An 86069-nucleotide genomic window follows, 5' to 3' on the forward strand; every position below is an offset into this window, starting at 1 on the left:
ACGTCGCAGGCTGGTGACGACGGTCATGTTGGTCGCGCCGTTGCGCAGCAGGGGCTTGAGAAACAGCATCCGGGCGCGCTTGTTGGGGGTCACCTGCCACGCGAGGCTGTCGCCGATCGAGACATTTTCGATCCGCTCGTCGCCGCCGAATTCGATCATGATCTGCCAGCCGAGCGCGCCGTGGAGCGCGACCACCTGCTCGGGATTGAACAGGACATGCTGGATGTGCGGATCAACCGGGCCGGGCAGGGGGAGCGTTTCCCCCATCAGCGCAAACAGGCCGAGCGCGAGGAGCAGGGTTCGCTTCACTGGGTCATCCCCTCGGCATCGCGACGATAGCGGGTCACTTCGAAGCCGAGCGGATTCTCGAACCGGTCGGCGGCGCGCAGGGGCTTGTCGCTAAAGCCATAGGTGATGGCGCTGACATAGGGGCTTGAGCTGACCCCGCGTCCGCCGGCGACGGTGCGGTCGAGGTCGTAGCGGACGAGTGCGCTGCCCGCGGCGGTCAGCGACACACTCTTGATCCGCACCGCGAGGGTATCCCCGGGGGACAGGGTGTGGAGCGGGCTCGCGGGGTTCGCTGCCGCCATCGAGGCGATGTAGGCGGTGCGAACGTCGGGGCCCGACAACAACTGGACGCGGCGATAATTGGCGGCGAGGTCGCTCGCGTCGAAGGTCTCGCGGACACGGACATAATTGGCGAGCTGCGCTTGGATGACGGCCTCGTTCTGGGTCAGTCGGCCATTGGCGACGGTGGTCGCGACTTCGACGGCGCCGGTCTGCTTGTCGACCGTGAGGACGTAGGGTTGGACGGTCTTGAGAGGCACCAGCATCGCCAGCGCCAGCGCGAGGATGATCGCGATTCCTCCGGCAACCGCGGCAACGGTCCAGGCAAGCTTGCGCGCCCTGCGTTCGGACTCGACGCGCTCGTCGGCCCAGCCTTGGGCGGCCGCATAATATTTGTCGTGTTCGGTCATATATCCCTGCGGGCTGCGGCGCGTGAAGCGCGCGGAAGACGGGTACGCGGTGGTAGATAGGGTCGCGAGCCCGCCTCGGACGGATTCGACGCACTTGTGGCGCCCGCAATGGTGGTGCTGCCGCTGCGGATCTCACGCGAGCCGCGGGAGGCCGCCGCGACGGTGCGCTGGGTGCTTTCCTCGGCGTCGCGTCGTGCCGCGCTTTCGAGCGCGCGCGCCACAGGAGAGGCGGTGGCCGAGCGGGGGCCGGATAGCAACAGGGGACGCTCGGCGGCGATTGCGGAGGGAGCCGCATCGGCAACCGCAGCGCCGCCGCTGAAGCCCTTGCGCGGGAGCCGGATGCCGCGCGCGATGGTGGTTGCGGCGCGGGCCGAGGCGACGATTGCGATGCTGAACACGATCACGACCAGCGCGACCGGGGTGACGGTGTCTAGCTCGAACCGGCCGCTGGCCTGATCGGCGAGCATCCGGTCGAGCAAGGGGGAAAGGATCGCGAGTTCGATCGCACACAGGATCAGAACGAACAGCGGGACCAGTGCCGCCCCGGTCAATGCCCTCAGCCACCCCTCGAGCAACCCGCGCGTCGCATCGAACAGCAGGAATCCCGCCATTACCGGCGTGATCGCGAGCAGCAGCGCGAGCAGGATCCGCGAGACGACCAGCAGACCGACGGTCGAGAGCGTTAGCAGGAAGGAGGAGACGTTTAGCGCCATCGCCGCGGTCGGGGCTCCACCGACCAGCGGCGAGGCAATCCCGGCCCTCGTTCGCCAGCCGACATTGCCCTGCTCGATCCGGTCGAGCGCGGATTGCACCCCATCGAGCGGTGCTGGCGCATCGATCGCCACGACGAGTTCGCTGGCGATGCGCGACGGGGCGCGGGCGAAGGCGTCATAGGCGAGCGCCTGGAACGAGGACCATGAAGCGGCCAGGAGCAGGACGACCCCGAGGCGGATGGCGAGGCCGGTGACGTCGCTGAGCGCAAGTCCCTTGCCGAGCAGCAGGCGGTATCCATAGAGCGCGACGGCAATGACCATCAGCGAGGTCAGTACCGTGGCGGTCGCGGCGCCTGGCGTGGACAGCGCGGAATAGCCGCGCTCGACGAGGCTCGAGGCCTGACAGTCGGTGTTGGCGAGCAGGTCGGCGACGAGGCCGGGGGCTCCGGCTGGGGCACACAGGTCGGGGTTCATGCCGCCGCCACCAGTCTGGGAAGCCAGTCGGCGGGATCGTCACCAACCTCGGCGCGAAGCTTGTCGAGCAGGCGCACCGTCGTCTCACGCCCCGACAGCACCGTCAGCAACTGCGGTTCGGAACCGAGGTTGAGCCGCACCACGACGCTGTCGGTGCCATGCTTGACGAGGAAGGCGCGCGCGGTCTCGGGCATCGAGCGGACGATGTCATACTCGGTCTCGGTCAACCCGAAGCCGTCGATATAGTCGGACGCCTGCGCGCTCGAATTGGCCATGAAGACCTGCGTCCCCGCCTGTTCGATGATCGCGCTGGCGATGCGGCTTTGCAGCGCGTCGGAGGCCGATTGGGTGGCGAAACCGACGATCCCGCCGCGCTTGCGGATGGTCTTTTCCCAGTCGCGGATGCGCGCCACGAACACTTCGTCGTCGAGTGCCTTCCAGCCTTCGTCGACGACGATGATCGTCGGCTTGCCGTCGAGCCGTTCCTCGACGCGGTGGAACAGGTACAACATCGTCGGCGCGCGCAGCGCTGGCTGGTCGAGGACCGCGGTCATGTCGAACCCGAGCGTCGGGGTCGCGAGGTCGAGGCGGTCCTCCTCATTGTCAAACAGCCAGGCGAATTCGCCCGCCGAATGCCATGGCGCAAGCCGCGCGGCGAGATCGCCCGCCGAGGCGCGCCCGCGCCCGCGGAACAGCTCGGCGACGTGGCGCAGGCGGCGCAGCTCGCGCGGGCCCGCCATCGCGGTGTCGATCGCCTCGACGATCCAGCCGGTCTCCTCGACGTTCAGCGGTTGGCCCTCGCCGACCGCGAGCCGGGCGAGCCATTCGGCGAGGAAGCGGCGGTTGACTGGCGTGTCGGGCAGCGCGAGCGGGTTCATCCGCGTCGGCTCGCCCGGGCGCAGCGCCTCGTAGGTGCCGCCGATCGCGCGCAGGAAAATCTCGGCGCCGCGATCCTTGTCGAAGAAGACGATGCGCGGGTCGAACCGGCGCGCCTGCGCGAGGAGGAAGGCAAGCACCACGGTCTTGCCCGATCCCGACGGCCCGATGACGGTGAAATTGCCGAGATCACCGCGATGGAAATTGAAGAAATAGGGTCCGGCGGCGGTGGTCTCGAACAGGGTGACGGCGTCGCCCCAATGATTGCCGTCGGGGCGACCAACGGGGAAATTATGCGCGCTGGCAAAGCCCGCGAAATTAGCGGTCGAGACGAGTGCGCGCCGGGCGATATAGTCGAAATTGCCGGGGAATTGCGCCCAGAAGGCGGCTTCGAGGCCTAGTTCCTCGCGCACGACGGCGAAGCCGGTTTCGGCCAGCGCCGCCTGCACCTCGCCGGTCGCCTGGTCGAGGCTTTCAGGGCTGTCGGCGCTGATCAGGATCGACAGATGATGCTCGCCGAATCCGGCGCGGCCGGCGGCGACATCGTCCTTGGCGGCGCTGAGTTCGGTGCGCAGCGACACCGCGGCATCGTCGGCCGAACGCATCCGGCGAAGCGCCAGGTCCATCCGCTCCTGCGCCGGGCCGCGGTCGACGAAGGCGAAGCTTTGCGTCACCTGCATCGCGAACGGAAGGCGGTAGATGTCGTCCAGCATCCCCGCCGAGGTCGTGCTTGGATAATCCTTGGCCGACAGGATCGCCGCGAACTCGGGCGGCTCGCCATCGACCGGGCCGAGCTCGATCGTGTCGGCGCCGAAGCTGATCGTTCGCCGCGGGACGGCGTGACCGAGGTCGCCGGTCGGAAGCAGCATCGGAGTCGCGGTGCCGTTGAACAGCGTCGCGAGGAATTCGAGCTGCTGCGACGCGAGCCCGCTCGGCAGGTCGTAGGCGGTGAGCAGTCGCGGGCCATAGGGCTCGAGCGCGGCCATCAGCTGCTCGCGGGCTTGCGATAGAAGACGCAGATCGGCGCCGCGCTCGCCCTGGTCGGACCGGCTGCCCGCGACCCCGAGCAATTTCTCCGCCCACCCAGCGCGACCGCGCAACGGGCGTACGATCAGCGTCAGGTAGAGGTCGTTGACGAACAATCTGCGGGTGGCGAGACGGTCGCGCCATGCTTGGTCGAGGCTTGCGCTGAACGGGTCGCCGAACTGGCCCTCGAAGCGTGGTTCGACCGCACGGCGCACGACATGGTGGACGATCGCGAAGCGCGACGAGCCGATCGACTGGAACATCGCATCGCGCACCGCGAGCCGTGAATCGAGGTCGGCGCGGCCGATCGTCTCGAACGGCAGGCCGTCGAGCTTGATGACCTGCATCATCTGGCCGTTGCGGGTCAGCAGCGTATGGTCGTCGACCTGCGCCAGATAGGGGAGGTGGACCCCCGCCGCGACTTCCTTCCGGGCGGCGCGGTTACGGGCAGTAAACATTGGCGCCCCGCAACTTGTAATTGGCGACGCGCGGGGTGCGGCGAAGGCTAGTCATCCACAGCGCCATGACGTGGGGATCGCGCAAATGCGCTGCATAGCCGAGCGCGTGGATAATCACCGCCGGGAGCAGAGCGAGCGGGGACTTGAACACCAGAAACAGCTCCGCCGCGACGATCCCGTTCATGACGAAGAACGGGTAGGTCACGCCTGCCACCATCTGCGGCCGGGCCAATGCGCGGAACAGCGGGTCGGCCATCTAGCCGGCGACCGAGCGAATGCCGCCGACGATCGACGCCGCGCCGAACAGGATGAACAACCCGACAACGACTGTTGCGCCATATTTCCAGTTTATCCGTCCGGTCAGCATCATGAACCCAACGGCGGCGACCGCAATGACTGCAACGGCGGTCGCGACATTGCCGAGCAGCGTGCCTTGAAGCCAATCGACCGCGCCAATGATCGGGCCTGAACCGGCGGGGTCGGGGGCGGCATATTGCGCGTCGGCGCGGGCCGCGGCGAACAGCGTCAGGACGGCGGCGGGAATAAGCTTTTTCACAGTGAAGGCACCTCGATGAGCATGAGATCAACCCGGCGGGCGATCGGCGTTGCGGCAATTTTTCGGAGGACGATCGAGGCGGGCGCGACCTGATACCGTGACATGATCTGCGCGACATAGGCTTGCGTCTCGGCATAGGGCGGGATCCCGCCCCAGCGAAGCACTGCGCCCGGGCCCGCATTATAGGCGGCGAGCGCCAGCGGGACGCTCTGGAAGCGCGACAGCTGCCGCGCGAGATAGCGCGCCCCGCCATGGAGGTTGGCGTCGGGATCGAGCGGGTCGATGCCCATCTCGGCGGCGGTCGAGGGCATCAGCTGCATCACGCCGAGCGCGCCCTTGGGGCTGACCGCATTCTGGCGGCCGCGCGACTCTGTCCAGGCGACCGCGCGCAGCAGGTGGACGTCGAGCCCCTCAGCCTTGGCGGCACGCTCGTAGCGATCGACTTCCGGGGGGCGGATGGTGACGGTCGACGCAAGATCGCCAGCGACATCGCCGCCGATGAAGCGGGTAGGCTTGGCGAAAGTCCTCGCGGCGCCATCGTCTCCGATCTCGATCACCTGAGCTTGCGCGGGCGCGGCGAAGGACAAGGACGCGAGCCCGAACCAGAAGGCAAAGCGTAGCGGGCGATCGGAGCGGTCGGCCATAAGTCTCATTCCATATGATCGGGTTTGTAACCCGGCGTCGGGGTCAGGGAAACCATCGTCGCCAGAATCGCGACCGCGGTCAGCCAGCTGGCCAGCACTTTCACGCCGATGCCCCAGCCGCGGACGACGATCGGGCGACCGACGACGAGTAGCAGCACGCAAGGCAGGGCGATCGCGAGGTCGCTTGCCTTGCCCGCCACCGCGATCACTGCGCCGGCCCACAGCCCGGCATTGGCAGCGGCGGCAAGGAACGACGCTGACGGCAGGTCGAGCGGGCGATGGACCAGCGCAGCGGTGGCGATGACGCTTAGCCAGCAGCCGACGAAGATCGGTTCGATCCAGCGCGCCGGCGGTCCGATCCACCATGTTCCCAATGCGACGATTGCCATCACGCCCGCAGCGATGAGCGCGCGGCGGAGCGGGATGAAGGCGAGCGCCACGCCGAGCGCCGCGATCAGGATCGCGGGAGGCAGGAATCCGCCCCTCATCGCGCGGCGACCCACAGGAAGCCGAGCCCGATCGCACACACCACGCCGCCGAGCCCGCGCAGGACCGTCTCGCCGCGCGGAAGCGCCGCGAGCGAGCCGATGGCGATCCCCGCGACATGAAGCGACCCCGTCGCCAGCACGAACCCGAGACTGTAACCGATCGGGTCGGCCGCAGAGGGCAGTTCGATGCCGTGGGCATAGCCGTGAAACAGCGCGAACAACCCGACCACCGCGCAGGCGATCCATGTCGGCGCCTTGACCGCGCCGAGGATTAGCGCTCCGAGCACACAGACCGAGACGGCGATGCCGATCTCGACCGGAGGCAGGCTAACGCCCGCCATGCCAACCCCCGCACCGATCGCCATCATGATCGGGAAGACCATCGGCAGCAAGTAAATCATCGGCTTTCCAAGAAAATATCCCCACAGGCCGACAGAGACCATCGCCAACATATGGTCGGGCCCAGTCAAAGGATGCTCGACTCCGGCAATAAAGCCGCCCGGTAACCCGGTTCCGGCATGCGCAACTGCCGGACCAGCAATCATTATTAGCGAGACACCGGCAATTGATTGCGCTATTAGTGACCGTCTTCGATATAAGGAACGATGCAGATGCGTGGGTTTGTTGCAACGATCATCGGCTTGTCGCTTGCCGGCACCGCATCCGCTCACGACTTCTGGCTGCAACCGCAAAGCTGGCAGACCGCGCCGGGCAATCCGCTGCCGTTTGTCGTCGAGGTCGGCCACGGCTCTTTCCGCCAGCAATGGGGTGCCGACGGTGGCCATTTGCTCGCGCTCAACGATCTCGCGCACGGCGGCGCTGTAGATGTCCGCCCGCTGTTCAAACCGGGGGGCGAAGTTCCCCACCTGACGCGCACTTTTCGCCGCGAGGGACTGCACATCGTCAGTCTCGTCTCGACCAACGCCGCGAGCGACCTGCCGGCGATCCGCTTCAACGATTATATCAAGGCCGAGGGGCTGACCCCGGCGATCGACGCACGCACCCGCAGCGGCGCGATGAACAGCAACGGCCGCGAACTCTACAGCCGCCGCGCAAAGGCGCTCGTTCAGGTCGGACGGCCGAAGCCGAGTGACGACGCGCTCGCCACGCGTGCGCTCGGCCTCACGCTCGAGATCGTTCCGCTGCGCAATCCTTACTCGTTGGGCGCCGATCATGTCCTCCCCATCCAGATCCTCTACGAAGGCCGTCCCTTGCCTGGTGCACTGGTGAAACTCACCAGCCTTGAATTCGACGCAAAGCCCCTGCGCGTGGTCCGCTCGGATGCCAAGGGTCAAGCCACTTTCGAGGTGCCGCCAGTCGGATCTTGGCTCGTCAACGTCATCTGGACCAAGCCAATCGCATCGCGCGGCGCCGACTTCCTGACTACGTTCTCCAGTCTCACCTTCGGTTACGCCGCCAAACGCGGTCGGTAAGCGAAAGCCCGGCGATCGCTGGATCACCGGGCTTCCCTTTTTCATCACGGCGTGATGTCGATCGGATCGTTGGTCAAAGTGACCGGGACGATGTCGCCGTCGCTGACGCTCGCCGGCTCCGAATTCATCGCCGCGCGGAAGTCGATCCCGAACGGGATGCCGAACTTGTCCTCCTGCGCGGTCGTGACGACCACCGGCGGGGTGATGACGGAATCGGATCCTCCGCCGCCTCCCCCGCCGCAAGCGGCGAGGGGAAGCGCGAGGGCCGTTCCGATAAGTGCGCGTTGCACCAGTTGCTTCTTGGTCATGCTCTTTCCTTCCGCTTACGGCTGGGTCTGCGGACGCGGCGAACCGCGCAGCGGAGCACCAAGGTACGGGAAGGCCTGCGTCAGATAGCTGCCCGTGGCGCTGCTCGGGGCGCCATCGGTAAACGGCACCTGGCCCGAAGGCGCGTCGGCCGGCGCGCACAAGGCGAGGTCGGTCGGCGTACCTGCGATCGGGACCGGATAGCATAACCGGCCCATGGCAACGCGAAGGACGACGTCGACGACGTCATCGCCGGGACGACGACCGTTGGGGAAGCCGGCCAAATCGTTGCCGGCGACGCCAAGGCTGCTCTGGCTGGCGGCGGGCGTAGCGGTAATCGTCGTATTGAGACGGATCATCTCCGACGGGGTGACCGCCTTCAGCTGGTTGAGTGTCGCGATTCCGGTCAGGAAGGTCGCGACCAGATCTTTACGCGGGAAGTTGGTCGGCGCCTTGATCCCGGCCCCGCCGAACAGCACCTCGAGGATTGCCGGGAAGGTCGGGTTGGTGACGTAATCCGCCAGCGCTCCGTCCTGCGTCGGCTTTGCCGCGTTGAACAAATCCTTCTGGGGCAGGCCGATAACGAGCTCGTTGACGAGCGGCATGCCGAGACGCGAGACCTGCGTATAAGCGCCGCCTGACAACGTCGGATTCTTATAGGTTGGATTGGGCTTGTGAAGCTTGGCCTGCGGCAGGCTGGCAGTAGACCAAACGCCGATGTTGCCATTACCCGAACCGACGAGGCACGAGGTCGGGACCTCGATCGCAAGGGTCGTTACGTTGGCCTTTCCGATCAGTTCTTGATTGGCGTCGCTCTGGGCAATGCTGCCCTCGATCGGCACAAAGTTGACGAGATCGAAGATCGGCCCAAGGTTGACCGCGAAGGCTTCCTGGCGCTGGCCCGCGAAGACCCGGCCAGCGGTCGCGCAGCCCGGGATATTCACGTTGTAGATGAACTGGTTGGCATAGGCCGGATAGTTGGCGATGGTCTTGTTGCCGGAGTTGTCGAACGGCTTGACGAAGGTCGATCCGCCGCCGCTGGCATTGGTCACCGCGGCGCGCGTGCCCGTGGTAGCGCTGTCGGTGACGAGGGTGAGCGTATATTGCTCATCTTCGCCAAGGTTGGCGTCGAGCGGCTGCGAGATCGGCCCGATGGCCCTGAGCGCAATCGGAAGCACCTTGCCGCCGACGGTCACGGTCTTGCCGGTGTCGGACTTGAGCGTGTTGGTGAATTTGAACTGGAAGGTCAGATGTTGCTTGGCATCACCAGCATTGTCGACATGGATCTCGTAGATCGCGTCAGGGTCCATCGTGTAATAGTTGGGACCGGCGCCTGGATATTCGCCCGGCTGGAAATTGGCTATTAGAGTGGTGAACCCGGCGCGGCCGGTTTCGTAGCTGCGGAAGGCATATGTATCGGTGTTGTCGACCTTGGGCATTTTGGTGATGCCCGGTGCTTCGCGGTGGCTAGACGCGATTGCCGTGCCGGCAATGCATAGTGTTACCAACCCAATGGCGGATGTGATCCTAAAGCTATTGGTCATATTGAGCCTCCCGTGGCGCGTCTGTTGTTCGGGGAGATACGGACCGTTGGCGGGGAAGTTGCGAACGCCTGCGAACATTCGGCTTAACGTTAAGATAATTGATCGCTCAGGGGGTCGTCGAGGGCGGCAAAGGCGACAAACAAGCATCTGACGGGGTTTCGAGGCAGGCCGGTGAGATCGCCAGGAGGTCGGACCACCGCCAAGCCCCCGATCCGATCACGAGCGTCGTCGTGCGGCCCTGCTCAGGGATCGCGATAAATTGCGGACCGTTCGTGGGCGCGGCTCGACATTCGGGGGAGGCCTCGGTGACCACCTGCTCTACGACCCGACGAAGCGACGGGGTTGCCGGCGAGGCGATCGATCCGGGAGTACCCGCCAGCCACTCGCCGTTCCACAGCATCACCGCATCCGCCGACGTCCGGTAAGCGGGTGCAAGTGCCGCGAGCTCGGCCATCGCCGGAGGATCCTTGGCGATGGCCTCGGCTGAGCGGGCCGCAAGCGCACAACCACCGGCCTCTCCTGCTTGCGACCAATTTTGTTGCTCGGTTGGCGTGGGAAGCGGGCTTGGAAGGATGATTGCTGGGGCCGGTAATACGATCGCAGGCGGGGGCTTTGGGACGGTTGGCGGGGTTGCTGCACGCTTGCCGTCCGAGACCGAGATAAGGACGAGATCCCCTCCCGAATCGCGGCGCACTTGCTCCGTCAGCGGCCTGGTGGCGAGCCACAGCAACACGAGCAGATGGGCAGTGATGATGGAGATCAACACGCTTCCACGCTCGATGCGCTCGCGTCGGCGCAAGGGCCGAGCCCGCGGCGGATGGACAGAGGATCGCATTGAACGACGAGAATAATCGTCTCGGTCGGGCGGCCGCAACACTATTCGAATGACTGTTGGTTAAGGCAGCGAACGCTTGTCAGAGACCGGCGCTTACCGGCGACCGACCTCGAGCACTGTGAGTAATTCCAGCCGCTGTGCGGAGCGCGTCGGGTTGAAGCACCTCGACCCAGTCATAGCCGACTCTGAGCAAGCCATCGGTCTGGAACTTGTTGATGATCTTGTTGATCTGGACGGTACTTCGGCCGAGCGATCGAGCGAGGACTCGTTGGCCGATAGGGAGACTGAAGCGGCCGTTTTCACACCAGCCGGCGCGAACCGAGCGCTCGAAGAACTCATTTAAGAGGTGGGCGACACTTCGCGTCGTCGAGCCATTCGTCAATCGCGTCAGATGATCAACGAGCAGCAGGCGATAGTCGCGTCCGCTACGAGCAATCATCGCAGCAGACTTCGGCGTGGTGGTCGCGCCCTCTTGCATAAGTGGCGAGGCATCTACGGTCCGCAGTGGCGTGAGGGTGACCACGTCGCAGCAGCCCGGCTCGAACAGGCCGGGGACGATGAAATCGCCGGGCATCAGGAAGAGAAAGATCAGTCGCTGGCCGTCGTCGGCATAGCGCACCCAACCCACCCAGCCGCTCGTAATGAGGCGAACCCCATTGGAAGCGTCTAGCACAGTATTGGCTGGATCATGCCGCGCGCTTCGCCAAAGGCCAAGGATCGTCGCCTGTTCGATGCCATCTGCCGAACCTTCGGTGATCGATCGGACCAGTCGCTCGAGGTTGCCGCGCTCGGCGCGCTGCTGATGGATCTGCAAACTTCGCCTCGGGACAATTGATTTCAGAGGCAAACCGACTTGTGGGTTGCAGGAATTGTCGCGCGCAAGGGCAAGAAGAGATTGAGTCAAGCACTCAGGTGACAAATCAGATTCAAGCACAGTGGGTCTCCGGAACGACAACCGACCGGAAGCTATTCGGTTCCTTTTCCGACCGTTTGCGATTCTCAGTTGTGGGGGCGCGAACAAACGGCATTCGGGGGCCTTGTAAATTATTCTTTTTGCTATGAAAATGAATTAATTCGCCCCACGCAGCCGTGGATATCCTTCGCAAACAAACGAATGGAAGCGCGCATTTGCCGCTTTCGGTCGGAGGTCGGGTTTCACGGCTCGCCGCGGCGGATGGCAATGGCAGTTGCCGAAGCTTGGCGCCTGCATCCAGCCCCAATAACGTCGCGGCAAAAGTGAAACAGAAATACCGCTTTATCCCGTCAGCTGCGTTTCGGCGGATGTAATAGATTGGATCGAGAGCACACACTCGTGGTTGCTTAGCTCGAATGTCACCTTTGCGTGGCTGCGACCTAAAAGCAGTTGGACCGCAATCGGCCAAACCCGGTCGTTCCAGTCTGTGAACATCGAAATGACCGGAAGTGGCCGAATGGAGCTTGGCCGGCTTTGCGAAGAACCCGCCGCTCGATTGGGTTCGAGCAGCGGGCCGATCGTTCAGTTGTGCGAAGTTAGAAGCTGGTTGATCCGGTGGCATTGGCCGAGCCGTTGGCACTGCCGTTCGCCAACGCGCTGGCATTCCCACTGTTGCCCAGCCCGTTTGCCGCGCCAAGCGCGCCTGACGCGGCCCCCGATGCCGAACCACGGGCGCTGGCCCCGGCCTGCACCGCCTGCTGACCCATTGCCGACGCAGCGCCCTGCGCCGTGCCCGTCGCCTGACCGGCGATCGCGCCGAGCTGGTCGGTGCCGAGCGCGTTCAGGCCGAAGCTCGCATTCTTGCTCGCCGAGGCACTGCCCGAGCCCGAACCGGCGAGGTTGGCGGCCTGGCCGAGCCCGCTCGCCGATGAGGCCCCGCTGGCCGCGCCGGAGATCGTGCCCGCAAGCCCGACGTCGCCGCTGGCCGAGCCGCTGCGCGTGTCGAGCGAGCGGCTGGCGCTGGCCGAGAGCGATTTGGTGACGCTTCCCGACACGCTGTTCGAGACATTGTTGGACAGGCCGTTGGTGACCGACCCGAGGACATTGCCGCCAAGGCTTCCGCCGAGCCCGCCGCTGCCCGAACCGCCGAGCGAACCCGCGCCATTGACCACGCCACCGAGATTACCGGTGACGCCGCCCATCAGCCCGCCACCGAGATTGCCGCCGCCGAGCAGCTGCGCCTGGGCGGGGATAGCGCTCGACCCGGCGATCAGCGCTGCGAGCAGAAGTTTCGATTTGATCATGATGATGTCTCCCTCGTCATCGGGGCGGTTCTTGCCCCAGTATCGAGAGAACGACGGCGCACGCGCGCTTCATCCCCGGGCCGACGATTTATTTCGCTCCGACCAGCCGCGGATCGATCCGGCAAGCGCGGCAGATGATGCCGCGGCCGACCCGTCCCTTGCCCGGCACGGCTTCGGCGGCGAGGCGCGCCGCGCTGCCCGTCAGCGCCAGCCGCGCGGCGACCAGCGGCGCGGCGAAGCTTGTCCCCCGTACCCGTGCAAAGCCTCGGCCCGGGAGCGCAGCGGCGAGATCGGCGCCGGGCGCGGCGAAATCGAGGTGAACAGCCTTTCCCGCCTCGGTCAGCGCCCGGTCGCGCGCGTCGACCGCGGTGACCGCAATCACCCCCGGGTAGGATGCGGGATATTGCGGCGGCGCGGCTGGGCCATCGTTGCCGACCGCCGCGACGACCGCGATCCCGCGCCGCTCGACCGCCTCGATCGCCCTGGCGAGCAGGCGGTTATTCGGCCCGACGAGGCTGATGTTGATCACTTGTGGCCGCTTCGCCGCGGCCCACGACAGGGCGCGCGCGACCGTTTCGGCCGAGCCTGCCGCGCGATTGCCGCCATAGACGTCGGCGACGATCAGCGACGCCCCGCGCGCGGCACCGTGAAATGGTCCCTGGTCGCCGACGATGAGCGAAGCGACCGCCGTACCATGTCCGGTCGGGGCGGGATTGCCGGCAAAACCCTTCTGCTCGATCGACGCACCGGCGAGCGACGGGTGCGACGCTACCGCCCCGTCGATCATTGCGATCCGCGTCGCGTTTCCGCCAGCACCACTCGCCAGCGCAGCTCCCGCCGCGACGGCAAGCCCGCCGCCGGCCGGCTCGAACAGATGATTGTAGTCGGCATCGATCCCCGGCGCCGCCTGCCGCAGCCGCTTCAGCGCCTCGCGCGCGCTTATCTTGCGCGGCGCCGACAGGATCGTCATGCGCAACCCCAGCTCGGCCGACCGCGCGTCGCGAAGCACGATGAAGCCCGCGCCGCGCGCCGCATTCAGCGACGCTTCGCCCAGATCGACCGCGACCAGCTCGCCGCGGCGGACCGGATTGCCGTCATTGTCCATTTCCAATGCCCGGCCGTTCTCGCGCACCAGCTCCCTCAGCCGTAGTCGGCGAATATCGAGCAGGCTCGCCGGATCGAGCCCCGCGACGCCCTCGACCGCCACCGTATCGAGCGTCCGCAGGACTCCGGGCGCAGAATTTGAAATTGCGCTCGACCCACCTGGCCCGCGCTCCCCGCCGAGCACGCCGCCAAGGACTGGCAAATTGCCGAGACCGCCGACCGCTTGGTTGATCGATGGCAACAGCTGCGCCGTCGCCGCGCTCGCGACCGAGGCAGCGACTAGCAACATGGCGGTGAACAGGTGACGGCGCGGTGCGGACATGACAGGACCTTTTAACGGCAAATGATGAATGGCTGTGGAGGAAACGAGCGCGGTTCGTCGTTTCATCCGCATGAGGTGCAATGAATCTCGATTTCGATCAGGGACTGGGGGCTTGCCTGCCGCGGCTGCGGCGGTTCGCGCACGCCCTGTCGCGCGATGCCGCCGATGCCGACGACCTTACCCAGCTGACATTGGAGCGGGCGCTTCGCTCGCGCGGCCAGTGGCAAGCGGGGACGCGGCTCGATTCATGGTTGTTCCGGATCATGCGCAACCTGTGGATCGACACGGCGCGCGCCCGTCAGCGCGCGGCGAAGGTCGAGGCGCCGCCGGAGGCCGGGCTGAATGTCGGTCACGACCCGCGGGCTGCAACCGACGCGGCGATCGACCTGGGCCGGGTCATGACGGCGATGGAGCGGCTCCCCGCCGAGCAGCGCGAAGTGGTCGCGCTGATCCTGATCGAGGGGTTCGGCTATCGCGAGGCAGCGGAAATGCTCGACGTGCCCATCGGCACCGTGTCGAGCCGCTTGCTGCGCGGGCGCACCGCGCTGATGAAACTGCTCGGCGAGGAGTGAGCCGATGACCGACGAGAAATTTTTTGCGTGGCTCGATGGCGAGCTGTCCGCAGCCGAGGCGGCCGAGGTCGCCGCCGAGGTTGCCGCCGACAGCGAACTTGCCGCGAAGGCCGAACATCATCGCGCGTTCGCGGCGCGGCTGAAGGAAGCGTTCGACCCGGTGATGGCCGCGCCCGCCCTGGCCATCCCGAGCGCGCAGGTCATCGATCTCGCCGCCGCGCGGCAACGTCGCCGCGGCTGGCTTCCGGCGCGCGCACAATGGGCGGCGCTAGCGGCCACGCTGGTACTCGGGCTGCTGACTACGAGCCTGTTCTTCGAGCGAGGGATCCTGACAACGCCGCATGGTGATCAGCCGGTCATGGCCGGGGGTGCGCTTGGTGCGGCGCTCGACACCCAACTTGCGAGCACGCCGGCTGCTGGCTCAGCGATCCGCATCGGCCTGACGTTCCGCGCCAAACAGGGCGCGATGTGCCGCAGCTTCACCCAGCCCGGCTCGTCGGGACTCGCCTGTCACGAGCAGGGCGGCTGGCGTGTCCGCGGGCTGTTCGCGACGGATGGCGCGCCCGACGGGAGTAGCGATTACCGGATGGCGGCCGGCCCGGACCCACGCCTCGCCACTCTGATCGACGAGACCATCGCGGGCGATCCCGTCGACGCTCGCGCCGAAGTCGAAGCGCGCACTAGGCGATGGCGCTGATGAAATGAGCAATCGCAGGGAGGTTCGAATAGCTCTCTGCCTGCATGGAAGTTCGTTGCGTCAAAGGCCAAGGGGATGTGGATGGGCGGGACCATTCCGCTCGCCTATGATGTCGCCGACCGCAAGCTGGTCGTCAACGAGACAGAGGCGCAGGCGATCCTCACCGCGTTCAGCACGAGTGCCGTGCGTGGACCCAAGCTGGTCTCGGGCAGCCTGTTGCAAGGTCTCATCGTCGATCGTCACGGACGGACGATGGGACCAGTCTATACTACGCGCAACGGCCAGCGGTTCCGCTATTATGTTACCCACCCAAGGACGATCAGGGAAGGCGACCCCGCACCCTATCGCCTTGCCGCCGATGCCATTGAGCTAGGCCGACCAGGATGCACTTCTGCTCCGCTAGCCGGCTTGCGGTTCAATCAATGCCGAGACACAGTTTTCGCGGCAAAGAGAAACGGCCGTAGGATTACCGCATGTTAGGCCGGCGCGACTTTCTCAGCCGGAGCATCGACACTTATGCCGTCATTATTTGGCGAGAATGCGCCATTTGGCCTAAGATATATTGAACATAAAGTCCAATGTTATCAGCCACTTAGAAGGTGGTGACCCCTACGAGAATCGAACTCGTGTTTTCGCCGTGAGAGGGCGACGTCCTAACCGCTAGACGAAGGGGCCGTGCGACACGCGCGCCGGGCTGGGGCGCTATGTCCGGTCTTGGCGGATTCGTCAATCAGGCGCGGCGGCGGGCGACCTGAGGGCGGTCCTGTTCGATCAGCCAGGCGCGGATCAGGGCAGCGATGCGGGGGGCCGAGCGACCGTCGCCGAACGGCAGCGCGGGGCGCGCCATCGCCGCCAGCGCGGCACGATCGGCGTGAAGCCGACGAACCTCGCTCAGCACCTTGCCGGTCGTGGTGCCGACGAGGATGGCATTGCCGCAGGCGATCGCTTCGGGTCGCTCGGTCTTGTCGCGCAGCACGAGCAGCGGGACGCCCAGCGCCGGGGCCTCTTCCTGGACGCCGCCCGAATCGCTGAGGACGAGGTCGGCGCGGCGGAGCCGGTCAATCATGGCCGGGTGACTGGTCGGCAGGGACAGGCAAATGCCCGGCTGGCCGGCGAACAGCAGGTGCATGACTTCGGCGACGCGCGGGTTGGGGTGAAGCACCACTTCGATCGCCGCGCAGCCTTCCGCGGCGAGCGTCACCAGCGCGACGGCGAGGGATCCCAGGCCGGGCCCCCAATTTTCGCGACGGTGACAGGTGACGACGATGTTGAGCGCGGCGCCGACGGCGGCCAGCTTGTGCGTCGCCCGGGGCAAGGTTGCGAGCGTCGCGTGCAGCGCGTCGATCCCGGTGTTGCCGGTGACGTGCACGGTGCCGCTGAACCCCTCCCGATGCAGGTTCGCGGCGGCGCCAGGCGTGGGCGCGAACAGCAGGTCGGCGATTTCATCGATGGCGATGCGGTTGCCCTCCTCCGGCCACGGCATGGCGCGGTCGTAGCTGCGCAGCCCGGCCTCGACATGGCCGATCGGCAGGCCGGCCTCATGCGCCGCCATCGCGCCGCCAAGCGCGCTCGACGTGTCCCCCTGTACGATGACGAGGTCGGGCTGCCGCCGGACGAGAACCGACGCGAGCGCGGCGGCGACGAGCGCGGCATGCTCGACCGGATCCTCGATCCCGGCACAGCCGAGTTCCTCGCACGGCAAGCCACCGAGGCCATGGTCGGCCGCGCGCAACCCGGGATGCTGTCCCGTCAGGACGAGATGCGGCGCGACCCCCGCCGCGGCGAGCGCGTGAGCAAGTGGAGCAAGCTTGATAGCTTCTGGACGCGTTCCAACGATTAGTTGGACGAAATAACCGCTCAGCGGTCCCCCTAGTCTTCGGCGAGGGGAGACTGGCTCAGATCGGCGGGTAACGCAAGCTTAGCGGAAATTGTCGGAGTAGGCCTGGAGCTTCAGGGTCGCCGGCGCGGCGGGAACGAGGTGATAGTCGAAGCCCTTGCGCGTCGCGTAGGCGATCGCCTCATCCTTGCTGTCGAACACCAGCCGGACCTGCGTTGGCGTGTCACCCGAGCCCGACCAGCCGGTCAACGGATCGGGGCGCATCGCCTGCTCGCGTTCGAATTCGAGCAGCCAGCGACCGGCCTTGGCCTTGCCCGACTGGGTCGTCTTGCGGTCGTCCTCGATGATGCGCGCGGTGGTCATGGGTGCGCGGTGCCGCAGGGCGCGGCGGGAATCAAGAGCCGCCGCGCGCTTGCGCCCGCTTCGTGCGCAGCGAGGCGACGGCAGCGGTGGGATCGTCGGGCCAGTTGTGGCGCGGATAGCGGCCGCGCATTTCCTTGGCGACCTCGCGCCACGATCCGGCCCAGAAGGCGGGCAGGTCTCGCGTGGTCTGGATGGGGCGGTGCCCGGGGGACGTGAGGGAGAGGATGAGGGGCACGCGGTCGCCGGCGACGGTGGGGTGGGCGGAGAGGCCGTAGAGGGCCTGGGGACGGAGTTCGACGGTTGGGCCGCCGGGGGCGGTGTAGTCGATCGCGTGGAAGGTGCCGGCGGGCGAGGCGAAGGCCGCGGGGGCGATCTTGTCGACCTGGCGTGCCGCGTCCCAGCTGAGGATCATGTCGAGGGCGGCGTGGAGCTGGCCGGGATCGATGGCGTCGAGTCGACGCTTGTTCGCGATGAGCGGGGGGAGCCAGTCGTCGAGGGTGGCGAGCAGGGCTTCGTCGGACAGGTCGGGGATGGCGGGGTCGTGCTGGCGAGCGAAGGCGGCGCGGGCGCGCAGCGCGGTCGCGGATTCGGGCCAGGAAAGGAGAGCGAGGCCGTGTTTGCGGACGGCGTCGAGCAGCGCCGCGGCAATCGCCTCGGCGGGGGGCGAGGGGTCTGGCGCAAAGGACAGGCGAAGCGCGCCGAGGCGGCGGCCGACGGTCGCGCTGATGGCGTTGGTGGCGGGGTCGAAGCGGACATCGGAGAAGCGGGTGATGCGGTCGGCAAAGAGGGCTTCGACGTCGGCTTGGTCGATCGCGGCGGCAGACATGATCCGCGCACCCGCGGCGGCACCGGCCACTTCGGCGACGGCGAGCCATTCGGCGCGGGCAAGCGGCGAGGCGGGGTCGAGACGGAACCCGCGGCCGCCGATCGAGGCGTAATGCTCGCCGGACGGATCGCGGCGGCGCGCGACACGGTCGGGGAAGGCGAGGGCAACGGCGAGGGGGAGCGCCTCTCTCCCGCCACGGGAGCGGGAAGTGGCGCGCTTCGCCCAACCTTCAGCCATTCTTCTTGCGGCGGTTGCGCGGGGGCTGCGGTCGGTTTTCCACCGACGCCACCTGGTCTCGAGGTCGGCATCGTTCCCGCCGAGCCCGCGTTCGGCGAGCAGCGCCGCGACTTCGGCGCCGACGTCGCCATAGCCGCGCGCACTCGTTTCGATCAGCATGTGCGCGAGGCGTGGTTCGAGGGGTAATGCGGCAATCGCCTTGCCGTGCGGGGTCAGTGCGCCCGCCTCGTCGATCGCGCCCAATCGCGACAGGCGGTCGCGTGCCTCGGCCAGGCCCGCCGCGCTTGGTTGGTCGAGGAAGGGGAGCTTCGTCGGGTCGGTCTCGCCCCACGTCAGGCACGTCAGCAGCAGGCTCGACAGGTCAGCATCGACGATCTGTGCCGGGTCGTGAGCGGGGAGGGCGGCGTTGGCGGCTTCCTCCCACAGGCGGATCGCGACGCCGGGTCGCTGGCGGGCGGCGCGACCGGCGCGCTGGGTCGCGGCGGCGCGGCTGGCCCGCTCGGTGACGAGGCGGGTGAGGCCGGCGCCGCGGTCGTAGCGCGGGCGCCGCGCGAGGCCGCTATCGACCACGATCGCGACATCGTCGAGGGTCACGCTGGTCTCGGCGATGGCGCTGGCGAGGACGAGCTTGCGCGTGCCGGGCGCGGGCGCGGCGAGCGCGGCGCGCTGGGCGGCGGGGTCGATCTGGCCGTGGAGGCGGTGGAGGACGATGCCGGGCGCAAGTTCGCCGAGCGCGGTCGCGGTGCGCTCGATTTCGGCGACTCCGGGGAGGAAGGCGAGCAGCGACCCGTCATGCTCGGCCAGTGCGCGGCGGATCGCGGCGGCCATCTGCGGCTCGATCTTCGCGGTCGGATCGCGGCCGATGTGGTTGAGGGTGAGCGGGAAGCTGCGCCCCTCGCTCTCGATCACCGGCGGGTTGCCGAGCAAGCGCCCGAACCGCTCGCCGTCGAGGGTGGCGGACATGGCGAGGATGCGCAGGTCGGGGCGCAGTGCTCCGGCCGCATCGAGCGCGAGGGCGAGCGCGAGGTCGCTGTCGAGGCTGCGCTCATGAACCTCGTCGAACAGCACCGCCGACACGCCGCCGAGCTCTGGGTCGGCCTGAAGCCGGGCGAGGAACACGCCGTGGGTCATCACGATCACCCGGCTCGCCTTGCCGACGCGGGCATCGAGGCGGGTGGCGTAACCGATGGTGGCGCCCGGCTCCTCGCCCAATGCGCGCGCCATATATTCGGCGGCGGCGCGGGCGGCGAGGCGGCGCGGGACAAGCAGCAGGACCTGGCCGCTGCACCACGGCTCGGTGAGCAGCGCGGGGGCGACGCGCGTGGTCTTGCCCGCGCCAGGCGGAGCGATGAGGAGCGCCCGCGGGCCGTCGCGCAACGTAGCGAGCAGGTCGGGCAGGACCGAGTCGATCGGGAGCTGATGGTCGCTCATCGCCGGCCAACATGGACAACATGGACACTAGCTACAGTTATTATTCTGCCGGGGGGGTGCATCTCGCAGAGGTTGGGCAAGGCCGGGGCGCGAGGGTGCGGCATGATCGCGCTGTGACAGATCGCGGCGCTGTAGGACAGCGGCGTCGTCGGGCCTTAGTAAGCGCGGGCTACCGCGAATTCGACCGCTTCAACCATCGCCGCTTTCGCGCGGCTGGGGGCGAAGGGGGCGAGGGCGTCGGTTGCGCGGCGGCCGTAGTAGCGGGCGCGCTCCAATGTGTCGGCGATCGCGCCGCTGCTCCGCAACAGGGTGACGGCGTGGGCGAGATCGTCGTCGGCGACGCGGTCGCCGGATACGGCGGCCTGCCAGAAGGCGCGGTCGTCGGCGGACCCGCGGGCGTAAGCTAGAATCAGGGGGAGGGTCATCTTGCCCTCGCGGAAATCGTCGCCGAGGCCCTTGCCCATGGTTGCTTCGTCGCTGGTGTAGTCGATCGCGTCGTCGACCAGCTGGAAGGCGATGCCGAGGTAGCGGCCATAGGCGTCGAGCGCGTCCTCGGCGGTTTCACCCGCTTCGGCGACGACCGGGGCGATACGGCAGGCGGCGGCAAACAGCGCGGCGGTCTTGGCCATGATGATCGCGAGATACTGGTCTTCGCCGGTGTCGAGGCGGCGCTGGGCGGTGAGCTGGTCGACTTCGCCCTCGGCGATCACGGCCGAAGCGTGGCTGAGAATCTTGAGCACTTTCAGGCTGCCGTCCTCGACCATCAATTCGAACGCGCGGCTGAACAGGAAATCGCCGACCAGCACGCTGGCGGGGTTGCCCCAGATGAGGTTGGCGGTGCGCTTGCCGCGGCGCATGGCGGAGAGGTCGACGACATCGTCGTGGAGCAGGGTCGCGGTGTGGATGAACTCGACCGCGGCGGCGAGCTTGTGGTGGCGCGTGCCGGGGTAATCGAGGAGCGCGGCGCTGGCGAGGGTCAGCATCGGCCGCATCCGCTTGCCGCCGCCGGCGATGAGGTGGCCGGCAAGCTCGGGGATCAGGGCGACCTTCGACTGCATGCGGTCGAGGATGACCGCGTTGACCGCGTGCATCGGCTCGGCGGTGAGGGCGAGCAGCGGGGCGAGGCTGGGCGCACGTCGGTCGGCAAGGGTCGAGACGGTGGCGGTCACGCTGCGCAATTAGGAGGGCGCAGCGGGGAGGGCAAGGTCGTTGGTCAAAGAGCCGCCTTCCCGCTTTTGCGGAAACGACGGCGGCGCTCGTCGAATGGCCAATTGAAAGCAGGCCCGGCGCGGCTTACCTATCGCTTCCTTAGGCCATTCAGGGGTTTCACATGACTGCACTTCGCCGCTTCGGTCTTCTCGCTCCCCTCGCCGCGCTCAGCCTGTCGGGCTGTGGGCTCAATTCGATCCCGACCGCGGAGGAGAATGTCAACGCCAAGTGGGGTCAGGTGCAGAGCGAGTATCAGCGCCGGTCCGACCTCATCCCGAACCTCGTTTCGACGGTAAAGGGCTACGCCAAGCAGGAATCGACCGTGTTGATCGAGGTGACGCAGGCGCGTGCCGCCGCGGGATCGATCAAGCTCAGCGCCGACGATCTTAGCGACCCGGCCAAGGTCAAGGCGTTCAACGACGCTCAAAACCGGGTTTCGGCGGCGATCATCCCGCTGCAGCGATTGCAGGAGGCCTATCCCGACCTCAAGTCGAATGCCAACTTCCTGACCCTGCAGAGCCAGATCGAAGGGACCGAGAATTCGATTCTCGTCAGCCGCAAGGATTACAACGAGGCGGTGCAGGCGTATAACACGCGCATTCGGACCTTCCCCGACGCGATCGGCGCGAAGATCTTTTACGGCGCCAAGCCCAAGTCGATGTTCGAGGCCTCGTCTGGCTCGCAGGCCGCGCCCAAGGTCGATTTCGGCAATAACGGCTAGGGCGGATGATCCGCTTCCTCGCGGCGCTGTGGCTGGCGCTCGTCGCTGCGCCACTCGCCGCCCAAACCTTCCCCCCGCTGACCGGGCGCGTGGTCGATAACGCGCATCTGCTGAGCGTGCCGCAAACAATGGACATTACGTCGAAACTCGCCGCGCTCGAGGCAGGGAGCGGGCGGCAATTGGTGGTGGTAACGGTGCCGAGCCTCGAGGGGCGTCCGATCGAAGATTACGGCTATCGGCTGGGGCGGACCTGGGCGATCGGGCAGAAGGGCAAGGACGACGGGGTGATCCTGCTCGTCGCGCCCGCCGAGCGCAAAGTGCGGATCGAGACGGGCTATGGCGCGCGGGTGTTCGTCACCGACGCGGTGTCGAGCGTGATCATCCGCGAGGCGATCCTGCCCAAATTCAAGGCGGGCGACATGGGCGGCGGGGTGGTCGCGGGGACCGACCAGCTGGTCCAGTTCATGTCGCTTCCGGCAGCCGAGATGCAGAAGCGCGCGGCGGCAATCGGCGAACGGGAGAAGAGCCGCGCAAGCGCGGGGCCGGGCCTCGTGCCGATCATCTTCTGGATCATCATCATCCTGTTCGTGGTCATGCCGCTGGTGCGCCGCGCGGGCGGCAAGCGCTTTGGTAGTGGCGGCGTGGCGCCCGTGATCCTGTGGGGTCCGGGGCTGGGCGGCGGCGGCGGCGGGTCGAGCTGGGGCGGTGGTGGCGGCTGGGGCGGCGGCGGTGGCGGCGGCTTCTCGGGCGGTGGCGGATCGTTCGGCGGCGGCGGATCGTCGGGGGGATGGTGATGCTCAAGCTAAGCGAAGCGGACCGCGCAATGATCGGCGCGGCGATTACCGCGGCCGAGATGAAGAGCGACGGCGAGGTCGTCGCGGCGGCGACCCCGTCAAGCGACGCCTATCATGATGTCGCGCTGCACTGGGCGGTGGCGCTGCTGATCGCGGTGCTGGCGTGGTTCGCGGCGTTTCCGGGGACGCTCGACCGGGTCGACGCATTTCTTTTCGGTGGCTGGCGCGCGGCTCCGGGGCCGCGCGAGCTGCTGACCTTGCTGATGGTGCTGGCGGTACTCAATTTCACCGTGGTGCTGCTCGTGCTGCGCATCCCGGCGTTGCGGATGGCGCTGACCCCGGCCTCGACCAAGCAGCGGCGGGTGCGACGGCGCGCGATCATGGTGTTCAAGGCGGGGGCCGAGCGGCGGACGATCGGGCGGACCGGGATATTAATCTACCTGTCGCTGGCCGAACACCGCGCTGAAATTGTCGCCGACGAGGCGCTGCACAAGGTTACGAACGAAGATCTGTGGGGCGAGGCGATGGCGGCGCTGGTCGCGGAACTGCGCGCGGGTCGCCCGGCCGAGGGGCTGGTCGCCGCGATCGGGATCATCGGCGAGGTGCTCGCTACGCATTTCCCCAAGACCAACGCCGACACCAACGAGATTCCGGACCGGCTGGTTGAACTGTGAGCTTGCCCGACGACGCTCCCGAACACTGGGATGCGCCGCTCGAGACGATGTGGGAGGGGCGGTTCGTTACCGCCCAGCGGCGCGGGCGGTGGGAATTCGCCGGGCGATCACGCGGGATTCGCGCGGCGGTGATCCTCGCCGAGGTCGACGGGTCGGTGATCCTGGTCGAGCAATATCGCGTGCCGCTCGGCGGCAAGTGCCTCGAACTTCCCGCCGGGCTGATCGGTGACGACAACGGGGGCGAGACGGTGGAAGCGGCGGCGATCCGCGAGCTTGAGGAAGAGACTGGCTTCCGCGCCGAGCGAGTCGAATTGCTCGGCGAATATTATTCGTCGCCGGGGATGCTGTCGGAGAGCTTCACCCTCGTTCGCGCCCACGGGCTGACCAAGGTCGGCGAGGGTGGGGGCACCAAGGAGGAGGGGATCACCGTTCGCCTCGTCCCGCGCGGGGATCTGCCTCGGTTTATCGCCGAGCGACGCGCGGCGGGTCTGGCGATGGACGTCAAGCTGCTGGCATTGCTCGGCTTTTAGAGGCGGGCGCGCTCGGCCTGGGTCCAGGCGAGGTCGGCCAGTGCTTCGAGTTTGGCAACAGTCTCCAGCGCGTGCTCCGACGAGGCGTTGCCGCGCGCCAACCGGCCCTTGATGCCGTGGATGATCGCGGCGAGGCGGAACATCACGAACACCATGAGGTAGTCAAGGTCGGGGAGATGGTCGCGTCCGGTGCGGCGGCAATAGGTGGCGAGATAGTCCTCCTCGGACGGGATGCCGAGCGCGCCGAGGTCAACCCCGGCGATGCCAGTGAACAGCTCGGCAGGCATGCGATACACCATCAGATGATAGACGAAGTCGGCTACTGGATCGCCGAGCGTCGAGAGCTCCCAGTCGAGCACGGCGAGGACGCGCGGTTCGGCGGGGGCGAAGATCATGTTGTCGCAGCGATAGTCGCCATGAACGACGCGGACCTCGCCGCGGTCGGGGGGAAGGTTGGCGTGGAGCCATTCGACCAGCCGGTCCATCGCCGGCACCCGCCCGGCCTCGGCATCGCTCTCGTATTGCTTCGACCAGCGCGCCACCTGCCGCTCGACGAAGCCACCGGGGCGGCCATAGTCGCCAAGGCCGATCGCCGCCGGATCGAGGCTGTGAAGCTGGGCGATGGTGGCGTTCATCGCGTCGAAATGCGCCGCGCGGTCGGCGTTCGACAGTCCGGGGAAGGTCGCGTCCCAGATGATCCGGCCCTCGACCATGTCCATCACGAAGAAGGGGGTGCCGAGCACGGCCTCGTCGTCGCACAGGCCGTGGACGTGGGGGACGGGAAAGCCCGTCGCGCCGAGCGCCGACATCACGCGCGCCTCGCGTTCGACCGCGTGCGCGCCGGGGAGCAATTTGCCCGGCGGCTTGCGGCGCAGGACGTAGGATCGGTTGGGCGTATCGAGGCGATAGGTCGGGTTCGACTGGCCACCGGCGAACTGGCTGACGCTTAGCGGTCCGGCGAATTCGGGGACACTGGTTTTCATCCATGTGGCCAGCGCCGCCTCGTCGAAGCGCAATCGTTCGGCGACCTCACGCGTGCCGCTATTGGCTTTGGTCCTGTCCATTGCGCTGTCTTTAGACAGTGCCATGATGGACGCAAGACGGACCCGGGCGGCGTCCTCGGCGTTGATCGCGCATGGCCCGTATTCTCCATCTCTCCGACCTCCACTTCGGCGCGCATGATCCCAAGCTGGTCGAAGCGGTCGCGTGCCGTGTCGATGAGGAGCATCCGGACCTCGTCGTCATCAGCGGGGACTTCACCCAGCGCGCGCGGACCGAGCAATTCAGGGACGCGGGCCGGTTCCTGACCCGGCTGCGCGAGGCGGGGCATGAGGTGCTCGCGGTGCCGGGCAACCACGACATCCCGCTTTACAACGTATTGCGGCGGTTCCTGTCGCCACTGACGCGTTATCGCAAATATATCGACGACACGCTGTGCCCGTTTCACGATCTGCCCGGCGCGTCGATCCTCGGGATCAACACTGCGCGCTCGGCGACGTTCAAGGACGGCAGCATCAGCCACGAGCAGATCCGCTTCATCCGCGACACGTTCGCGAAGACCGACCCGGACAATGTCCGCATCCTCGTCACGCACCACCCGTTATTCGCGCTTCCGGTCGGCGATGGCGGCGAGCACGGCGTGCCGGTCCACCACCAGCAGGACGCGCTCGCCGCGATCGCCGAGGCTGGGGTCGACCTCCTCCTCGCAGGGCACAATCACCTCGCTTCGACCCACGCCAGCAGCCTGGTCCACGGCGCGGGTCGGGCGCTAATTGTGCAGGCCGGCACCGCGACCTCGACCCGGGTGCGCGGCGAGGGGCAGAGCTTCAACCACATCGAGGTCGAGGCCAATCATGTCAAAGTGACGATCGAGACGTGGCAGGACGACCGTTTCGCGCGCGGCGACAGCCAGTGCTTCGACCGCAATGGCGAACATTGGGACCTCGACGGTGGCGAGCCGGTCAACGAGGTTATCGAAGGGGTCACGCAATAAGTCCGCTTGTGCTGTCGTCATCCCGCTGCAAGGGAAGCAGACATGCAACAGGATATCGCAGACGCAGAGGCAGGCGCCCTCGCCTTCGAGACTGCCGCGCTACCCCAATTCGACCTTGGCGAATTCGTCCGCCGCGTGCTGGCGGAGGATCTTGGATCGGGCGGCGACGTCACCAGCCGCGCGACCATCGCGGCCGATGCGCGCTTCGTGGCTGAGATGACGTGCCGCGAGCCGATCACGGTTGCCGGGCTCGACATCGCGGTTGCCTTCTTCCGCGCGCTCGATCGCGAGGTGCGGGTGACGCGCGAAGTGAAGGACGCTGACTCGGTCGCGGCGGGGACCGTGCTGCTGCGGCTCGATGGCAATGCCCGGGCGATGCTTGCGGCCGAGCGGTCGGCGCTCAACACGCTCCAGCATCTGTCGGGCATTGCGACGCTCACCGCGCGCTACATCACGGCGATTGGTGACGGAAAGGCGAAGTTGCTGGACACGCGCAAGACGGTGCCGGGGCTTCGACTGCTTGAAAAATATGGCGCGCGCATGGGAGGCGCCGAGAACCACCGGATGCGGATGGACGACGGGCTGTTGATCAAGGACAATCATGTTGCGGTCGCCGGCGGGGTGGGCGCGGCGGTCAAGCTGGCCAAGGCGGCGACGACCGGCCTGCCGGTCCAGGTTGAGGTCGACCGGATCGACCAGATCGAGGAAGCGCTGGCCGCCGGAGCCGACCGGTTGCTGCTGGACAATATGACGGCCGACACGCTGCGCGCGGCGGTGGGAATCGTCGCGGGCCGCGTGCCGTGCGAAGCGTCGGGCGGGGTCAATCTGGACACCATTGCGGGCATCGCCGCGAGCGGGGTCGATTATGTCTCGGTCGGGCGGATCACCCAGTCGGCGCCGGCGGTCGACATCGGGCTCGACTACGCGCTTCAGTAGGAGCGCGGTTCGCCCGGCGATTACAACCTCCGCTGAATGGGCAATTCAGAATGAGGCCATCGGCGGACGCTCATACCCTCTTCAACGGCCGCAGTATGGTCACAAGTTGAAGGAGTAGACGATGTTCAAGAAATCGATCCTCGCCCTGTCGGCGCTGACGATGGTCGCAATGCCGGCGGTCGCCGAAGCGCGTCATCGCGACGGCTATAACGGTTACAGCCAGGGGTATAACCAGGGCTATTACCCGCAGCAGAACTATGGCTACAGCAACGGCTATTATCCGCAGCAGAGCTATGGCTACAACAACGGTTATTACCCGCAGCAGGGCTATGGCTATAACAACAACAGCTATTCCGGCCGCAGCTATGGCTATCGCAACCACCGCTGCAGCGGCACCACCGGCACGATCGTCGGTGCGGGTGCTGGCGCGCTGATTGGCCGCGAAGTGGGCCGCAGCCGCGACTATTATGGCAACCGCAGCAGCGGGACGACCGGCACGATCGTCGGCGCCGCCATCGGCGCACTGCTCGGACGCCAAGTCGGCAAGTCAACCTGCTAAGCTTAAGTAACCAGCGACAAGAGGGGCCGGGCGGCGACGTCCGGCCCCTTTTTTTGCGGGCGAATCGCGCCGCATCGCCTATAAGGGTCGCCTGTTACGGGAGAATAGCGTGTTCAAGGGCCTCCAGCCGATCCTCTATGGCGGGCGTGAAGTGTGGCCGCTGATCGAAGGCGGCAAGGGCGTAAGTGCTACCAATCACGCCAGTTCGGGCGCGTGGGCGGCGGCGGGCGGCATCGGCACGGTCAGTGCGGTTAATGCCGACAGCTATGATCCCGATGGACGGATCGTGCCCCAAGTCTATAAGTCACTGACTCGCCGCGAGCGGCATGAGGAGCTTATCCAGTATGCCATCGACGGTGCGGTGGCGCAGGTACAGCGCGCCTATGACATCGCGGGCGGCAAAGGTGCGATCAACATCAACGTGCTGTGGGAGATGGGCGGCGCCCAGCGAATCCTTGAAGGCGTGCTGGAACGCACCAAGGGGCTCGTCACCGGGGTCACCTGCGGCGCCGGAATGCCCTACAAGCTGAGCGAAATCGCAGCGTCGCACGGCGTTTCCTATTTGCCGATCATCTCGTCCGCCCGCGCCTTTCGCGCGCTGTGGAAGCGGGCTTATTCGAAGGCGGCCGAATGGCTGTCGGCTGTGGTTTACGAGGATCCGTGGCTGGCCGGCGGGCACAATGGCCTGTCGAACGCCGAGGATCCGCGGAAACCGCAGGACCCCTATCCGCGCGTCGCCGAGCTTCGCGCGACGATGCGCGAGGGCGGCATTTCGGACGACGTACCGATCGTCATGGCGGGCGGCGTGTGGCGGCTCGACGAGTGGGCCAACTGGATCGACAATCCCGAGCTTGGCACGATCGCCTTCCAGTTCGGCACGCGGCCGTTGCTGACCCAGGAAAGCCCGATTCCGCCCGGCTGGAAGGCACGGCTGATGACGCTAGAGGAGGGCGATATCCTGCTCCATCGCTTCTCGCCGACCGGCTTTTATTCCTCGGCGGTGCGCAATCCGTTTCTTCGCAACCTCGAAGCGTGCAGCGAGCGGCAGATCGCCTACACGCCGGTCGAGGTCGGCGATCATGCCTTCCAGCTCGACGTCGGCATCGGCACCAAGAAGAATTACTGGGTGACCAGGGGCGACCTCCAGCACGCGCGCGAATGGTTTGGCGCGGGCTATACAGAGGCGCTCAAGACGCCCGACGACACGCTGGTGTTCGTCACCCCCGCCGAGATGAAGACGATCCGCAAGGACCAGGCCGACTGCATGGGCTGTTTGTCGCAATGCGCATTTTCGTCGTGGTCCGACAATGAGAAGAATTCGACCGGGCGGCTGGCCGATCCGCGCTCGTTCTGCATTCAGAAGACGCTGCAGGACATCGCGCATGGCGGGCCGATCGAGGAGAACCTCATGTTTGCCGGGCATTCGGCGTTTCGTTTCAAGACCGATCCGTTTTACTCGAACGGGTTCGTGCCGACGGTGAAGCAGTTGTTCGACCGGATTTTGACGGGGGCGTGATGCGCTGGTTCGCCGCTGGTGTGATGCTCGTCGCGGTCGCGTCAGCAGCGTCGGCCGAGGACAAGAAGCCGCCTTACTGGGCTTCGATCGCGAGCGGCCAGGCGATGATGCGCACCGGGCCGGGTCGCAACTATCCCGGCACCTGGCTCTACCAGCGCCGCGACCTGCCGATCCGCGTGGTGCAGGTCTACAACCACTGGCGCAAGATCGAGGATCCCGACGGCCAGCAGGGCTGGATGCTGGTGACGATGCTGAGTGACAAGCGCAGCGCGATCGTCCGTCCGGGCGCCCGGCGCGACCTTCACAATCGACCGGATGGCACCAGCCACGTCGCCTACAAGGCCGAACCGGGCGTCGTCGGCAGCATCGCGAAATGCCGCGACGGCTGGTGCCGGATAACCATCGCCAAGCGCGAAGGCTTTGTCCGGATCAGCGATCTGTGGGGCCTGAGCGACGGCGAGAGCGTGGACTAGGGAGCGCGGACTAGTGAGCGCGGCGCCCGTCCTGAGCGCCGCACTCCCAAGTGGCTACATCTTCGGCGGTGTGTATTTCACCCGCTTGACCGACAGCTTCCTGCCTTTGTCGCTCGTCGTGTTCATGATCGCGCCGATCGCCACCGGCTTGGTGGTCCAGCAGATTTCCCCCTCCTTGGTCATCGCGCTGGTAAAGCAGGCTTTGCCGTTCTTCATCACCGCCGTGCCATGGTCGATATGTTTGGCGCCGGAATGGACGACGAAGTTTCCGTCGGGACCGATCGACTCTTCCATTAGCTTGCCCTTTTCGCGATAGGTCCAGCTTGTCGAGTTGATTTGGAAGGCAGCGTGGTGCGCCGTCTCGTGCATGGCGAGGCCCGCCGTTGCGCCGCCGACGACTAATGCCGTTGCTGCAAGTGCCAGTATAATTCGCATAGCAACTCTCCTTCTTTCTGTAGAGCCAACCCTATATCAGCGACGCGGTTGGTTGTTAATGCAGCGTTAGACTGGCTCTGCCGCGCCGTTTGCGCTGCCATTGATTCCGACCGAAGCTTCGCCCGGCGCTAGTTGCAGCGGGGAATGGGACTTCCCACATGCCGTTCAACGAGAAGCGGGAGTTTCAGTTGGAAAGTTGGCACGGCACGACCATCCTTGGCGTGCGCAAGGACGGGCGGACGGTGATCGCCGGCGACGGGCAGGTCAGTCTCGGCAATACGGTGATCAAGCCCAATGCGAAGAAGGTTCGCCGGCTCGGGGCGGAAGGAAAGGTGATCGCCGGGTTCGCTGGGGCGACGGCGGACGCGTTCACCTTGTTCGAGCGGCTCGAGAAGAAGCTCGAGGCGTCGAACGGCAAGCTGATGCGCGCCGCGGTCGAGCTCGCCAAGGACTGGCGCACCGACAAATACTTACGCAACCTTGAGGCGATGATGATCGTCGCCGATGCCGAGGCGATGCTGATCCTGACCGGCAATGGCGATGTGCTCGAGCCCGAGGCGAACGACACCACCGCGATCGCGGCGATCGGATCGGGCGGGAATTATGCGCTCGCCGCCGCCCGCGCGCTGATTGATTATGAGCCCGACCCCGAGAAGCTCGCCCGCCGCGCGATGGCCATCGCCGCCGAGGTGTGCGTCTTCACCAACGACCGCGTGACGGTGGAGACGGTCGGTTGAACGACGATCTCACCCCCAAGGCGATCGTCAAGGCACTGGACGAGCATATCGTCGGCCAGCATGACGCCAAGCGCGCGGTCGCGGTAGCGCTGCGCAATCGGTGGCGGCGACAGCGGCTGTCGCCTGAGCTTCGCGAGGAAGTAACACCGAAGAATATATTGATGATCGGGCCGACCGGCTGCGGCAAGACCGAGATCGCGCGGCGGCTGGCGAAGCTGGCGGACGCGCCGTTCGTCAAGGTCGAGGCGACCAAGTTCACCGAGGTCGGCTATGTCGGCCGCGACGTCGAGCAGATCGCGCGCGACCTGGTCGAGGAGGCGGTGCGGCTCGAGCGGGAGCGGCGGCGGGGCAAGGTTCGCGCGGCGGCCGAGACGGCGGCGATGGACCGGCTGCTCGATGCGCTGACCGGCAAGGGGTCGTCGGAGGCCACCCGCGCCTCCTTCCGCCAGCGCTTCGCCGAGGGCAGCCTGGCCTCCAGCGAGGTCGAGATCGATGTCACCGAGGCGCCCCAGTTGCCGTTCGAAATGCCCGGCGCGCAGATGATCAACCTGAGCGAAATGATGGGCAAGGCATTCGGCCAGGGACAGCAGAAGCGGCGCAAGCTGAAGGTGCCCGAGGCTTATGCCAAGCTGCTCGAGGAGGAGGCCGACAAAAGGGTCGACCCCGACGACCTCAATCGCGCGGCGCTGGCCGACGCCGAGGCCAATGGCATCGTCTTTCTCGACGAGATCGACAAGATCGCGGTGTCGGACGTGCGCGGCGGTTCGGTCAGCCGCGAAGGCGTGCAGCGCGACTTGCTGCCGCTGATCGAGGGGACGACAGTCGCGACCAAATATGGGCCGATCAAGACCGACCACATCTTGTTCATCGCGTCGGGCGCGTTCCATGTCGCCAAGCCGTCGGACCTGCTCCCCGAACTGCAGGGCCGCCTGCCGATCCGGGTCGAACTGAAGGCGCTGACAGAGGAGGATTTCGTCCGCATTCTGTCGTCGACTCGGGCGAGCCTGACCGAGCAATATGTCGCGCTGCTCGCCACCGAGCAGGTGTCGGTCAGTTTCACCGCGGACGGCATCGCCGCGGTCGCGAAGATCGCCGCCGAGGTCAACGGCGCGCTTGAGAATATCGGCGCCCGCCGGCTGCAGACGGTGATGGAGAAACTGCTCGAGGAGATCAGTTTTGAAGCCGAGGATCGCGCTGGCGAAACGCTCAGTGTCGACGCCGCCTTCGTCGACCAGCAGCTTGCCGGGATCGCGCGCGACACCGACCTAAGCCGCTACGTGCTGTGAACGACCGCGTCGTTCGCCTCGGGTAGTGCCCGCCCGAGCGGTCGCGCAAGGAGCAGGAATACTACTCCGGCGCCGGCGACGATCGCGGCATGGATTAGCCAGAAGCTCGTCGCCGGGATCGTCTCGTACAGCCCGCCGAGCCGCCCGCTGATCAGGCTGGCCACCGCGACCGACAGGTAATTGACCCCGGTCATCAGCCCGCGGGCGCCGGCTGGCGCGCGGGTCTGGATCAACGCGTTCGTCACCGGCGAAAAGAAGATCCAGCCGATATTCGAGAGGAAGTGAAAGGCGATCGGGATCGCCAGCGGCGCGCGCGCGCTGCTTCCGGGGGCGTGCGAAGCGAAGACCAGCAACAACAAGGATGCGCCGAAGAGTATCGCGCCGATGCCAAGCTTGACGAGTAGGTCGGGCTCGCGTCCACGGGCCGCCTGGCGTCGCCAGAAGACGAGCAGCAGCGGCATGCACAGGAAGGGCGCGAGCCCGTCGAGTGACTGGAGCCACGGCACCGGCACCTGGAACCCCACGACCTGAAGATCGATATGGTCTCGCACCCACAGGTTGTAGGTGTTCCAGATCTGGGTTTGCGCGATCCAGAAACACACGATCAGGGGCATGACTGCGAACAATAGCGCCAGCCGCCGCCGCTCGTCGCCGGTGAGGCGCCCGCGTGCTGCGCGTACCATGCGCGGTTCGTCGGCGAGGTCGCGCTGCCCGACAAGGTAGACGATCAGTCCGATCAGCATGCCGAAACCTGCAAAGCCGAACCCGATGTGCCAGCCGTAAAAGGCGGCGAGCGCTCCGGTGATCAGCGGCGCGAGGAAAGCGCCAAGGTTGACCGCCATGCCATACCACTGGAATGCGTCGCCCTGTCGCCGGTCGCCCGACGGGTAGAGCGCTTTGACCTGCGGCATCAGATTGGCGCGGAGCAGGCCGGCACCGAGCGAGATCAGGACCATTCCGATCAGGAACGACCAGTCGAACGCCAGGCTGAAGTGTCCGATCGTCATCAATAGCGCTCCGGCCGACACGGTGACCCGGCGACTGAGCCAGCGATCGCCGATCGCGCCGCCGATGAGCGGTGTCGCGTAGACCATCGCGGTGTAGATGCCGAATGTCTGCGTCGCGAATGCCTGCAACGAGAGCGGTCCGGTGACCGCCTCGACCGCGCTGCGGAACGGCCCGATGCCGGCGACGCGGTCGATGTGACCGGGCAGGAACAGCTCGCTGACGAGATAGAGGGTGAGGATCGCCTGCATCCCGTGGAAGCTGATGCGGTCCCACAGCTCGGTCCCGGCGAGCACCCACAGCCCGCGCGGGTGGCCGAACGCCTGTCGCGGAGTGGCCACGGTCTGCACGGCGGCCAGATTCATCCTGATTTCCCCCTACGTTGGCGCAGGCTGGCACGGAATTCGTCACGAGGGAAGCGCAGGCTAGCTGGCCCGTCGATAGCGCCACTCGAGCCCTTGGGAAAACGGGCTCCACAGGCTTGTCCTGACCCCGGCAAGGCGGAGCCGGTCGGCCGCCCAGATGTTGCACGTGTTGAGCAGGCTCGCCCGACCGGCCCCGCGGTAGAAGGTGTCGTCGGGGCCATAGCCGGGGTGGTCGATGCGCCGCGGCTTGCCGTCGGGGTCGAGCGCGAAGCTGGCCCGGATGCCCGCCCACAGGCGGCGATACTCCTCGGGCCGCAGGCGAATTGCGCGCGCGTGCCACTGCGGATCGCCGACCCACTCGACGTGCATCACCCGCTCACCGCCGGCCGCTGCCGCCCACAGCGTTCGCGCCCTGATGTCGCGCCAGCGCGGCGTATCGAGGTAGACCCGCCGCTCGCCCATCCCGAACGCGATCCATTGCGCGCGCCGGTCGGGACCGGCGAAGTCGCGGCGCGGGAGGAGCGGGCGCCAGTCGAGCCCCTGCGCATCGGCCGGGAGGATGAGGTCGGTGTGGACGCCGTTCGAGACGAGATAGACGGCCTGTCCTCCCGAGGGCTCGCGCCAGCTCGCGTTGACCGGGACCAGCGAGCCGATGAGCGCCGCCAGCGCGTAGAGCAGCGGCACCGACAACAGGGCGAGGCCCAGGCGGCGCGCGAGGCGCGGGAGCCCGGGACGGGAGCGGCGACTACGGCGGCGGATCATTTTGCCGGTTTACAGATTTCCCGCGTCGATGCGCCGGTGACTTTGCGATTTTCTTCGCATTCTCGATAAACTTGCCGAAAATTTGTCTAATATTCATCTTGATATTTGGCACTGCCGAGCATTTCCGCTATAATTGACAGGAAAGGTGAGCGGCGATGCAACGCGTTCGCTCGATCGAGGTGGCTCGGCTTCACATCATCCTGTGTTTTGCGTTCGACCATCATGCCGCGGCTACCGACATCGACAGCTACAGGGGGGCGTTGATCGATTGCCCCGACGTCTGCCATGCGGTCGAAACCTCCGGAACTTTCGACTTCTTCGTCGAATTCGATCTCCCCGATCTCCAGTCCTATAACGACTGGCTCAAGGTGCTGGTCGAGCCGCTGCCGTCGTTCGTGACGCGGTATGAAGCCTGCTTCGTCGTCCGCCGCTTCGGGCGGTCGGCCGATGCCCTTGACGGCGACCTGTGGCTTCCCTCGCGCGACGGTTTGCGACGGGTCGAACGCAACCATGTCGACATGGTGCAGGCCGAAGGCGACTATGTCCGCATCCACTCCGGCGCCCAGAGCTGGTTGCTTCATACGACCATGGCCGCGATGGTAACGCGACTCGACGCGGACGAATTCATCCGCATTCACCGGTCAACGATCGTCCGCCGGTCGTTCATCGCGCTGCTGATCCACCGCGAGGGTCGATGGTTCGCCGAAATGATCGACGGATCGACCCGGCGCATCGCCAAATCGCAGGCCCCGGCCACGTTGCGCGGGATGAAGGCCGATCCGTCAAGTCCGAAAGCCGTTTCGCCGAAGGACGACCGCGCCACAGATTCCGCCGGACGATCTGCCGAAAGCCATTTGGCGCTGGGCCCAAGGACGAAGGATACCGCCTCCGCCCCATGACCGTGAGGCCACCAAGGAGGGTATTATGTCGATCCTGTTCCGATCAATCGCTGCGCTCGCCATCGGCGCGTCGGCGTTCCCCGCCGCCCCAACCCAAGCCCGCACCGCACCGGTCGTGGTCACGGCGCCGCACAGCGACTTGCCGACGCGCCGCGTCAGCTATGCCGACCTCAATCTCGCCGCGCTCGACGGGCAGCGCGTGCTGCACACACGGCTCGACTCGGCGGTCAACGGAGTGTGCACCGACGGCGGATTTCCGGCGACCGAACTGGGCTTTGTCGAATGCCGCCTGCACGCCTGGTCGGGGGTTCGCCCGCAGGTCGCCAACGCGATCCAGCGCGCCACGGAGATTGCGACCACCGGACACAGCGCGCTGCCCGTGGTAGCGATCGCCATCATCGCCCACTAGGGTCGCGACAATCGGGGCGCGGACCCCGGGGACGGCTGTCCACCGCGGCGGTCGTCCCTTGCGCGCCACCCGCTCGGACCAAGTCAGAGCTAGCTTAGAGAGGGGGTCGTTGCCGGCCGGCTGCTCGCGGTTAGCAAACCTTCGCTGCAGTATCTTTGCCCGCAATCATCCCCCGGATGATCGCTTTGTTGCGGAATGATGGTCGGGGCGACAGGATTCGAACCTGCGACCCCCACACCCCCAGTGTGATGCGCTACCAGGCTGCGCTACGCCCCGACCGGACCCGCCTTGGCGGCGGGAGAGGGGCCGTCTAGTCGCCGGGGACCCCCAAGGCAAGGCGGCATTGCCTGTGCTCGGCTTGCTTGGCCCGCGCCGTCCGTGATAGGCGCGCCGCTTCCTATCAGCGAGCGGTCGTCCCGGCCCCGCTAGGCGACACGAAAGACTTTCCGCCCATGAGCATCGCCTCCCTCCTCGCCACGTCTCAGGCGGCCAGCGTCGCCGCTCCGTCCGCTGCCGGCACCGGAACCGATTTCTTCCTGCAGATGGTTCCGCTGCTGCTGGTCTTCGTGATCTTCTATGTCCTGATGATCCGCCCGCAGCAGGCGCGCGCGAAGCAACACCAGGCAACATTGGCCGCGGTCAAGAAGGGCGATGAAGTGATTACCGGCGGCGGCATCCGTGGCCGCGTCACCAAGGTCAGTGACGGTGAGGTCGAGGTCGAGATCGCGACCGGGATCAAGGTCCGCGCCGTCACCTCCACGCTCAATTCGGTCGTCACCCGCGACACCAAACCGGCCAACGACTGATGCTCGACTTCTCGCGCTGGAAGGTGGCGGGGGTCAGCTTGCTGATCCTGTTCGGCATCCTGTTCGCCATCCCCAGCCTGTTCCCGAAGGAGCAGGCGGCGGCGTGGCCGAAGTTCGTGCCGCACAGCCGCATCAACCTCGGCCTCGACCTCGCCGGCGGATCGCACCTCCTGCTCGAGGCGGACAGCGCGGACGCCGCCAAGCAGCGCGTCGCGGCGATGGAGGATAATGTCGCGAGCGAGCTTCGCCGCGGCGATACGCCGATCGACATCGGCGACATTTCGACCAGCGGCGGGGTGCTGTCGTTCATGGTCCGCAACCCGGCGCAGGTCGATCCGGCGGTCGAGAAGTTGCGCCAATTGACCAAGCCGGTCGGGCTGACCGGTGCGCGCGACTGGGATGTCGCCGTGATAGACCAGTCACGCATCGTACTCACCCCGACGACAGACGGGCAGGTCCGCGCGCTGAAGGACGCGATGTCGGTTGCGCGTGACGTCGTCCGCCGCCGCATCGATCCGCAGGGCACGCGCGAAATCACCGTCGTCACGCAGGGCGACAACCGCATCCTGGTCCAGGTTCCCGGCGTCGAGAATCCCGCTGCGCTCAAGGCGCTGATCGGCCAGACCGCACGGCTCGAGTTCAAGCTGGTCGACCTGACCGCCAATCCCGCCGAAGTGGCACAGGGCCGCGCCCCGCCGGGAAGCCAGGTGCTGCCGATGGCTTCGGGCGCCGGCGCGATGGCGGTCCAGCGGCGGGTGATGGTCTCGGGCGACCAGCTGACCAGCGCTAAGCAGAGCTTCGACCAGGACGGCCGCCCCGACATCACCATCGCCTTCAATTCGACCGGCGCGCGGCGCTTCGGCCGGGTGACGCAGGAGAATGTCGGCAAACCGTTCGCGATCATCCTCGACAACAAGATCCTGTCCGCGCCGACCATCCAGAGTGCGATCCTCGGCGGCACCGCCTCGATCTCGGGCAATTTCACCGTCGAAAGCGCCAACCAGCTCGCGGTCAGCCTCGCATCGGGCAAGCTGCCGGTGAAACTGAACGTGATCGAGGAGCGGACCGTCGGCCCCGATCTCGGCAAGGATTCGATCCAGAAAGGCGCCATCGCCGCGATGGTCGCGACCCTCGCGGTGATCCTGTTCATGGTCGTCACCTACGGTCGCTTCGGTATCTATGCGACGCTCGCGCTGATCATCAACGCCTTCCTCATCCTCGGCGTGATGGCGATATTCAATGCTACGCTGACTCTCCCCGGGATCGCCGGTTTCGTGCTGACGATCGGCGCCGCGGTCGACGCCAATGTGCTGGTCAACGAACGTATCCGCGAAGAGCAGAAACGCGGCCGCAAGGTGCGTGACGCAATCGAGACCGGGTACAGGGAGGCGTTCACCGCGATCTTCGACGCCAACATCACCAACGTCATCGCGGCGACACTGATGTGGTATTTCGGCTCCGGCCCGATCCGCGGCTTCGCGGTGGTGCTGATGATCGGCATCGTCACCTCGGTCTTCACCGCGGTCTATTTCACGCGGATGCTGACCGCGCAGTGGGTCAAGCGCGCTCGCCCGCGCACCCTCAACCTGTAGGACTGAACCGATGCGCCTGCTCAAGCTGGTCCCCGACGACACCAACATCGACTTCATGAAGTGGCGTAACATCGCGCTCGCCATTAGCCTGGTGGTGACTTTGTCGTCGATCGCTTTCACTTTCTATCGCGGACTCAATCTCGGGGTGGATTTCGTCGGCGGCCAGGTCATCCGCACGACCTTTAGCCAGGCGGTCGACGTCGAGCAGTTGCGCGCCCGGGTCGGAGGTCTCCAACTCGGCGAGGCAAGCATCCAGGAATTCGGCGGCCCGAAAAGTTACCAGATTCGCCTGCCAAAGCCAGCCGGCGGGGACGCCCAGGCCAATATCGCCGCCGACAAAGTGCGCGCGTTGCTCGTCGCGAGCTATCCCGGCGCGCGGATCGACGCAGTCGAGACCGTCTCGGGCAAGGTGTCGGGCGAACTCGCCCAGGACGGCGCGCTGGCGCTTGGCCTCGCCATGCTCGGCATCGCGATCTACATCTGGTTCCGCTTCGAATGGCAGTTCGGGGTCGGTGCGCTGGTCACGCTGTTCCACGACGTCTCGATGATCCTGGGGTTCTTCGCCTTCACCCGAAGGCAGGTCGACTTGAACGTTGTCGCGGCGTTGCTAACGATCGTCGGTTATTCGCTCAACGACACCGTTGTGATCTATGACCGAATCCGCGAAAATTTACGCAAATACCGCAAAATGGCGATCATTCCGCTGATCAACCTGTCGCTCAACGAGACCTTGTCGCGGACCATCGTCACATCGCTGTCAGTGCTGATTGCCCTGGCGGTGCTGCTGATTCTCGGTCCGGCGGTGATCATGAATCTGACGATTGCCATTTTTCTCGGCATCTTCATCGGCACCTACTCGTCGATCTATATTTCGGCGACGATCCTCGTCTGGCTCGGGGTCAAGCCCGACAGCTTCCTGCGCACCTCCGACGAGGGCGCGGTCAGTCCCGGGGCCGCCTAGTTCATCTGGCGTCAAGGCTGGGCAAGCGAAGTCCCGTTCGCGGCTTGGCCTCGCCGCATGCCCCCGCTAAGGAAGCGTCCATGAACATGAACCGCACGGCGCTGCTGATCGTCGCCGCCGCCCTGATTGTCCCTGCCGCCGGTTGTGCGCGCAACAAGGTCAAGGGCGACACCGCCTACGTCGCGCGCGACGTCAACACCCTCTACGCACTCGCCAAGAAGAGCGCCGACCAAGGCAATTACGCCGACGCCGCCAAGTTGTTCGACGAGGTCGAACGCCAGCACCCCTATTCGGTGTGGGCCCGCCGCGCCCAGCTGATGAGTGCTTTCAGCTATTACATGGCGCAGCAATATACCGACGCGATCAGCTCGTCGCAGCGGTTCCTCACGATCCACCCGGGCAATGCCGACGCGCCCTACGCCAACTATCTCGTCGCGATGAGCTATTATCAGCAGATCGCCGACGTGACGCGCGACCAGAAGATCACCCAGCAGGCATCCGACGCGTTCGGCGAGCTGATTCGCCGCTATCCCGGCAGCCGCTACGCGACCGACGCGCGGTTGAAGCTCGACCTCATCAACGACCATCTCGCCGGCAAGGAAATGGAAGTCGGGCGCTATTACGAACGGTCGGGCAACTGGCTCGCCGCCTCGCTCCGCTTCCGCACCGTGGTCGACAAATACCAGACCACCAGCCACACCCCCGAGGCGCTCGAGCGGCTGGTTGAATGCTACCTCGCCTTGGGCGTGCCCGACGAGGCGCGGAAAGCCGGCGCGGTGCTGGGGCGTAACTACCCGGGCACGAGCTGGTACAAGCATAGCTACGAACTTCTGCGGCGGCATCAGCCGCGCACCTGACCCGGATCGCGGGGGTTCTTGAGATGAAGTCCGGCTCCGGCCCGCACCCCCGCCCGGCCAACCCACACGGTATACTGCATGGGTTGGCCGGGCATCGCTTTCGCAATGTCCCCCGGACATTCCGACTGTGACGCGGTGCGGGCCGGTACCGTCTCCGCGAATGCGGAGCAAAAGCTAACATGCTCGGCCAGCTCGCCATTCGCGACGTGGTGCTGATCGACCGGCTTGAGCTTGAGTTCGAACCGGGACTCGGAGTCCTCACCGGCGAGACGGGGGCGGGCAAGTCGATCCTCCTCGATTCGCTTGGCCTCGCTCTAGGCGCGCGGGCCGACAGCGGACTGGTCCGCGCCGGGCAGGACGGCGCGACCGTTTCCGCCGAACTGATGCTGCCAGCCGGCCATCCCGCCTTGGCGCTCCTTGCCGAACAGGGGATCGAGGTCGAACCGGGCGAACCGCTCGTGCTGCGCCGCACGGTCAAGGCCGACGGCGGCAGCCGCGCCTTCGTTGGCGGGATGAGCGTCCCCGCCGCGACGCTGCGCGATGTGGGCGCACTGGTCATCGAAATCCACGGTCAGCACGACGACCGCGGCCTGCTCAATCCCCGCGGCCACCGCGCGCTGCTCGACAATTTCGGCAAGCTTTCGAACGCCGACGTGGCGAGCGCATGGGGTCATGTCACCGCGCTCGAACGCCGCCTCGCCGAGGAACGCCGCGCGATCGAGGAAGCCCAGCGCGATCGTGACTGGCTCGCCCACGCATCCGAGGAAATCGCCAAACTCGCCCCCCAGCCCGGGGAAGAAACCGAATTGTCGCAGCAGCGCGCACTGATGCAGGCGGGCGCGCGGGCAGGGGAGTCGCTGACCGGGATCGACGAACTGCTCGGCGGCTCCGACGGTGCGCTCGCCAGCCTGCGTAGCGCCGCGCGCAAGATCGAGCGCGGGGCGGCCGACCACCCGTTGCTCGCCGAAGCACTGGCCTCACTCGACCGTGCGGTGATCGAGGCGAGCGAGGCCGAAGATCGCATCGCCCGCGCCGCCGAGGCGATGGCGTTCGACCCCGCCCGCCTCGATGCGACCGAAGCCCGCCTGTTCGACATCCGCGCGATGGCTCGCAAGCACCGCGTCGAGGCCGACGCGCTCGCCGCGCTGAGCGACGACATGCGCGCGCGCCTCGCCGCGATCGACGCCGGCGAAGAGCAATTGCGCCACCTCGAACAGTCACTCGCCGCCGCCCGCGCCGCCTATGACGAGGCGAGCGCCACCCTCCACGCGGCCCGCGCCGCCGCCGCCGTCAGGCTCGACGAAGCCGTCGCCGGCGAGCTTGCCCCGCTGAAACTAGACGCCGCCCGCTTTCAAACTGTAGTTTCCGCCGCAGATCCCGGCCCGAGCGGCGCGACCACGGTCGAGTTCACGGTCTCGACCAACCCCGGCGCTCCGTTCGGCCCGCTTACCCGCATCGCGTCGGGCGGTGAACTGTCGCGCTTCATCCTCGCCCTAAAGGTCGCGCTGGCCGAGGCGGGCGGGGCGGAGACCATGATCTTCGACGAGGTCGACCGCGGCGTCGGCGGGGCTGTCGCCAGCGCCATCGGCGAGCGATTGTCGCGACTCGCAACACGCTCGCAACTGCTCGTTGTCACCCACAGCCCCCAAGTCGCCGCCCGCGCCGCCCACCACTACCGCATCGAGAAGACGACCGGCCCCGACGGCGCCCGCACCACCGTCCGCAAGCTTGACCCCGATGAACGCCGCGAGGAAATCGCGCGCATGCTGTCGGGCGCCGCGATCACCGAAGAAGCCCGCGCCCAGGCTGCGCGTTTACTGGAGGCAGCATGACCGACGTGACGATTGATTTCGACGGCGAGGAGCTCGCCAGCCCGTGGTATCCGGTCGACGGCGTGGCCCGCCCGGCAGTGCTGATTTTCCCGACGGTGATGGGGGTCAGCGACCTCGAGCGCGAATTCGCGAAAGCGCTCAATGCGCTCGGCTATGGCGCGATGATCGGTGACCTGTTCGGTACGTCGACCAGAGGCGCGCCGCGCGATCGGATGTTCGCCGAGCTCGGCCGCCTCAAGGGCGACCGTGCCGCACTCCGTCGCCGCGTCGAGGCGCTGTTCGCCGCGATGGTCGCGCAGCCGGGTGTCGACGCGTCAAGGGTTGCGGTCATCGGCTATTGCTTCGGCGGGCTGTGCGCGCTCGACCTTGCCCGCGCGGGCGCCCGGCTTGCCGCGACGGCGAGCTTCCACGGCCTGTTCGACCCGCCCGGCCTGCCGCCGCACCCGATTGGCGGCAAGGTCGTCGCCTATCACGGCTGGGACGACCCGATGGTCACGCCCGACGCGGTCGTCGCCCTGGCGAAGGAGCTGACCGAAACCGGCGCCGACTGGCAAATCCACGGTTACGGCCATGTCGCCCACGGCTTCACCAATCCCCACGCGGCCGAGATCGGCATCGCCGGGGTGGCCTATAATTCGCTCGCCGCGAAGCGCAGCTGGGCGTCGCTGGAGCTGTTGCTGGCCGAAGCTTTCGCATGAACGAAGCCGACGCCGCGAACCGGTTGATGCGGCTGGCGAAGGCGATCGCCCGCCACAACCGCCTCTATCACGACCAGGACGCGCCGGCGATTTCCGACGCGGACTATGACGTGCTGGTGCGCGAAAATGCCGCGCTCGAGGCCGATTTTCCGCACCTCGTTCGCGCCAATTCTCCGTCGCGTGGCGTGGGGGCGACGCCGAGCTCGAGCCTTGCCAAAGTGCCCCACGCGCGCCCGATGCTCAGCCTCGAAAATGCCTTCGCGCCCGAGGAAGTGGCCGAGTTCGTCGCCCGCGTCCGCCGCTTCCTCAGCCTTGCGCCCGACGCCGACGTGGCGCTTACCGCCGAGCCCAAGATCGACGGCCTGTCCTGCTCGCTCCGCTTCGTGCAGGGCGAACTGGTCTTCGCGGCAACGCGCGGCGACGGCCAAATCGGCGAAGACGTTACCGCCAACGTCCGCACCATTCCCGACATTCCGCAATCGCTTGCGGGCGCGCCGGCCGTCCTCGAAGTCCGTGGCGAGGTTTATATGGCCAAGGTCGACTTCGCCGCGCTCAACGAGCGCCAGTTAGCTTCTGGCGGAAAAATCTTCGCCAATCCGCGCAACGCCGCTGCCGGCTCACTCCGCCAGAAGGACCCGGGCGTCACCGCCTCCCGCCCGCTGCGCTTCCTTGCCCACGGCTGGGGCGAAGTCTCCGAACCCCTCGCCAAGACCCAGTCCCAGGCGATGGCCCGCCTCGCTGCGCTTGGCTTTCCGGTCAGCGCGCTGCTGATCCGTGTCGGTACCCTCGACGACGCCCTAGCGCATTACGCCGCGATCGAGCACGCCCGCGCCGACCTCCCGTTCGACATAGACGGGGTGGTCTACAAGGTCGACCGGCTCGACTGGCAGGATCGGCTGGGCCAGGTCGCCCGCGCCCCGCGCTGGGGCCTCGCGCATAAATTCCCCGCCGAGCGCGCCGAAACGACGCTCGAAGCGATCGACATCCAGGTCGGGCGCACCGGCAAGCTGACTCCGGTAGGCCGGTTGATCCCGGTCGGCGTGGGCGGGGTGATCGTTGCCAACGTCACCCTGCACAACCGCGACGAGATCGTGCGGCTAGGCTTGCGCATCGGCGACCGGGTGCGGATCCAGCGGGCAGGGGATGTCATCCCGCAAGTGGTCGAGAATTTGACCCGCGACGACCTGCGCGCGCCTTACGCCTTCCCCGACCATTGCCCGGAATGCGGGTCCGAAGCCGTTGGCGAAGAGGGCGAGGTCGATGTCCGTTGCACCGGCGGGCTGATCTGCCCGGCACAGCGGATCGAACGATTGAAGCATTTCGTCTCACGTGGCGCGATGGACATCGACGGGCTGGGCGAAAAGAGCATCGTCGAATTCGCCGGCTATGGCTGGCTCGACTCCCCGGCCGACATCTTCCGCCTGAAGAAGCACCGCGATGAACTGGTCGGGCGAGAGGGCTGGCAGGCGAAGTCGGTCGATAATCTCCTCGCCGCGATCGACGCGCGAATCGGCTTCGACCCGGCACGGTTCTTGTTCGGGCTCGGCATCCGCCACGTCGGCGCGGTCACCGCCAAGGACTTGATGAGGGCGTTCGGCACGATCGAGGCGCTGCAGGCCGCGGCGATCGGTGATGACGCCCAAGCTGAACTGTCGGCGGTCGAAGGCGTCGGCCCGGTCGTCGCCGAGGCGCTCACCGATTTCTTCCACGAGCCCCACAATCGCGACGCGCTCGCCGACCTGCTCGGGCTCGCCCGGCCCGCCGCCTTCGTCTCGACCGCTCGCACAACCGACTGGACCGGCAAAACGATCGTCTTCACCGGCACGCTCGAACGCATGAGCCGCGACGAGGCCAAGGCCCAGGCCGAGCGCCTCGGCGCGCGCACCGCCGGATCGGTCAGCGCGAAGACGGATCTGGTCGTCGCGGGCCCCGGCGCCGGATCGAAGCTCAAGAAGGCAGCAGAGCTCGGCGTCCACGTCATCGACGAGGCCGCGTGGGAAGCGATAGTCGCCGCGAGTTAGGTCAGCGAATCATCGCGATTAATGCAGCCTCGTCCAACCCGGCCGCGCGATAATGGGTACGGAACATGTCGAGCGCGGTGAAGACGTCCTCGAACGCGGCCATCGTGCCCTCGACCGGCTTGTCGAGATAGACCAGCGCGCCGTCGATGATGAACAGGATCAGTGCCGGTTCGGGCGAATCCTCGGTGATCACGAGCGTATGCGCCTCGCCCGCTGGCTCGAAAATAAAGCTGCCCGGCCCGGCAATCCAGTCATGTTCGAGGTAGCGCCAATTGCCCTTGAGCGTGAAGCCGCGGACCGTCCCGGTGTGATAATGAACCCCGAGCTGCGCGCCGGGCAGGCCCTTGAGCAGGACGGTGAACCCGCCCGAGGTGACGTTGAAACAGGCCGGTTGCACCCATACCCCCTCGGCATAGGGCGTCCAGTGTGGGCCATCCCCGAAGTCGAGATTGGCGAGGAAGTGGTCGCGGTTGCGGTCTGCCGGAGCGAGGCCGTCGGTCATGTTGCTGAAGACGGCTGAGGGCATCGGGGGTCTCCATCTGCGAGGACGCCTGTCGCGCAGGCGAGGTCAACCTGCGTTGCCGGGCCTCAATTGTCCACTCGCCGAGGCTAGCGGCCCGCGTCTCGGCCGGTGATTAGCGGACCTGCCGGCGGCGGCGGGAATTCCATCCCGGCAACTGCCGCGCCGGGTGAGCCGCGCGTGACGGCCCCATAAATCGCTCCGCCAACGGGGCTGAAGGTGATTAGCTCGATCAGCAGCAGCGTGCCGATCATCGTCCCGATTCCCCAACGCCATGCGGGATGAACGTGTCCGCTGCGCCGAACATCGGCGACGACGCCGGCCAGAGGGAACAACAGCGACGCGGCGAACGTCACTTCCCACGCGAATGGCGGTAAGAAAGGCATCGGCAACAGCCGCCCGAAACCGGGCCCGAGCAACATCGACATGGCGCAGAAATGCAGCCGGCGATGCCAGTCAGTGCGGCGGCGCATGACGATCGCGGCGCTCGTCAATCCGGCAAAAGCGAAGAGCGAGAGCGGGTCGAATACGAGGAAATGTACTGGACGGAAGAAGAATGGCACCTGGCCGCGGCGGACCATCGCCACGGTCACCCAGCAGCCGAGAACGACCATCGCCACGATCCAGCCGGTCGCGATCCAGCCGAGGCGGCGATGGAGCGCCATCTTGCCGGTCGCGACGAACATGTTCTGAAGGAGGTAGAGCACGACCCAGCCCATGAACACGACCGCGTGGGCATGGACCAGCGGCGGAGAGGCAAAGGTCGAGCGCCCCATCGCCAGATGGGTCGAGAAGCCGGCGAATATGAGCAGCGTCATCGCGATCGCGCCGCGCAGGAAGAACCGCTCGTCGCCGATCGACGATGTGCGCGGATGAATTGTCAGCGTTGCCATTAAAGCCCCCAAGTTTCCGCGAAAGCCGTAGAGGAAATTGCCCGCGCCATCAACGCTCCCGGCCATCCGCTTGATGGGGCAAGGCGGACGACCGGTGAATTATTGCTCGGTCAGATTCGGTTCTCCGGGCCAGCTACACCTTCTTGCTAACCGCCAAGTCGTAGTGTGCCACCGGCTGGCCCGCCTTGGCCGAAAGCCCTGAGGTGTCGCACGCCGCGACCACTGTCATCTCGATCGGCTGCGCCATGCTTGCGCGTGCGCTCAGTTGGCTCTTTGCCTGATAATAATCATACCCCTTTTTCGACAGGAAATGGGCAATGACGGCGGCGTCCGCCGCGCGTTTGACGATGGTAACGGTGCCAACATAGGATTTGGCCGACGCGGTATCGCTCCACGTGGAAAGCGGAACGACGAAGCGAACCGCGGGCGCGTCGGGGCTGCCCGAGACAGCACAGGCGGGACTGGAGGCGCTGCTGGCGCTGCCATCGGGCGAAGCTTTTGCGTCGCACACACTGTCCATCGCGCGCTGGCGTTGCGCACCCGTGCCCTTGGTCTTGATGGCCAATGCCGTGACGGTGGGGACCGCGCCTGCCACGGTCGCAATCGAAAAGTCGAGGCCGTCACCGTCGCTGTCATCGAACGATGCCGCGCCGGTGCCCGCCAAGGCGAAGCCTGTCTTTAGCGGAACGATCGCGCAATCGCTAAGGCCGGTGCGGAAATTGGCGGGCAGCCATGCTTTCTGCTTGATCCCGATCCGTTCGGCCTGCTCCTGCGAAAGCGCGAGCGTTGGCGTCACCAGCAACGCTACCGCGACCGCATGATAAAGTTTTTTCATCTCGCTCTCCCCGACTCGGCGCATCTGTGCGTCCGTCGCGGACACGATAGCATGGATTGAATAACTCGACCGAAAGGGGAGGCTCAGGCCGCCTCCTGGTTCTGTTAGCGGTTGCTAGGAGGCCGCAACGCCGCGCTGGGCGGCTTTGAGCACCAGCACGCACCATTCACCGTCGCCGCGTTCGACCACCTCCATGCCCTGTGCCGCATAAGCTGCAATCACCGCGTTGGCCTGCGTGTCGAGCAGCCCGGCGAGGATCAGCGTTGCTCCGGGCGTCACGCTTGCCGCGAAGGCGGGCGCGAGGTCAATCAGCGGGCCGGCGAGGATGTTGGCGATGAGCAGGTCGAACGGGGCGCGGGCGGTGAGGATTGGGTGGTCCATCCCATTGGCGACGGCGAGGAGCAGCGCGCCGGGACCGTGGCCGATCCTGACCCCGTTGATCGCGGCATTGTCTTGGCTGACGTCGATCGAGATCGGGTCAATGTCGGTGGCGATGGCCTTGGCTTGCGGCCACAGCGCGAGCGCGGCGAAGGCGAGCAGGCCGGTGCCGGTGCCGATATCGGCGATGTTGGCGAAGCTTCTGCTGGCCAAGGTTTCCAAAGCCCTCAGGCACCCCGCAGTAGTGTCATGCTGCCCCGTTCCGAACGCCAGCCCGGCGTCGATCTCGAACGCTGTCGCGCCGTCGGGGACGTCGTCGCGGTGCGTCGGGGTGTGGACGAAGAACCGCCCGGCGCGGATCGGTTCAAGTCCGGCCTGACTGATCGTCACCCAGTCGTCTTCGCCGAGATGGGTCAGCTCGGGCTCGCTACCCGCGGCAAGGCGGCGCAGCAGGATCAGCTCCCGCGTCGTCGGCTGCTCGGTGAAATAGGCGAAGAGCCGCCAGTCGTCGGGCGCGTGCGGATCGGGCTCATCGGCAACGATCACCGGCGGTGAGTCGGAGAAAGGGAACAGTTCCTCGCTCTCGGGCAGCGCCTCGGCCTCGGTGCGCGTGCAGTGCAGCGTAACGCGCCAGCTCAACGGACGAAACTTGCCCCGTTGACGTCGATCACCGCGCCGGTCGAGCTTGCCGGAGCGTCGCTCGCCAGCCAGCGGATGACTTCGGCTATTTCGGCCGGTTCGGCGACACGACCGAGCGGAATGTCGGCAAGGACCTGCTCGCCGCCGCGGCCCGACAGATATTCCTCGGCCATGCCGGTCATGACGAATCCTGGGCACACCGCGAATGCGAGGATACCCTCGCTCGCGTAGCCCCGGGCGATCGACTTGGTCATGCCGACCATGCCGGCCTTCGACGCGGCATAGTGCCAGTGCCTGGGCGAATCGCCGCGATAGGCGGCGCGACTGGCGATGTTGACTATCCGCCCGCCGCTCGCTCCTTCGCGGAAATGGCCGATTGCCAGTCGGCAGAGGTCAGCACTCGCCTGGAGATTGATCCCGAGCGTCCTGCCCCAAGAGGCGTGCCATGTCTCGTCGTCGGCGTCGTCGGATATGTCCTCGAAGATGCCCGCGTTGTTTACCAGTACATCGATCCGCCCGCCGAGTTCGGCCAGCGCCGTCTCCCACAAGCCGCGTGGCGCGGCGGGGTTGGTGAAGTCGGCGGCGACGAGGTCATCGCTGCCCGCGGTCGAATGGCCGACCACGCGGTGCCCCGCGTCGCGAAGGGTGGAGAGAGTGGCGGCGCCGATGCCGCGGCTAGCGCCGGTGAGGAGAATATTCATCTGCCCCGCTTAGCCGCTGGCCGGGCGGGAGAAAAGTCAGGCCGCGAACTTCGCCACGAATTCGCTGGTGGTAGAGCGGAAGTCGGCGATGTCCTCGGCGAAGCGGCCGAAGCCCTGCTCGACTGCGTCGATATCGCGCGCGACATTCTCGGTATCCGAGCGGATCGCCGCGATGGTCGAACTCATCGAGTCGGCGGCGAGCGCGGTCTCGTCGACGGCGGCGGTGATCATCGTCACCGTCTGCGCCTGCAACTCCATCGCCTGGCGGATGCGGTCGGCCGAATGCTGGACCTCGCCCACGGTCGACTGGATCGAGCCATTGGCCTCGACCGTCTGGCGGGTCGCCAGTTGGATCGCGGTGATCTTGGTCGTGATGTCGTCGGTCGCTCGCGCGGTCTGGCTGGCGAGGCTCTTCACTTCCTGCGCGACGACCGCGAACCCGCGGCCCGCGTCGCCGGCGCGCGCAGCCTCGATTGTCGCGTTCAACGCGAGCAGGTTGGTCTGCGCGGCAATGTCGCGAATGAGACCGAGGATCGATTCGATCGCGACGACGTGCCCCGACAGCGCTTCGCTGACCTTGACCGCTTGTTCGGCCTGGCTTCCGGCGCGCGTGGCAACCCCGGCCGCGACTTCGACCTCTGTTCGCGCATCCTCGATCGCGCGGATCAGCCCGGCGGCGGTCTGCGCCGCCTCGCGCATCGCAATGGCTGACTGTTCGGCAGCGGCGGCGACTTCGCTGGTCTTGCCGAGCATGCCGCGAGCGGACGAGCTGGTCTGCGACGCCTGATTGCGGAGCTGGTCGCTTTCGGTGGTGCACCGCTGGACGACGCCGAGCACCTTCTGATTGAATTCGCTCGCCTGGCGCGATTGAAATTCGCCGTGATCTGCGTTCATCCGCGCAAGGCAGTGATGAATGAATACGTCGATCTCGAGCATGTGGACGGCGTTGATGGTCTCCGAGTATCGAATCTGGACTTCGGGCTCTTGAACCGCTGCGCGCATCAACAGGAGCGCTGCGTCGGTCTCGCCGTCGATGCCGGTCATCAGCGTCGACAGGCTGACCCCTGCTGTAATGCCGCGATCGACATATTCTTTGGCCTGTTCAATCCATTCGCCGTGGGCCAGCCGTTGATATTTTTCGCGAATGTAGGGCATGATCCGCTGCGCCAGGGTCTCGACCTGCGCATCGTCGATCGGCTGCTTGACCTCGTCCGATTTACGATACCGCTGCCAGAAACCGCGTGCGATCGCGATCGCACCGCTATCGATCACAGGCCACAATTCGGCCGCACGCTCCGGCAGGTCGTCCGACTGAGCGAACATGCGCAGACCGCGCGCCAGGTCATAAGGCGTCGTTTGGCTCTGGCGATTGGCCGTCATGATTTTCCCTCTGCTTCGCGTCTTGCTCGTTCTTGCTCCGTGAATGGTTAAGGGGCGGTTAGCTCCGGTCGAATCTTGCATACCCCGCTCTCGCTGCCTAAGCGGGCGCGGCATCTTCATTCCGTCTCAGGCAGACCTCCCATGCCCCCATCGGCTTCGCGCAATCCCTCCCGGCCCCTGTCGCCGCATCTCAGCATCTGGCGCTGGGGGCCGCACATGCTGGTCTCGATCCTCCACCGTGTGACCGGCGCGGCGCTGACCATCGCCGGGATGGCGCTGCTTTGCTGGTGGCTGATCGCGATTGCCGCGGGGCCAGAGGCTTATGCGACCTTCTCTGCAGTCGCGACCAGCCCGCTTGGGCTGCTGGTCCTGATCGGGCTTAGCTGGGCCTTCTTCCAGCACAGCTTTTCAGGGCTCCGCCACCTCGTCATGGACATCGGCGCGGGGTTCGAACTCAAGACCAGCAAAAACACGGCAATCGCCACCATCGTCGCATCGCTGATCGCGACCGTGGCGCTGTGGGCCACTCTCCTGGGAGCCAAGTGATGAGCATCGGCGACAGCAGCACGCCCCTCGGCAAGGTCCGCGGATTGGGTGCGGCGCGCTCGGGCGGCGGGCACTGGATGAACGAACAGATTGGCTCGGTCGCGATGGTCCTGCTCTCGGTGTGGCTGCTCGCCTCGCTGCTGTGGCTGCCGAGCCTCGACCTTCGCACGCTCACCGAATGGCTCCGCTCGCCGTTGGGCGCAGTGCCGATGGCGCTATTCGTGATCCTCTCTTTCATCCACGGGCTCGAGGGGCTGAAGGTCGTCGTCGACGATTATGTGCATGACGAAGGCAACCGCGTCGCCTGCAACATCGTACTTCTGTTTGCCGCGGTTGGCGGGGCGTCGTTCGCCTTGTTCGCGCTGGCGAAAATTGCGTTCGGAGCCGATGCATGACTGAAGCTTACAAGATTATCGACCATGTCTACGACGTCGTCGTCGTCGGCGCCGGTGGTGCCGGGCTGCGTGCAACGATGGGCTCGGCCGAGGCCGGGCTTAAGACCGCCTGCATCACGAAGGTCTTCCCGACGCGCAGCCACACCGTCGCGGCGCAGGGCGGGATCGCCGCCAGCCTCGGCAACATGGGGCCCGACCACTGGACTTGGCACATGTATGACACGGTCAAGGGCAGCGACTGGCTCGGCGACCAGGACGCGATCGAATATTTGTGCCGCGAGGCGCCCGCCGCGGTTTACGAGCTTGAGCATGCCGGCCTGCCATTCAGCCGCACTGACGAGGGCAAGATCTACCAGCGCGCGTTCGGCGGTATGACCCAGAACATGGGCGAGGGCCCAGCCGCGCAGCGCACCTGCGCCGCCGCCGACCGCACTGGCCACGCCATGCTCCACACGCTCTACCAGCAGAGCCTGAAGTACGACGCGGACTTCTTCATCGAATATTTTGCGCTCGACCTGATCATGGAGGACGGCGTGTGCCGCGGCCTGATCGCGATGTGCCTCGACGACGGGTCGATCCACCGGTTCCGGTCGCAGTCAGTGGTGCTCGCCACCGGTGGTTACGGCCGCTGCTATTTCTCGGCGACCTCCGCGCACACCTGCACCGGTGACGGCAATGCGATGGTGCTACGCGCCGGCCTGCCGCTGCAGGACATGGAGTTTGTCCAGTTCCACCCGACCGGCATCTATGGCGCGGGTGTGCTGATAACCGAAGGCGCGCGCGGAGAGGGGGGCTACCTCACCAACTCCGAGGGCGAGCGGTTCATGGAGCGCTATGCACCGTCGGCGAAGGACCTTGCCAGCCGCGACGTCGTGTCACGCTCGATGGCGATGGAAATCCGCGAAGGGCGTGGCGTCGGCGAGCATAAGGATCATATCTTCCTCCACCTCGACCATATCGATCCCAAGATCCTCGCCGAGCGGCTTCCGGGCATCTCGGAAACGGCGAAGATCTTCGCCGGTGTCGACCTGACCCGCCAGCCGATCCCGGTCACCCCGACGGTCCATTACAACATGGGCGGCATCCCGACGAACTTCCACGGCGAGGTTGTAACGCTCAAGGACGGCGAGCCCGACAGCGTCGTTCCTGGGCTGTTCGCGGTCGGCGAAGCGGCATGCGTCTCGGTCCACGGCGCCAACCGTCTCGGCTCGAACAGCCTCATCGACCTCGTCGTTTTCGGCCGCGCCGCCGGGCACCGCCTCGCCGAGGTGATCAAGCCGCAGGCCGCGCAGAAACTGCTCGCCAAGGACAGTGCCGACCTCGCGCTCGCCCGGCTCGACAAGTTCCGCCACGCCCACGGCGAGACCAAGACCGCCGCGATCCGCAGCGAGATGCAGCGCACGATGCAGGCCGACTGCGCCGTGTTCCGCACCGAAAAGACGCTCGATGAAGGCGTGGCCAAGATCGACGCGGTCTACCGGCGGATGCAGGACGTGCAGGTCAGCGACCGCAGCCTGATCTGGAACAGCGACCTCATCGAAACGCTCGAACTCGACAATATGTTGAGCCAATCGGTCGTCACGATGCACTGCGCCGCCAACCGCAAGGAAAGCCGCGGCGCACACATGCACGAGGACTTCGCCCAGCGCGACGACGCCAATTGGATGAAGCACACCATCGCCTGGTTCGACGGCTGGGGCGGCGAGGGGGGATCGGTCAAGATCGATTACCGCCCGGTCCACGAATACACGCTGACCGACGAGGTTGAGTATATCAAGCCCAAGGCGCGGGTGTACTGAACGCCAAATCGCACCAACGAAAACTGGCCCGCCCGGCATCGCCGCGGCGGGCTTTTTCGTAGTTGCGAATCGGATCGATTTGACGGCGGACCGCGCTTTGACTACGACGAATTGTGCATCAGGAGCGATGAACCGATGAACGAGCCCACCCCGAGCCGCAAGTTCCTCCGTGCCCTGCTGGTTGGTTTCCTCCTCGCCATCCCGATCTTCTCGGTCTGGCTGCTCGTCTATGACCGCCAGTCGCAATCGGCCCAGGCGCGTACGTCGATCGCGGCGGGGTGGGGCGGGGCGCAGGTCATCGCCGGGCCCGAGCTGTCGATCCCGTTCAAGCAAACGGTCAACACCTCCGAACAGGTTAACGGGCAAGCCGTCACCCGCACCGCGACGATCGACCGCCGTCTCGTTCTTGCTCCGAGCGGGATCGATGCCGCGTCGACGCTGCTTCCCGAACGCCGCTCGCGCTCGATCTACGATGTAGTCATCTATCGCGCGGTGACCAGCGGACGCGCACTGTTCGAGCTGCCCACCGACCTCACCTCGCTCGGCGTCCAGTCCGGCAGCCTCCAACTTGCGCGCGCCGAGCTTCGCTTCGGCATTTCAGACGCGCGCGGCCTCTCGGCAAATCCGCAGATCAGGGTAGGCGGCCAGCTCCTCCCGCTCGGCCCTGGCGGCGGCACCAGCCTTATCCCGTCGGGATTCTACGCGCCGATCGACCTCACCAAGACCAGCTCGGCGAAGCTCGCCGTCGACTTTCGCTTTTCCCTTCGCGGCAACGGCTCGATCGCGCTCGCGCCGCGCGCCGGTGACACCGCGTGGCGGGTGACATCGCCGTGGACCAACCCCAGCTTCGGCGGCGGCTTCCTCCCCGAATCGCGCAGGCTCGACGAGACCGGGTTCGACGCCGGCTACCGCATCGGCAATCTCGCGCTCGGCCGCCCCTTGCTGTTCGTCGAGGGCACCGAGCAAGAAGGCCCCGGCAAGATTGCCCCGGGCGCCGACCCGAGCCAGGACGCGCAGCTCGCCTCGATCCAGTTGGTCGAACCGGTCGACCTCTACTCGCAGGTCAACCGCGCGACCAAATACGGCTTCCTGTTCGTCGGCTTCACCTTCCTTGCCTATTTGCTGTTCGACATCATCGGCGGGGTGCGCGTTGCGACGATCGAGTATCTGCTCGCCGGTGCCGGACTCGTCCTATTCTTCGTCCTGCTGCTCGCCTTCGCCGAGGTTATCGGCTTTTCGCCCGCCTACCTTCTGGCCGCGGCGGCGATCACCGGGCTCAATACCGCTTACTCAGCGGCGGTGCTCAAGAGCTGGCGCCGCGCGGCGGTAATCGGCGCGATCCTCGCCGCGCTCTACGCGGTGCTTTACGTGCTGCTCAGCCTCGAGGCCTATTCGTTGCTGATCGGCTCGATCCTCCTCTTCGCGGCGCTGGCGGGGACGATGTACGTCACCCGGCGGCTCGACTGGGCCGGATCGCAACAGGCCAATTCGCAAGAGGGTGGCGCCGACCGAGAGGCCTAGCTAAGCCGCTCTCCTGATGACCAGCACCACACCCCCCAGGCGGGTCTTTCCCGCCGCTAAGGTCGACGCGCAGGCGGCGAAGCACGTACCCTCGTCGCCGCAGACCGAAAGCGCGGCCTACAAGCTCGCCTTTCAGGACACCGACTTCCTGCTGCGCGAAGACCTCCGCCCGGTCCGGTTCCAGCTCGAGCTGCTCAAGCCCGAACTCCTGCTCGACGAAGCAAAGATCGCCTCGACCTTCGTCTTCTATGGTTCCGCCCGCGTGCCCGAGCCGTCGAAAGCGGACGAGCTGGTCGCCGCGGCACGCAGCGACCGTGAGCGGAAAATTGCCGAGCGGCTCAAGGCCAAGTCTCACTATTACGACATCGCCCGCGGGCTGGCGCGGCTGGTCAGCGATTATCCGCTCGGCGACGATGGCCAGCGCCACTTTGTCGTTTGTTCGGGCGGCGGGCCGTCGTTCATGGAAGCCGCCAATCGCGGCGCCCAGGACATGGGCAAGGATTCGATCGGGCTCAACATCGTCCTGCCGCACGAGCAATTGCCCAACCCGCACGTCACCCCCGACCTGAGTTTCCAGTTCCACTATTTCGCGCTGCGCAAGATGCACTTCCTGCTGCGCGCGCGCGCGGTGGCGGTGTTCCCCGGCGGGTTCGGGACGTTCGACGAGATGTTCGAGCTGCTGACCCTGATCCAGACCGGCAAGATGCGGCCGATGCCGATCCTGCTGTTCGGGCGCGAATTCTGGACGAAGGTCGTCAACTTCGAGGCGCTGGCCGACGAAGGCGTGATCTCGCACCACGACCTCGACCTCATCACCTGGTGCGAAACCGCCGAGCAAGCCTGGGCCGCAGTCCAGGCGCATTACGCGGAAGGCCGGCACGAGCGGGCCTGACGCCCGCTCGACGAGCTTATTTGGTCGCGACGCCCTTCGGGCCGGTCAGCTTGGCCGCGCCTTCGCCACCGACATTTTTCGGGCCGCCAGTCACCGCCTGCTGCTCGGTGAGCACGGCGGTGTTCGGCGCCTTCTGCGCGTCTGCGCTGATATTCTCGGCGGCAGCCTTGGCACCATCCGCCGATGCGCCCGCTGCGGGAGCAGCTACTTCCTTTGGCGCGGCGGGGAGCGGCTTGGGCGCATCGTTCTTGGTGTTCAGGAAAGCGATGACGTTGGCGCGGTCCTGCGGATCGCTCAACCCGGCGAAGGTCATCTTCGTGCCCGGCGCGAAGGCTTTCGGGCTGTGCAGCCATGCTCCAAGCTGGGTCCAGTCCCAATTGCCGCCCTTGCCCGACAGCGCCTCGGAGAAGGCATAGCCTCCGGCGCCCTTGCCGATCGGTTCGCCGAGCACGCCCCACAGGTTCGGACCAAGCGCATTCGCCCCGCCCTTGTCGGCGTTGTGGCAGGCAGCGCACTTCTTGAATACGTCGGCGCCCTTGGCCGCGTCGGCGCTGGCGAGGTAAAATTCGATCGGCTTCTCGGCGGCCACCGCGGCGCCAGCGCCTTCCTCGACCACGCCGGCGATTGGATAGCCCATCTTCTCGGGCCGCTCCTGATTGAAGACCTCGCCGGTGACGATCGAGCCGCCGAGCGCGACGATGCCGGCGAACAGGACCCAGCCGGCGATGGTGTTGTTGCGGTCTTGCATGGAAACCCCGTGGAGCGTTAGCGCGAATGATCTTGAGGCCCGCCCTTAAAGGGCAGGTCGGTAATCATCAAGCGGCCAGCCAATCCTCTAGTAGCGTGCGGGCGATCGCGAAGCGCGGTGGCGCCACGAACGGCGCGCTTGGCGCGCCGGCCATCGCCGCTTCGACGTCAGCGCGCGTGAACCAGCGCGCATCGTCGAGTTCGGTCGTGTCGATCACCAACCGTTCATCGAGCGCCCGCGCCTTGCACCCGATCATCAAGCTCGACGGGAATGGCCATGGCTGGCTGGCGACATAGCGCACCTCGGCGACCCTGATCCCGGCCTCTTCGTGAAGCTCGCGCGCCACCGCCGCCTCGATCGTCTCGCCTGCCTCGACGAACCCGGCCAGCGCCGAATAGTGACCCGGCGGAAACCGCGGCTGGCGGCCGAGCAGCAGCCGCCCGTCATGCTCGGCGAGCATGATCACGACCGGGTCGACGCGCGGGAAATGCTCGGCCGCGCAAGAGCCGCAGCGCCGCGACCAGCCACCGCGAACTGGCTCGGTTACTTGGCCGCAGACCGAGCAGAACGGGTGGCGGCGGTGCCAGTTGCCCAAGCTCAGCGCGGCGGCGAACAGCGGTGCGTCGCGATCCCCCAGCAGGCCGAGCAAGCTGAAATGCACGCGCGTGTTGACCGCTTCGGCGCCGTCCGGAAACGCGGAGAAGCGTGGCAAGCCATTGTCGAGGCCGAGAAACAGTGGCGCCTCGTCGGCCCGGCACAACCCCCATTCGAGGCAACCCAGCTCGTCGACCGCCGGCGCGCCGTTGCGCCAGACGAGGGCGCGGGCGGCCGGGTCATGGGCGAGCGCGGCGATGCGCTCGGGCTGGGCGCGCAGCGCATCGGCGCGGTCGAGCCCGGCGCCGGAAAAAAACGGGTTAGGCAGCAAACAACATTCTCCGCTGGGCGAGCACCGCCTCGACCGCGCGGCGGAAGAGGGTCGGCAGGCCGGCCTCGCTAATCGTATCAAGTGGTTGCCACCAGCCCTCTCCGACCGGCTCGCCGCGCGCGACGATCGCGAGATCGAGCGTGAAATGGGTGAAGCCATGCGCGACCGTGGCCAGCACCGGCTCCATCGGCGCAGCGTCGCCCCACTCCCCACCAGGGAGCGCCGCCATCCCGCCGAGCAACCCCTTGTCCGGCCGCCGCACCAACCACAGCGCGCCGTCGCGCTCGATCCACCATGCGGTGCCGAATCGGTGCGGCCGATCGCGCTTCGCCTTGGGTACCGGATACGCCTCTGGCGTCCCGCTAGCGAACGCTGTGCAGTCAGGGCGCAGTGGACACTCCCCGCAGCGCGGCGCCTTCGACCGGCAGATCGTCGCGCCCAAATCCATCATCGCCTGCGCAAAGTCGCCCGCTCGCTCCTTAGGCGTAATCCGTTCCACCAGGGCGCGAATCTCCGCCTTGGCCTCCGCCACGGGCCGCGCGATGCTAAACAGCCGCGCCACGACTCGCGCGACATTGGTGTCGACCACCACCGCCCGCCGGCCGAACGCAATCGCCGCGATCGCCGCCGCGGTGTAGGCGCCGAGTCCTGGCAATTCGCGCAACTCGGCCTCATCCTCGGGAAACCCGCCCCGCGCCGCGACCTCACGCGCACAGGCGATGAGGTTGCGCGCGCGGGCATAATAGCCAAGCCCCGCCCACTCCGCCAAAATCTCCGCGTCCGCCGCTCCGGCCAGCGCCTCAACTGTCGGCCACCGCTCGACGAACCGCGCGAATCGCGGAGTCACCGTCGCGACCGTCGTCTGCTGCAGCATCACTTCGCTCAGCCACACTCGATACGGGTCGGGCGCAGCCTCCCGCCACGGCAGGCGCCGGGCGTGGAGCCGATAATGTTCAAGCAGGCGAGATACGATATTGGCGCTCACCGATTTGCTATGGCATGGACAAACGCGATGTCGAAGATGCCAACCCCGCCCGAGCCCCAGCGCCGCGGCTATGCCCGCGCCGCCGGCGACATCGCCGGCGATATCAGCGGCATGGCGTTCAAGCGGTTCGGCTTCGTCCAGGGTGCGGTCGTCAGCCGCTGGAAGGAGATCGTCGGCGAACGCTATGCCCGCGTCTCGGTCCCCGAATCGATCCGGTTCACCGCCGGCAAGAAGTCAGGCGGGACGCTCAGCTTGCTCGTCGAAGGCGCCCACGCCCCGCTGATGCAGCACCTCGCGCCGATGATCGTCGAGAAGGTCAATCGCTTCTTCGGCTATGAGGCGGTCGCCCGCATCGCTTTCCGCCAGGGCCGTGTCGCCGACGCGACCATCCGTCCCCAGCGCCAGTCCCCCGCGCCGGTCCCGGCCGAACTTGGCGACGGCCTTCGCGCGATCGCCGACGACGAGCTGCGCGCCTGTCTCACCAGCCTCGCCGGCCAGATCGCCGCAACCACAGGCCCGCCGCTGGTCGAACGGCCAAGCCCGATTCCATCCTTGCTTAACCTTCCGAAAGTTTCGTGATGATCCGTGCGTCGTTGCTGCTCGCTGCCCTGGCGCTCGCGACCCCCGCTATCGCCCACGCCAAGCCGCGTCTTGCGCACCCGGCGCAATCCGCGCATCCGGCGAAACCGAACGACTGGACCCGCGTGGCCGGCGCCACTGCTGCCGGTGGCTTCGTCATGGGCAACCCCGCGGCGCGGGTAAAGCTGGTCGAATATGGCTCGCTGACTTGCCCGCACTGCCGCCATTTCGACGAGGTCGCCGCCGCGCCGCTCTCTGCCTATGTCCGCACTGGCCGCGTCAGCTGGGAGTTTCGTTCCTTCCTCCTCAGCGGTTTTGACATCCCCGCGACGCTTACCGCCGGCTGCAACGGCGCCGCGACCTTTTTCCCGCTGCTCCATGCGCTCTACGCCGCCCAGCCCGACTGGGTCGCGAAAATGCAGGCGATCCCCACCGACCGTCTCGAGCAGATCCGCAAGCTGCCGCTCCCCGAGCAATTCGCCGCGATCGGCGACGCCGCCGGTTTCCCGGCGTTCGCAGCGGCCCGCGGTATCCCGGCCCCGAAACTCGTCGCCTGCCTGCGCAACCAAGCTGCTGCCGACCGCGCCGTGCTCACCACCGCCGATGGTCAGAACAAATACAAGGTTCGCGGCACCCCGACCTTCATGATCAACGGCGTCACCGTCGACTACAGCGCCGGCCCATCACCGTGGGCGGTCGTCGACACGGCCCTCAAATCCTCCCTTGCGAAAGTATATCGATGAAGACTTTTCCCATCCTGATCGCCGCAACCGCGCTTGTCGCCGCTGGCGGATGCACCAAGAAAGCCGGCGATGCCGGCGCTGCAAGCGGCAACGTCTCCTCCGCGCCGACCGTCGCCGTCGCGGCCCCCGCCAGCGGCGACTGGTCCGAGGCTGTCGCTCCGACCGCTGCGGGCGGCTTCGTCATGGGCAACCCGAACGCCAAGGTGAAGCTGGTCGAATATGGCTCGATGACCTGCCCGCACTGCGGCGAATTCGAAAAGACCGGCGCCAAGCCGCTGATCGACAATTATGTTCGCACCGGCAAGGTCAGCTGGGAATTCCGCAACTTCGTCCGCGATCCGTATGACCTCGCCGCCAGCCTCGTCGCCCGCTGCAATGGCGCGAAGAGCTTCTTCGGCCTGACCCGCGCGCTCTATTCTTCGCAAGGTGACTGGGTTGCCAAGCTCCAGACCGTTCCGCCGAAGGAAACCGAAGCGCTGCAGGCGCTGCCCCCGGCGAAGCAGTTCACCGCGATCGGCAAGATGGCCGGCTTCCCGCAATTCGCGGCGCTGCGCGGTGTGCCTGCTGCGAAGGCCGAGACTTGCCTCGCCGACACCAAGGAAGTCGACCGGCTCGTCCAGATGAACAGCGATGCGGTGTCGCAATACAACATCCCGGGCACACCGAGTTTTCTCGTCAACGGCACGCTGCTCGCTGAGACCGCGACGTGGGAGACGCTCGAGCCCAAGCTCAAGACTGCGCTGGCGGGCTGAGGCTCAGCGTCGGGGGGCGCGCAATTGCGGATCAGGCGACTTAAACTCAGCGGCTTCAAAAGCTTCGTCGAACCGGCCGAACTGCGCATCGAGCCGGGGCTGACCGGGGTCGTCGGCCCCAACGGTTGCGGCAAGTCGAACCTGCTCGAGGCGATCCGCTGGGTAATGGGCGAGGGCAGCGCCAAATCGCTGCGCGGCGGCGCGATGGAAGACGTCATCTTCGCCGGCACCGCCACCCGTCCGGCGCGCGATTTCGCCGAAGTCTCGCTGCTCGTCGATACGGTCGACGGCGACAGCGAAGTCACCCGCCGGATCGAGCGTGGCGCCGGTTCGGCCTACCGCCTCGACGGCCGCGATGTGCGCGCCAAGGACGTCGCCTTGCTGTTCGCCGACGCCGCCACCGGGGCCCATTCCCCCGCGCTGGTCAGCCAGGGCCGGATCGGCTCGGTGATCGCCGCCAAGCCGGTCGAGCGCCGTCTCATGCTAGAGGAGGCGGCGGGCATTTCCGGTCTCCACGTTCGCCGCAAGGACGCCGAGCAGAAATTGCGCGCGACCGAGGCCAACCTCGCTCGTCTCGACGAGCTGCTCGCCGTCCAGGAAGTGCGCATCGGCCAGCTTCGCCGCCAGGCCCGGGCCGCCGAACGTTATCGCGCCATGACCGATCGCATTCGCCTCGCCGAAGGGAGGCTGGTCTACGCCCGCTGGGCCGAGGCCGACCGCGCCGCCGCCGCCGCCGATGCCGAGGCCAAAGCGGCGGCGGGCGAGGTCGCCGCGCTCCACGACGCTATGACCCGAGCCCAAGTCGCGCAGGAGCATGGCGCGGCCGAAGTCGCGCTCCGCCGCGCCGCCACGCAGGAGGCGCGCGACGACGGCCGGAACCTCGCCCACGACCTCGCCACCGCCCGCGCGCGATGCGACACCGTGGTGCGGCGGCTGGCGGAGCTCGATCGCCTCGCCGCTTCGCTCGCCGCCGAGACTGCACGCGAGCAAGCACTGCGCGAAGATGCCGCGCGCGCCGCTGCCGCGCTGGAGGCAGAGACCGCCACGATCGAGGAACGGCTGGCCGACGGGGAGGCGGGCGCCGCGCGGATCGCCGCCGAGCTGACTGCAGCCGAAACCGCGTCACGCGGCGTCGAAGCGACCCTCGCCGGCCTGCTCGCCAGGGACGCCGCGATGCGCGCCGAGCTCCGCGTCGCCGAAGCCGCGCTCGACGCCGCGAATGCGCAGGCTGCCCGCGCCGAGGCCGAGGCCGCGCGTCTATCCGTCCAACTCGCCGCGCTTGGCGACGGCTCCGAGCATCGCGATGCCGCCATCGTCGCCGAAGCGCGCTTCGCCAATTCGGCGACCGCCTTCGCCACCGCCGAAACCGCGCTCATTCAAGCTGAATCCGGTCGCGCCCGCGCGGTCGAGCAGCGCGACATGGGTGAAACCGTAGTCGCCACCGCCCGCGCCGCGCTTGCCGCCGCCGATGCCGAGCGATCCGCGCTGGTCCGCGCGCTCGACCATGGCCGCAGCGGCTCGGCACTGGCCGGGATCGCCGCCGAGCCGGGCTACGAACGCGCCCTCGCGGCGGCGCTCGGGGACGACCTCGAGGCCGACATCGGCGGCACCGGCGCGCGTCGCTGGGACGGCAGCGAACCCCAAGTCGCCGACCCCGTGCTCGCACCCGGCCTCGCTCCCCTCAGTACCCAAGTCCGCGCCCCGTCCGAGCTCCACCGCCGCCTCGCCCAGATCGGAGTCGCCGAGCGCGACGACGGACAGCCATTGCTACCTGGCCAGCGCCTCGTTACCCGCGACGGTGTCGTCCGCCGCTGGGACGGTTTCGTCGCGATCGGCGGCGGTGCGGCGGCGGCCGAGCGACTTGTCTGCGCCAACCGCCTCGCCGCGATCGACGCCGATCTTCCTGGCTTCACCAGCGCCGTGACCCATGCCACCTCGGCCCGCGACCAAGCCGCCGCCGCCATCGAAGCCCACCGCCACGCCGCCGAACAGGCGCGCGCCGCCGCTGCCGTCGCCGAGCACGACGGCCGCGAGGCCGCCCGCGCCGAAGATGCCGCCGTCGCCGCGCTCGACCGCCTCGACGCCAACCGCGCAGCACTCGAGGACCGCCGCGCCGATCTCGCCCCGTTGCTTGCCGCCTCGTTCGATGCCGTCGCGGCCGCCGACCATAACCTCGCCGCGCTGCCCAATGCCGCCGGCCTTGGCGCCGAGATCGACGGCGCGCGGACAGCCGCGACCGCCACCGGCAAGGCGGTCGCGGACAAGCGCGCCGAGGCCGCCACCCGCGCCCGCGAAGCCGCCTCGGCCCGCGAACGACTGGCCACCGCCGCGCGCGAGGCGGGCGAGTGGCGGCGGCGCGGGTCGGTCGCCGACGCCCGCCTCACGGAGACTGCCGAGCGAAGCCACGCGTTGGCCGGGGAACAAGCCGACCTCGCGTCGCAGCCGGCAACGCTCGCCGCCGAGGTCGCCGCGCTCGAAACCCGGTCGGCCACATCCGAAGCATCGAGCGCCACCGCCGCCGCCGCCGAGCGCGAGGCCGAAGACGCGCTCGCTGCTATCGCCAAGGCGCTCGCCGACGCCGGCGAATCCTTTGCTGCCGCGCGTGAACGCCGCGCCGGGGCGGTCGCCCGCGCCGAGAACCAGGAACTGCGCCGCCGAGAATATGCCGGCATCTGCGGTGAAAAGTTCGAATGTCCGCCACCGCTCCTGCCCGAAAAGCTCGGCTTCGAGGTCGTCAGCCTTGCCGCGCCCGACGAGGAATCCGCTGCCCTTGGCCGCCTCATCACCGAGCGCGAGCGTCTCGGCCCGGTCAACCTCGTCGCCGAAACCGAGCTTGCCGAACTCGAGGAATCGCGCACCACTGGCGCCGCTGAGCGCGACGATTTGCAGGAGGCGATCCACCGCCTGCGCGGCTCGATCGGCAGCCTCAACCGCGAAGGCCGCGCGCGCCTGCTCGATGCTTTCGCCAAGGTGGACACCCATTTCCGAAGCCTGTTCACGACCTTGTTCGACGGCGGCCAGGCGCATCTCGAACTGGTCGAAAGCGACGACCCCCTCGAAGCCGGGCTCGAGATCATGGCCCAACCTCCCGGCAAGCGCCTCACCGCGCTAACCCTCCTCTCGGGCGGCGAGCAGGCGCTGACCGCGGTCGCGCTGATCTTTGCATTGTTCCTCACCAACCCCGCGCCGATTTGCGTCCTCGACGAAGTCGACGCTCCGCTCGACGACGCCAATGTCGAGCGTTTCTGCGACCTGCTCGACCGAATGACCGGCGAAACCGACACCCGCTACCTAATCGTCACGCATAACGCTGTGACGATGAGCCGCATGCACCGCCTCTACGGGGTGACGATGATCGAGCGCGGGGTCAGCCGCCTCGTCTCGGTCGACCTTCAATCGGCGGAAACATTGCTCGCCGCTGAATAATGCTATTGCGAGTGATTATCATAAGCACTAGGCAGTGTTTATGCTTATTCACGCCATCCCCATGCTCCTCCTCGCCCTTGACGCCAGCCCCCGTGCGGTAAAGCTCGCCGAGCTGGGTAGTGAGATTGTCGTCACCGCGCTGCACGAACGCCGCTCTAATGAGAGCGCAACCAAGACCGACACACCACTTCAGAATATCCCCCAGACAATCAGCGTCATCGACAGCCGCCAGATCGCCGATCAGGGCATGCGCTCGATCCAGGACGTCCTCCGCTACGTCCCCGGGGTTGCGCTGTCGGGCGGGGAAGGGCATCGCGACCAGATTGTCGTGCGCGGCAACGGGTCCACCGCCGACTTCTTCGTCGACGGCCTGCGCGACGACGTTCAATATTACCGCGGCCTCTACAATCTCGACCGGGTCGAGGTGCTCAAGGGTCCCAACGCAATGATCTTCGGCCGTGGTGGCGGTGGCGGGGTGGTCAACCGGGTGACCAAGCGGCCCGAACGCGCCCGCATCGCCCGCGGCACTGTTTCGCTCGACGAGCGCGGCGCCTGGTATGGCGAGGCGGACCTCAACTCCCCGTTCGGCGAACGGTTCAGCGCGCGGGCAAACGCCGTGTACGAAGAGTTCAACAATTTCCGCGATGCCTATGAAGGGTACCGGATCGGCCTCAACCCGACACTGGCCCTTACTCCGAACGCGGCAACGCGGATCGATGTTGGCTTCGAATATGCCGCCGACCGCCGAGTCGTCGATCGCGGCCTTCCATCCGACGGCGGGCGGCCGCTCACGGGCTTCGACCGAACCTTCTTCGGCGATACCGAGCTCAATCGTACACGCTTTACCGGGAAGGTCGGTACCGCTCGATTCGAGCATCGCTTCACCGACCGGCTCAAGCTCGTCTCAAAGGCGCTCTATGGCGACTATGACAAATTTTACCGAAACGTCTTGGCCGCGACGCCCGTCACGACCGTTGGCGGCGTCCGTCGCGTCGGGCTTGAAGCCTATCAATCCCCGACGACGCGCCGCAACCTGCTGCTGCAGACCGACCTCATCGCCGATGTGACGACCGGACCTGTCAGCCACACATTGCTCGTCGGGACCGATTTTGGCGACCAGCGTACCCACGCCGAGCGGACCCAAGGTTTCTTCGACTCCGGACCTTTCACTAGCGCCGACCAGCGCCGGTACATGACGCCCCTTGCCAGCGATATTTTCGTGCCGACGGTCACTTTTCGCGACGGCATCGGGCGGACCGATGCGCGCACCCGGGCGAAGGCTTTCGGCGTCTATGTCCAGGACCAGGCGAAGATCGGCGATCATCTCGAGATCGTCGCCGGCTTGCGCCGTGACCAGTTTGAGTTGGCGGTCAACGACCTTCGGAAAAACGCCTTTTTCCGCCGCACCGATCTTCTCTGGTCACCGCGGATCGGGCTTGTCCTGAAACCCACCGACCGGCTGTCCCTCTATGCCAGCTTCAGCCGCAGCTTCCTTCCCCAGTCGGGCGACCAGTTCAGCTCGCTCGACGTCACCACTGCCGCACTCAAGCCCGAGCGCTTCACCAATCGCGAAGCGGGAGTGAAGTGGGCTGCGCTGCCCGGCCTCGACGTCTCGCTCGCCGCCTATCGTCTCGACCGCACCGACACGCGCGCGACCGATCCCGCGACCAACCTCACCGTGCTCACCGGCGCCCAGCGCAGCCGAGGTGTCGAACTGACGGTGCAGGGCGAGGTCAGCCGCCGGCTAACGATCAGTGGCGGCGCCGCACTGCAGGAAGCCGAGATCACCCGCACCACGGTCGCCGCGCCCACCGGCCGCAAGGTGCCGCTGGTGCCGAAATTCCAGGCTTCGCTGTGGGGGCGCTATAATCTTACCGACCGCCTCGGCGCCGGGCTTGGCGTCTACCACCAGTCCAACAGCTTCGCCTCGATCAGCAACACGGTCGTCTTGCCGGCCTTCACGCGGGTCGATGCGGCGGCCTTCGCCAAGCTCGGCCACGGCGCCGAATTCCAGCTCAACGTCGAAAATCTGATCGACCGATCCTATGTCGGACTGGCCTTCAACGACAACAACCTCACCCCCGCCAACCCTCGCACCGTCCGTGCGACCCTGCGCTTCGGGATATAGCCGAGCGACTGCGCCGCCGGCGGGCACCTACGGCCAACTCCGCCACCCGCGCGCTGACTTGCGCGGTGAACCCGGCGCGTTAGACTTCGCCCGAAAATAGGGGAGAGTTTATGCGTCGTACAATGATCGCGCTGTTTGTCGGCACCAGCCTGACGCTCGCCGCGCCGGCTGTTGCGGGTCCAGCTGGAACGGCCAGCTTTCATCGGCTGATGGACGATTATTGGGTGGCCTATCTCAAGACTTCGCCGCTGTCCGCAAGCCAGGCGGGGGTGCAGAGCTATGACGCTCAGCTCGACCTCGTCGGGACAGCGCAAATGGATCGCCAAGCGGCGGCAGCGGCGGGATTCCTGGCGCGGCTGAACACCATTCCCGCCGCCGGGCTCGACCCCGCCGACCAGACCAATCGCGCGATCCTCAAGCGCCAGCTCGAAGGCGCGATCGAGGGCAATCGCTTTGGTCAGCGACAATTGCTCTATTCGACGCTCGGCAGCTACCACAACATGCTCGCTGGAATGGCCGAACAGCTGCCGTTCCGGGCCCGCGCAGATTATGACAATTATCTCAGCCGGCTCGCGCTCGTGCCCGATCGGATGCGGGCCTATAGCGACCTCAGCGTCGCCGCTGCGCGGCAGGGTTTCGTCCAACCGTGCGTGACGATGACCGGGTTCGAGACGAGCATCACCGGGGTCATTGCCGCCGATCCGGCGAAGTCGCGCTTCTACCTGCCGTTCGCCGGGGCGCGCCCCTCAGTCGTCGCGGATGCCGACTGGGAGGCGCTGCAAGAGCGGGCGCGCGGGCTGATCAGCTCCCGCATCAACCCGAGCTACCAGTCGTTCGACGACGCCTATGTTCGCGACATCAAGGGCAAGTGCCGGGCCTCGGTCGGCGCCTCCGCGCTGCCCAATGGCGCGGCTTACTACGCATACCAGGTGCGCCAGCAGACCACGACCGACCTCACCCCCGAAGCGATCCACCAACTCGGGCTTCGCGAAGTGGCGCGGATCCGAGCGGAAATGGTCGAAGTGGCGACCAAGGCGGGGTACCCGACCCGCGAGGCGATGATCGCCGAGATACGCTCGAACCCGAAGTATTTTGCTCGCACGCCAACCGAACTGATGGCCGCAGCCGCTCTCCAGGCCAAGACGATCGACGGCAAGATGCCGACCTTGTTCACCCGCCTGCCTCGCCTGCCGTACGGGGTGCGTGAAATCCCGGCCGAGACCGCCGCTGGCAACACCACCGCTTATTACCAGCCTGGCAGCCCCGACGCCGGGATCGCGGGGACTTACTACGTCAACACGTCGAAACTCGACCAGCGTCCGTTGTGGGAGCTGCCGGCCTTGACCGTCCACGAGGCGGTCCCTGGCCATCACATGCAGATTGCGCTCCAGCAGGAGCTCGAGATGCCGCCGTGGCGCAAATACACCGTCTTCTTCACCGCGTTCGTCGAGGGGTGGGGGCTATATTCGGAACGGCTCGGGATCGAGATGGGGATCTACGATACGCCCGAGAAAAACATGGGTCGGCTGAGCTACGAAATGTGGCGCGCGTGCCGGCTGGTGGTCGACACCGGACTGCATGCGAAAGGTTGGAGCAAGGGCCAGGCGGTTGCCTTCATGAAGGACAATAGCGCACTGACCGACGCCAACATCGACGCCGAGGTCAATCGCTACATCTCCAACCCGGGCCAGGCGCTGGCCTACAAGCTGGGCGAGCTCAAGATCCGTGAATTGCGCGCGCGGGCCGAGCAGCAGCTCGGGCCGAAGTTCGACCTGCGCCGCTTCCACGACGCGGTGCTTGGGCAAGGCGCGGTGCCGCTCGACGCCCTTGAAGCGCAGATCGACGCATGGATCGCTGCCGAGAAAGCCCGCGCGTAATTCTTATTTCGGCGGCGGCGTATCCGCGTTGACGTCGGAGGCGCGGGCGCTGGCGGCGTCGTGGATTTCCTGCAGCGCGCAGCCGGTGTAGCCGGCCGGGCCGACCGCCGAGCAGCTTTGCGGGCCGGTCAGGCCCTGGCGGCTGAACACGCGCGACTGGTTGACCCAGCTGTTGCGCTTCTGCGGCGCGCCACTAGAGCGCAGATTGGGCGGAATGCGGAAGCGCTCGCTCTCGGGTCGGCGCGAACAGACCACGATCTGGTCATCGGTCGAGCGCGGGCATGGATCGGTGCCGTAGACGAGGATCTCGGCGCTACGGCTCTGCGCCAGCGCAGGCAGCGGCTCCATCACGGTCGAGCCGACGAGCATTGCGGCGCCGATCGCGAAACTGGAGAACAGGGCTTTCATGCGGTCGTCCTTTCGAGGAGTCTATCGGCTTTCGAGGAGGTCAACGGTCGAGCCGCTGCCCCGGGTTCATTCAAATGCGTTTCGACAGGCTGATCGCCGCGCGGCATCCCGCGCGGATCACGGCCGAGAGCATCGGGTAGCCGGCGGCTTCGGCGGCGCCATGTTCGCGCGCGGTGTTGCGATGCTCGAGCTCATCGGCCTGGAAATCTAGGATGTCGGCGGCAAGCTCGGGATCGCTATCACCAAGTTCGACCAGCTGGTCGGCATAATGTTTGTCGATCTCGGTCTCGACCGCCTCGGTGCAGGCCATTGCCGCTTTCTCGGACATCAATGCGGTCGCCGCGCCAAGCGCAAAGCCGGCGATGTCCCAGATCGGATGGAGCAGGGTGGGGCGGACGCGGCGTTCGGCCATCAGCTCGTTGAAGCGCTTGAGGTGGCGCTCCTCCTGCGATGCCATTCGCGCGACGAGGTGCGAGGCGGGGGTGCCACGGCCGAGCACCGCGAGCTGCCCGGCGTAAATCCGGGTCGCACCATATTCGCCGGCCTGATTGACGCGCAGCATCGACGCGAAGTCGGGCTTGCGGTCTCCCGGAGTCCAGCGGCTCATGCGTGCCTCCCGCGCACGAGCAAGGCCCAGACAGCGATTGCCGAAGGCAGCGAGATGACCGCGTTCCAGGCTGCCAGCGAGAGGCCGAGGAAACGCCACTGGACCTGGTCGCACTGGATCAGCGGCACTTTCATAATCTCCTTGAAAACGTCAGCCGTGGTGCTGCCACTGCCCAAGGTCGAGCAGCTGGTGAAGCCCTTGAAGACGTGCGCCTCGACCCCGGCATGATAAACGCCGATCGCGCCGGAGATGGCGATGCCGAGCGCGGCGAGCGCCACAAGGCCGCGCGCTCGAGATGTCTCGGCCGGAAACAGGAACGCGGCGCCAGCCAGCGCGATCGCGGCGGCATGAGGATAACGCTGCCACCAGCACATTTCACATGGCCACAAATGACCGACATATTGCGAAAAGAGCGCGCCACCGAGCAGCGCGACCGGAACCGCCAGCGCCAGCAAACGGGCGACAGCGCCCGGCGACTGCGTGCCGATCCGCGCGTGCGGCGCAGGGAGGGCGGTGTCGCTCATCGGCCTAGCGGGTCGCCACTTTGGGCGCGGCGGGGGCTTTGGCGGCGAGCCGCTTCAGTGTCTTCAGGGCATAGTCGAGCTGGAAGTCCTTGACCCCCTGCGCCTTCAGCTGGTCGGCGGTTGCAGTGAACCGTGGATCGGGGTTTGCGTCGTCCTCGAGGATCGAATCATCGACCTTGGTCTGGCTCAAGAGGTGCTTGCGCAGGTCGGCCTCGCGCAGCCGCGGGCGCAGCTTGTAATCGGGATCGCTAAGCTGCGGCACGACGATATCGGGATCGATCCCGCCCGCCTGAACCGATCGGCCCGACGGCGTGTAGTAACGCGCGGTGGTCAGGCGCAGGACCGAGGCGGCGCTCATCGGCATGACCGTCTGGACACTGCCCTTGCCGAAGCTGCGCTCGCCGAGCACGAGCGCGCGGCGTTGATCCTGAAGCGCGCCGGCAACAATTTCCGCCGCCGAGGCAGTGCCCGCATCGACCAGCACGACGACAGGCAGGCCGTGGGCGAGGTCTCCGGGGTGGGCGTAGAAGCGCTCGATGTCGGTCTTCTCGCGGCCGCGCTCTGAAACAATCTCCCCGCGGTCGAGGAAGGCATCGCTGACCGACACCGCCTGGTCGAGTAGCCCGCCGGGATTGGAACGCAGGTCGACTACATAGCCGAGCGGACGGCCGCCAGTGGCCTTGTCAATCGACATCAGCGCGGATTCCGTCGCGGCGCCGGTCTGCGCCGAGAAGCTGTTGATATTGATGTAGCCGATGCCGTCCTTGACCTCCCACTTGACCGGCTTGAGCTCGATTTTCTCGCGGGTCAGCTGGACGTCGAACGGCTTGTCGCGGCCGGGGCGGACGATGGTCAGCTTGATCTTCGTGCCGGGCGCGCCGCGCATCTTCTCGACCGCCTCGTCGAGGGTCGAGCCGTAGAGCAGTTCGCCGTCGAGATGGGTGATGTAGTCGCCGGATTTGAGACCCGCGCGCCACGCTGGCGTATCCTGCGTCGGGGTGACGATCTTGACCGCGCCGTCCTCGGACGAAACGGTGATACCGAGCCCGCCGTAATTGCCGTCGGTGGTCGCCTTGGTCTGCTGGAAGTCGGCGCCCTCGGCATAGGCCGAGTGCGGATCGAGCGCGGCAAGCATGCCGTCGATCGCGCCCTTGATCAGGACATGGTCGTCGACCTTGTCGACATAGCTCGATCGGGCGCGCTGGAACACGCTCATGAACGTCTCGAGCTCTTTATAGGTGTCGGTGTCGGCCGCCGCGAGCTGACTGGTGGCGGTGGGGACGAAGGCCAGCGCGCCGACCAGCGCGAAGGGAGGAAGAAGCTTGGCGAAGCGCATCGAACACCTTTTTCGAGACCGGCGGGGGCGAGTCTAGCCGCCTTTGGCGCGGTTTGACAGTATTGCAGATGAAGCGGCGATGAAGGCCGGCGACAGATTGGTGCCCCGCTGGGACAGTTCGACCTCGACCGGGCCGACCGCACGACCGAGCGGGTCGCCGCGGCGGACGCGTGAGCCATTCGCAAGCGCGGTCCCGGCGTTGACGATGAGGCTGAGCCAGCCGCCACCATGGTCGATGATGATCACGCCGTCGGAGCGGCGATAGGGGCCGGCGAAGACGATTGTGCCGTCGGCGGGGACGGTCAGTGGGACGCCATTCGGGTTGGCGAAGGTCAGGCCGCGCGAGCGGATGCCGTTCGCGTCGACCGAGCCGAGCCCCGCGGCAAGCGGCGCGTCGAGCGGTAGCTGGTAGGCAAAGGGCGGCGCGCCGAGCTTGCTCTCGTCGGGCGTGGGACGCGGGGGTAGGGCATCGAGCTGGGCGAGTTTGCGCGCGTTGGCGAGGCCGGCGCGGCGACGGGCTACCACGTCGCCGAGTGCGGTCAGCGTTTCGCCGCCCGCAAGGCTGACGTCGCCAGCGCCAATCGCCTGGCCGGCGAATCGGGTCTTGCGGGACAGTGCCTGTTCCTCGAGCGAGGCGAAGCGGACGCGCTGCCGGTCGAGGTCGGTGCGCTCACGGGCGAGGGAGTCGCGTGCGGCGAGGGCGGAGGTCTCGGCGCGATGACCGGCTTCGATCTCGGTGGACAGTGCGGCGGTGCGCGCGCGGATCACGGGCATCGTGGCATCGAGCAGCGCGCGGACGCGGATGAATTCCTCGGTCGAGCCATCGGCCAGTGCAAGCAACGGCGGGCGACGGCCCATCGTAACGAGCCCGGCGAGCAGGCCGGCGATCGGTGCCTGGCGTTCGGCGAGCCGCCGGTGCTGGGCGGCGGCGGCGGCGCGGGCGATGACGAGCTCGGCCTCGGCGGCGGCGATGCGGGCTTCGGCGCCCTCGATCGAGGCGGCGGCGGCGCGTTGTTCGCCGGCAAAGCGCTGAGCCTCGTCGCCGGCGCGCGAAGCTTCGGCGGTGAGGCGCTGCTCTTCGGCGCTGGCGCGGGCAACGTCGGCACGGGCGGCGGCGAGCGTCTGGTCGGGCGATGCGACGGGAGGCTCGTTACCGACCAGAGTTGGAGCTCCGAGCAGCGGCGCGGCGAGCAGCACGGCAAAGGTGAGGGACCAGCGCATCGGCCTATCCATCGCGATGATAGGGGTGGTTCGCAAGGATCGCCGTTGCGCGGAACAATTGCTCGGCCAGCATCGCACGGGCCAGCAGGTGAGGCCAGGTCGCCGGTCCGAAGGAGAGGAGCAGGTCTGCGCCCGCCCGGCCCTTTTCGCCATGGCCGTCGGCGGCGCCAATGAGGAAGCGCGCCTCGCGCTTGCCGCCGTCGCGCCACGCTTCCAGTTTCATCGCCAAGGCCATCGACGACAGCGCCTCACCGCGCTCGTCGAGGGCGATCGTCACGCTGTTCGGGGGTGGCGGCGGGACGGTACCGCCGCGGTCAGGAAGCTCGCTGACCCTGGTCGACCAGGCGATTCGCTTGAGGTAGCGCTCAACCAGCTCGGCCTCGCTCGACCGCCCTATCTTGCCGCGGGCGATGATGTGCAGCAGCATGGGCCTGCCTAGGCGGCGCCGATCTTGGCGTCCTTTTCGTCTCCGAACGCCCACATCCGCTCGAGATTGTAGAAGCTGCGAACTTCGGGGCGGAACAGGTGGATTATCACGTCGTCGGCGTCGATCAGCACCCAGTCGGCGATAGGCAGCCCCTCGATCCGGGCGATCTTGCCGAATTCTTGCTTGATCTTGTCGGCGAGCTTGGTCGCCATCGACGCCACCTGGCGCGAGGAGCGGCCGGACGCGATCACCATGTGATCGGCGATCGACGACTTGCCGGCGAGCGGGATCGAGATGGTCTCGACCGCCTGGTCGTCGTCGAGGCTTTTCAGGATAAGCGCGTGGAGCGCGGCGACGTCGGCGGGGCCTGCAGGGCGACGGCCGGGAACGCGGACACCGCCAGTGGCGGGATTAGGGTCGGTCAATTCAGCTCCTGTGATGGCGCGCGGGCGAGGGGCGCCGCGAATCGGCGATGCCAGTCGAGATCAAGCGCGCGAAGGCGGGTTGCGGAGGTCGGGTCGGGGGGCAGGCGAAGCAGGCTAATCGCCGGTGCGCTCCAATTCGTCCACCTCCGTGCCGTGGCGGCGGGGTGGACGAACCACCGCAGCCAGCCCATCGCGCGAGCCGCGCGGGCGTCGTCTCCATAGCCCGGACGCGACATCACCGCAATCGGGATGGTGCGGGCAAGCCGGCGCCAATCCTTCCACTGGTGGAATAAGGGCAAAGTATCGGTGCCCATCAGCCAGATGAAGCGGTCGGTCGGATAGCGGCGGACGATCGCGGTTACCGTATCGACCGTGAAGCGGGTGCCGAGGCGGCTCTCGATGCTGCTGACCCTGATTCGCGTGCCTCGCGCCATTTCGCGGGCCGAGGCGAGGCGCGCGGAATAGGGCGCCATGCCTTGGGCCGGTTTGAGCGGATTACCGGGCGAGACCAGCCACCACAGCTCGTCGAGCCCCAGCGCCTCCATCGCCGACAGGCTCATCCGCCGATGCCCGCGATGTGCCGGGTTGAAGCTGCCGCCAAGGAGACCGATGCGCCGCATGTGGGAAGGGCTTTAGCAGCTTCCCGCTGTCAGCCTAGCGGCGGTGGCGCATGCGGAGCGGGAACAGGGCGAGGTCGAGTTGCCCGGCCCGAAGCGCGCATCCCGCCTCCGGTTATCGCGTGACGCGCTGCATCACTCCCACTCGATCGTGCCGGGGGGCTTGCTGGTGTAGTCGTAAACGACGCGGTTGATGCCGGGGACTTCGTTGACGATGCGCGTCGCGACCCTAGTCAGGAAGGACGCGTCGAACGGGTAGACGTCGGCGGTCATGCCGTCGACGCTGGTCACGGCGCGAAGTCCGCAGACGCTGTCATAGGTGCGTGCGTCGCCCATTACGCCGACCGTGCGTACGGGCAACAGTACGGCGAACGCCTGCCAGATCGCGTCGTACAGCCCGGCGTTGCGGATTTCCTCGAGGTAGATAAGGTCGGCCTTGCGCAGAATGTCGCACTTTTCCTTGGTCACCTCGCCGGGGATGCGGATGGCGAGGCCGGGGCCGGGGAAGGGGTGGCGGGCGACGAAAGCCTCGGGCAGGCCCAATTCGCGGCCGAGCACGCGGACCTCGTCCTTGAAAAGCTCGCGCAGTGGCTCGACGAGTTTCATCTTCATATGCTCGGGCAGGCCGCCGACATTGTGATGGCTCTTGATCGTCACCGACGGCCCGCCGGTGAAGCTGACGCTTTCGATCACGTCGGGGTAGAGCGTGCCCTGCGCGAGGAAGTCGGCGCCGCCGACCGTTGCAGCTTCGGCGTCGAATACCTCGATGAAGGTCTTGCCGATGAACTTGCGCTTGGCCTCAGGGTCGGTGATGCCGGCGAGGCCCGAGAGGAATTGTTGCTCGGCGTCGACGTGGACCAGCGGGATGTTGAACGAGTTGCGGAACAGCGAGACGACCTGCTCGGCCTCGCCCGAGCGCATCAGGCCGTGGTCGACGAACACGCAGGTCAGCTGATCGCCAATCGCTTCGTGGATGAGGACGGCGGCGACCGCGCTGTCGACCCCGCCCGACAGCCCGCAAATGACCCGGCCGGTGCCGACCTGGGCGCGGATCTCGGCAATCTTGGCGTCGCGGAAGGCGCCCATCGTCCAGTCGCCCGAACAACCGCAGATGTGGCGCGCGAAGTTGGCGAGCAGCTTGCCGCCGTCGGGTGTGTGGACGACCTCGGGATGGAACATCATCGAATAGAAGCGCCGCGCCTCGTCGGTCGCGATGGCATAGGGCGCGCCTTCCGAGCGGGCGACGATCGAGAAGCCGTCGGGGAGTTGTTCGACACGGTCGCCGTGGCTCATCCACACCTGATGCTTCTCGCCGACATGCCACAGGCCATCGAACAGCGCGGACGGCGCGACGACGTCGATGTAGGCGCGACCGAATTCCTTGTTGTCCGAGGTGGCGACGAGACCTCCGAGCTGGTGCGCCATGGTCTGCTGGCCGTAGCAGATGGCGAGGATGGGGAGGCCGGTGCCGAAGAAATGCTGGGGTGCGCGGGGACTGTCTTCCCACGTCACCGATGATGGACCGCCGGAGAGGATAATGCCCTTGGGCTGGAGCCGGTCGAACGCCTCGGCGGCTGAGTTAAACGGGGCGATTTCGCAATAGACGCCGGCCTCGCGGACACGGCGGGCGATGAGCTGGGTGACCTGGCTGCCGAAGTCGACAATGAGAATCGTGTCGGCAAAAACTTCGGGGTGGGCGGTCACTCAGGCATCCTTTGGGGGCAAAAAATATGCGCCGGAGCCCTAGGGCCCCGGCGCATCGCTGTCCACCGAAGTGGGGTCGTTACCAGCCGCGATAACCGTAGTCGCGGCGCAGTTGCTCGATGTTGAGATCGATCACCCGGCCCGAATAATCGACCTTGCAGGTGAAGCTGAGGTTCGGTGAGCCATACCCGCCGCTATTGTAGCCGCCACCGTAGCCGCCATTATAGCCGCCGTAGCCGCCGTAGCCGCCGTAACCGCCGTAACCGCCGTTGTTGCCGCCGTAGCCGCCACCGTAACTGTTGCTCGAGATCAGGCCATGAACGCGAAGCGCGCCTCTATTGCGCGGTTCGATGCTGGTGATCCCGCTGACGCGGCCGCCGGTGCCATAACCGCTATTGCCATAGGTTCCGCCGTAAGCGCCGCCGTACCCGCCGTAGTTACCATAACCACCGCCATTGCCGTTGAGCCGCGCTTCAACCGCGCCAGCGCACTGCTGGACCGCCACATTTGCCTGAATCGTGCGGCCGCCGTAGCCATAGCTCTGGCCGTAGCCTGAGTTGCCATACTGGTAACCGCCATATTGAGTCGCCGAGATGACGCCGTTGATGACTTGGCCGATTGCACCTCCGACGTTGTTGCCGTAGCTATTGCCGTAACCATAGCTGGGATAATATTGCGCCGCGGCCGGGCTTGCAGCCCCGACTACTATCGCGAGGCCGGCCGCACCGGCCAGCAGTTTCTTATATGCAGACATGGGGCGTCTCCTTGTTTCAAATTTCCCGAATTCGCTCGGGTACATCAACGTCTGTGCTGCAATTCGGCTGCATCATTGCTGAAGCGACTGTTGTCCGTTGTTCAGGATCTGCTGGATCATCGGTTGCGATCCGCTGGCTCGTGGCAAGCGGCGGCGGCCCAGTAACGTTCGACCGTCGTCAATGAGTCACCGCGGCGCGACAGGCGCCTGTCGAAGCCTGCGCGCAAATTTGCGACTGACGCGCGAACTGCTAGGAAATCGGGAATGACGGTGGGAGACCAATATTTCTCCGCGCAGGCGGTGATCGCCGAGACGATGGCCTCGACCAGCTCGGAGCGGCAGGGGCGGGCAATCGACCATGACCAAGCGGCGTCGATGGAAAAGAAGAAGCAAGAGGGCTATTTCTGATGAACAGCCTTTTGCCTGACGCGCTCGATCCGCTCTCTGCCCAGCCGTTCGAGGGCTCGGGTCGGAGCTCGCTGCTGCGTTTCATCACCTGCGGGTCGGTCGATGACGGCAAGTCGACCCTGATCGGGCGGCTGCTTTACGACACGCGCCAGATCCTCGACGACCAGATGAGCACGCTCGAGGCGGACTCGGCGCGCAGCGGCACGCAAGGAGCGGCGATCGACTTCGCACTGCTCGTCGACGGCCTCGCCGCCGAGCGCGAACAGGGGATCACGATCGACGTCGCCTACCGCTTCTTCGCCACCCCGACGCGCAAGTTCATCGTCGCCGACACGCCGGGCCATGAGCAATATACTCGCAACATGGTCACCGGGGCGTCGTCGGCGGACGCCGCGGTGATCCTGATCGACGCGCGCAAGGGCGTGCTGACGCAGACGCGGCGGCACAGCTTTATCGCCCATTCGCTCGGCATTCGTCATCTCATCCTCGCGGTGAACAAGATGGACCTGGTCGGTTGCTCGGCCGAGCGGTTTCACGAGATCGTCGGGGAATTTCGCCTTGCTGCCGGGTCGATGGGGATAACCGAATTCAGCGCCATTCCGCTGTCGGGCCTGACCGGCGAGAATGTCGTCGATCGCGGTACGGCAATGGATTGGTACAAGGGACCGACGCTGATCGAGGGGCTCGAAGCCGTCGACCTCGATACCGACATAGCGCTGCGCCGGCCGTTCCGACTGCCGGTGCAATGGGTCAATCGCCCCGACCAGAATTTCCGCGGTTTCGCGGGGCTGGTCTCGTCGGGCTCGATCGTGCCGGGCGACGCAGTGCGGGTCCTTCCGTCGGGTCGGACCTCGACCGTCGCGCGGATCGTGACGTTCGGAGGCGATCAGGCGTCGGCCATTGCGGGCCAGTCGGTGACGCTGACCCTGTCGGATGAGGTCGATTGCTCGCGCGGCGACGTCATTGTCGTTGCCGGCGATCCGACGCAGGTCGCCGACCGGTTCGAGGCGAGCTTCGTCTGGCTGAGCGAGGAGCCGCTGGTTCCGGGACGCGGCTATGCGCTCAAGTTAGCCAGCCAGACCGTCGGCGCGACCGTCCAGGCGCCGAAATACGAGATCAACGTCAACACGATGGAGCATCTCGCCGCCAAGACGTTCGAGCTGAACGCGATCGGCGTTGCCGAGATCGCCACCGACCGCCAGATCGTGTTCGCGCCCTATGCCGAGGACAAGGCGCTCGGCGGGTTCATCCTGATCGACCGGGTGACCAACGCCACGGTCGCGGCGGGGATGATCCATTTCGCGCTGCGCCGGGCGTCGAACATCCATTGGCAGGCGCTCACCGTCGACCGCGACAAGCGCGCCAAGCTCAAGAACCAGCGGCCGGCGGTCGTCTGGCTGACCGGGCTGTCAGGGGCGGGCAAGTCGACCATCGCCAACCTCGTCGAGATGAAGCTCAACCGGATGAACCGCCACAGCTTCCTGCTCGACGGCGACAATGTCCGCCACGGGCTCAACAAGGACCTCGGCTTCACCGAGGCCGACCGGATCGAAAATATCCGCCGCGTTGGCGAGGTCGCGCGGTTGATGAGCGATGCCGGGCTGATCGTCATCACCGCCTTCATCTCGCCGTTCCGCGCAGAGCGGGAGATGGTGCGGCAAATGATGGAGCCGGGCGAATTCCTCGAGATCTTCGTCGACACGCCGCTGGCCGAGGCCGAGAAGCGCGACGTAAAGGGCCTTTATGCGAAGGCGCGGGCTGGCGAGCTCAAGAACTTCACCGGGATCGACAGCCCGTATGAAGCTCCAACCACGGCCGAGCTCCGGATCGACACGACGAGGTTGACCGCCGAGCAGGCCGCCGACGCGATCGTCGAGGCGCTGCTCGATTTGTCAACTTAACCGCGCCAGTTCGCCGGGAACTGGCGGCGCAGGGCTTCAACCTTCGGGCGGTCGTTGATGACGATGTACGGGTAGCTCGGGTTGCGGGCCATGAAGTTCTGGTGCTCGCGCTCGGCCGGGTAAAAGCCCTTGAAGGGTTCGATCGTGGTGACGATCGGGCGGTTGAACACACGGGCGGACGATAGCTGTGCGATGTAAGCGCGGGCGACCTTGGCCTGCGCCGGGGTCGTCGGAAACAGCGCCGAGCGGTATTGCGTGCCGCTGTCGGGCCCCTGACGGTCCTTCAGCGTCGGGTCGGCGACGACCGAGAAATAGATTTGCAGGATTTCGCCGTAGCTGACCTTGGTCGGGTCGAACACGACGCGGACGGATTCGGCGTGGCCGGTGGTGCCGCTCGAGGTTGCCTCGTAGCGCGCGGTGGAGGCCGAGCCGCCGCTGTAGCCCGAGCTGACGTCGATCACGCCCTTCACGTGGCGATAAACCCCCTCGACCCCCCAGAAGCACCCACCGGCGAGCACCGCGACTTCGCGATTGGCGGTGGCGGGGACATCGATCGTCGGGCGCGGGGCGGTGACGAGGGCCGACGAAGAACCGGCAGCGGCGACGCCGAGCAGCGCACCGAGCACGGCGAGGGGGATGAAAATCGGCCTGGTCATATGGTCTCTCCGCGAACGTTGACGCGCTGATGAGCGCGGCTTGCTGAACGGAGGAGGAACGAGTGAAGCGCGCGGGCAGATGCCGAGCCAAGTAGACACGCTAGACAGTGTAGCGCGTTTTTCGCGGCCTCTTGCAGCGCCGTCCTCCGCGCTGAACGAAGCCCCCCCCCGCCCGCGAGAGCGGAAGGGGGAACAAGGACCTTAGAACTTGTAGCCGGCGCGCAGTCCGATCGTGCGCGGGGTGCCAGGCACGATGAGTGTCCGGGTGCAGATGCTGCACGCGGTGCTGCGATTGAGGTCGTTGCGCTTGTCGAACAGGTTCGCGACGTAGAGCTCGACGTTGAAGGAGCGCCAGTCGAGACCGGTCGCGGCGTCGACGAGGGTGTAGGCGCGCTGCCTGCCGAGGAAGGTGGCGGGGTTCGTCCTGACCGCCGGATCATAGGTCCGCAGCGCCGTGCTCGCCGAGCTCTGATGGGCCACGCCGACCTGGACGTGCGCCTTGGTTGCGCCCGCTAAATTCCAGCTGTAGCGAGCGGTCGCCGATCCCTTGAACCGCGGCGTGATTGGCAGGCGGGTGCCCGACGGCGCAACGATCGTGTCGCCGGTACAGTTCGCATCGGCGTCGAAGCCTTGGCAGATGTTGCCCTTGGTCTTGGCGTCGGTGTACGCCGCCGCCGCGTTGAGCGTGAGGCCCCCGCGGGAATAGCTGATATCGCTCTCGATGCCGTTGATCGTTGCGTCGCGGCCATTCTGGATGACCGTCAGCGAGTTGAGGCCAAGGAAGCTGAACTGGAATTTTTTCCAGATCTGGTGATAGACGGCGGTGTTCCAGTGGACCGCGCCGCCCATTGCGGTAATCTTCACGCCCAACTCGTAGTTGGTCAGATAGTCGGGCTGATAGGGATCGCCGACCCGGCGGTTGATCCCGCCCGGTCGGAAGCCGCGCGACCAGGTCGCGTAGAGCAGGGTGTTGGGGTCAGCTCTGAAGGTCATGTTGAGGCGGTGAGTAAAGCCATTGCCCTTGGCGCGCTTGGGTACCGCCCGGCCGTCTACGAAATCGGCGACGTTACTGCACGGTGTTCCTGCAAGGCTGCCGGTGGCGAACGTCGTATCGGTCCCGTTGAGCTGCGAATTGCGCAGCGTGTCGCCACTTGTCGTCAGACACGCCGCGACACCCGTACGGGAACTACCTGCCGCATTCGGCGGGGGGTTGTCATCCGCGCCCTGGAAATAGGCCGGATTGCGCCCGAACCCAGCGAACCCGAATAGCGTGTTGTCGTATTTGAAGAGCCGGCCGCCGGCGGTGATGGTGAACTGGGGCGCGAGGTCGAAGCTTGCCTCGCCGAACAGCGCATAATCCTTGTCGACGCGCTTCTGCTTGGTCAGCCACAGCGTGCCGGGACGGCCGTTTACGGACAGCAGCGGCCCGAGATTGTCGATGATATAGTCCTGGAAGATGTTGTTCGACTGGCGCTGATAAAAAGCGCCGGCGATGACGCGGAACGGCTGGTCTTGTGGGCTCGCGATGCGGAACTCCTGGCTCATCTTCTTGAAATGGTCAGTTCCGGTAATGTGCTGGCGCGGATCGATCGTGTTGCCGGCAGCGTCCTGGTAATAGAAGTAGTTGGCGAGGCCGCCATAGGACGAATAGGCTCGGTCGTAGGCATCGGAATAATCGGTATAATCCGACGTCGTATATGTCTTGCGATCAAGATATGCACCGGCATACGTAATGTCAAAATTGCCGATTTTGCCCTCGACGGTCAGCGCCGCCTGGGTAAATTTGTCCTTGCGCACTTCCGGGAAGAAGCGGTCGACTTTAAGGTCACCGAGCGCGGGATCGTAACTGAAGTTCCCGTTGCTCTTGAGGTTCTGGTGCAGCACCGTCGGCGTTACGGTCCAGTTGTCGTCGAGGTCGATCTTCAGTGCAGCGCGACCGCCGTAAGTCGTCGTGTCGTTGAAGTTTTTCTTCACAAGGTTGTTGTTGTTGACGCTGATCCCGTCGAGATTGCAGCCAATGATATTGCCGTCGCCATCGCGGATCGCCGTCCCGCAGTAGGTCCGGCTGCCGGGGACGTTGTCGATATAGCCCGCATCATGCTGGACATAGCCCACTGCGCGGAACGCGATCCGGTCGGCGATGGGGAGATTGATCATCCCCTCGAGCTTGCCACCCTGGCCGCCGTGGGCGACGGTGTTGATCTCGCCGTCGACGCGGCCTTCGGTGGTGTGCAGCTTGGGCTTGTTGGTGATGATGCGGATCGTGCCCGCCTGGCTCGACGCGCCGTAAAGTGTCCCCTGCGGACCGGCGAGACTCTCGATCCGCGCAATGTCGTAGATATGGATGTCGAGCGTGCCGCCGATCGTCGTGACTGGCTGCTCGTCGAGATAGGTGCCGACCGACGGGAGCGAGCCCGAATGATTGCCGTCGCCGCCGGTGGCAACGCCGCGCATGTAGACGACGGTGACGCCGGGCTGCAAGGTCTGGAAGCTGACCGAGGGGAGCTGCTTGGTATATTGCTCGAAATTCGAGATGTTGAGCTGGTCGAGCCGCTTGGTGCCGATTGCCTGGATCGACAGTGGAACCTTGGAGAGATTCTCTTCGCGTTTTTGCGCGGTGACGATGATCTCGTTCGATTCGGGCGCGGTGTCGCCGGTCGCGACCTGAGCCTTGGGCGGGGTCGGCGTGTCGATGGCGCCCGTTTGGGCAAGGGCAGGCGTGGCAAGCGCCGTCGAGGCCAGCAGGAGCGCGCACCTACGCAAGGTCGAATTGATCATGATTTCCCCTCACTTTATGGCGGGAACGCTGCGCGCTCGGGACGTTGTACGTCAACCACGCAAGTCACGCGCACGACAGTTTTGTTACGATTGTGTCCCAAAAGTCGCGGGTGCGGCGGGATAGGAGGCGGTGACCGGGCCGAGCGCGTCGACCAAATCGCCGATCCACGGTTCGTAATGGCGCCATTCGTCGAGCGCGTCGCGATAGATTGGCTGGCGGACCTGCTCGCTTGACGGAGTGCGGACGGCCCGCTCGGTTTCGTAGAAGCTGAGGCAGGCGGGGTCGAAGGGCAAGTTGCAGGCGGCAAGGAGCGCGCGGACCTGAGCCTCGGTATCGTCGACAAGCTGTTCGTAGAAGATGCGGTGGACGCGGCCCGGGGCGACGGTGTCGATGTGGGCCATCAACCGGACATAGTCGCGATAATAATGGCCGAGGTCGGCGAGGTCGTAGGTGAACGCCTGACCGCGCGCGAAATGCTGGCGGTAATTGGCGACGCAGCAACCGATCGGGTGGCGGCGAATGTCGATGATCGTCGCGTTGGGCAGCGTCGCGAGAATGAAGGGGACGAACTGCCAGTTGTTGGGCAGCTTGTCGATGAATCGCGGGCGTTCGGTCTGGCGCTGGATCGCGGCGCGGCGGAGGTAATCGGCGCCGAGGCCTGTCCGTTGTTCGCGCGTAAGGGTCGTGAGTACGCCGGGATATTGGCCGGCGCTGCGGGCGAGGGCGGGGAGATCGGGAAGTTCGCCGGTGCCTTCGACTTGTGGATGGCTCGAGAGGATCTGTTCAACGAGGGTCGATCCGGCGCGCGGCATGCCGAGGACGAAGATCGGATCGCCGGCGGTCTCGCCGCCGCGGCCGGGCGCGAACAGGTCGGGCGTGGCGACGGCGATGCTGCGATCGACCAGCGTGGTGACTTCGGCAGCGTGATAGGGCTGGCTTTCGAGGCGGAGGCTGTTGCCAGCACGGTAATGGGCGAAGGCGGCGGCATGGTCCTTCGCGTCGTGCATTGCCTTGCCGAGCGAGAAGTCGAGGTGGACGCGGTCTTCGGGGCCGAGCGCGGGATCGGCCAGCACGGATCGCATGGTTGCGATGTCGGTTTCGGTGAAGCGGAAGGTCTTGAGGTTGGCGAGGCTCCACCACGCTTCGCCGAGGCTCGGCTGGAAGTCGAGCGCGGCGCGGTAGGCGGGGATCGCTTCGTCGAGCTTGCCGATCGTCTTGAGCATGGTGCCGAGGCTGAGCAGCAGGCGCGGCTGGCGCGGCGCGCGGGCGAGGACGGCGCGGTAGGTCGCGATCGCCTCGTCGAAGCGGCCGAGGCGGCCGAGGATCGCGGCCTTGAGGTTGAGGTGGCCGATCTCGTCGGGTTCCTCGGCGAGGATGGTGTCGAGCAGCTCCAGCGCGTCGGCGTGGCGCCCGGTGCGGTTGAGGACGAGCGCGAGGTTGGCGCGCGCCGCGGTGAAGGCGGGCTCGAGCTCGATTGCGCGGCGGAGGAGGGACTCGGCGTCGCCCAGCCGGCCGATGCGACCGGCGAGCTCGGCCATCATGCGGATCGCAGCAACGTCGAACGGGTCGTCCTTGAGGAGCGCGCGTAGCAACCGCTCGGCGACGTCAAGGCGATTATCGACCAGAGCGGCGCCGGCGTCGAGCAGGCGTTGCGGATTGGTTGAGGTGGCGAGGCGGGTTTGCACGTCCGACGGTTTGGCCGTGCGCGCGGCGCTAGGCAAGCCGGCGCGACTCGGAAATTTCGCATGCGAGTCGCGCTGCAAGACGGCCTCCAAAGCGTGGTAAACATGCGGAAAGTCCCAATTTGAGACCAGCGGAGACAAGTTTTTTGAGGGGTTTTGCCCGCTGTTGCGAGTCCGAAATGCGCACACGAGGGCGGTAACCAGCCCTCGTTAAACTTTCGCTAACCTCGATTATAAAAATGTCACAATCGGGTTCTACTGCGAAGTTGGTGTAAAGTTCATGCAGAATGATAAGTGCAAACTAGTCGCTCTACTTAGTTATCGTGACCAGACGAGCTCAATAGCCAGACAATTCGGAAGCGAGATTAGAAGATCGGCAAAACGTTAACTGAAAAATACTTCAATACCGCTTCGACGATTATCCGTGGCAGACTTGTCGGATAGCGGGCGGACTTGCCAAGTCGACCTTTCTGGTGGTTTAATTCTGATTGAAGCCCGGAGCTCCTCCACTTCGTTAACGATATCGGTCAACTGGCTGAGGCGAAGCTCCGCGTGACACTCGACCCGGTCAGGGGACCGTGGCGGCAGAAGGGTTGATCATGCGAAACGAAGACACTCCGCTAGGCGGCGCGCAGGGACATTCGGTTCATCAGCATCTGGGACAGGAGCTCGCTGCGGCGGGCATGACCAGCCGGCACGCTCATGTTCCCACCGCGCAGGGGATCGCAACGGCGCCCGCGCCGTTCGTGGTCCAGGCCAACGCGCAGCGCGTGATGCCGGGCATTGATGGCGTCGTGACACTGCCCGCCGGGGTCGAGCTCAACGACGTCCATGCGGTCGGTCGCGATCTTGTCGTCAACCTGCCCGACGGCACTCAGATGATCATCGTCGACGGCGCGGTGTTTGTGCCCGAGCTCGTCATCGGCAACGTCGAGGTGCCCGCCACCAACCTCGCCGCGCTGCTGATCGACGCCGAGCCCAAGCCCGCCGCCGGGCTGTCGCAATCGTCGGGCGGCAATTTCGCCGTGCCGGTCGGCCCGCTCGATCCGGGTGCGCCACTTGGCGACCTGCTGCCGCCGACCGATTTCGGATACACTCCGCCCGTGTTCAAGGAAATCGCGCCGTTTATCAACAACAAGCCGTCGGTCGTGATCGACACGCCCGACCAGCCGGCCGGCGCGGCGAACGCCACGGCGACCGTCGACGAAGGCGCATTGCCGATCGGCAGCCATCCCGACTCGACCGCCGAGACCACCACGGGAACGATCGTCGTCACCAGCCTCGACAATCCGACGTCGGTGTCGATCAACGGCGTCGACGTGACCGGCATTGGCCAGGTTATCCCCGGCGCTTATGGCGACCTCACCATCACCAACATCGTCAATGGTGTCATTAGCTACAGCTATACACTGGGCGGGCCGACCACCGGCGACACGACCCACGACCTGTTTACCGTCGTCGTAACCGATCGCGACGGCGACACCGCCAATGCCACGCTCGACGTCACGATTGTCGACGACATGCCGACGGCGCGGGCTGACACGGACTCCATCGCGGCCGGTGCCTATGGCCCGGAAACCGGCAATGTCATCACTGGTGACGGCACGACCAGCGGCGCATCGGGCGCCGACACCAAGGGCGCCGACGGGGCCGCCGTCTCGGCGATCAGCGCCGGCAGTGCGAGCGATTCAAGCTTCGACGGAGCCGGCAATCTCGTCGTCCACGGCCAATATGGCACGCTGACGATGGCGGCCGACGGCAGCTACAGCTATGTCCGCGATCCGGGCACGAGTGGCGGGGTGAGCGACGTGTTCAACTACACGCTCACCGACGGTGACGGCGATACGTCGAGCGCGACCCTGACGATCAGCATCGCCGATCAGACGCCGACGATCCTGATCAACCCCGACAGCGAAGGCGGAGGGACGACCGTTTACGAGAGCGGCCTGCCTGGGCGCACCGGTGAATCCGCCGGCTCCGATGCTGCCGCGAATAGCGAGACAACGGCGGGCTCGATCACCTTTACTCCGGGCGATTCGCCTGCGGTGGTCGCAATCAACGGCACGCCGATCACGACGGTCGGCCAGACCATCGCCAATGCGACTGGCGTGCTGACCATCACCAGCATATCGGGAAGCGCGATCGGGTATAGCTACACGCTGCTCGACAACACCTCGGGCGATAATACGTCGCAGACCTTCACGGTCACCGTGACCGACCATGACGGCGACGTTGCCACCGGCAACCTTGTCATCAACATCGTCGACGACGTGCCGACGGCGGTAAACGACAGCGTCACGCAGGCAACCGAAAATGCGCCGGTGACGATTGCCGTCACCGCGAATGACACGTTTGGCGCGGACAGCGTCGACCTCGCGACCAAGGTCGCAGTGGTCAACGGATCGCTGACAGGTACCGGCAGCCTTGTCTACAACCACGACGGCAGCTTCACCTATACGCCTGGTGCGGGTGAAGAGGGTGATGTGACCTTCCGCTATACGATCACCGATGGCGACGGCGACGTGTCGACCGCGACCGCGACAATCCATCTCCAGCCGGATTCGATTCCAACGATCATCATCGCCGAGGGGTCGGACACGACCGTCGACGAGGCCGCGCTGAATCCGAACGGTTCGAACGCGGTATCGACCGGCGAGACCGCGACTGGTTCGCTGTCGATCACTACCGGTAACGACACGATCGGAACGCTGTTCGTTGGCGGCGTCAACGTCACCAATGGCGGCGTGGTGCATGGCACCTATGGCGACCTGACGATCACCGGAACGCCGGCGACCGGTTATACCTACAGCTACACGCTGCTGGTCGCGAGCGACGGTGACACCAACCAGGAGAATTTCGGGATCATCGTCACCGACAGCGATGGTGATCCGGCGTCGACCAACCTCGTTATCCACATCGTCGACGACATGCCGACGGCCGTCGCCGACAGCGCGACGCAGTCGCCCGAAAATGCCTCGGTCCATGTCGACGTGTTCGCCAACGACACGGCCGGCGCTGACGGCGTCAACCTGACCACAGGCGTCGCCGTCGTCGGCGGTTCGCTCACTGGGACCGGCAGCCTTGTCTACAACCACGACGGCAGCTTTACCTACACGCCAAGCGCCGGCGAGGAGGGTGACGTCACCTTCCAGTACACGATCACCGATCATGACGGCGATCCGTCGACCGCGACGGTGACGATCCACCTACTGCCGGACTCGATTCCGACGGTGATCATTGCCCAGGGGTCCGACACCAGCGTCGACGAAGCAGCCTTGTCGTTCGGTTCCAACTCGATTTCGACGGCCGAAACCGCCGCCGGCAGCTTCAACATCACCACCGGCGGCGACACGCTTGCCAGCCTGGTCGTCGGCGGCGTCAACGTCACCGGCGCAACGACCGGGTCGCCGATCGTGGTACATGGTGCCTTTGGCGATCTTACCGTGACGTCGGACGGCGCGGGACATTACGCCTACAGCTACACGTTGCTGGTCAACACCAGCGGCGACACGACGCATGACGATTTCCACGTCGTGGCAACTGACAGCGATGGTGATCCGGCGTCGACCGACCTCGTCATTTCGATCGTCGACGACGTGCCGACGGCGGTGCTCGACACCGGGTCGGTGGCTGAAGGTGGGACGCTGACCGTCGCGGCGGGGGCCGGCGTGCTTCATAACGACATTGCCGGCGCGGATGGCTTCGCCGCCGGCGGCGGCGTGGTCGGGGTTGCTGCGGGCAGCAGCACGGCGAGCCCGGTCAGCGGCGGGGTCGGCACGACCATCGCCGGCAGCTACGGCACGCTGACGCTCAATGCCGACGGCAGCTACAGCTATCACTCGACCCCTAACCTGGTGGTTCCGGCGGGAGCCAACGACAGCTTCGTCTACACCATCCAGGATGGCGACGGCGACAAGTCGACGACGACGCTGGTGATCCATCTGAGCGACAG

Annotated in this window: 82 protein-coding genes, 2 tRNA genes and 1 pseudogene; 38 read left to right on the forward strand and 47 right to left on the reverse strand. The window is 66.4% G+C overall.

What is annotated here, in order from left to right; all coding sequences use genetic code 11:
• The 9 genes from Q0R27_RS05755 to Q0R27_RS05795 all read right to left on the reverse strand — a co-directional run.
• The coding region (locus Q0R27_RS05755; protein WP_293942113.1) for a TrbG/VirB9 family P-type conjugative transfer protein at positions 1–309 on the reverse strand (309 nt) is incomplete at its 3' end.
• Complete coding sequence (locus Q0R27_RS05760) at positions 306–977, reverse strand: type IV secretion system protein (RefSeq protein ID WP_293942117.1); 672 nt, start codon at positions 975–977, stop codon at positions 306–308. The genes Q0R27_RS05760 and Q0R27_RS05755, both read right to left, overlap by 4 nt.
• Positions 974–2164 carry a type IV secretion system protein gene (locus Q0R27_RS05765; RefSeq protein WP_293942120.1) on the reverse strand — a complete coding sequence of 397 codons (1191 nt, stop codon included), beginning with the start codon at positions 2162–2164 and terminating at the stop codon, positions 974–976. Before Q0R27_RS05765 ends, Q0R27_RS05760 begins: the two co-directional genes overlap by 4 nt.
• Positions 2161–4524: a VirB4 family type IV secretion system protein gene (locus Q0R27_RS05770; RefSeq protein WP_293942123.1), complete on the reverse strand. Its 2364-nt coding sequence runs from the start codon at positions 4522–4524 to the stop codon at positions 2161–2163. The genes Q0R27_RS05765 and Q0R27_RS05770 overlap by 4 nt, the downstream gene beginning before the upstream one ends.
• Complete coding sequence (locus tag Q0R27_RS05775) at positions 4508–4780, reverse strand: VirB3 family type IV secretion system protein (protein WP_293942126.1); 273 nt, start codon at positions 4778–4780, stop codon at positions 4508–4510. The genes Q0R27_RS05770 and Q0R27_RS05775 overlap by 17 nt, the downstream gene beginning before the upstream one ends.
• Positions 4781–5080, reverse strand: a complete 300-nt coding sequence (locus tag Q0R27_RS05780) for a TrbC/VirB2 family protein (protein ID WP_293942129.1) — start codon at positions 5078–5080, stop codon at positions 4781–4783.
• The gene (locus tag Q0R27_RS05785; protein WP_293942132.1) at positions 5077–5724 is read right to left on the reverse strand and encodes a lytic transglycosylase domain-containing protein; all 648 of its coding nucleotides are present in this window, start codon (positions 5722–5724) and stop codon (positions 5077–5079) included. The genes Q0R27_RS05780 and Q0R27_RS05785 overlap by 4 nt, the downstream gene beginning before the upstream one ends.
• Positions 5725–5729: 5 nt before the next feature.
• The gene (locus tag Q0R27_RS05790) at positions 5730–6212 is read right to left on the reverse strand and encodes a hypothetical protein (protein WP_293942136.1); all 483 of its coding nucleotides are present in this window, start codon (positions 6210–6212) and stop codon (positions 5730–5732) included.
• Positions 6209–6757, reverse strand: coding sequence for a HupE/UreJ family protein (locus tag Q0R27_RS05795; protein ID WP_293942139.1), 549 nt, complete (start codon positions 6755–6757; stop codon positions 6209–6211). The genes Q0R27_RS05790 and Q0R27_RS05795 overlap by 4 nt, the downstream gene beginning before the upstream one ends.
• Before the next feature lie 66 nt (positions 6758–6823).
• On the opposite strand from Q0R27_RS05795, the gene Q0R27_RS05800 reads away from it, so the two are divergent.
• Positions 6824–7645: a DUF4198 domain-containing protein gene (locus tag Q0R27_RS05800; RefSeq protein ID WP_293942142.1), complete on the forward strand. Its 822-nt coding sequence runs from the start codon at positions 6824–6826 to the stop codon at positions 7643–7645.
• A gap of 44 nt (positions 7646–7689) precedes the next feature.
• On the opposite strand, the gene Q0R27_RS05805 is transcribed toward Q0R27_RS05800, so the two are convergent.
• From Q0R27_RS05805 to Q0R27_RS05830, 6 genes are all read right to left on the reverse strand, one after another.
• Positions 7690–7953 (reverse strand): hypothetical protein, encoded by a 264-nt coding sequence (locus Q0R27_RS05805; RefSeq protein ID WP_293942145.1) that lies wholly within the window; start codon positions 7951–7953, stop codon positions 7690–7692.
• A gap of 15 nt (positions 7954–7968) precedes the next feature.
• A complete protein-coding gene (locus tag Q0R27_RS05810; RefSeq protein ID WP_293942147.1) occupies positions 7969–9495 on the reverse strand; it encodes a DUF4331 domain-containing protein in 1527 nt (508 codons plus the stop codon).
• A 106-nt stretch (positions 9496–9601) separates the two neighbouring features.
• The gene (locus tag Q0R27_RS05815) at positions 9602–9949 is read right to left on the reverse strand and encodes a hypothetical protein (RefSeq protein ID WP_293942150.1); all 348 of its coding nucleotides are present in this window, start codon (positions 9947–9949) and stop codon (positions 9602–9604) included.
• A gap of 460 nt (positions 9950–10409) precedes the next feature.
• Positions 10410–11144, reverse strand: coding sequence for a Crp/Fnr family transcriptional regulator (locus Q0R27_RS05820; protein WP_293942153.1), 735 nt, complete (start codon positions 11142–11144; stop codon positions 10410–10412).
• Positions 11145–11839: 695 nt separating this feature from the next.
• Positions 11840–12547 (reverse strand): hypothetical protein, encoded by a 708-nt coding sequence (locus tag Q0R27_RS05825; protein WP_293942156.1) that lies wholly within the window; start codon positions 12545–12547, stop codon positions 11840–11842.
• A gap of 88 nt (positions 12548–12635) precedes the next feature.
• Positions 12636–13973: a S8 family serine peptidase gene (locus Q0R27_RS05830; protein WP_293942159.1), complete on the reverse strand. Its 1338-nt coding sequence runs from the start codon at positions 13971–13973 to the stop codon at positions 12636–12638.
• Positions 13974–14053: 80 nt separating this feature from the next.
• Here Q0R27_RS05830 and Q0R27_RS05835 point away from each other — a divergent pair, with 80 nt between their 5' ends.
• The 3 genes from Q0R27_RS05835 (at position 14054) to Q0R27_RS05845 (ending at position 15722) form a co-directional block, all read left to right on the forward strand.
• A complete protein-coding gene (locus Q0R27_RS05835) occupies positions 14054–14545 on the forward strand; it encodes an RNA polymerase sigma factor (RefSeq protein WP_293942162.1) in 492 nt (163 codons plus the stop codon).
• 4 nt (positions 14546–14549) lie between these two features.
• Positions 14550–15242 carry a hypothetical protein gene (locus Q0R27_RS05840; RefSeq protein ID WP_293942165.1) on the forward strand — a complete coding sequence of 231 codons (693 nt, stop codon included), beginning with the start codon at positions 14550–14552 and terminating at the stop codon, positions 15240–15242.
• Between the two features lie 81 nt (positions 15243–15323).
• Positions 15324–15722 (forward strand): hypothetical protein, encoded by a 399-nt coding sequence (locus Q0R27_RS05845; RefSeq protein ID WP_293942168.1) that lies wholly within the window; start codon positions 15324–15326, stop codon positions 15720–15722.
• Positions 15723–15842: 120 nt separating this feature from the next.
• Here the strand turns inward: Q0R27_RS05845 and Q0R27_RS05850 are convergent.
• The 5 genes from Q0R27_RS05850 to Q0R27_RS05870 form a co-directional block, all read right to left on the reverse strand.
• A tRNA-Glu gene (locus Q0R27_RS05850) sits at positions 15843–15917 on the reverse strand.
• Positions 15918–15972: 55 nt separating this feature from the next.
• Entirely contained in the window at positions 15973–17103 is a 1131-nt protein-coding gene (wecB, locus tag Q0R27_RS05855; protein ID WP_366079953.1) for a UDP-N-acetylglucosamine 2-epimerase (non-hydrolyzing), read from the reverse strand.
• Between the two features lie 57 nt (positions 17104–17160).
• Positions 17161–17442: an NADH dehydrogenase ubiquinone Fe-S protein 4 gene (locus Q0R27_RS05860; RefSeq protein WP_293942171.1), complete on the reverse strand. Its 282-nt coding sequence runs from the start codon at positions 17440–17442 to the stop codon at positions 17161–17163.
• Positions 17443–17473: 31 nt separating this feature from the next.
• Complete coding sequence (hrpB, locus tag Q0R27_RS05865; protein WP_293942174.1) at positions 17474–19936, reverse strand: ATP-dependent helicase HrpB; 2463 nt, start codon at positions 19934–19936, stop codon at positions 17474–17476.
• 155 nt (positions 19937–20091) lie between these two features.
• Positions 20092–21105, reverse strand: a complete 1014-nt coding sequence (locus Q0R27_RS05870; RefSeq protein WP_293942177.1) for a polyprenyl synthetase family protein — start codon at positions 21103–21105, stop codon at positions 20092–20094.
• A gap of 161 nt (positions 21106–21266) precedes the next feature.
• Here Q0R27_RS05870 and Q0R27_RS05875 point away from each other — a divergent pair, with 161 nt between their 5' ends.
• From Q0R27_RS05875 to Q0R27_RS05890, 4 genes are read left to right on the forward strand one after another with little or no spacing between them, the layout of a single operon-like run.
• Positions 21267–21866, forward strand: coding sequence for a LemA family protein (locus tag Q0R27_RS05875; protein WP_293942180.1), 600 nt, complete (start codon positions 21267–21269; stop codon positions 21864–21866).
• 5 nt (positions 21867–21871) lie between these two features.
• The gene (locus Q0R27_RS05880) at positions 21872–22660 is read left to right on the forward strand and encodes a TPM domain-containing protein (protein ID WP_293942183.1); all 789 of its coding nucleotides are present in this window, start codon (positions 21872–21874) and stop codon (positions 22658–22660) included.
• Positions 22660–23334 carry a hypothetical protein gene (locus tag Q0R27_RS05885; protein WP_366079936.1) on the forward strand — a complete coding sequence of 225 codons (675 nt, stop codon included), beginning with the start codon at positions 22660–22662 and terminating at the stop codon, positions 23332–23334. The genes Q0R27_RS05880 and Q0R27_RS05885 overlap by 1 nt, the downstream gene beginning before the upstream one ends.
• A 47-nt stretch (positions 23335–23381) precedes the next feature.
• A complete protein-coding gene (locus Q0R27_RS05890; RefSeq protein ID WP_293942361.1) occupies positions 23382–23864 on the forward strand; it encodes an NUDIX hydrolase in 483 nt (160 codons plus the stop codon).
• Here Q0R27_RS05890 and Q0R27_RS05895 read toward each other — a convergent pair.
• Positions 23861–24928, reverse strand: a complete 1068-nt coding sequence (locus Q0R27_RS05895; protein WP_293942188.1) for a phosphotransferase family protein — start codon at positions 24926–24928, stop codon at positions 23861–23863. The two genes, Q0R27_RS05890 and Q0R27_RS05895, sit on opposite strands and share 4 nt — an antisense overlap.
• A 71-nt stretch (positions 24929–24999) precedes the next feature.
• Between Q0R27_RS05895 and Q0R27_RS05900 the strand changes: the two genes are divergently transcribed.
• From Q0R27_RS05900 to Q0R27_RS05920, 5 genes are all read left to right on the forward strand, one after another.
• The gene (locus Q0R27_RS05900; protein WP_293942190.1) at positions 25000–25857 is read left to right on the forward strand and encodes a metallophosphoesterase; all 858 of its coding nucleotides are present in this window, start codon (positions 25000–25002) and stop codon (positions 25855–25857) included.
• Between the two features lie 42 nt (positions 25858–25899).
• Positions 25900–26793, forward strand: a complete 894-nt coding sequence (nadC, locus tag Q0R27_RS05905; protein ID WP_293942192.1) for a carboxylating nicotinate-nucleotide diphosphorylase — start codon at positions 25900–25902, stop codon at positions 26791–26793.
• A gap of 121 nt (positions 26794–26914) precedes the next feature.
• Entirely contained in the window at positions 26915–27352 is a 438-nt protein-coding gene (locus tag Q0R27_RS05910) for a glycine zipper 2TM domain-containing protein (RefSeq protein WP_293942194.1), read from the forward strand.
• Between the two features lie 109 nt (positions 27353–27461).
• Positions 27462–28868 (forward strand): nitronate monooxygenase, encoded by a 1407-nt coding sequence (locus Q0R27_RS05915; RefSeq protein WP_293942197.1) that lies wholly within the window; start codon positions 27462–27464, stop codon positions 28866–28868.
• Complete coding sequence (locus Q0R27_RS05920; protein WP_293942200.1) at positions 28868–29341, forward strand: SH3 domain-containing protein; 474 nt, start codon at positions 28868–28870, stop codon at positions 29339–29341. The genes Q0R27_RS05915 and Q0R27_RS05920 overlap by 1 nt, the downstream gene beginning before the upstream one ends.
• A 54-nt stretch (positions 29342–29395) precedes the next feature.
• On the opposite strand, the gene Q0R27_RS05925 is transcribed toward Q0R27_RS05920, so the two are convergent.
• Positions 29396–29776 carry a hypothetical protein gene (locus Q0R27_RS05925; RefSeq protein ID WP_293942203.1) on the reverse strand — a complete coding sequence of 127 codons (381 nt, stop codon included), beginning with the start codon at positions 29774–29776 and terminating at the stop codon, positions 29396–29398.
• Between the two features lie 188 nt (positions 29777–29964).
• On the opposite strand from Q0R27_RS05925, the gene hslV reads away from it, so the two are divergent.
• Positions 29965–30513, forward strand: a complete 549-nt coding sequence (gene hslV / locus Q0R27_RS05930) for an ATP-dependent protease subunit HslV (RefSeq protein ID WP_293942205.1) — start codon at positions 29965–29967, stop codon at positions 30511–30513.
• Complete coding sequence (hslU, locus tag Q0R27_RS05935; protein ID WP_293942208.1) at positions 30510–31799, forward strand: ATP-dependent protease ATPase subunit HslU; 1290 nt, start codon at positions 30510–30512, stop codon at positions 31797–31799. The genes hslV and hslU overlap by 4 nt, the downstream gene beginning before the upstream one ends.
• On the opposite strand, the gene Q0R27_RS05940 is transcribed toward hslU, so the two are convergent.
• Positions 31787–33169 carry a peptide MFS transporter gene (locus tag Q0R27_RS05940; protein ID WP_293942211.1) on the reverse strand — a complete coding sequence of 461 codons (1383 nt, stop codon included), beginning with the start codon at positions 33167–33169 and terminating at the stop codon, positions 31787–31789. The two genes, hslU and Q0R27_RS05940, sit on opposite strands and share 13 nt — an antisense overlap.
• Before the next feature lie 60 nt (positions 33170–33229).
• On the reverse strand, positions 33230–33931 hold the full coding sequence (locus Q0R27_RS05945) for a TIGR02117 family protein (protein ID WP_293942214.1): 702 nt from the start codon (positions 33929–33931) through the stop codon (positions 33230–33232).
• 155 nt (positions 33932–34086) lie between these two features.
• Between Q0R27_RS05945 and Q0R27_RS05950 the strand changes: the two genes are divergently transcribed.
• Positions 34087–34830, forward strand: coding sequence for a LytTR family DNA-binding domain-containing protein (locus tag Q0R27_RS05950; RefSeq protein ID WP_293942217.1), 744 nt, complete (start codon positions 34087–34089; stop codon positions 34828–34830).
• Between the two features lie 25 nt (positions 34831–34855).
• On the forward strand, positions 34856–35239 hold the full coding sequence (locus Q0R27_RS05955) for a UrcA family protein (protein ID WP_293942220.1): 384 nt from the start codon (positions 34856–34858) through the stop codon (positions 35237–35239).
• 199 nt (positions 35240–35438) lie between these two features.
• Here the strand turns inward: Q0R27_RS05955 and Q0R27_RS05960 are convergent.
• Positions 35439–35515 (reverse strand) — tRNA-Pro (locus Q0R27_RS05960).
• 176 nt (positions 35516–35691) lie between these two features.
• Here Q0R27_RS05960 and yajC point away from each other — a divergent pair.
• The 7 genes from yajC to ligA all read left to right on the forward strand — a co-directional run bounded on the left by yajC (position 35692) and on the right by ligA (position 44006).
• The gene (gene yajC, locus Q0R27_RS05965) at positions 35692–36045 is read left to right on the forward strand and encodes a preprotein translocase subunit YajC (RefSeq protein ID WP_293942223.1); all 354 of its coding nucleotides are present in this window, start codon (positions 35692–35694) and stop codon (positions 36043–36045) included.
• On the forward strand, positions 36045–37637 hold the full coding sequence (secD, locus tag Q0R27_RS05970) for a protein translocase subunit SecD (protein WP_293942226.1): 1593 nt from the start codon (positions 36045–36047) through the stop codon (positions 37635–37637). The genes yajC and secD overlap by 1 nt, the downstream gene beginning before the upstream one ends.
• Before the next feature lie 10 nt (positions 37638–37647).
• Entirely contained in the window at positions 37648–38598 is a 951-nt protein-coding gene (gene secF / locus Q0R27_RS05975; RefSeq protein WP_293942229.1) for a protein translocase subunit SecF, read from the forward strand.
• Positions 38599–38678: 80 nt separating this feature from the next.
• A complete protein-coding gene (locus Q0R27_RS05980; protein ID WP_293942232.1) occupies positions 38679–39455 on the forward strand; it encodes an outer membrane protein assembly factor BamD in 777 nt (258 codons plus the stop codon).
• A gap of 179 nt (positions 39456–39634) precedes the next feature.
• A complete protein-coding gene (gene recN, locus Q0R27_RS05985) occupies positions 39635–41287 on the forward strand; it encodes a DNA repair protein RecN (RefSeq protein ID WP_293942234.1) in 1653 nt (550 codons plus the stop codon).
• Positions 41284–41985: a dienelactone hydrolase family protein gene (locus tag Q0R27_RS05990; protein ID WP_293942236.1), complete on the forward strand. Its 702-nt coding sequence runs from the start codon at positions 41284–41286 to the stop codon at positions 41983–41985. Before recN ends, Q0R27_RS05990 begins: the two co-directional genes overlap by 4 nt.
• Positions 41982–44006: an NAD-dependent DNA ligase LigA gene (ligA, locus tag Q0R27_RS05995; protein ID WP_293942238.1), complete on the forward strand. Its 2025-nt coding sequence runs from the start codon at positions 41982–41984 to the stop codon at positions 44004–44006. The genes Q0R27_RS05990 and ligA overlap by 4 nt, the downstream gene beginning before the upstream one ends.
• 1 nt (position 44007) lies before the next feature.
• On the opposite strand, the gene Q0R27_RS06000 is transcribed toward ligA, so the two are convergent.
• The 6 genes from Q0R27_RS06000 to Q0R27_RS06025 form a co-directional block, all read right to left on the reverse strand.
• Positions 44008–44532: a 2,4'-dihydroxyacetophenone dioxygenase family protein gene (locus Q0R27_RS06000; RefSeq protein ID WP_293942240.1), complete on the reverse strand. Its 525-nt coding sequence runs from the start codon at positions 44530–44532 to the stop codon at positions 44008–44010.
• 83 nt (positions 44533–44615) lie between these two features.
• A complete protein-coding gene (locus tag Q0R27_RS06005) occupies positions 44616–45419 on the reverse strand; it encodes a hypothetical protein (protein WP_293942242.1) in 804 nt (267 codons plus the stop codon).
• Between the two features lie 133 nt (positions 45420–45552).
• Positions 45553–46254, reverse strand: a complete 702-nt coding sequence (locus Q0R27_RS06010; RefSeq protein ID WP_293942245.1) for a hypothetical protein — start codon at positions 46252–46254, stop codon at positions 45553–45555.
• A 114-nt stretch (positions 46255–46368) separates the two neighbouring features.
• Positions 46369–47271, reverse strand: a complete 903-nt coding sequence (locus Q0R27_RS06015; protein WP_293942248.1) for a 50S ribosomal protein L11 methyltransferase — start codon at positions 47269–47271, stop codon at positions 46369–46371.
• On the reverse strand, positions 47268–47972 hold the full coding sequence (locus Q0R27_RS06020) for an SDR family oxidoreductase (protein ID WP_293942252.1): 705 nt from the start codon (positions 47970–47972) through the stop codon (positions 47268–47270). The genes Q0R27_RS06015 and Q0R27_RS06020 overlap by 4 nt, the downstream gene beginning before the upstream one ends.
• Before the next feature lie 36 nt (positions 47973–48008).
• Positions 48009–49352: a methyl-accepting chemotaxis protein gene (locus Q0R27_RS06025; protein WP_293942255.1), complete on the reverse strand. Its 1344-nt coding sequence runs from the start codon at positions 49350–49352 to the stop codon at positions 48009–48011.
• 141 nt (positions 49353–49493) lie between these two features.
• Between Q0R27_RS06025 and sdhC the strand changes: the two genes are divergently transcribed.
• The 5 genes from sdhC (at position 49494) to Q0R27_RS06050 (ending at position 54505) form a co-directional block, all read left to right on the forward strand.
• The gene (gene sdhC, locus Q0R27_RS06030) at positions 49494–49898 is read left to right on the forward strand and encodes a succinate dehydrogenase, cytochrome b556 subunit (protein ID WP_293942258.1); all 405 of its coding nucleotides are present in this window, start codon (positions 49494–49496) and stop codon (positions 49896–49898) included.
• Positions 49898–50293, forward strand: a complete 396-nt coding sequence (sdhD, locus tag Q0R27_RS06035) for a succinate dehydrogenase, hydrophobic membrane anchor protein (RefSeq protein ID WP_293942261.1) — start codon at positions 49898–49900, stop codon at positions 50291–50293. Before sdhC ends, sdhD begins: the two co-directional genes overlap by 1 nt.
• Positions 50290–52092, forward strand: coding sequence for a succinate dehydrogenase flavoprotein subunit (gene sdhA, locus Q0R27_RS06040; protein WP_293942264.1), 1803 nt, complete (start codon positions 50290–50292; stop codon positions 52090–52092). The genes sdhD and sdhA overlap by 4 nt, the downstream gene beginning before the upstream one ends.
• 135 nt (positions 52093–52227) lie before the next feature.
• The gene (gene creD, locus Q0R27_RS06045; protein WP_293942267.1) at positions 52228–53613 is read left to right on the forward strand and encodes a cell envelope integrity protein CreD; all 1386 of its coding nucleotides are present in this window, start codon (positions 52228–52230) and stop codon (positions 53611–53613) included.
• A 16-nt stretch (positions 53614–53629) separates the two neighbouring features.
• Positions 53630–54505 (forward strand): LOG family protein, encoded by an 876-nt coding sequence (locus Q0R27_RS06050; RefSeq protein WP_293942270.1) that lies wholly within the window; start codon positions 53630–53632, stop codon positions 54503–54505.
• A gap of 16 nt (positions 54506–54521) precedes the next feature.
• Here the strand turns inward: Q0R27_RS06050 and Q0R27_RS06055 are convergent, their stop codons facing one another.
• From Q0R27_RS06055 to Q0R27_RS06065, 3 genes are all read right to left on the reverse strand, one after another.
• Positions 54522–55253 carry a cytochrome c family protein gene (locus Q0R27_RS06055; RefSeq protein ID WP_293942273.1) on the reverse strand — a complete coding sequence of 244 codons (732 nt, stop codon included), beginning with the start codon at positions 55251–55253 and terminating at the stop codon, positions 54522–54524.
• Between the two features lie 67 nt (positions 55254–55320).
• On the reverse strand, positions 55321–56178 hold the full coding sequence (gene nudC / locus Q0R27_RS06060; RefSeq protein WP_366079945.1) for an NAD(+) diphosphatase: 858 nt from the start codon (positions 56176–56178) through the stop codon (positions 55321–55323).
• Positions 56168–57163 (reverse strand): A/G-specific adenine glycosylase, encoded by a 996-nt coding sequence (locus tag Q0R27_RS06065; RefSeq protein ID WP_293942274.1) that lies wholly within the window; start codon positions 57161–57163, stop codon positions 56168–56170. Before Q0R27_RS06065 ends, nudC begins: the two co-directional genes overlap by 11 nt.
• A 27-nt stretch (positions 57164–57190) precedes the next feature.
• Here Q0R27_RS06065 and Q0R27_RS06070 point away from each other — a divergent pair, with 27 nt between their 5' ends.
• From Q0R27_RS06070 to Q0R27_RS06095, 6 genes are all read left to right on the forward strand, one after another.
• Complete coding sequence (locus tag Q0R27_RS06070; protein WP_293942275.1) at positions 57191–57742, forward strand: DciA family protein; 552 nt, start codon at positions 57191–57193, stop codon at positions 57740–57742.
• Complete coding sequence (locus tag Q0R27_RS06075; protein ID WP_293942277.1) at positions 57742–58485, forward strand: thioredoxin domain-containing protein; 744 nt, start codon at positions 57742–57744, stop codon at positions 58483–58485. The genes Q0R27_RS06070 and Q0R27_RS06075 overlap by 1 nt, the downstream gene beginning before the upstream one ends.
• Complete coding sequence (locus Q0R27_RS06080) at positions 58482–59237, forward strand: thioredoxin domain-containing protein (protein ID WP_293942279.1); 756 nt, start codon at positions 58482–58484, stop codon at positions 59235–59237. Before Q0R27_RS06075 ends, Q0R27_RS06080 begins: the two co-directional genes overlap by 4 nt.
• 24 nt (positions 59238–59261) lie before the next feature.
• Entirely contained in the window at positions 59262–62663 is a 3402-nt protein-coding gene (locus Q0R27_RS06085; protein WP_293942282.1) for an AAA family ATPase, read from the forward strand.
• A gap of 40 nt (positions 62664–62703) precedes the next feature.
• The gene (locus tag Q0R27_RS06090) at positions 62704–64791 is read left to right on the forward strand and encodes a TonB-dependent siderophore receptor (RefSeq protein WP_293942285.1); all 2088 of its coding nucleotides are present in this window, start codon (positions 62704–62706) and stop codon (positions 64789–64791) included.
• A gap of 110 nt (positions 64792–64901) precedes the next feature.
• Positions 64902–66668 (forward strand): DUF885 domain-containing protein, encoded by a 1767-nt coding sequence (locus tag Q0R27_RS06095; protein ID WP_293942287.1) that lies wholly within the window; start codon positions 64902–64904, stop codon positions 66666–66668.
• 3 nt (positions 66669–66671) lie between these two features.
• On the opposite strand, the gene Q0R27_RS06100 is transcribed toward Q0R27_RS06095, so the two are convergent.
• From Q0R27_RS06100 to Q0R27_RS06145, 10 genes are all read right to left on the reverse strand, one after another.
• Positions 66672–67076, reverse strand: a complete 405-nt coding sequence (locus tag Q0R27_RS06100) for a hypothetical protein (RefSeq protein WP_293942289.1) — start codon at positions 67074–67076, stop codon at positions 66672–66674.
• Positions 67077–67146: 70 nt separating this feature from the next.
• A complete protein-coding gene (locus tag Q0R27_RS06105; protein ID WP_293942321.1) occupies positions 67147–67683 on the reverse strand; it encodes a demethoxyubiquinone hydroxylase family protein in 537 nt (178 codons plus the stop codon).
• Entirely contained in the window at positions 67680–68207 is a 528-nt protein-coding gene (locus Q0R27_RS06110; protein WP_293942324.1) for a disulfide bond formation protein B, read from the reverse strand. Before Q0R27_RS06110 ends, Q0R27_RS06105 begins: the two co-directional genes overlap by 4 nt.
• Before the next feature lie 4 nt (positions 68208–68211).
• Positions 68212–69543 (reverse strand): S41 family peptidase, encoded by a 1332-nt coding sequence (locus Q0R27_RS06115; RefSeq protein ID WP_293942328.1) that lies wholly within the window; start codon positions 69541–69543, stop codon positions 68212–68214.
• 33 nt (positions 69544–69576) lie between these two features.
• Positions 69577–70764, reverse strand: coding sequence for a peptidoglycan DD-metalloendopeptidase family protein (locus tag Q0R27_RS06120; protein ID WP_293942331.1), 1188 nt, complete (start codon positions 70762–70764; stop codon positions 69577–69579).
• Between the two features lie 4 nt (positions 70765–70768).
• The gene (locus Q0R27_RS06125) at positions 70769–71191 is read right to left on the reverse strand and encodes a 23S rRNA (pseudouridine(1915)-N(3))-methyltransferase RlmH (RefSeq protein ID WP_293942333.1); all 423 of its coding nucleotides are present in this window, start codon (positions 71189–71191) and stop codon (positions 70769–70771) included.
• A gap of 8 nt (positions 71192–71199) precedes the next feature.
• The gene (rsfS, locus tag Q0R27_RS06130; RefSeq protein WP_293942368.1) at positions 71200–71526 is read right to left on the reverse strand and encodes a ribosome silencing factor; all 327 of its coding nucleotides are present in this window, start codon (positions 71524–71526) and stop codon (positions 71200–71202) included.
• An 86-nt stretch (positions 71527–71612) separates the two neighbouring features.
• On the reverse strand, positions 71613–72236 hold the full coding sequence (locus Q0R27_RS06135) for a nicotinate-nucleotide adenylyltransferase (RefSeq protein ID WP_293942335.1): 624 nt from the start codon (positions 72234–72236) through the stop codon (positions 71613–71615).
• A 132-nt stretch (positions 72237–72368) separates the two neighbouring features.
• Positions 72369–73937, reverse strand: a complete 1569-nt coding sequence (guaA, locus tag Q0R27_RS06140; RefSeq protein WP_293942338.1) for a glutamine-hydrolyzing GMP synthase — start codon at positions 73935–73937, stop codon at positions 72369–72371.
• Positions 73938–74016: 79 nt separating this feature from the next.
• Positions 74017–74691, reverse strand: coding sequence for a hypothetical protein (locus tag Q0R27_RS06145; RefSeq protein ID WP_293942340.1), 675 nt, complete (start codon positions 74689–74691; stop codon positions 74017–74019).
• 300 nt (positions 74692–74991) lie between these two features.
• Here Q0R27_RS06145 and Q0R27_RS06150 point away from each other — a divergent pair.
• Positions 74992–75099 (forward strand): annotated as a pseudogene (locus tag Q0R27_RS06150) (sulfate adenylyltransferase small subunit); the annotation flags it as partial.
• Positions 75099–77000, forward strand: a complete 1902-nt coding sequence (gene cysN / locus Q0R27_RS06155) for a sulfate adenylyltransferase subunit CysN (RefSeq protein ID WP_293942343.1) — start codon at positions 75099–75101, stop codon at positions 76998–77000. The pseudogene Q0R27_RS06150 and the gene cysN, both read left to right, overlap by 1 nt.
• Here the strand turns inward: cysN and msrA are convergent.
• The 3 genes from msrA to Q0R27_RS06170 all read right to left on the reverse strand — a co-directional run bounded on the left by msrA (position 76997) and on the right by Q0R27_RS06170 (position 82120).
• Entirely contained in the window at positions 76997–77656 is a 660-nt protein-coding gene (gene msrA, locus Q0R27_RS06160; protein WP_293942346.1) for a peptide-methionine (S)-S-oxide reductase MsrA, read from the reverse strand. The two genes, cysN and msrA, sit on opposite strands and share 4 nt — an antisense overlap.
• Positions 77657–77857: 201 nt before the next feature.
• A complete protein-coding gene (locus Q0R27_RS06165; protein WP_293942349.1) occupies positions 77858–80434 on the reverse strand; it encodes a TonB-dependent receptor in 2577 nt (858 codons plus the stop codon).
• Positions 80435–80518: 84 nt separating this feature from the next.
• Entirely contained in the window at positions 80519–82120 is a 1602-nt protein-coding gene (locus Q0R27_RS06170; protein WP_293942352.1) for a tetratricopeptide repeat-containing sulfotransferase family protein, read from the reverse strand.
• Positions 82121–82716: 596 nt separating this feature from the next.
• Between Q0R27_RS06170 and Q0R27_RS06175 the strand changes: the two genes are divergently transcribed.
• A partial coding sequence (locus Q0R27_RS06175; protein WP_293942355.1) for a tandem-95 repeat protein occupies positions 82717–86069 on the forward strand: 3353 nt, incomplete at its 3' end.

Origin of the sequence: Sphingomonas sp. (genome assembly GCF_025362505.1) — a bacterium.
Taxonomy (GTDB): Bacteria; Pseudomonadota; Alphaproteobacteria; order Sphingomonadales; family Sphingomonadaceae; genus Sphingomicrobium.

Bases quoted from the DNA above. Each gene is read 5' to 3' on its own strand.
- Q0R27_RS05760 (WP_293942117.1), bottom strand. From the start codon at position 977: ATGACCGAACACGACAAATATTATGCGGCCGCCCAAGGCTGGGCCGAC.
- Q0R27_RS05765 (WP_293942120.1), bottom strand. From the start codon at position 2,164: ATGAACCCCGACCTGTGTGCCCCAGCCGGAGCCCCCGGCCTCGTCGCC.
- Q0R27_RS05770 (WP_293942123.1), bottom strand. From the start codon at position 4,524: ATGTTTACTGCCCGTAACCGCGCCGCCCGGAAGGAAGTCGCGGCGGGG.
- Q0R27_RS05775 (WP_293942126.1), bottom strand. From the start codon at position 4,780: ATGGCCGACCCGCTGTTCCGCGCATTGGCCCGGCCGCAGATGGTGGCA.
- Q0R27_RS05785 (WP_293942132.1), bottom strand. From the start codon at position 5,724: ATGGCCGACCGCTCCGATCGCCCGCTACGCTTTGCCTTCTGGTTCGGG.
- Q0R27_RS05790 (WP_293942136.1), bottom strand. From the start codon at position 6,212: ATGAGGGGCGGATTCCTGCCTCCCGCGATCCTGATCGCGGCGCTCGGC.
- Q0R27_RS05795 (WP_293942139.1), bottom strand. From the start codon at position 6,757: ATGATTGCTGGTCCGGCAGTTGCGCATGCCGGAACCGGGTTACCGGGC.
- Q0R27_RS05800 (WP_293942142.1), top strand. From the start codon at position 6,824: ATGCGTGGGTTTGTTGCAACGATCATCGGCTTGTCGCTTGCCGGCACC.
- Q0R27_RS05805 (WP_293942145.1), bottom strand. From the start codon at position 7,953: ATGACCAAGAAGCAACTGGTGCAACGCGCACTTATCGGAACGGCCCTC.
- Q0R27_RS05810 (WP_293942147.1), bottom strand. From the start codon at position 9,495: ATGACCAATAGCTTTAGGATCACATCCGCCATTGGGTTGGTAACACTA.
- Q0R27_RS05815 (WP_293942150.1), bottom strand. From the start codon at position 9,949: ATGGCCGAGCTCGCGGCACTTGCACCCGCTTACCGGACGTCGGCGGAT.
- Q0R27_RS05825 (WP_293942156.1), bottom strand. From the start codon at position 12,547: ATGATCAAATCGAAACTTCTGCTCGCAGCGCTGATCGCCGGGTCGAGC.
- Q0R27_RS05830 (WP_293942159.1), bottom strand. From the start codon at position 13,973: ATGTCCGCACCGCGCCGTCACCTGTTCACCGCCATGTTGCTAGTCGCT.
- Q0R27_RS05835 (WP_293942162.1), top strand. From the start codon at position 14,054: ATGAATCTCGATTTCGATCAGGGACTGGGGGCTTGCCTGCCGCGGCTG.
- Q0R27_RS05840 (WP_293942165.1), top strand. From the start codon at position 14,550: ATGACCGACGAGAAATTTTTTGCGTGGCTCGATGGCGAGCTGTCCGCA.
- Q0R27_RS05845 (WP_293942168.1), top strand. From the start codon at position 15,324: ATGGGCGGGACCATTCCGCTCGCCTATGATGTCGCCGACCGCAAGCTG.
- Q0R27_RS05860 (WP_293942171.1), bottom strand. From the start codon at position 17,442: ATGACCACCGCGCGCATCATCGAGGACGACCGCAAGACGACCCAGTCG.
- hrpB (WP_293942174.1), bottom strand. From the start codon at position 19,936: ATGAGCGACCATCAGCTCCCGATCGACTCGGTCCTGCCCGACCTGCTC.
- Q0R27_RS05875 (WP_293942180.1), top strand. From the start codon at position 21,267: ATGACTGCACTTCGCCGCTTCGGTCTTCTCGCTCCCCTCGCCGCGCTC.
- Q0R27_RS05880 (WP_293942183.1), top strand. From the start codon at position 21,872: ATGATCCGCTTCCTCGCGGCGCTGTGGCTGGCGCTCGTCGCTGCGCCA.
- Q0R27_RS05885 (WP_366079936.1), top strand. From the start codon at position 22,660: ATGCTCAAGCTAAGCGAAGCGGACCGCGCAATGATCGGCGCGGCGATT.
- Q0R27_RS05890 (WP_293942361.1), top strand. From the start codon at position 23,382: ATGTGGGAGGGGCGGTTCGTTACCGCCCAGCGGCGCGGGCGGTGGGAA.
- Q0R27_RS05895 (WP_293942188.1), bottom strand. From the start codon at position 24,928: ATGGACAGGACCAAAGCCAATAGCGGCACGCGTGAGGTCGCCGAACGA.
- Q0R27_RS05900 (WP_293942190.1), top strand. From the start codon at position 25,000: ATGGCCCGTATTCTCCATCTCTCCGACCTCCACTTCGGCGCGCATGAT.
- nadC (WP_293942192.1), top strand. From the start codon at position 25,900: ATGCAACAGGATATCGCAGACGCAGAGGCAGGCGCCCTCGCCTTCGAG.
- Q0R27_RS05910 (WP_293942194.1), top strand. From the start codon at position 26,915: ATGTTCAAGAAATCGATCCTCGCCCTGTCGGCGCTGACGATGGTCGCA.
- Q0R27_RS05920 (WP_293942200.1), top strand. From the start codon at position 28,868: ATGCGCTGGTTCGCCGCTGGTGTGATGCTCGTCGCGGTCGCGTCAGCA.
- Q0R27_RS05925 (WP_293942203.1), bottom strand. From the start codon at position 29,776: ATGCGAATTATACTGGCACTTGCAGCAACGGCATTAGTCGTCGGCGGC.
- Q0R27_RS05940 (WP_293942211.1), bottom strand. From the start codon at position 33,169: ATGAATCTGGCCGCCGTGCAGACCGTGGCCACTCCGCGACAGGCGTTC.
- Q0R27_RS05945 (WP_293942214.1), bottom strand. From the start codon at position 33,931: ATGATCCGCCGCCGTAGTCGCCGCTCCCGTCCCGGGCTCCCGCGCCTC.
- Q0R27_RS05950 (WP_293942217.1), top strand. From the start codon at position 34,087: ATGCAACGCGTTCGCTCGATCGAGGTGGCTCGGCTTCACATCATCCTG.
- Q0R27_RS05955 (WP_293942220.1), top strand. From the start codon at position 34,856: ATGTCGATCCTGTTCCGATCAATCGCTGCGCTCGCCATCGGCGCGTCG.
- yajC (WP_293942223.1), top strand. From the start codon at position 35,692: ATGAGCATCGCCTCCCTCCTCGCCACGTCTCAGGCGGCCAGCGTCGCC.
- secD (WP_293942226.1), top strand. From the start codon at position 36,045: ATGCTCGACTTCTCGCGCTGGAAGGTGGCGGGGGTCAGCTTGCTGATC.
- secF (WP_293942229.1), top strand. From the start codon at position 37,648: ATGCGCCTGCTCAAGCTGGTCCCCGACGACACCAACATCGACTTCATG.
- Q0R27_RS05980 (WP_293942232.1), top strand. From the start codon at position 38,679: ATGAACATGAACCGCACGGCGCTGCTGATCGTCGCCGCCGCCCTGATT.
- recN (WP_293942234.1), top strand. From the start codon at position 39,635: ATGCTCGGCCAGCTCGCCATTCGCGACGTGGTGCTGATCGACCGGCTT.
- Q0R27_RS05990 (WP_293942236.1), top strand. From the start codon at position 41,284: ATGACCGACGTGACGATTGATTTCGACGGCGAGGAGCTCGCCAGCCCG.
- ligA (WP_293942238.1), top strand. From the start codon at position 41,982: ATGAACGAAGCCGACGCCGCGAACCGGTTGATGCGGCTGGCGAAGGCG.
- Q0R27_RS06000 (WP_293942240.1), bottom strand. From the start codon at position 44,532: ATGCCCTCAGCCGTCTTCAGCAACATGACCGACGGCCTCGCTCCGGCA.
- Q0R27_RS06005 (WP_293942242.1), bottom strand. From the start codon at position 45,419: ATGGCAACGCTGACAATTCATCCGCGCACATCGTCGATCGGCGACGAG.
- Q0R27_RS06010 (WP_293942245.1), bottom strand. From the start codon at position 46,254: ATGAAAAAACTTTATCATGCGGTCGCGGTAGCGTTGCTGGTGACGCCA.
- Q0R27_RS06020 (WP_293942252.1), bottom strand. From the start codon at position 47,972: ATGAATATTCTCCTCACCGGCGCTAGCCGCGGCATCGGCGCCGCCACT.
- Q0R27_RS06025 (WP_293942255.1), bottom strand. From the start codon at position 49,352: ATGACGGCCAATCGCCAGAGCCAAACGACGCCTTATGACCTGGCGCGC.
- sdhC (WP_293942258.1), top strand. From the start codon at position 49,494: ATGCCCCCATCGGCTTCGCGCAATCCCTCCCGGCCCCTGTCGCCGCAT.
- sdhD (WP_293942261.1), top strand. From the start codon at position 49,898: ATGAGCATCGGCGACAGCAGCACGCCCCTCGGCAAGGTCCGCGGATTG.
- sdhA (WP_293942264.1), top strand. From the start codon at position 50,290: ATGACTGAAGCTTACAAGATTATCGACCATGTCTACGACGTCGTCGTC.
- creD (WP_293942267.1), top strand. From the start codon at position 52,228: ATGAACGAGCCCACCCCGAGCCGCAAGTTCCTCCGTGCCCTGCTGGTT.
- Q0R27_RS06050 (WP_293942270.1), top strand. From the start codon at position 53,630: ATGACCAGCACCACACCCCCCAGGCGGGTCTTTCCCGCCGCTAAGGTC.
- Q0R27_RS06055 (WP_293942273.1), bottom strand. From the start codon at position 55,253: ATGCAAGACCGCAACAACACCATCGCCGGCTGGGTCCTGTTCGCCGGC.
- Q0R27_RS06070 (WP_293942275.1), top strand. From the start codon at position 57,191: ATGTCGAAGATGCCAACCCCGCCCGAGCCCCAGCGCCGCGGCTATGCC.
- Q0R27_RS06075 (WP_293942277.1), top strand. From the start codon at position 57,742: ATGATCCGTGCGTCGTTGCTGCTCGCTGCCCTGGCGCTCGCGACCCCC.
- Q0R27_RS06080 (WP_293942279.1), top strand. From the start codon at position 58,482: ATGAAGACTTTTCCCATCCTGATCGCCGCAACCGCGCTTGTCGCCGCT.
- Q0R27_RS06090 (WP_293942285.1), top strand. From the start codon at position 62,704: ATGCTTATTCACGCCATCCCCATGCTCCTCCTCGCCCTTGACGCCAGC.
- Q0R27_RS06095 (WP_293942287.1), top strand. From the start codon at position 64,902: ATGCGTCGTACAATGATCGCGCTGTTTGTCGGCACCAGCCTGACGCTC.
- Q0R27_RS06100 (WP_293942289.1), bottom strand. From the start codon at position 67,076: ATGAAAGCCCTGTTCTCCAGTTTCGCGATCGGCGCCGCAATGCTCGTC.
- Q0R27_RS06105 (WP_293942321.1), bottom strand. From the start codon at position 67,683: ATGAGCCGCTGGACTCCGGGAGACCGCAAGCCCGACTTCGCGTCGATG.
- Q0R27_RS06110 (WP_293942324.1), bottom strand. From the start codon at position 68,207: ATGAGCGACACCGCCCTCCCTGCGCCGCACGCGCGGATCGGCACGCAG.
- Q0R27_RS06115 (WP_293942328.1), bottom strand. From the start codon at position 69,543: ATGCGCTTCGCCAAGCTTCTTCCTCCCTTCGCGCTGGTCGGCGCGCTG.
- Q0R27_RS06120 (WP_293942331.1), bottom strand. From the start codon at position 70,764: ATGCGCTGGTCCCTCACCTTTGCCGTGCTGCTCGCCGCGCCGCTGCTC.
- Q0R27_RS06125 (WP_293942333.1), bottom strand. From the start codon at position 71,191: ATGCTGCTGCACATCATCGCCCGCGGCAAGATAGGGCGGTCGAGCGAG.
- Q0R27_RS06135 (WP_293942335.1), bottom strand. From the start codon at position 72,236: ATGCGGCGCATCGGTCTCCTTGGCGGCAGCTTCAACCCGGCACATCGC.
- Q0R27_RS06145 (WP_293942340.1), bottom strand. From the start codon at position 74,691: ATGTCTGCATATAAGAAACTGCTGGCCGGTGCGGCCGGCCTCGCGATA.
- cysN (WP_293942343.1), top strand. From the start codon at position 75,099: ATGAACAGCCTTTTGCCTGACGCGCTCGATCCGCTCTCTGCCCAGCCG.
- msrA (WP_293942346.1), bottom strand. From the start codon at position 77,656: ATGACCAGGCCGATTTTCATCCCCCTCGCCGTGCTCGGTGCGCTGCTC.
- Q0R27_RS06165 (WP_293942349.1), bottom strand. From the start codon at position 80,434: ATGATCAATTCGACCTTGCGTAGGTGCGCGCTCCTGCTGGCCTCGACG.